Source organism: Clostridium swellfunianum (assembly GCF_023656515.1).
GTDB classification, from domain to species: domain Bacteria; phylum Bacillota; class Clostridia; order Clostridiales; family Clostridiaceae; genus Clostridium_AT; species Clostridium_AT swellfunianum.
This window is the reverse complement of the sequence record NZ_JAMOFV010000006.1, coordinates 4,453,015-4,568,357: the sequence shown is the minus strand read 5'-3', so window position 1 is coordinate 4,568,357 and position 115,343 is coordinate 4,453,015. Positions and strand designations below refer to the sequence as shown.

The 115,343-nt window shown below is 33.8% G+C and carries 93 protein-coding genes (2 of these 93 only partly in view); 71 read left to right on the top strand and 22 right to left on the bottom strand.

Annotated features, from left to right (window positions below):
- Positions 1-218, bottom strand: the start of a protein-coding gene (locus NBE98_RS21550) for a SpoIIE family protein phosphatase (protein WP_250817124.1). Its footprint begins 955 nt before the window's first position; 218 of the gene's 1,173 nt are visible here — the first part of the coding sequence; the start codon lies at positions 216-218; its stop codon lies beyond the left edge, outside the window.
- The gene (locus tag NBE98_RS21545) at positions 215-1,936 is read right to left on the bottom strand and encodes a [Fe-Fe] hydrogenase large subunit C-terminal domain-containing protein (RefSeq protein ID WP_250817122.1); all 1,722 of its coding nucleotides are present in this window, start codon (positions 1,934-1,936) and stop codon (positions 215-217) included. Before NBE98_RS21545 ends, NBE98_RS21550 begins: the two co-directional genes overlap by 4 nt.
- A gap of 144 nt (positions 1,937-2,080) precedes the next feature.
- Between NBE98_RS21545 and NBE98_RS21540 the strand changes: the two genes are divergently transcribed.
- The 4 genes from NBE98_RS21540 to NBE98_RS21525 all read left to right on the top strand — a co-directional run bounded on the left by NBE98_RS21540 (position 2,081) and on the right by NBE98_RS21525 (position 5,287).
- Positions 2,081-2,872, top strand: a complete 792-nt coding sequence (locus NBE98_RS21540; protein WP_250817120.1) for an energy-coupling factor transporter transmembrane component T family protein — start codon at positions 2,081-2,083, stop codon at positions 2,870-2,872.
- A 32-nt stretch (positions 2,873-2,904) separates the two neighbouring features.
- Entirely contained in the window at positions 2,905-3,630 is a 726-nt protein-coding gene (locus tag NBE98_RS21535; RefSeq protein WP_250817118.1) for an energy-coupling factor ABC transporter ATP-binding protein, read from the top strand.
- An 18-nt stretch (positions 3,631-3,648) separates the two neighbouring features.
- On the top strand, positions 3,649-4,500 hold the full coding sequence (locus NBE98_RS21530) for a GNAT family N-acetyltransferase (protein ID WP_250817117.1): 852 nt from the start codon (positions 3,649-3,651) through the stop codon (positions 4,498-4,500).
- Positions 4,501-4,732: 232 nt separating this feature from the next.
- Entirely contained in the window at positions 4,733-5,287 is a 555-nt protein-coding gene (locus NBE98_RS21525; RefSeq protein ID WP_250817116.1) for a biotin transporter BioY, read from the top strand.
- 11 nt (positions 5,288-5,298) lie between these two features.
- Here NBE98_RS21525 and NBE98_RS21520 read toward each other — a convergent pair whose 3' ends face one another.
- Complete coding sequence (locus NBE98_RS21520; protein WP_250817115.1) at positions 5,299-6,285, bottom strand: biotin--[acetyl-CoA-carboxylase] ligase; 987 nt, start codon at positions 6,283-6,285, stop codon at positions 5,299-5,301.
- Positions 6,286-6,297: 12 nt separating this feature from the next.
- Positions 6,298-7,191: a LysR family transcriptional regulator gene (locus tag NBE98_RS21515; RefSeq protein WP_250817114.1), complete on the bottom strand. Its 894-nt coding sequence runs from the start codon at positions 7,189-7,191 to the stop codon at positions 6,298-6,300.
- 129 nt (positions 7,192-7,320) lie between these two features.
- Here NBE98_RS21515 and NBE98_RS21510 point away from each other — a divergent pair, with 129 nt between their 5' ends.
- Positions 7,321-8,406 (top strand): AbrB family transcriptional regulator, encoded by a 1,086-nt coding sequence (locus tag NBE98_RS21510; protein WP_250817113.1) that lies wholly within the window; start codon positions 7,321-7,323, stop codon positions 8,404-8,406.
- Here the strand turns inward: NBE98_RS21510 and NBE98_RS21505 are convergent.
- Positions 8,398-9,102, bottom strand: a complete 705-nt coding sequence (locus tag NBE98_RS21505) for a response regulator transcription factor (protein ID WP_250817111.1) — start codon at positions 9,100-9,102, stop codon at positions 8,398-8,400. The genes NBE98_RS21510 and NBE98_RS21505 overlap by 9 nt on opposite strands.
- Before the next feature lie 120 nt (positions 9,103-9,222).
- Between NBE98_RS21505 and NBE98_RS21500 the strand changes: the two genes are divergently transcribed.
- From NBE98_RS21500 to citG, 4 genes are all read left to right on the top strand, one after another.
- The gene (locus NBE98_RS21500) at positions 9,223-11,439 is read left to right on the top strand and encodes a sensor histidine kinase (protein ID WP_250817109.1); all 2,217 of its coding nucleotides are present in this window, start codon (positions 9,223-9,225) and stop codon (positions 11,437-11,439) included.
- A gap of 255 nt (positions 11,440-11,694) precedes the next feature.
- The gene (locus tag NBE98_RS21495; protein WP_250817107.1) at positions 11,695-13,008 is read left to right on the top strand and encodes a CitMHS family transporter; all 1,314 of its coding nucleotides are present in this window, start codon (positions 11,695-11,697) and stop codon (positions 13,006-13,008) included.
- A gap of 120 nt (positions 13,009-13,128) precedes the next feature.
- Positions 13,129-13,824 (top strand): GntR family transcriptional regulator, encoded by a 696-nt coding sequence (locus tag NBE98_RS21490; RefSeq protein ID WP_250817105.1) that lies wholly within the window; start codon positions 13,129-13,131, stop codon positions 13,822-13,824.
- Positions 13,825-13,831: 7 nt separating this feature from the next.
- Positions 13,832-14,707: a triphosphoribosyl-dephospho-CoA synthase CitG gene (gene citG / locus NBE98_RS21485; RefSeq protein WP_250817103.1), complete on the top strand. Its 876-nt coding sequence runs from the start codon at positions 13,832-13,834 to the stop codon at positions 14,705-14,707.
- Between the two features lie 23 nt (positions 14,708-14,730).
- Here citG and NBE98_RS21480 read toward each other — a convergent pair whose 3' ends face one another.
- The 4 genes from NBE98_RS21480 to NBE98_RS21465 all read right to left on the bottom strand — a co-directional run bounded on the left by NBE98_RS21480 (position 14,731) and on the right by NBE98_RS21465 (position 19,158).
- A complete protein-coding gene (locus NBE98_RS21480) occupies positions 14,731-15,642 on the bottom strand; it encodes a glycerophosphodiester phosphodiesterase (RefSeq protein ID WP_250817101.1) in 912 nt (303 codons plus the stop codon).
- Between the two features lie 174 nt (positions 15,643-15,816).
- Positions 15,817-17,037: an MFS transporter gene (locus NBE98_RS21475; protein WP_250817099.1), complete on the bottom strand. Its 1,221-nt coding sequence runs from the start codon at positions 17,035-17,037 to the stop codon at positions 15,817-15,819.
- A 212-nt stretch (positions 17,038-17,249) separates the two neighbouring features.
- On the bottom strand, positions 17,250-18,149 hold the full coding sequence (locus tag NBE98_RS21470) for a LysR family transcriptional regulator (protein WP_250817097.1): 900 nt from the start codon (positions 18,147-18,149) through the stop codon (positions 17,250-17,252).
- Positions 18,150-18,243: 94 nt separating this feature from the next.
- Positions 18,244-19,158, bottom strand: coding sequence for a LysR family transcriptional regulator (locus NBE98_RS21465; protein WP_250817096.1), 915 nt, complete (start codon positions 19,156-19,158; stop codon positions 18,244-18,246).
- A gap of 275 nt (positions 19,159-19,433) precedes the next feature.
- On the opposite strand from NBE98_RS21465, the gene NBE98_RS21460 reads away from it, so the two are divergent.
- The 3 genes from NBE98_RS21460 to NBE98_RS21450 all read left to right on the top strand — a co-directional run bounded on the left by NBE98_RS21460 (position 19,434) and on the right by NBE98_RS21450 (position 24,696).
- Positions 19,434-20,801: a citrate:proton symporter gene (locus tag NBE98_RS21460; RefSeq protein WP_250817094.1), complete on the top strand. Its 1,368-nt coding sequence runs from the start codon at positions 19,434-19,436 to the stop codon at positions 20,799-20,801.
- A gap of 73 nt (positions 20,802-20,874) precedes the next feature.
- On the top strand, positions 20,875-23,151 hold the full coding sequence (locus NBE98_RS21455; RefSeq protein ID WP_250817092.1) for a hydratase: 2,277 nt from the start codon (positions 20,875-20,877) through the stop codon (positions 23,149-23,151).
- 297 nt (positions 23,152-23,448) lie between these two features.
- Positions 23,449-24,696 (top strand): NAD(P)-dependent oxidoreductase, encoded by a 1,248-nt coding sequence (locus NBE98_RS21450; RefSeq protein WP_250817090.1) that lies wholly within the window; start codon positions 23,449-23,451, stop codon positions 24,694-24,696.
- Positions 24,697-24,760: 64 nt separating this feature from the next.
- On the opposite strand, the gene NBE98_RS21445 is transcribed toward NBE98_RS21450, so the two are convergent.
- On the bottom strand, positions 24,761-25,630 hold the full coding sequence (locus NBE98_RS21445; RefSeq protein ID WP_250817088.1) for a LysR family transcriptional regulator: 870 nt from the start codon (positions 25,628-25,630) through the stop codon (positions 24,761-24,763).
- A gap of 133 nt (positions 25,631-25,763) precedes the next feature.
- Between NBE98_RS21445 and citD (NBE98_RS21440) the strand changes: the two genes are divergently transcribed.
- From citD (NBE98_RS21440) to pckA, 16 genes are all read left to right on the top strand, one after another.
- The gene (citD, locus tag NBE98_RS21440; protein WP_250817086.1) at positions 25,764-26,078 is read left to right on the top strand and encodes a citrate lyase acyl carrier protein; all 315 of its coding nucleotides are present in this window, start codon (positions 25,764-25,766) and stop codon (positions 26,076-26,078) included.
- A complete protein-coding gene (locus NBE98_RS21435; protein ID WP_250817084.1) occupies positions 26,065-27,009 on the top strand; it encodes an aldolase/citrate lyase family protein in 945 nt (314 codons plus the stop codon). Before citD (NBE98_RS21440) ends, NBE98_RS21435 begins: the two co-directional genes overlap by 14 nt.
- Before the next feature lies 1 nt (position 27,010).
- Entirely contained in the window at positions 27,011-28,507 is a 1,497-nt protein-coding gene (citF, locus tag NBE98_RS21430; protein WP_250817082.1) for a citrate lyase subunit alpha, read from the top strand.
- A gap of 231 nt (positions 28,508-28,738) precedes the next feature.
- Positions 28,739-30,622, top strand: coding sequence for a sigma 54-interacting transcriptional regulator (locus NBE98_RS21425; protein WP_250817080.1), 1,884 nt, complete (start codon positions 28,739-28,741; stop codon positions 30,620-30,622).
- Between the two features lie 267 nt (positions 30,623-30,889).
- The gene (locus NBE98_RS21420; protein ID WP_250817078.1) at positions 30,890-31,927 is read left to right on the top strand and encodes a 4-hydroxythreonine-4-phosphate dehydrogenase PdxA; all 1,038 of its coding nucleotides are present in this window, start codon (positions 30,890-30,892) and stop codon (positions 31,925-31,927) included.
- Positions 31,928-32,055: 128 nt separating this feature from the next.
- Positions 32,056-33,054 (top strand): tripartite tricarboxylate transporter substrate binding protein, encoded by a 999-nt coding sequence (locus NBE98_RS21415; RefSeq protein WP_250817076.1) that lies wholly within the window; start codon positions 32,056-32,058, stop codon positions 33,052-33,054.
- Positions 33,055-33,086: 32 nt separating this feature from the next.
- Positions 33,087-33,515: a tripartite tricarboxylate transporter TctB family protein gene (locus NBE98_RS21410; protein WP_250817074.1), complete on the top strand. Its 429-nt coding sequence runs from the start codon at positions 33,087-33,089 to the stop codon at positions 33,513-33,515.
- Positions 33,516-33,545: 30 nt separating this feature from the next.
- The gene (locus NBE98_RS21405; RefSeq protein WP_250817072.1) at positions 33,546-35,063 is read left to right on the top strand and encodes a tripartite tricarboxylate transporter permease; all 1,518 of its coding nucleotides are present in this window, start codon (positions 33,546-33,548) and stop codon (positions 35,061-35,063) included.
- Between the two features lie 93 nt (positions 35,064-35,156).
- Positions 35,157-36,077, top strand: coding sequence for a sugar phosphate isomerase/epimerase family protein (locus NBE98_RS21400; protein WP_250817070.1), 921 nt, complete (start codon positions 35,157-35,159; stop codon positions 36,075-36,077).
- A complete protein-coding gene (locus NBE98_RS21395; RefSeq protein WP_250817068.1) occupies positions 36,074-36,901 on the top strand; it encodes a sugar phosphate isomerase/epimerase family protein in 828 nt (275 codons plus the stop codon). Before NBE98_RS21400 ends, NBE98_RS21395 begins: the two co-directional genes overlap by 4 nt.
- A 14-nt stretch (positions 36,902-36,915) precedes the next feature.
- On the top strand, positions 36,916-37,581 hold the full coding sequence (locus tag NBE98_RS21390; RefSeq protein WP_250817066.1) for an aspartate/glutamate racemase family protein: 666 nt from the start codon (positions 36,916-36,918) through the stop codon (positions 37,579-37,581).
- A gap of 24 nt (positions 37,582-37,605) precedes the next feature.
- On the top strand, positions 37,606-38,433 hold the full coding sequence (locus tag NBE98_RS21385) for a transketolase (protein WP_250817064.1): 828 nt from the start codon (positions 37,606-37,608) through the stop codon (positions 38,431-38,433).
- Positions 38,434-38,475: 42 nt separating this feature from the next.
- Positions 38,476-39,459 (top strand): transketolase family protein, encoded by a 984-nt coding sequence (locus NBE98_RS21380; RefSeq protein WP_250817063.1) that lies wholly within the window; start codon positions 38,476-38,478, stop codon positions 39,457-39,459.
- A 29-nt stretch (positions 39,460-39,488) separates the two neighbouring features.
- Positions 39,489-40,400, top strand: a complete 912-nt coding sequence (locus NBE98_RS21375; RefSeq protein ID WP_250817062.1) for a sugar phosphate isomerase/epimerase family protein — start codon at positions 39,489-39,491, stop codon at positions 40,398-40,400.
- Between the two features lie 49 nt (positions 40,401-40,449).
- The gene (locus tag NBE98_RS21370; RefSeq protein WP_250817060.1) at positions 40,450-41,424 is read left to right on the top strand and encodes a D-2-hydroxyacid dehydrogenase; all 975 of its coding nucleotides are present in this window, start codon (positions 40,450-40,452) and stop codon (positions 41,422-41,424) included.
- 401 nt (positions 41,425-41,825) lie between these two features.
- Positions 41,826-43,436: a phosphoenolpyruvate carboxykinase (ATP) gene (pckA, locus tag NBE98_RS21365; RefSeq protein ID WP_250817058.1), complete on the top strand. Its 1,611-nt coding sequence runs from the start codon at positions 41,826-41,828 to the stop codon at positions 43,434-43,436.
- A 52-nt stretch (positions 43,437-43,488) separates the two neighbouring features.
- On the opposite strand, the gene NBE98_RS21360 is transcribed toward pckA, so the two are convergent.
- Together NBE98_RS21360 and NBE98_RS21355 are read right to left on the bottom strand one after the other, a co-directional pair.
- On the bottom strand, positions 43,489-45,006 hold the full coding sequence (locus tag NBE98_RS21360; protein ID WP_250817056.1) for a DUF4163 domain-containing protein: 1,518 nt from the start codon (positions 45,004-45,006) through the stop codon (positions 43,489-43,491).
- A gap of 2 nt (positions 45,007-45,008) precedes the next feature.
- Complete coding sequence (locus tag NBE98_RS21355; protein ID WP_250817054.1) at positions 45,009-45,956, bottom strand: PstS family phosphate ABC transporter substrate-binding protein; 948 nt, start codon at positions 45,954-45,956, stop codon at positions 45,009-45,011.
- Between the two features lie 231 nt (positions 45,957-46,187).
- On the opposite strand from NBE98_RS21355, the gene NBE98_RS21350 reads away from it, so the two are divergent.
- The 28 genes from NBE98_RS21350 to NBE98_RS21215 all read left to right on the top strand — a co-directional run bounded on the left by NBE98_RS21350 (position 46,188) and on the right by NBE98_RS21215 (position 80,055).
- The gene (locus tag NBE98_RS21350; RefSeq protein WP_250817052.1) at positions 46,188-48,377 is read left to right on the top strand and encodes a diguanylate cyclase domain-containing protein; all 2,190 of its coding nucleotides are present in this window, start codon (positions 46,188-46,190) and stop codon (positions 48,375-48,377) included.
- A gap of 191 nt (positions 48,378-48,568) precedes the next feature.
- A complete protein-coding gene (gene citD / locus NBE98_RS21345; RefSeq protein ID WP_250817050.1) occupies positions 48,569-48,865 on the top strand; it encodes a citrate lyase acyl carrier protein in 297 nt (98 codons plus the stop codon).
- Positions 48,866-48,867: 2 nt separating this feature from the next.
- Positions 48,868-49,752: a citrate (pro-3S)-lyase subunit beta gene (citE, locus tag NBE98_RS21340; RefSeq protein WP_250817047.1), complete on the top strand. Its 885-nt coding sequence runs from the start codon at positions 48,868-48,870 to the stop codon at positions 49,750-49,752.
- Positions 49,753-49,834: 82 nt separating this feature from the next.
- Positions 49,835-51,367, top strand: coding sequence for a citrate lyase subunit alpha (gene citF, locus NBE98_RS21335; protein ID WP_250817045.1), 1,533 nt, complete (start codon positions 49,835-49,837; stop codon positions 51,365-51,367).
- 14 nt (positions 51,368-51,381) lie between these two features.
- Complete coding sequence (gene citX / locus NBE98_RS21330) at positions 51,382-51,915, top strand: citrate lyase holo-[acyl-carrier protein] synthase (RefSeq protein ID WP_250817043.1); 534 nt, start codon at positions 51,382-51,384, stop codon at positions 51,913-51,915.
- 130 nt (positions 51,916-52,045) lie between these two features.
- Positions 52,046-53,449 (top strand): oxaloacetate decarboxylase subunit alpha, encoded by a 1,404-nt coding sequence (locus NBE98_RS21325; protein ID WP_250817041.1) that lies wholly within the window; start codon positions 52,046-52,048, stop codon positions 53,447-53,449.
- A gap of 39 nt (positions 53,450-53,488) precedes the next feature.
- The gene (locus NBE98_RS21320) at positions 53,489-53,695 is read left to right on the top strand and encodes a hypothetical protein (RefSeq protein WP_250817039.1); all 207 of its coding nucleotides are present in this window, start codon (positions 53,489-53,491) and stop codon (positions 53,693-53,695) included.
- Between the two features lie 69 nt (positions 53,696-53,764).
- Positions 53,765-54,124: a biotin/lipoyl-containing protein gene (locus tag NBE98_RS21315; RefSeq protein WP_250817037.1), complete on the top strand. Its 360-nt coding sequence runs from the start codon at positions 53,765-53,767 to the stop codon at positions 54,122-54,124.
- 112 nt (positions 54,125-54,236) lie between these two features.
- Positions 54,237-55,355 (top strand): sodium ion-translocating decarboxylase subunit beta, encoded by a 1,119-nt coding sequence (locus tag NBE98_RS21310; protein ID WP_250817035.1) that lies wholly within the window; start codon positions 54,237-54,239, stop codon positions 55,353-55,355.
- A 19-nt stretch (positions 55,356-55,374) separates the two neighbouring features.
- A complete protein-coding gene (locus tag NBE98_RS21305) occupies positions 55,375-55,524 on the top strand; it encodes an OadG-related small transporter subunit (RefSeq protein ID WP_250817033.1) in 150 nt (49 codons plus the stop codon).
- Between the two features lie 301 nt (positions 55,525-55,825).
- Positions 55,826-56,020, top strand: a complete 195-nt coding sequence (locus tag NBE98_RS21300; RefSeq protein WP_250817031.1) for an alpha/beta-type small acid-soluble spore protein — start codon at positions 55,826-55,828, stop codon at positions 56,018-56,020.
- A 163-nt stretch (positions 56,021-56,183) separates the two neighbouring features.
- On the top strand, positions 56,184-57,497 hold the full coding sequence (locus NBE98_RS21295; RefSeq protein WP_250817029.1) for a helix-turn-helix domain-containing protein: 1,314 nt from the start codon (positions 56,184-56,186) through the stop codon (positions 57,495-57,497).
- 98 nt (positions 57,498-57,595) lie between these two features.
- On the top strand, positions 57,596-58,768 hold the full coding sequence (locus NBE98_RS21290; RefSeq protein WP_250817027.1) for a M20 metallopeptidase family protein: 1,173 nt from the start codon (positions 57,596-57,598) through the stop codon (positions 58,766-58,768).
- 15 nt (positions 58,769-58,783) lie between these two features.
- Entirely contained in the window at positions 58,784-59,746 is a 963-nt protein-coding gene (locus NBE98_RS21285; protein ID WP_250817025.1) for a dihydrodipicolinate synthase family protein, read from the top strand.
- A 57-nt stretch (positions 59,747-59,803) separates the two neighbouring features.
- A complete protein-coding gene (locus NBE98_RS21280; RefSeq protein WP_250817023.1) occupies positions 59,804-61,102 on the top strand; it encodes a beta/alpha barrel domain-containing protein in 1,299 nt (432 codons plus the stop codon).
- Positions 61,099-62,271 carry an o-succinylbenzoate synthase gene (gene menC / locus NBE98_RS21275; protein ID WP_250817021.1) on the top strand — a complete coding sequence of 391 codons (1,173 nt, stop codon included), beginning with the start codon at positions 61,099-61,101 and terminating at the stop codon, positions 62,269-62,271. Before NBE98_RS21280 ends, menC begins: the two co-directional genes overlap by 4 nt.
- Before the next feature lie 159 nt (positions 62,272-62,430).
- Positions 62,431-64,674 (top strand): helix-turn-helix domain-containing protein, encoded by a 2,244-nt coding sequence (locus NBE98_RS21270; protein WP_250817019.1) that lies wholly within the window; start codon positions 62,431-62,433, stop codon positions 64,672-64,674.
- 219 nt (positions 64,675-64,893) lie between these two features.
- Entirely contained in the window at positions 64,894-66,417 is a 1,524-nt protein-coding gene (locus NBE98_RS21265; protein ID WP_250817017.1) for an extracellular solute-binding protein, read from the top strand.
- A gap of 85 nt (positions 66,418-66,502) precedes the next feature.
- Positions 66,503-67,489 (top strand): ABC transporter permease, encoded by a 987-nt coding sequence (locus NBE98_RS21260; protein WP_250817015.1) that lies wholly within the window; start codon positions 66,503-66,505, stop codon positions 67,487-67,489.
- Between the two features lie 11 nt (positions 67,490-67,500).
- Positions 67,501-68,373 carry a carbohydrate ABC transporter permease gene (locus NBE98_RS21255; RefSeq protein WP_250817013.1) on the top strand — a complete coding sequence of 291 codons (873 nt, stop codon included), beginning with the start codon at positions 67,501-67,503 and terminating at the stop codon, positions 68,371-68,373.
- Between the two features lie 18 nt (positions 68,374-68,391).
- Positions 68,392-70,191, top strand: coding sequence for a family 20 glycosylhydrolase (locus NBE98_RS21250; protein WP_250817011.1), 1,800 nt, complete (start codon positions 68,392-68,394; stop codon positions 70,189-70,191).
- Between the two features lie 13 nt (positions 70,192-70,204).
- Complete coding sequence (locus NBE98_RS21245) at positions 70,205-73,675, top strand: CBM96 family carbohydrate-binding protein (protein WP_250817009.1); 3,471 nt, start codon at positions 70,205-70,207, stop codon at positions 73,673-73,675.
- A 93-nt stretch (positions 73,676-73,768) separates the two neighbouring features.
- A complete protein-coding gene (locus NBE98_RS21240; RefSeq protein ID WP_250817007.1) occupies positions 73,769-74,722 on the top strand; it encodes a Gfo/Idh/MocA family protein in 954 nt (317 codons plus the stop codon).
- 3 nt (positions 74,723-74,725) lie between these two features.
- Entirely contained in the window at positions 74,726-75,496 is a 771-nt protein-coding gene (locus tag NBE98_RS21235) for a sugar phosphate isomerase/epimerase family protein (RefSeq protein ID WP_250817005.1), read from the top strand.
- A gap of 11 nt (positions 75,497-75,507) precedes the next feature.
- Positions 75,508-76,278, top strand: a complete 771-nt coding sequence (locus NBE98_RS21230; protein ID WP_250817003.1) for a glucosamine-6-phosphate deaminase — start codon at positions 75,508-75,510, stop codon at positions 76,276-76,278.
- A 20-nt stretch (positions 76,279-76,298) separates the two neighbouring features.
- Complete coding sequence (nagA, locus tag NBE98_RS21225) at positions 76,299-77,486, top strand: N-acetylglucosamine-6-phosphate deacetylase (protein ID WP_250817001.1); 1,188 nt, start codon at positions 76,299-76,301, stop codon at positions 77,484-77,486.
- 25 nt (positions 77,487-77,511) lie between these two features.
- Positions 77,512-79,395 (top strand): beta-N-acetylhexosaminidase, encoded by a 1,884-nt coding sequence (locus NBE98_RS21220; RefSeq protein WP_250817000.1) that lies wholly within the window; start codon positions 77,512-77,514, stop codon positions 79,393-79,395.
- Between the two features lie 21 nt (positions 79,396-79,416).
- Positions 79,417-80,055, top strand: a complete 639-nt coding sequence (locus NBE98_RS21215; protein WP_250816998.1) for a carbohydrate-binding family 9-like protein — start codon at positions 79,417-79,419, stop codon at positions 80,053-80,055.
- Positions 80,056-80,110: 55 nt separating this feature from the next.
- On the opposite strand, the gene NBE98_RS21210 is transcribed toward NBE98_RS21215, so the two are convergent.
- A complete protein-coding gene (locus tag NBE98_RS21210; RefSeq protein WP_250816997.1) occupies positions 80,111-81,025 on the bottom strand; it encodes a decaprenyl-phosphate phosphoribosyltransferase in 915 nt (304 codons plus the stop codon).
- Positions 81,026-81,196: 171 nt separating this feature from the next.
- On the opposite strand from NBE98_RS21210, the gene NBE98_RS21205 reads away from it, so the two are divergent.
- Positions 81,197-83,053 (top strand): LTA synthase family protein, encoded by a 1,857-nt coding sequence (locus NBE98_RS21205; protein WP_250816996.1) that lies wholly within the window; start codon positions 81,197-81,199, stop codon positions 83,051-83,053.
- Between the two features lie 74 nt (positions 83,054-83,127).
- Here the strand turns inward: NBE98_RS21205 and NBE98_RS21200 are convergent, their stop codons facing one another.
- The 3 genes from NBE98_RS21200 to NBE98_RS21190 are packed head-to-tail and all read right to left on the bottom strand — an operon-like array spanning position 83,128 to position 87,728.
- Positions 83,128-84,414, bottom strand: coding sequence for a glycosyltransferase family 39 protein (locus NBE98_RS21200; RefSeq protein ID WP_250816995.1), 1,287 nt, complete (start codon positions 84,412-84,414; stop codon positions 83,128-83,130).
- Positions 84,414-86,270: an LTA synthase family protein gene (locus tag NBE98_RS21195; RefSeq protein ID WP_250816994.1), complete on the bottom strand. Its 1,857-nt coding sequence runs from the start codon at positions 86,268-86,270 to the stop codon at positions 84,414-84,416. Before NBE98_RS21195 ends, NBE98_RS21200 begins: the two co-directional genes overlap by 1 nt.
- Positions 86,271-86,288: 18 nt before the next feature.
- Positions 86,289-87,728 carry a glycosyltransferase family 39 protein gene (locus tag NBE98_RS21190; protein WP_250816993.1) on the bottom strand — a complete coding sequence of 480 codons (1,440 nt, stop codon included), beginning with the start codon at positions 87,726-87,728 and terminating at the stop codon, positions 86,289-86,291.
- Between the two features lie 144 nt (positions 87,729-87,872).
- Between NBE98_RS21190 and NBE98_RS21185 the strand changes: the two genes are divergently transcribed.
- The gene (locus NBE98_RS21185) at positions 87,873-88,175 is read left to right on the top strand and encodes a hypothetical protein (RefSeq protein WP_250816992.1); all 303 of its coding nucleotides are present in this window, start codon (positions 87,873-87,875) and stop codon (positions 88,173-88,175) included.
- A 266-nt stretch (positions 88,176-88,441) separates the two neighbouring features.
- On the opposite strand, the gene NBE98_RS21180 is transcribed toward NBE98_RS21185, so the two are convergent.
- Entirely contained in the window at positions 88,442-89,776 is a 1,335-nt protein-coding gene (locus tag NBE98_RS21180; RefSeq protein WP_250816991.1) for a DUF2334 domain-containing protein, read from the bottom strand.
- A gap of 162 nt (positions 89,777-89,938) precedes the next feature.
- Positions 89,939-91,858, bottom strand: coding sequence for an anaerobic carbon-monoxide dehydrogenase catalytic subunit (gene cooS, locus NBE98_RS21175; protein ID WP_250816990.1), 1,920 nt, complete (start codon positions 91,856-91,858; stop codon positions 89,939-89,941).
- 231 nt (positions 91,859-92,089) lie between these two features.
- Here cooS and NBE98_RS21170 point away from each other — a divergent pair, with 231 nt between their 5' ends.
- Positions 92,090-92,623 (top strand): RNA polymerase sigma factor, encoded by a 534-nt coding sequence (locus NBE98_RS21170; protein ID WP_250816989.1) that lies wholly within the window; start codon positions 92,090-92,092, stop codon positions 92,621-92,623.
- Between the two features lie 16 nt (positions 92,624-92,639).
- Positions 92,640-94,280, top strand: coding sequence for a LolA family protein (locus NBE98_RS21165; protein ID WP_250816988.1), 1,641 nt, complete (start codon positions 92,640-92,642; stop codon positions 94,278-94,280).
- A 74-nt stretch (positions 94,281-94,354) separates the two neighbouring features.
- Here the strand turns inward: NBE98_RS21165 and NBE98_RS21160 are convergent, their stop codons facing one another.
- Positions 94,355-95,206, bottom strand: coding sequence for a YitT family protein (locus NBE98_RS21160; RefSeq protein ID WP_250816987.1), 852 nt, complete (start codon positions 95,204-95,206; stop codon positions 94,355-94,357).
- Positions 95,207-95,367: 161 nt separating this feature from the next.
- On the opposite strand from NBE98_RS21160, the gene NBE98_RS21155 reads away from it, so the two are divergent.
- The 7 genes from NBE98_RS21155 to NBE98_RS21125 all read left to right on the top strand — a co-directional run bounded on the left by NBE98_RS21155 (position 95,368) and on the right by NBE98_RS21125 (position 104,927).
- The gene (locus NBE98_RS21155; protein WP_250816986.1) at positions 95,368-95,529 is read left to right on the top strand and encodes a hypothetical protein; all 162 of its coding nucleotides are present in this window, start codon (positions 95,368-95,370) and stop codon (positions 95,527-95,529) included.
- 189 nt (positions 95,530-95,718) lie between these two features.
- Positions 95,719-97,383, top strand: coding sequence for a ribonuclease J (locus NBE98_RS21150; RefSeq protein ID WP_284703674.1), 1,665 nt, complete (start codon positions 95,719-95,721; stop codon positions 97,381-97,383).
- Positions 97,384-97,582: 199 nt separating this feature from the next.
- Positions 97,583-99,316, top strand: a complete 1,734-nt coding sequence (locus tag NBE98_RS21145) for an ABC transporter ATP-binding protein (protein ID WP_250816985.1) — start codon at positions 97,583-97,585, stop codon at positions 99,314-99,316.
- A 111-nt stretch (positions 99,317-99,427) separates the two neighbouring features.
- Positions 99,428-100,720, top strand: a complete 1,293-nt coding sequence (nagZ, locus tag NBE98_RS21140) for a beta-N-acetylhexosaminidase (RefSeq protein ID WP_250816984.1) — start codon at positions 99,428-99,430, stop codon at positions 100,718-100,720.
- A gap of 153 nt (positions 100,721-100,873) precedes the next feature.
- The gene (locus NBE98_RS21135; protein WP_250816983.1) at positions 100,874-101,776 is read left to right on the top strand and encodes a phosphate ABC transporter substrate-binding protein; all 903 of its coding nucleotides are present in this window, start codon (positions 100,874-100,876) and stop codon (positions 101,774-101,776) included.
- Positions 101,777-102,085: 309 nt separating this feature from the next.
- The gene (locus NBE98_RS21130; protein ID WP_250816982.1) at positions 102,086-102,790 is read left to right on the top strand and encodes a response regulator transcription factor; all 705 of its coding nucleotides are present in this window, start codon (positions 102,086-102,088) and stop codon (positions 102,788-102,790) included.
- Entirely contained in the window at positions 102,765-104,927 is a 2,163-nt protein-coding gene (locus NBE98_RS21125; protein WP_250816981.1) for a sensor histidine kinase, read from the top strand. Before NBE98_RS21130 ends, NBE98_RS21125 begins: the two co-directional genes overlap by 26 nt.
- A 51-nt stretch (positions 104,928-104,978) precedes the next feature.
- Here NBE98_RS21125 and NBE98_RS21120 read toward each other — a convergent pair whose 3' ends face one another.
- From NBE98_RS21120 to NBE98_RS21110, 3 genes are all read right to left on the bottom strand, one after another.
- A complete protein-coding gene (locus NBE98_RS21120) occupies positions 104,979-106,367 on the bottom strand; it encodes a LysM peptidoglycan-binding domain-containing protein (RefSeq protein ID WP_250816980.1) in 1,389 nt (462 codons plus the stop codon).
- A gap of 151 nt (positions 106,368-106,518) precedes the next feature.
- Entirely contained in the window at positions 106,519-107,085 is a 567-nt protein-coding gene (locus NBE98_RS21115) for a protein kinase family protein (RefSeq protein ID WP_250816979.1), read from the bottom strand.
- A gap of 204 nt (positions 107,086-107,289) precedes the next feature.
- Positions 107,290-108,627, bottom strand: a complete 1,338-nt coding sequence (locus NBE98_RS21110; RefSeq protein ID WP_250816978.1) for an MATE family efflux transporter — start codon at positions 108,625-108,627, stop codon at positions 107,290-107,292.
- A 114-nt stretch (positions 108,628-108,741) separates the two neighbouring features.
- Between NBE98_RS21110 and NBE98_RS21105 the strand changes: the two genes are divergently transcribed.
- The 4 genes from NBE98_RS21105 to NBE98_RS21090 all read left to right on the top strand — a co-directional run.
- The gene (locus NBE98_RS21105) at positions 108,742-109,611 is read left to right on the top strand and encodes a LysR family transcriptional regulator (protein ID WP_250816977.1); all 870 of its coding nucleotides are present in this window, start codon (positions 108,742-108,744) and stop codon (positions 109,609-109,611) included.
- Between the two features lie 224 nt (positions 109,612-109,835).
- Positions 109,836-112,433, top strand: coding sequence for a sensor domain-containing protein (locus NBE98_RS21100; protein WP_250816976.1), 2,598 nt, complete (start codon positions 109,836-109,838; stop codon positions 112,431-112,433).
- Positions 112,434-112,485: 52 nt separating this feature from the next.
- Positions 112,486-113,118 carry a UBA domain-containing protein gene (locus NBE98_RS21095; protein ID WP_250816975.1) on the top strand — a complete coding sequence of 211 codons (633 nt, stop codon included), beginning with the start codon at positions 112,486-112,488 and terminating at the stop codon, positions 113,116-113,118.
- 163 nt (positions 113,119-113,281) lie between these two features.
- On the top strand, positions 113,282-115,343 hold the 5' portion of the coding sequence (locus NBE98_RS21090) for an MASE3 domain-containing sensor histidine kinase (RefSeq protein ID WP_250816974.1). The gene runs 11 nt beyond the window's last position; 2,062 of the gene's 2,073 nt are visible here — the first part of the coding sequence; the start codon lies at positions 113,282-113,284; its stop codon lies off the right edge, out of view.

Here is a 115,343-nt window from a genome sequence, read left to right as displayed (position 1 = left end):
TCTACTGTTTCATAAATACTAAGACCTTCCTTAAGCATTGTTCCTGCAATTTTGGAGGTTAAGGTTGCAAGTATATTTGCCTTAACACCGCTGCCAAGGCCGTCGGCCATAACTATGATTACTCCTTCAGAAGTTTTTATAACTTCAACCTTATCTCCACAAAGTTCTTCTCCATTTTTATTTAAGCTGTTATATGCTACGTCTATAAAATAACTCATTTCCCACCACTCATTTCTCCAAGTGCTATAGCTTTAAGCTTTGTTAAGATAACTTTTGTCTCTGCGGTAGTTTCTCCAAGCAGACTTGCTATCTCCTGTGCAACTCTCATTTGCTTTTCGATAACTGCTTGAGCGGCATCTAAGGTTTTTTCTTTAACTATAGCCAGTTCACCCTTGCTTTTTTCCTGCATTGTTATATCGTTTATGATAACCAAAAACATACCGTGATTTTCTAAATATATTATATTTTCAAGGACAACAAGGTCAAGTTCAGGAATAGTAACTCTATTTCCTACTATGTTTTCTTTTGAGTCTTTAACCTTGTAAAAGTTGCTGTCATCCATCAACAGGCATATATGTTTGTTTTTAATATCTTCGTACTTAACTTTAAACATACTTTCAGAGGCTGGATTAAAATCTTTCACAAGCAAATCTTCATCTAAGGTAAAAATAGCATTTGGTGAGGTTTCAAAGACAACATTTGTTATACTTTCTGCTTTGTTTCTAATATAGTGAATACACATATTCAGTTCAGCCATTCCGTCTAGTACAGCTTGAGCTTTTTCACGACAAGTATTATAACCGCATACCCCGCAGTTAAGCTCATCAGAAGGTGTATACTTGCCAAGCTTGTGAAGAATTTGAGTTATCTTCTCTTCATCTATAACGCTTGGCTCTAAGCTTTTATCTTTAAATTCTTTAGTAAAATTGATTGATGCTATGCTCTCAAGGTTACAAGGAGCTGCATTTTCCATGTTTTCCTTTAAATATTTATTTATGCTTCTTTTTCTTGAAAAGAAATCAATTTCGTCTTTAGGCATAGCAGGGCCATTTATACAGCCGCCTCTACAGGCTAGGGCTTCAACTATAACATTGTCAATGTCGCCTTTTTCCATAGCATTAAAAAGCTGAACGCACCTGTCCATTCCATCTACAGTTATATTTTCATAATGGCTCAGTTTGTCGCTTTTAAATTCTAAGCTCAGCTTGCCTGGAACCGGAAATAAACGCCCAGTTAAAGTTCCATTTTTATCAAAAGACGTAGGCGTAACATTATTTAAATCTATTTTCCTTTCTTCAAGCAGCTTATGAAGTTCATCGAAGGTTAAAACAGCATCAATAATACCTAAATTGCCCTTATCTACGCTTTCGAATTTTTTAGCAGTACAAGGACCAACAAAGGTTACAAAGCAATCAGGGTATTCATTTTTTAAAACCTTTCCGTGAGCAAGCATAGGAGAATCAACAGGTATTAAATAATCTACCAAAGTTGGATAGTAGGTTTCTATTAAATAATTAACAGAAGGGCAGCTTGTTGTTATAAAATTTTTCTTTTCTGTGCTGTTCATGTACTCATTATAAAGATTAGTGACTATTTGAGCACCTAAAGCAACTTCCTCAACTCGATCAAAGCCAAGTTTTTTTAATGCTGATACAAGCTGACCAGGAGCTTCCATACTGAAGGCACCAGCAAAGGAAGGAGCAACTATAGCAATAGTAGTTTTACCCGTAAGAATTGCATTTTTTATTTTGAATAAATCTGATTTTATCTGCCTTGCATTTTGGGGACAAACCACTAGGCATTGGCCGCAGGCTACACACCTGTCTTCAACTATTTTGGCTTGGTCATTTTTTATTCTAATTGCTTTAACAGGGCAGGAACGAAGGCATTTATAGCAGCTTCTGCAATTTGCTTTGGAAAAATTGATAAGTTCCATTTTAAACCCCCTCATATTTTTTACTTCAAAAATTTGTTAACGATAATTCTAATATACTATATTGTTAAAAAATTATCTAGTACAAGAATAGCAAATTGGTATGATATAATACTTATAGTTAATGTCAGAATTGGTGGTGAAACATTGGGTGAGTGGCTTTTTAAAGAAGATGACTATAGTCCTCAGGAGGATAAGGACAAGTTTGTTGATAAGAGTATATTTTCAATATTAAAGGTGCTTTCTAAAATTAAGAAAGAAGACTCGAAGATTAAGGCTAAAGGCTTTTATAAATTAAGCCCAATCCTAAAGCTTCCGTTTACTATTGCAGTGATAGTTTTTGTTTCGTTATCTAGAAGTAAATTATTTTTAGGTTTAGTTTGCGTTTTTACTTTACTTAGTCTGCTTTTATTAAAGAAAGAGGACTATAAAAGGATATTTTTAACTGTAACAATATTTTCACTATTTACAGCTGTAATGCTTATGCCTTCTATACTTATGGGAAATTTAGAAAATAGTGTGCTAATGATAATAAAAGTTTTTACTACAATAGTTTTAGCTAATATTCTTTCTTACAGTACAAGATGGAATGAGCTCTCCAAGGCTCTAAAGCTGTTTTTCATTCCTGATATATTCATACTTGTGCTGGAGCTTACTTTAAGATACATATATATTTTGGGAGAAGAAGCAGCAGAAATGCTACAAGCACTTAAACTAAAGTCTGTTGGAAAAAATGATAAAAAGTATGGTTCACTTTCAGCAATAGCTGGAAATCTATTTTTAAAATCTAAGGATATGGGTGAGGAACTATACTCTGCTATGGAATGCAGAGGGTTTACGGGGGAATATGGCACAGGTTTAAGAATAAAGGTTGGAATTGGCGATATGATTTATATAGCTTATAATGCCGTCCTTATCACAGCGTATTTTTTTATTTAGACTGCCAGTATTAGATATGAGAGGATAGTATTATGATAAATTTAAGCAATGTGAACTTCAATTATAAAGAGATTCATGCTCTAAAAGATATAAATTTAAGGATACAAAAGGGAGAGGCCGTGGCTTTGATTGGTCCTAACGGCAGCGGAAAGTCTACCTTTTTAAAGCTTATAAATGGTATTGTTTTTCCTATGCAGGGGGTCTACAGCTTTGAAGGAAAAGAGATTAATGAAAATACACTGCAGGATAGCAAGTTTTCTAAGCTTTTTCATAAGAAAATAGGCTTTGTTTTTCAAAATTCGGAGACGCAGCTATTCTGTTCCACAGTTTATGAAGAAATAGCTTTTGGACCAAGACAAATGGGCCTAAAGGAGCAGGAGATCGACTTAAGAGTTAATGACTGTCTCAAGCTTTTAAATATTGAGGAGCTTAAGGATAGAACACCATATAATTTAAGTGGCGGCGAAAAGAAAAGGGTTGCAATAGCTAGTGTACTTTCTCTTAATCCTGAGGTTTTGGTTTTAGATGAGCCTATGAATGGTTTGGATCCTAAGACAAAACGATTTTTAAGAGAGCTTCTTTTAAAGTTAAATGCTGCAGGAAAAACATTAATTTGCTCAACACATGATTTTGAATATGTTGAAGGTGTTTTCAAGCGTGCCATTGTATTTTCTAAAGAGCACAGTGTTATAAGAGATGAAGACTATAAAGCTGTAATAAATGACGAAGAATTTTTAACAGCTAACAATATAAAGTAAAGAAGTGGGGGATATATAATGATTCATTATAAAAGATGTTCAGAGGTGGATACAGATTTAGTCTACAAGGCATTTAGTATTGGATTTTCAGACTATATAATAAAGATTCAGCTTTCTAAGGAAGCGTTCATAGACAGATTTTTTGGACCAGAAGGTAATAGCATGACTACATCATTTATTGCTCTCAAGGAGGAAAGACCCATTGGCCTTGTACTTGGGGGAGCTAAAAATTATGAAGGTATTAAGACTATGAGATGCGGAACCATGGCGGTAGATCCTGAATTTAGAGGTACTGGTGTAAGTAAAAGACTTATGGAGCTTCATAGAGAAGAAGCGGTTAAGCAAGGCTGTAAGCAGCTTTTTCTCGAAGTTATAGTTGGCAACGATAGAGCTATTAATTTTTATAAAAAGCTTGGCTATGAAAAGATTTATGATTTATATTATTATTCTCTCAAAGATATGAGTAAACTAAATTCCAAAATAAATTCAGAAATAGAAACTAAAACTCTTACAATAGAAGAATTTGAAGCCTTTGCAGAGAAAAGCAGCGATGTGCATATCAATTGGCAAAATGATTTGGACTATATAAAGATGTCAGATAACCAATTATGTTTAGGTGCATTTGTTGATAATGTGTTAATTGGTGCTGTAAGTGTGAATAAAAATTACAGAGTAAGCTACCTCTATGTTGATAAAAAACACAGAGTAAAGCGTGCAGCCTCTACCATGCTGGCAAAGGCAGCGCAGGAGCTAAACATTGATAAACTAAGTTCAGGCTTTCCTAATAATGCTTCAATAATAGGATTTCTTAAACAATCAGGCTTTAATAAGGATAGCATAGCCCAGTATGAGATGTATGTAACTTTATAGTAGAGTAGTGCAAGATGTTATCTGTATATGTTGATATCCATTAACATGTGAAAAAAATCATAGAAATTATAATTTGAGCAGGAGTTAAATAAAATAATTATTTAGCTTCTGCTTTATTTTATTTTGTATAATGTCAACCTTGGTTGAAATTGAGGTTGACAAATATAGTGCGCGTATTGTAAACTTTAAATACAAACCGAGTTAACAATACATATGCTAGGGGGAACTTTTAATGAAATTAGATGTAAAAGAAATGATTTTGGCAGCACTATTTGCAGCGCTTACAGCAGTGGGAGCTTTTATAAAAATTCCAATAGGTCCGGCACCTATTACACTGCAAATGATTTTTACAATTTTGGCTGGTATTATGTTAGGTTCAAAAATGGGAGCTATATCTCAATTAGTATATATGATTATAGGCCTTTTAGGACTGCCGGTCTTTGCAGGCGGAACTGGAGGAGTTACAAGTGTGCTTAGCCCAAGCTTTGGATATGTAATAGGCTTTGTTTTTGGAGCCTATGTTATAGGAAAGATAGCTGAAGGAGAAACAAAGCCAAGCTTTATAAGATTGTTTATTGCCTCAATTGCTGGAACTATAGTAATATATCTAATCGGTGTTCCGTATTTATATATAGTAATGAACAATGTGGTAGGCAAGGCTATGACCTTTGCAAACGCACTAAAATTTGGACTGTTAATATTTATTCCAGGTGACTTAGCAAAATGCATTTTAGGAGCGGCACTTGGAATAAAAGTAGTGCCAGCAGTTAAGAAAGCAATAGCATAGCAAAAAGGGAGTTAAATATAACTCCCTTTTCCTCTTATAGAGACCTCTCCAGAAATAATGAATTCCTGTCTGCCGTCTTTATACTGAACCAAAAGTCTTCCTTCTTCGTCAATGTCTAAAGCTCTAGCTGTAACATTTTCTTCTTTTTTAATAACAATTATGTCATTTCCAATCAAAGCAGAATTTGCTCTGCATATATCAAGAGAGATTTTTATATCATTTTCTTCAATAAACTTTAAGTACAGCCTTTCAAAGTTATTTAAAATTCTTCCAACAAGCTCTTGCCTGTTTACAGAACACTTTGTTTCTACTTTTAGAGAAGTAGCAATTTCCTTTATATCCTCTGGAAAATCAAGCTCATCAATATTAACATTTATTCCTATGCCAACAACAACATAGTTGATTCTTGTAAGTTCAGCACTCATCTCAGTTAGTATGCCGCAGATCTTCTTATGGTTTACAACAATGTCATTTGGCCACTTAACCAAGGTAGTAATTTTTAATTCCTTTGCTGCTTCAACTACTGCAGCTGCAGCAATTTGAGTAAGCTTTACAGCCTCCATAGGATTTAAATCAGGCCTTAGAAAAACAGACATCCAAACACCTTTATACTTTGGAGAAACCCAGCTGCGTCCAAGTCTTCCACGTCCATTAGTTTGTTCTTCACCTATTAGTACAGTTCCATCAGCCTCAATACTATCTGACATTTGTTTTGCTCTGCTGTTTGTAGAATCTATAGAATCAAAATGTAGTATGTTCCTTCCAATAAAAGTTGTGTTTAAATAAGGCTCAATTTCTTCGTAGGTTAATAAATCAGGTGAAGAAATAATTTTATAGCCTTTTTTAGAAACAGACTCTATTTCATAGCCATCTTCCTTAATTTGATTTATGTATTTCCATATTGCAGTTCGTGATACACCTAATTTATCGCTTATATCCTGACCTGATATAAAGCCAGTAGTATTTTCTTTAAGCAATTTTAAAATTTCCTGCTTCATTATAATATCTCCCTAATCTAATTCTTGTTTCATTATATTTATAAATTCCTCCGCAGCCTTTGAAATATATCTTTCTTTTCGATAGGCTGCAACTACCTGTCTTGTTGATTTTAGCTCATCAATGGAAAAATAAAGCGGAGGAGTGACTATGCGATTAAATCTTGTAAGTACATCAGGAACAAAGGTTATTCCTATGCCAGCAGCAGTTAAGGCATGCGCTGCCTCAATGCTTTCGCTTTCAAGTACGACCTTAGGTTTAAAGCCTGCCCTTTTACAAAGCTTTTCAGCAGTAATATGGAGTTTTTGATTTTGTTTGAGTAGTATAAAAGGTTCATCTTTTAATTCAATAAGACTCAATTTTGTTAAGCTGCAGTTTTTAAACCTTGGATGCTTTGGAGGAACTGCAACTAAAATTTCCTCTGTATAAATAGGCTTATAGGAAAATAAATCTTCATCAACGGGTAGGGTTGCTATAGATATATCTATTGTTCCTTTTAAAACCCAAGCTTCGAGTTCAGAAGAAGTTCCTTCAACTAAAACAATTTCTATACCAGGAAACTTTTCATAAAATAATGGAAGAATCTTAGGCATAATATAGGTTGTTCTAAATGAAGAAAGCCCAACAGTAAGGCGTCCTTTTTTCAAGTTTGCTATATCTTCCATCTGTTGAGAGAGCTGCTTGTTTAGGTCTAATATTTTCTTAGCTGTTTCAGCAAATAATTCTCCAGCGTAGGTAAGCCTAAGCGGCATTGTTGAGCGATCAAAAAGCTGAACTCCAAGCTGATGTTCAAGCTTTTGAATATATTGACTTAAAGAAGGTTGAGCTATATACAGTTTTTGAGCTGCCTTGGAAAAACTTTTTTCTTCTGCAACTACTAACATATATTGAAGCTGACGAAAATCCATAGTGAGTGACTCCCTTATAGTTAAAAACCTATAGGTTTTATAAAATTTATAGTATTAGATATACTGCCTATTAAATGATACAATATTAATAGTTCTAATACAATACTAATGGATTGAAAGGTAAGGGTTATGACAGAATTAATTTTAACTATAATTGTAGGAGCTGTTGGAGGACTTACAGCGTTAAAGTTTAAAGTTCCAGCAGGGGCTATGGTAGGCTCAATGATTGCTGTAGCAGCTTTTAATGTAATTACAGGAAAGGCTTTTATGCCTCAAGATGTAAAGGTCATTACTCAAATTTCCGCTGGGGCTTTTATTGGAGCAGGAATAAGCAAAAAAGACGTACTTGATTTAAGATATATTTTTAAGCCCGCAGCACTAATGGTAGTTAGCATGATACTTTTAAACCTTCTTATGGGATATATAATGTATAGAGCTACAGGAGTTGATTTAGTTACCTGTCTATTTGCCAGTGCGCCAGCTGGAATTGTGGACATGTCGCTTATAAGCAGCGATATGGGAGCTGATACTTCAAAGGTTGCTATACTTCAAATGGTTAGACTTTTAATCGTGTTTATAATACTTCCACCAATGATGAAATTTATACATTCTAAGATATATTCAAACGATCAGCTTGAGATGGCTAGAGAAGAAGTTCTATGCTGTGAACAAGCAGAAGCTAATGAAGAAGCTAAAAAAGACAAACTAGACATAAAAGTAAAAGCTAAAAACCTCGTAGTTACTTTGGCAGCAGCTTTAGTTATGGGATTAATAGGTTATAGGTTAAAGATTCCAGCAGGGGCCATGACTTTTGCAATGGTGGCAGCAGGTGCCTTAAACATATTTACTGGAAAAGGATATATGCCCCTTAATTTAAGAAGAGCAACGCAGATTTTTGCAGGAATACTAATAGGAGAAAGAATGACCTATGCAGATGTTCTAGCTCTTAAGACAGTTATAGTACCAGCGCTTATTATGCTAATCGGCATAATTGCTGTTAATTTCCTTATAGGCTTTTTAATAAGCAAGTTTGGAGGAATAGAAATAGTTACGGCACTATTGGCAAGTGCTCCTGGCGGAGTATCCGACATGGCGCTTATTGCAAAGGATCTTGGAGGAGATGCTCCAAAGGTTGCTGTTATGCAGCTTTCAAGATATGTGTGTATAATTGCATTCTTCCCAATAATAATAAAGTATGTGAGCAGCTTACTTTAAACTGCTCACACTAAATTCATAGCCAATGCCCCATACATTTTTGATATATTTAGGTTTGCTTGGCACATCTTCAATTTTGTTTCTTAAATATTTCATATAAACCATGATGCTGTTCTCATCTACTTCAGCATCACCCCATACATTTTGGTAAAGCTGTTCCTTTGAGAATACGTGATTTGGATGCTCCATAAAAAACTTGATAAGCTTGGTTTCTTTGGAGGAAAGCTTGATTTCATCATCATTTTTGTAAAATTTATAGCTGTTTTGGTCAAATTTAAAAGGACCATGAGAAATAATATTTGAGATTGTATCCTCTTTTAAAATCTGCCTATGCCTCTTGACTTGTGATTTTACTTGAGCGCAGAGTACAGAAGGACTGAAGGGTTTTGTAATGTAGCTGTCAGCTCCAATATCAAGGCCATGAATGATATCTTCATCTTCCTTTTTACCACTTAAAAAGATTATTGGAATCTGGAGATTATACTTTCTGATTTCTCTTGCCACATCAAAACCAGAGATATCATCCATTAAGATATCTAAAATAATCAAATCAAATTTATATTTATTTATCATATCTAAGCCTTGTGTACCATTTGCTGCTTGAGTAACCAATATACCTTCAGCATTAAGCACTTTGGCAATTAATTTTCTTATAGGTTCTTCATCTTCTACGATAAGAATTCTTATTTGATCCATATTTACCTCGTTGTTTGGATAATATTATAACTTTTGAATTAAAACATTTTCATATATAATCTTATTATATTAAATTACATCTATAAAAATCAACTCATTATTACAACGGAGGATAAAGTATTGATAAAGACACTTTTAAATAGATATAAAAACAGAAAGGTACAAGCAGCATCAGTAGCACTTTTGCTTTGTATTTTAAGTACGTTAATTTACCTTATTTATGATGGCTATAGAAAAGAAATTGTAACACAGCAGCAGCAGAATATGCTTGGAAACTCAAGATCTATATCAAGAAGTATAGAGCTTTTCATAAGTGATACTATAGATAGCATGAGGATTATTACTCAGGATAAAGATTTTATAAAAAGCATAACTACTAATGATTACAAGCAAAAAATCATAACTTATTATGGTGCTGGTGGAAATGAAATAGATTCGGTTTATTTTATAGATGATAAGGGGAAGGTTTTGATGAGATATCCACAAGGTATTTCAAATATTGATAAAACCGTTTCCGATGATATTAAAACTGCAGCTGAAAAGAAAACAACCTATATCGGCAATGCTTACTTTGATAAGGAAAAAAATATTTTTGTTCTAAATATTTACGAGCCTGTTATTGATGGGGGAAAGCTCAAGGGAATAGTTTCAGCAGCAATCAATCTTAATGTAATTTATGACAAACTTATTGAACCAGTAAGAATAGGTGAAAAAGGCTACGCTCTTGTGAAGGATCAAAACGGTATAATAATAATGCATACTGTAAAGCAGCAGGTTGGCATGGATGTTATTGAAACTAGAAAGCAGGTTTTTCCAGACCTAGACTATAAAGAGCTTGAAGATTTAATAGCTTCTCAGCTTACAGGAAAAGAAGGAACTGCTATTTATCATTCCTACTGGTGGGGAGATAATATTCTTAAGAAGGCAAAGAAGTTAAATGCTTATACTCCTGTTAATTTAGGAGATCATTTTTGGATTGTAGCCTTAACAATGTCCTACGATGAAATTCAAGAGCCTATAAATAAGTTTCTTGTAAAGATAGTTGGCATAGTGAGCTTGATAGTTATAATAATATGTTTCTTTGTTATAGCTCTGCTTAGGATGAAAAAGAACAAGGAGGAGCTTGAAAAGGAAACAAGTTATTTAAAGATGCTTAACGAAACCTCTGAGCAGCTTAGAAAAAAGGAAGCAGAGCTTTATCACTCGCATAAGCTTAAGATGATAGGCACTCTTGCTGGAGGGATTGCTCACGATATAAATAATTTGCTTACTCCTATACTGGGATACTCAGAGCTGCTTTTGATGCAGATACCTAAAGACGGAGAGTATTATGAAGAGATTGATGAAATCTATAAAGCTTCTCAAAAGGGGAAGGATTTGATAGAGCAGATACTCCTATTTAGCAGAAAGGATAATGGAATAATTAAAGTTGAACCTATTGATATAAACGAGATTACTAATGATACTATCAAGCTTTTAAAAGCTATTGTACCCAAAAATGTTATAGTAAACGAATATATTAAAGAGAACTGCGGCTTGGTTATGGCTAATTTTACTCAACTGCATCAGGTTATTTTTAACCTCTGCACAAATGCTTATCAGGCAATTAAAGTTAATAAGGGATATATTGAAATAAGTCTTGATACTGTTTCTGGTGAAGAAGCACATGAAATAGCAGGAACAATTCCAAAGGGAAAAAACTATGCAGTTATTACAATAAAGGATACGGGCTGTGGAATGGATGAAGAAACAAGGGAAAGAATATTTGATCCATTTTTCACTACTAAGGAAATTGGCGAAGGCACAGGGCTTGGACTTTTTGTGGTTCAAAGTATTATAAACAAGTATCAAGGAACTATTACAGTTGAAAGCAAGGAAGGAGAAGGAAGCAGCTTTAAGGTTTACCTGCCTTTACTTGAAGAACAGAATATTTTTAAGGATGAACTAAAGTTAGATAAACTTAGTTACAACAATAAAAAAATATTAGTAGTAGATGACAATGAAAATATTACAAAGCTATTGAAAAAAGGTTTAAAGCATATGGATTGTGACATAGCTATAGAAACAGATCCAATAAGAGCTTTGGATATTTTTGAGGAAAGCCCCAAGGACTTTAATTTGCTTATTACAGATTTCATGATGCCAAATCTTAAAGGAAATGAGCTTGCTGAAAAGGCTAAGGCGATTAATAAAGATATAAAGGTAATTCTAATAACAGGTTATATGGATAAAAGCCTGGAGGTTTTAGAAAAAAACGACACTATTGATGCATGTATTTCAAAACCAATTCAGCTAACTAAGCTAAACGAAACTATTAAAAAAATCATAGCAGACTAGTGGTTATGAATAAAAGTGCTAAATTTCTATTGAGGAGATTTAGCACTTTTGTAATTTTAATAAACTCTAAGATTATTTTAAACTTATTTTAAGAATATTTTAAGAAGTACACAAAAAATACACGAACTGACAAGATATTATCTATGAAATCGTTGTATTAGGGGGACTAGCTTTATATAATCATATTAAAGCCGGCGAGAAATTTTAAGTGTTATACAAATAATAACGTTTACAAAAAATTAGGAGGATGTTAATATGACTTGGCAAACAACATTAACGTTACTAGGTTATGGAATAGTTATTACTTTCATGGTTCTAATAATGATGAAGAAAATGACAGCATTTGCTTCACTTATAACAATACCAGTTATATTCGCTTTAATTGGCGGAATGGGACCAAAGCTTGGTGCCTATGCACTTACAGGAATTAAGGGTGTTACAACAACTGCTACAATGCTATTATTTGCAATTCTTTTCTTTGGTATAATGATAAATGTTGGATTGTTTGATCCACTAGTTAAGTTTATAGTTAAGGCCGTTAAGGGTGACCCTTTAAAGGTTCTAGTTGGAACAGCAATATTAGCTGCTGTAGTTTCCTTCGACGGAGACGGAACAACAACTACAATGATAGTTACATCAGCTTTATTACCAGTTTATAAGAAGCTTAAAATAAAGCCTTTATACTTAGCAACTATAATTATAATGCAAAACTCAGTAATGAATCTTTTACCATGGGGCGGTCCTACTGCTCGTATAATGGCAGCTTTAAAGATTGAAGGTGGAGCTATACTTGCACCACTAGTTCCAGGAATGGTACTTGGCGTAATTTGGGGTATAGTTGTTGCATACTTGTTAGGTTTAAAAGAACGTAAGAGATTAGGAATTGTTAAAATTGATGAGACAGCTTTAGATGAAATGGCTGCTACAATGGATGAAGAAGAAGCAGCTCTTAGAAGACCAAAGCTTATTTGGGTAAACTTCATATTAACTGTATTAGTAATGTACTTCTTAATAGCTGGCAAGCTTCCATCAGCTGTTATATTTGAACTTGCTGTTGCTTTAGCTCTTATAATCAACTATCCAAAGCTAAAGACTCAAAGAGAACTTATCGAGAGACATGCTGGAAATGCAATTCAAGTTATAGTAATGGTTCTTGCAGCAGGTATATTCATGGGAATACTTACAGAGTCAGGAATGGCTAATGCTATAGCTCTAAACCTTGCTTCAATAGTTCCAAAATCCTTTGGATCACATTGGGCACTTGTTACAGCTGTAATCAGTATCCCTGGAACATTCTTATTATCAAATGACGCATTCTACTTTGGTGTGCTTCCAGTACTTGCACAAACAGGTGCAACTTATGGATTCACTCCATTACAAATAGGTATTGCTTCAACAATGGGTCAAGCATTCCACTTATTAAGCCCACTTGTTGCATTCATATATTTACTACTTCAAATAACAGAAGTAGATATGGGGGAATGGCAAAGATTTGCTGCTAAGTGGTCAATCGGTACTTTCATAATTTTCGTATTAGCAGCAGCTATTACAGGAGTTATGCCTCTATAATAGATACTTATCTTTAAAAAAGTTCCTTCGGGAACTTTTTTTATTTGTAAATTACACTTACTTTGGTTAAAATCTAAGTAGTATAACATTACCTTGTTGCTAAGGGAAAGGAAGTTATTAATGATTAATTATATGGATTTGCTTATCCAAAATACAAATTTTAATCAGAATAAACCTATAAGAGAAGTAGTGTATGAAGGACTTAGAAAAACTATAATAAGCGGAATAATTCCTGTTGGGGAAAGAATTATAGAGAAAGAATATGCAGAGAGGCTTAATATAAGCAGAACTCCGGTTAGAGAAGCGCTAAGAATGCTTGAGATGGAAGAACTTGTAGAGAACATTCCAAGGGTTGGAGTTGTGATAAAAAGAATATCTGCAGAGGATGTTATAGAGATTTTTAAAATAAGACATAACCTGGAGGTATTAGCAGCAATCGAGGCTATGGACAATATTACTGACAAACAACTTAAGGATATTGAAGAACTTCTTGATTTAACTGAACAAAAGGACAAAGAAGGAGACGTTGAAGAGGTTATAAGATTGTTTGGCGTATTCAATTCAAAGATTTATGAAGCCAGCAAAATGAAGAGGCTGGCAAGCATGATAAGCAAACTTAATGAATACCTTCAAAGATTTAGAAATATATCTATCTCAGATGATGAAAGAAGAGGGAAAGCTCTTAAGGAGCATAGAGAAATCTTAAAAGCTATAGCTGAAAAAAACAAAGCTGATATAGACAGTATAATAAAAAAACACTTAGAGGTGTCACTTGAAGTAGTTATGGAAGATATGAAACAGCAGGAAAATAGGTGATATATTTATGACAAAAGAAGATTTCGCTCACTATGCAGCTTCACTGGCTCAGAGAGCTATATTATATGAAGTAAGCACCACTCCAAAGCCTGGTCTTGTAGATAGAGACGACTCAGGAGCTCATAAGGACATGGACTTTTTTACTTTCATGGCAAGCAGTTCAGCCTTGTATAAAGGACTATATGACTGCGCAATCGAAGGCCTTTTATTTGAGAGTGAGGAATGTACAAAGCTTTTAGATCGTGTGAGAAAACCAGGTATAGAATGTGAAAGATACATGTTCGAGGCTACAAATGGAGTAAACACTCACAAGGGAATAATATTTTCAATGGGTATTCTTTGTGCTGTATCCGGCAAACTTCACAAAGAAACTGGAGCAAGAAGATTTGATATAGAGCAGGTATGTGAAGAAGTAAAAAAGATTACCTGTGGTTTAACCCAAAAAGACTTTAAGGGAATAGAAAATAAGAAAACTCTTACTCACGGAGAAAGGTTGTATATGGAATATGGCTTTAAAGGAATTCGTGGGGAGGTAGAAAGCGGCTTTTTTAGCATTCAAAAGAATGCCGTTAAAGTTCTTAGAGCTTTTAGGAGTGAAAAAAAGCTTTCTATGAATGACTTGTTTCTAGACATTCTACTAAACATCATGGCAGACAGCGAAGATACCAACATAGTTACAAGAGGTGGAATGGAAAGTCTAGCTTATGTTCGGAAGCTTGCTAAAACATTTGTTTTAGAGGGCGGAATACAACAGCCAGATGGATTTTTAAAGCTCAAAAATATGAATAGAGATTTTGTAGAAAGAAATATAAGTCCAGGAGGTTCTGCGGATTTGCTTGCAGTTACGATTTTTCTTGGCATGTTGGAAGGAATAATCAAATAGGTCAAATGTAAAAATGGGTACCGCTAGTTTCGGTACCCATTTATATTATCCTGTTGAAATAATAAGCTGTCAGTAACTATCATGATTGCACCTCTGTCTAAGAAATGCTTGGCAACCTTTTCATCATTTATAGTCCAGACTCCATATCTTAAATTATTTTTGCCTATGAGATCTATGGTAGCATCACTGAGTTCACTATGATTTAAATACATAAAGGAATTGCCTAATTGTTTTGTGAAAGCTATATTAGCTTCTGAAGGCTCCATCATGACTGCAATAGGAGTTATATTATCACGCTTTCTAAGCTCTGTCAGGACTTCTTTTGAATAAGAGGTAAAGATAGACTTGTCTAATAAATTATATTTGTGTAAGGTCAATAATAGGTCATTATAGTTTTCAGAAGTAATTTCATCCTCATTTGGCTTTATATCTAATATAGGTATAAGGGCTTCTTTACTGCATAAACTCAGAAACTCGTCCATTGTAGGTACTAATAAAAGTTCATTTTCAGCTTCCTTAAGTTTTAACTTTTTAATATATTTTAATGACTTGCTTTTTACTGTTCCCTTACCTGTTGTTGTTCTATCCAAAGAATGGTCATGCATTACAACCCATTGTCCATCTTTTGTTAGATGCAAATCTGTTTCAACTATCTTAAAGCCTAATTTCTTCGAAGCTTTAAATGCTGGTAGAGAGTTTTCAGGTTCCTTTGCTGCCAGAGGAGCACCACGATGGGCTACATAAATAAATTTAGAAAGACTATCAATGTAGCGAGTATTTGAATTATAATTTAAAAATTCAACAGGCGTTGAAGAAAGCCTTCCAATCGATGAAGTTGAAACAACATTTTTAGAATTGCGTTGGGGGAGGAAGTAAGCTAAAAGAATTAAAATAAGAGATATTATAATAGCTGCTACGGAGAGTATTTTTCTCATAAAATCCTCCTGTGAGTATATTTATGGGATACTGTCTAAAATATTATTTAAATTCTGTATATTTAGGATATCATAAAATATGAACAAAATATAGAGGCCTATGAGAAGTATTTGTTTCTATATATTCCAGTGTAAGCTAAGATGTTTTTTATTGCACTGTATTTATTTATATTACTAGTTTTCATCCGATGACAGTAATGCATTATTTGATTTTGTATTAAACAAATACTTAAATTGAAACAAACAGAAAATAATTAAGATTAATGATATACATAAGAAAGAGTTTCCTATACCTATTAAATCGTAAAAAGGGCTTGCGACAAGTAAACCTAGAATAGCAAAGGTAGTAAGCAATATTTTATAAAATGAAAACACTCTGCCAATATATTCTTTGGGTATATTGCTCTGAATCAATGTCCGTGAATAAATTCCTTGCATGTTCTGTGCAAGCCCCAAAATAATCAGTATAGCAAAAGTAGTTATAAAGCTATGAGAGTATCCAAATATAATATATCCAACAGCAGTGACCAATGTGGAAAGTATAAAAATTTCTATATGACTCCTCTTAGTTATAGCCTTAATTATAAATGGCACAGAAAGACCACCAATTGCCAAAGCATAATCGAAATAAATAATCCCTTCAGGCTTCATATTTAACAACACATCTGAAACAGCTACTTTATAAGTCTCATAAAATCTACCCAATACTGCGAATATGCTCATAATAGCAAATATGGTCTTAACATTAGAAGTTTTTGTAAAGACTTTATATCCTTTTAATCCGTTTTCAATAAGTCCAGTATTTTTCTTAGCTTTTACTGGTTTAACAAATCTGTATTTAATGAAGCTAAACAGTATGGTGGCTGCTAGAAAGCTTGAAGCATTTATAATGAATAAAATATTACTGCCGTATAGCTTATATAAAATACCTCCGATGGCAGGAGATAAAAAAATACTTGTAGACTCTAAAAATGAGAAAATTGAATTAGAAGAAGCTAGTTCTTCTTTTGATACTAGTTCAGGAAGCATAGCTGTTTCGGTACTTACATCAACGTCATTTAGGGATTGCAGCAAGAAAGCTAAAATATAAACCAGCCAAAGTTTTTGATTATTTGCGGTAATAAAGAGGAAGGCAAAGATAACGCTAGCTAGATTTGTAACTACAATTATAGTTTTTTTATTATAGGAGTCTGCAATAAAACCTGATAAGTACAACAAGGGTATCCTTAAAACTGCTCTTGAAAGCCACATTATAGCAACAGCAGTCACTGATTTGCTCATGCTGTACAAATATACTGTCACACCTATATTGTACAGGTAGTCACCTATAGAAGAGATAAATCCTCCAAGGGTTAATAGAGTAAAATTCCTATTTTTTAATAAGTCTTTATACAAAGCATCATCTCCCATAAAGTTATAAAATAAGTTTACTGGAAAATTTACGCAATTATAAGACTATATTTAACATTATTTACATGTTATAATTAAGTTAGGGAGATAAGTAAAAATATTTGTTAAAAATAATAGGGGTTAGAAATAACCCCTATAGCTATATATAAAATTAAGTGCCGAATTATTTTTGTAGATGATGCCTAGATAGCTCTTGTTTAAATGAAATCGTTGATTTTTTCTCCTATTGTTTTGATAAGAAGCTTAGTAGGTAAATTAAGAATTTTATCTCTGTAGTAAACAATATAAAAAGGATAAGTCCAGATTTTATTTTCTACTGAAATCTTCTTTACCATGCCTTTTTCCAGATGGTGCTTTGCAGAGGTAAAAGGAACAAGGGATATACCTAAATTTGCTGCTACAGCATTGTTTATTGCAGTTATATTCCCAAGTGTCATAGAGGTTTTAAAAGGTACCTTAAGGTCATTTTTTATAATATCTTCTGCAGCATAGTAAAGATTTGAGTTCACTTCGTGAGTTATAAAGGGCTGTTCTATTAACTCTTCAGGCAGTATACTATCCTTCTGAGTTAAAGAATTTTCTGGAGAACCAATGAGAATGATAGAGTCATCAAATAATTTTTTAGTCTTTAAGGTTTTTTTATACTCGTACTTTCCACCAACAATTGCAAAGTCTACTTGATTTGTTATTATCATATTTAAAATATCTTGAGTGTTTCTTATATGCAGGTGCGTGGTAATATCAGGATAGTTCTTCTTGAATACTCCAAGTAAATTCGGAAGAATATGAACCCCAGGAGTATTGCTTGCACCAATATGAACATTTCCGATTATTTTTCCCTTTTGAGCGGCAATATGATCTTCCAATTCCTTTACTGTCTCAAAGATTTTCTCTGCATAGCTGTAAACAAACTCTCCATCTCGGCTTAAATAAATGTTCTTTCCAAATCTGTCAAATAAGTTTATACCAAGCTCTGCTTCAAGTTTTTTTACCTGCATTGAAATAGTAGGCTGGCTTAGCGTCAACTCCTCAGCAGCCTTTGAAAAGCTTTTGTTCTTTGCAACCTTGTAAAATAGCCACAAATAATGTAAGTCCATTTTAAACCTCCAAAGTAAAAGTGATGTTTCATATAGATTAAATCTATAAATATTATATACTTTAATTATATTTCTAAAGCTTTATATTGAAAAGTTACTTGCTTAAGCATTCCTTTGAGATTTTAATAAACTCTCGTGCGTATTTGGATAAAGCATGCTTGTCTACGTAAGCAGCAACTACCTCCATAGTTGTAGTGGGATTACCTACCGAAAAAAATAGAGTACCTTGAGGTAAAGTTATATGTTTAATATGACTTTCAGAAACAAAGGTTAATCCATAGCCTAAGCTGGCAAGACGAACAGAAGCTTCAATGTTCTTTGTTTCCAGTGCTATTTTTGGATTTATGCCTGCCTGCTTAAAGATATGCCTTTCTACTTCACCTGTATGCTGGTTAGGAAACTGTATTATAAAAGGCTCGTCCTTACAAAGCTTTATATCAATCCAGGGATATTGTAGACCTTCACAGGTAATACCCATGTTTGCTAAAGGATGATTTTTATTCATGATAAGCAGAAGTTCCTCTTTATGGATAGTCTCATACTGAAGAGAAAGCTTACGAAAGGGTTTATTAAAAATAACTAAATCACTTACACCATTCTTAACATTTTTTTCAACTTCCGAGGACGTAGCTTCAGACAAGATGATTTCTACATTTGGATACTTCTTATGAAATATAGGGAGGATTGCTGGGATTAAATAGCTGCCTCTAAGTATTGGTATAGATAATTTTAACCTTCCTTTTTCAGAGTGGATGGATTCATTTAACTTGTTAAGAAGATCATCTCTCTGCTGAAGTATTTTCATGCCGTTTTCTATAAATATTTCACCTTCATAGGTTAAGTCTATCTTATTTCCTTCACGTTTAAAGAGTGCAATATCTAATCTTTTTTCCATGTTTTTTATATAGGTACTTAATGTAGGCTGAGTTATATAAAGTGATTCAGCTGCTTTTGTAATATGCCGATATTTAGATATTGCAAGAGCATATTCAATATCTTTAAATTCCAATAAAATCACATCCCATCCGATAAAACTTTAACTAATTATAACATAAAATATTGATATATGTTTTATATTTGGCATGAAATTATAGATACAAGCTATGAAAAATATAAAAATAAAGAATTGGAATATTCGACAGGATTCTTCTATACTTAACTTGTACACCTACAGTAAACGTTATACATTTTCTAAGGGCCCTAGAAAAACTAACATTTGCTGCGGAATATGAAAAATAATATTTTATTTAACAAATAAAAGTTGGAGTTGGGGGAGTGGAAAAAATGGCAACATTGATAGGTGCTATACTCATACTTGTTTTTATTTTAGCAATCTATAAAAAATTACTTAGTCCATATGTAGCGTTGATTGTTGTACCAATAATATTTGGTATTGTTTACTGCTTAATTGCAAATATACCACCAGTAAAAATCTTTGATTGGATTTATGAAGGGGTATTCTATAAGGTTGGAGATAAAGGAAAAGTATCTCCAGGAACAATGAGATCAGCATTAATGGTTTTGTTTGCCTGCAGTTATTTTACTTTAATGATGCAGGTAGGATTATTTGATCCATTAGTAATAGGAATAATAAAGTTAGTTAAGGGAGACCCGCTTAAGATAATTGTAGCTTCTACACTTACTGCTGCTATGGTATCACTTGACGGTGACGGAACTTCAACAGTACTTATAACAACTGCTGCTTTTATGCCTCTATATAGGCAATTCAAAATAAAGGGTATATATCTTGCAATACTTATTGCTCTGCCTACCTCAGTATTTAATATGACCCCATGGGGAGGACCTCTAGCAAGAGTATTATCTGCTTTAAGCTTAGACGTAACAGAGTTATTCCCAAAACTTCTTCCAGGAATGGCAGTAGTTATGATTTATGCTGTTGTAGTGGCATACTTCATTGGTAAAAAAGAAAGAGCAAGGTTAGGTTACAATCCAACCACCGCAGCTCAAATTGCTGCTGCTGATATGGAGAAAATGTACGATGCTGTTAGAAATAACGACCCAGAACTTAAAAGGCCAAAGGCATTCTGGTTTAACTTAATATGTACTATTGTAATTATGTACATGCTAATAGCAGGAATTGCAAATAGTGCTCTATTATTCTTGATTGGTTTAGCTGTAGCGCTTGTAGTTAACTATGGTTTTGATTTTAAATATCAAAAAGAAAGACTAGCAGGTGCTCTTGAAGAGGGAATGCCAGCTGCTGCAATGATAATTGCTTCAGGATTCTTTATGGGAATTTTAAATGGAAGCGGTATGGGAACAGGTATTGCGACAAGCTTAGGAAATTTAGTTCCAGCTAGTATGGGTAATCTAATTCCTATTTTTACAGCTATTCTAGGTATTCCAGGACTTATTTTCTTAAGCTCAGATGGATATTACTTTGGGATACTTCCAGTACTTGCAAAGGTTGCTGCCGGTTTTGGAGTCCCAGCAATTGCAATGGGTGTAGGAGCTATGATTCCGTTAGCAACTTACTACGCAACACCACTTATTGCATGGATTTATATACTTGTTGACAGAACAGAAACAGATTTTGCAGATTATCAGAAAGCAATTTTGGCAGTAGGACTTCCAGCTTTCGTACTATATATTCTTGTATTCATAATAACTGGAGCAATTCCAGTGCTTTAATTAGGTTTATGGCAGAGGGTTATTATTAACCCTCTTCAGAGCCCAAAAAATAAGGTTCATTAGGGGGAGAGACATGATAAAACTGTATGATTCAGGAGTTTACCTAATAAACGGGAAAGAAATCTTAGCAGAAGAAAATCATGCTGAGTTAAAAAATATATCAAAAGAAAAAGCTAGAAAAAATACAATGGCGTACTCAATATTAGAAAAGCACAATACATCAGGAAATATGGATAAGTTAAAGTTAAAATTTGACTCTATGACTTCTCATGATATAACCTATGTAGGAATAGTGCAGACAGCAAAGGCAAGTGGATTGGAGAAATTTCCAATACCTTATGTACTGACAAATTGTCATAATACCTTAGCAGCGGTTGGTGGAACTCTTAACGAGGATGACCATAGATTTGGATTATCAGCAGTAAAAAAATATGGAGGAATTTTTGTGCCTCCGCACTTAGCTGTAATTCATACCTTTATGAGAGAAATGATGGCTGGAACAGGCAGAATGATTCTTGGCTCAGATTCACATACCAGATATGGAGCCTTTGGAACAATAGCTATTGGAGAAGGTGGAGGGGAGCTTGTTAAGCAGCTGCTATCTCAAACCTATGATGTCGACTATCCTGATATAATAGGAGTATTTCTAACAGGAAAGCCTGGACATGGGGTAGGACCTCAAGACGTTGCTTTGGCAATAATTCGTGCAGTGTTTAAAAATGGATATGTTAAGAACAAAGTAATGGAATTTGTAGGGGATGGAATTTCTAACCTGTCAATGGACTTTAGAAATGGTATAGATGTAATGACCACCGAAACAACCTGCTTGAGCTCCATTTGGAGAACTGACGAAACTGTTAGGGAATACTTGAAGCTTCACGGAAGAGAAGAGGCATATAGTGAGCTGAAGCCAGGGAATGAAGCTTACTATGACGGAATGGTTTATGTTGATTTAAGCACAATTAAACCAATGATTGCACTGCCTTTCCACCCAAGCAATGCTTTTGAAATTGATGAGTTTAATGAAAATCTGGAAGATATTATAAGAATGACAGAAGTTGAAGGTCAAAAGCTTTTTGAGAATTCAAAGGTTGCCTTTAAGCTTACAGATAAGATTATTGACGGAAGATTTAAAGTAGACCAGGGCGTTATAGCTGGATGCGCTGGTGGAATGTATGAAAATGTTGTTACAGCAGCAAATATACTGGAAAACAAAAGTTTAGGCAACGATGAATTTTCTCTTTCCGTATATCCTTCTTCACAACCTGTAATGGTAGACTTAACTAAGAAAGGATATATAACAAAGCTTATGACTGCTGGAGCTGTAATGCGTACTGCATTTTGCGGACCTTGCTTTGGAGCTGGAGACACACCATTTAATGAAGGAATCAGCATAAGGCATACAACTCGTAATTTCCCAAATAGAGAAGGCTCAAAGCCTGGAAATGGACAAATTTCTTCGGTAGCTCTTATGGATGCAAGATCTATAGCAGCTACAGCAGCTAATGGAGGATATTTAACCTCAGCTGCAAGCATTGATTACAATGAAGAAATTCCAGCGTATGAATTTGATAATACAGTATACAATAACAGAGTTTTCTTCGGGTTTAACAAGGGAGCTGAAAGCAATGAATTAAAATATGGACCAAACATAGTTGATTGGCCAGAGATACCAAAACTTGAAGATAACTTAATATTAAAGGTAGCAAGCTTTATAACAGATCCTGTAACAACAACGGATGAGCTTATTCCATCTGGAGAAACTTCTACCTTCCGTTCAAATCCATTAGGTTTAGCAGAATTTACTTTATCAAGGAAAGACCCAAACTATGTAGGGACTTCAAAAAAGGTTCGCTCACTGGAAGAGGAAAGACTGAAGAAAGTTCGTCCTGAAGATAATAATGAAGAATTCAAGAACGTTGTAGATAGAATTAGATCTATAGAAGGCTTTGAAAAGTTAGATACATTAAACACAAGCATCGGTAGCGTAATCTATGCTAAAAAGCCTGGTGATGGTAGTGCAAGAGAGCAGGCAGCAAGCTGTCAAAGAGTTCTTGGTGGAAGTGCTAATATTGCAGAGGAATATGCAACAAAGAGATACAGAAGCAATCTTATAAATTGGGGAATGATACCGTTCATTCTTCGAGGACAGCCTTCTTTTGCAAATGGGGATTATATTTTTGTTCCCAATATTAGAGAAGCAGTGCTAAGCGGGCAGTCTAATATAAAAGCATATATTATTTCAAATGAAGTTAAAGAATTTGAACTTCAAATTGGAGAAATGACAACGGATGAAAGACAAATTATTGTTGATGGATGCTTAATAAACTATAACAGAAATAAAAAATAATTAATAAGGTTGTATCGAAGCAGATAAGAATTAAGTCTGTCTTGATACAACCTTTTTAAAATACTTGCAAACCTGTATAAACACTACATATTCTTATATTTATTTGTTTATATGAAGATTTAAATATAAGAATTTATAGTATTTGTTAATTCAAATATAACTTGCACGACCTATTTTAAATAATTAGTACAAGTTATATTTTTAACTATTATTGAATTATATAGTATATCATATATAATATATAAGGTAGCACATATGTAATAAGTTACAATTTTCAGCATAGGGGGGCTAAAGAACATGGCTCAATTCGTAGTAGAAGAAGCAAAAAGATGTCTTCAATGTAAAAGACCGTTATGTAAAGAGGGGTGTCCAGTAAGTACTCCATTTAATGAGGTTGTAAAACTTTTATTAGAAGGAAATATTATGGATGCTGGTGAAAAACTTTTTAAAAATAATCCGCTTTCTGTTGTGTGCTCGCTAGTATGTCCTCATGAAAAACAGTGCCAGGGCCACTGCGTATTAGGAAGAAAGGGCAACCCAATTCAGGTTGGTTCTGTAGAAAATTACGTTTCAGATTATTATTTAAATTTCATAACTCCTGAAGCAAGAAAGAATACGGAAAAGAAGGTTGCAATTATAGGCTCAGGTCCTGCTGGTATAACCATTGCCATTATCCTTGCATCCAAGGGATATGATATTACTATTTTTGAAGCTCATGATAAGATAGGCGGGGTTCTAAGGTACGGTATTCCAAGCTTTAGATTAGGTAAGGATATCCTTGAAAAGCTTAAAGATAAGCTATTGAGCATGGGAGTAAAAATAAGACCAAACACATTGATTGGACAAGACTTGACTGTTGACAATTTATTTAGAGACGGTTATAAAGCTATATTTATTGGTACAGGGGTATGGAAATCAAAAGCCTTGGGCATTAAGGGAGAATCTCTGGGGCACGTTCACTACGCTATAGATTACTTGAAAAATCCTGAGGTTTATAATCTTGGAAAGAAAGTAGTTGTAATTGGAGCAGGCAATGTTGCTATGGATGTAGCCAGAACTGCTCTAAGACATAGGGCCAGCGAAGTATATATTATGGCTAGAAGAGGTCCAGAGGATGTTACTGCTGAAAAGGTTGAAGTAGAATATGCAAAAATTGACGGAGTAAGATTTGAATATTATAAAGCTCCAGTAGAAATAACTGAGCAAGGCATTAAGTTTGTCAAGACATCAGTAATAAAAGAAGATGATTCCAGAGAACGATTGGTTATGCTTGAGGGAACAGAAGATATATTTGAGGCAGACACAGTAATAATAGCTTCAGGACAAGGCCCAAGAGCAAATATTGTATCCACTACAAATGGAATTAATGTAACTCAAGGCGGACTCGTGGCAACTGATGAATGTGGAAGAACTACAAGAGATGGCATATTTGCTTCTGGTGACGTAGTTACTGGAGCAAAAACAGTGGTTGAAGCTGTGAGGTTATCAAAAATTGTTGCACAGGCAATAGATGATTATGTCTGCAGCAAGTATAATTTAGTATAAATTAAGACGGCAGCCCTTAGTGGCTGCCAATTTTGAGTTGTATAAAAATATAGCTATAGTTTATTTAAAGGCTCTTCAAATCATAATTTTTAATAAAATCAACGAAAGCCTTAACCACATTTAATTTTAAGGAGTCTTCATGATAAAACATCCAGGTTTTCCTTAATATTGGCTCACCATTTTTATCAGTTATGTTAATCATATGAAGATCATCTCTTCCTTTAACTACAATATCCTGCATAATTGCGTAGCCTAAATCATTTACAACCATTTCCTTGCAGGTATCTACCTGGTCTACTTCCATGCTTACTAGAGGAGGTTCTGAAAAATTCTCTGACCACCAATTATCCAGTATGGATCTAAATAAGTAATCAGTTTTATATTCTATTCTTGGAAGTTTAGGAAGATCCTCTAATTGAATTTTATTTTTTGACACGATGCAGACATTTTCCTCTAGCAGCAAATGCTTGCTGTCTGACCAGCTGTAATCTCCCCGCACTAAACTTATATGTACATCCTGATTGTAAACCATATTAAAAACATCTCTGCTCCAGCCGGAAAAGATTTTAAACTCTACCTTTGGATGATGCTGCTTAAAGAGTTTTAGCAGGTGAGGAAGCTTATATTTCATTATAAATTTTGAAACTCCAAGCTTCAAGGTTCCCGAAACATCGTTTTGCATATTAGATATATCTTCTTTTACCTTCTCAAGCTTTAAAAGCATCTCATTAGCGTATTTTGCCAGGTATTCACCTTCAGGAGTAAATGATACACCTCGTCTTCCTCTAACTACAATTTGAATTCCAAATTCCTTTTCAATTTGCTGCAGTCTATTAGTCAGCGAAGGCTGAGAAATATAAAGACTTAAAGCAGTTTTGCTGATATTTTTCTTTTCATATAAAAGTTTTAATATAAGCCAATCTCTATTATCCATAAGAACACATCCAATTTAGATATAGTTTTTTTCTATAGCTGAATATAAAAATACCGTATTTTATTTATTGATTACAGTGTACTAAACTATAAGTACATAAGTCAATAAACGGTTTCAAAGGGGGTAAAATTTAATGGATTTAAAAAAAGCAGCCATTGCAGGCACACTTGAATCTAGTGATGTTCATGTTACTATTGAGCCTAATGATGGTAATGGAGTCGAGCTTTCCATAAAAAGCAGCGTGCTTAGGCAGTACGGAAAACAAATTAAAAAAGTTGTACTTGAAACTCTTGATAATTTAGTGGTAACAGATGCTAAAGTCAGCATAGTCGATAAAGGTGCTTTGGATTGCACTATAAGAGCAAGAGTTGAAGGAGCGGTTTTTCGTTCTATAGAACAGTACGACAGCATTCCATGGAAGGGGTGGTCAGACAATGAATCCAAATAAAAAACGACTTAGAAGAACTATGATGTTTCTAAATGCTCAAAAACCTAGCCTTATGAAGGATGCCTATGTATATAAACCAGACTCTGTTATTTTTGATTTGGAGGATGCTGTAGCAGAAAACCAAAAGGATACTGCAAGGTTTTCACTGTATCATACTTTAAAAGAGGTAAACTACAGAGGGGTTGAAAGAGTTGTAAGAATTAACGGCTTAAATACTTCTTATTGGAAAGAGGATATAAGAGTATCCGTAGCTGGCGGCTGTGACTGCATACGACTTCCAAAATGTGAATATGCCAGTGAAATAAAAGCGGTAGAAGAAGAAATAGGAAAGGCAGAAAAGGAATTTAATAGGCCCATAGGTTCTACGCTGCTTATGGCTGCTGTTGAGTCTCCTAGAGGTATTTTTAATGCTGTAGAGCTATGCGAAGCTACTGACAGGTTAATGGGAATTGCCATTGGCGCTGGCGATTACATGAGAACAATGGGAACTAGAAGGTATGATGACGGACAGGAGATGGCTTTTGCAAGAGGTATGGTTTTAAATGCAGCAAAGCTTGCTGGTATACAGTGCTTTGATACAGCATACACAGAACTCGATAAAATGGATGTATTTGAAACAGAGGTGAAGCTTATAAAGCAGCTTGGATTTGATGGGAAATCCATAATAAGTCCAAAGCAGATTGAAATAGTTCATAGAATCTTTACTCCTACAGAGCAAGAAATTAGACAGGCAGAAAAGGTAGTAAAAGCTATTAAGGAAAATGCAGAAACCGGTGTAGGTGTATTCATGGTAGATGGAAAGATGATAGATATCGCATTTTTAGAAGGTGCAGAAAGAACAATTGCTCTTGCTAAGGCAGCTGGTGTATATAGGGGCGTAGGGATTAATAATCCTTACGTGCAAAAAAGGAATGCAAAGGGGGAATTGTAAGATGCTAAATAAAGCTTTAAGAGAAATTCCTGATGAACTAGTAGTAAATAGAAGAGTCTTTGAAGGTACTCCTAATCAAGATAATGATAAAATTCTTCCATCTATTAAAGAGGCGATTTTAAAGAGTGGGCTTAAAGATGGTATGACTATTTCCTTTCATCATCATTTTCGTGATGGCGATTACGTAGTTAATATGGTAGTTGAGGAAATTGCAAAATTAGGAATTAAGGATATTACTATTTGCGCCAGCTCACTAGGGGATGCACACGATCCAATAGGTAAATATATAGAGGATGGAACTATAACAGGTATTCAAACCTCAGGAGTTAGAGGCAAGATAGGTGAAGCGATTTCAACAGGCAAGCTGAAAAACATAGCTATCATTAGATCCCATGGAGGAAGAGTGAGAGCTATAGAAGAAGGAGAAGTTCATATAGATGTTGCCTTTATTGGAGCTCCAACCTCTGACCCATATGGAAATGCTAGAGGAGTAGGTGGAAAATCAGATTGCGGCGTATTATCCTATTCCATGGTTGATGCAAAGCACGCAGATAAGGTTGTAATAATAACTGACTGTCTTGTAGACTATCCTAATTTTCCTCCAAGTATTCAGGCAGTGGATGTAGACTATGTAGTTGTTGTTGATGAGATTGGTAATCCTAAAAAGATAGTAAGCAATATCATTCGTTTGACTGGAGACCCAAGAGAGCTTAGCATGGCTGACTACTGCACTCGTGTAATGGTTAATTCGCCGTTCTTTAAGGATGGTTTTTCCTTCCAAACAGGAGGAGGAGGAGCTGCACTGGCTGTTAATCTGCTGCTTCGTCCATATCTTGAGGCAGCAGGAATTACAATGAGTTATGCCCTAGGCGGAATTACAAAACCAATGTGCGATCTTTTGGAAGATGGCTTTGTAAAATGTGTGGTAAATGCGCAAGCCTTTGATGCTGGTTCAATTGAGTCAATTAAAAGTAATCCTAAACATTTTGAAATATCCACATCTCAATATGCAAATCCAAGAAATAAAGGTGCACTTGTTAACAAGCTAGATTTTGTTATTTTAGGTGCACTAGAGGTGGATGTTAATTTCAACGTAAATGTAGTTACTGGCTCTGATGGCATTTTAAGAGGTGCACCCGGAGGACATCCGGATACTGCAGCAGGTTCAAAATGTTCAATTATAGTTGCCCCTCTTGTTAGAAGCAGAATACCTACTATCTGTGACAGAGTAGTAACAGTAACAACCCCAGGAGAAGTAGTAGACGTAATAGTTACAGATTATGGTATCGCAATAAATCCTTTAAGACAGGATTTGATTGAGTCGTTAAAGGATTCCGGCCTTCCTATATGCACCATAGAAGAGCTTAGAGATATGGCTTATGAAATGTGCGGCAAACCTGAAGAACTGGAATTTGAGGATAAGGTTGTAGCAATAGTAGAAAGCAGAGATGGTTCAATACTGGATGTTGTTAGGAAACCAAAAGTTTATGAGATATAAATTAAATGACTTAATTTGATGTTTTACTAGAACAGAGGGTATCAAAAGCAGATGCCTTCTGTTTATTTTTTGGTTAGATTGTGCAGTTGAAAAAGTAATTTATAGTTTATGCAATTTATCAATTAATATTAAAATTGTAATATGAGACTATTGATATTATAAAGGAAAAACAAAGCACTTATAGAATAATACAAATTATAAATATTCGGCGATAGTTAGGGGGCATTATCAATGATTAAAGTGACTTTTATAATTCCTTATGATGAAATAAAGGATGAGGTATATAGCCTGTTAAGTGAAGTAAATGAAGAAGATATTGTAATGGACACGACTCAAATAATAGGAACTCAGGAAGCTTTTTTAAAGGATTGCACTTCTGACATAATAATTGCAAGAGGTGTAACTTATCTTGCCTTAAAAAAGAATATGCCTAACATGTCTGTTATTGAAATTGCAGTTACAGGCTATGATGTTATAAGGGCAATAGATGAATGCAAGAGAAAATATAAGCCAAAAAAGATTGCAGTCATAGGCATGGAATCAATGACTTATGGAGCAGACAGCTTAAAAGAAATAATGGGTGTTGAGATTGAAAGCTTTAAAATAGAAAACGAGGAGGAAGCTTTAAGAGCAATTGAGATAGCTGAGCAGAGAGGGGCAGATGCTATTGTAAGCGGCCTTATGACCTATAATATGGCTAAAGCCATGGGTAAAAACTGTGTATGGATTTATACAGGAAAAGAAGCTGTAAGGCAAGCTATAAAGGAGGCAGTTAACGCAGCAAGAGTAGTAAGAAATGAAAGGACAAAGTCAGAGCTTTTTACTATCATACTGGAAAATGCTAAGGAAGCTATTGTGGCAGTAGATAGAGAAGGTAAAATCACAGCTTTTAATAAAGCCGCTTATAAAGCATTAAATATGCCAACTGCAAAAAAGGTAAATGGATATGAAATCAGCAGGGTGATGCCTGGCTTAGAGCTATCCAAGGTAATTAAAAATGGAGAGGAAGAAGCAGGAATTATTGATACTATAAATGATACTGCAATTATATCCACTCGTGTGCCTATAAAGGCTGGAACCTATAAGGCTGGGGCTGTTATAACCTTTCAAAATATAGACAGGATACAGGAAATAGAAAGTAAGATTAGAAAAGAAATGAGCAGCAAGGGTTTGGTAGCCAAATACAGCTTCGGTAATATAGTAGGAAACAGTGCCATATTAAATAAGACTATACAAACCGCCTTCAAATACAGTCAGGTGGATTCAAATATACTCATAATAGGAGAAACTGGAACGGGAAAAGAGCTTTTTGCACAAAGCATACACAATGCTAGCAGCAGACGCTTGGAACCTTTCGTGGCGGTTAATTGTGCTGCTCTTCCAGAAAATCTTTTGGAAAGCGAGCTTTTTGGATATGTAGAGGGAGCTTTTTCAGGAGCTATAAAAGGTGGAAAACAGGGCTTATTTGAGCTGGCTCACAAGGGAACTATATTTTTAGATGAGGTTAGTGAAATCCCTATTAATCTTCAAGCAAAATTACTTCGTGTTCTTCAGGAAAGAGAAATAAGAAAGATTGGCGACCATAGGGTTATACCAATCGATGTTCGTATAGTATGTGCCAGCAATATTGATCTTGAAGAAAGGGTAAGAGAGGGAAAGTTTAGACAGGATGTTTTGTATAGGTTAAATGTATTAAACCTAAGAATACCAGCCTTAAGAGAACGCAGTGAGGATACTGAACTTATCGCTAAGCATTTTATAGAAAAATACTGCAGAAAGTTTGGAAAATTTATTCCTGAACTAACTTGCGATGCTGTAAAGGCTTTGAGCAGCTACAGCTGGCCGGGGAATATTAGAGAGCTTAGAAATATTTGCGAAAGATTAGTTGTATTTTCAGAAGAGGAATATATTACACATCAAGAGGTACAGGAGTTATTAAATATAAATGATAGTGTAAATAATATTGTTCCAAAAGAAGCTGATGTAAATGCAGAGGATGATATTGAGATAATGCTAAAGCTTATGAAAAGTATGAGTCTAAATAAAACTGAGGTAGCTAAGATTCTTGGAATAAGCAGAACAACCTTGTGGAGAAGGTTAAAGGAAGATAAATGATGCTCTGAAACAAATTTGAAACATAATGTTTCAATTAATAAAATATGGTGGTCTATTTTCCGTGTAAAAATATAAAATTGAAAATGTAAACCTTTTTATTTAAAAAGTTAATCTCGGGAAAGCAAGGATTATAAGTGCTTTTTCCGCGTTAAAAAAATTTTTTAGAAAAAACTTCTCACTTCTATGAATTTGGCACGACTCTTGTTATATATAGAAGCGTAAATAAAATACTTGAAAAAATATTTAATGTGGAAGGGGGAGGTGAGTATGTTTTCTGAAACATACATGGACAAACCTATATTAGGAATACTTCTTGGAGATGCTGCTGGTGTAGGTCCTGAAATTGTAGCTAAAGTAGCTGCAAAGGGTTTACTAAATGAATATTGCCATCCAATTATAATTGGAGATGCAAGGGTATTAAAGCTTGGAATGAAAATAGCGGAGGTTGATTTTCCACTAGATGTAATCGATGACATTGACTGTGCTAATTGGAGCAGTGGAATTCCTGTGTTTGACCAAAAGAATTTAAATCCAGAGGAGATAGCTTTAGGAGAGGTAAGTCCTATATGCGGAAAGGCTTCAGGAGATATGCTAGTAACAGCAGTAAATCTTTATAAAGAAGGAAAAATTCACGGTTTCTGTTTTGCTCCGTTAAACAAGGGGGCATTAAAAAAAGCAGGCTTTAATTATGAAAGCGAGCATTATTTATTTGCACACCTTTTTAATTGGAAAGAACCCTTTGGAGAAATAAATGTGCTTGATGAACTATGGACATCTCGTGTAACAAGCCATATACCAGTTAAGGAGATTAGCGACAGGCTTTCAGTTGAAACCATACTAAGAGCTATGAGGCTTGTTAGTAAAACTTTAGAGCGTGCGGGGATGGAAAACGCTAGAATTGCAGTGGCTGCTTTAAATCCTCATGCTGGAGAAAATGGATTATGTGGACGAGAGGAGCTGGATGTTATTATTCCAGCAATGGAAGAAGCAAAAAAGCTTGGAATAAACGCAGTTGGCCCATATCCTTCAGACATTTTGTTTATTAAGGCTTTCAAAGGAGAATTTGATGCTGTAGTTACAATGTATCATGATCAAGGTCAGATAGCTATGAAGCTTAAGGGCTTTGAACAAGGGATAACAATAGCAGGAGGACTTCCAGCAGCTATTGTTACAGCCTCACATGGAACAGCCTATGATATAGCAGGGAAAGGAATAGCAAAGACTGAAGCCTTTGAAAATGCTGTTAAAATGGCTGCTAGAATAGCATTAAGTGACAGACAAAGAAAAGAATCAAATGCATCATAAAATTTTAAAGCTTAATTTATAAGAAGTAAACTATGTAACTAGATATCATGAAATCATGAAATCTTGATATCAAGATATCGCGATAACTTTTTATTAGAAAAATATATGGGAAAGTTGGAGGGGGAAACATGAAAAAAATATTTAGCCTTGTTATTACAGCTGTGTTAACAACAAGCATTCTTGGAGGCTGCACTACAAAGCCTGCAAATGGGGAAGCAAAAAAAGATTGGACACCTGAAAAGGAAATTGAATTTGTTGTACCTTCAAGCGCTGGTGGGGGAAGCGACTTAAATGCAAGAACAATATCTGATTTAGCTTTTAAAAATAAATTCTCGCCTAAGAACTTTATGATAGTAAATCAGGGTGGCGGCTCAGGAGCAGTTGCATTTACAAATGTTAATGCTAAGAAGGGAAATCCTAATACACTTATGGTACTTCACTCTGGACAAGTTATGGGGTCCTATGTTAACAACTGGGATGTTAAAGCTGAAATGCTTACTTATATCGGTGTTGTTGCCTTCGACGATTTAACTCTTTGTGTAAAGAAGGAATCAAAGTTTACAGACATTAAGAGCCTTTTAGCTGCTGTTAAGGAAAAGCCTGAAAGCGTAAAAATAGGAGGCTCTCAAAGAGGAAACAGCGACCATCTATCCTTTGAACTTTTAAATAAAAATACTAATTCAAAATTTACCTATGTTCAGTTTAATAGCTCAGGAGATGCTATGTCAGCACTTCTTGGAGGACACGTTGATGCCGCAATATTCAATCCTTCAGAAGTTATGGGACAAATTCAAGCAGGAAAGGTTATTCCATTAGCTGCGTTCTCATCAGAAAGACTTACAGGAGTATTTAAGGATACACCAACCTTTAAAGAACTTGGCTATAAGGATATAGAAGTTAGGGAAGTTAGAGCTATAGCAGGACCACCTTCAATGCCAGCAGAAGCTGTAAAGTTCTATGAGGATATGTTAAAGAAAGTTACTGAGACTGATGATTGGAAGAAGAATTATATTGAGAAGAATCTTTTAACTCCTAAGTACATGAATGCAGCTGATACAAAAAAATTCTTCACAGAGCAGATAGAGCTCTACAAGAAGGTATTCACAGAAGTAGGAGTTATGAAATAGACACAGCGTCTTTATAAAAGGGGTGACCTTGGTTGAAAAAGTTTGTTTATATTGTTTCGATAATAATGGGATTATATTGGATAATAGGAGGAGTTTCTTATGGCTTCTGGGTTAGAAAAGGCCCAGGGGGTGGGTTTCTTCCTATAATCGCTGGCATCATGGCAATACTGTTTTGCTTGTCAGCACTTTGGTCTGAACGTAAAGATAAGTCTCCTAGCGGGTTTAACTGGCTGGCATTTATACCAGCCGCCGCTCTTCTTGCAATGGTAATGCTTTCATATGTGCTGGGAATGGTTGTTTCTATGGCAATATATATTTTTGTATGGCTTAAGTTTATAGAGAAACATACTCTTAAGAGTGCTATAAGCATTGGAGTTGGAACTGCTGCTGTTATTTATTTGATATTCGTATTCTGGCTTAGAGTTCCACTGCCTCTAGGAGTATTTGAAGCTCTTCTGTAATACTTTAATTAATGAAAGTGAGTTGAGACTATGGAGAATTTTGATTTACTAATGCATGGCTTTCAGACAGCTTTGACTATGCAAAATTTGCTTGCTGCACTTATAGGCGCAATAATTGGACTTGTAGTTGGTGCTATGCCCGGCATAGGTTCCTTGTCAGGAGTAGCAATGCTTTTGCCGCTTACCTTTAAGCTTCCTCCAACTACAGCTATCATAGGGTTAGCAGCACTATACTATTCAAATATGTACGGCGGTTCTTTCAGTGCAATACTTTTAAATATACCCGGAGATTCACCTGCTGTGTGTACTGCTATGGATGGATATCCACTTGCCAGAAACGGCAGGGCAGGTACAGCTTTATCAACTTCTACTGTTTCCTCCTTTGTAGGTGGAACCATAGGGATAATAATTTTGACAATATGTGGTCCACTGCTTGCCGATGCAGGGCTTGCTTTTGGACCTCCAGAACTTGCTCTTTTAATACTATTGGCGCTTACATCTATAGGCTGGATATTAGGCGAAAATCCCAAAGCAGGACTTGTGGCAACAGCACTAGGTATCATGATAGCTACAGTTGGTATAGACAGAGCAATAGGACAGCCAAGATTCAGCTTTGGAAATCCTAATCTACTTAGCGGAGTAGCTTTTATTCCTCTAGTAATAGGCATGTTTGGCTTCAGCCAAGTTATAGACATGGTAGTAAATAAAAATAACTACAAATCAGATGGAGTAAGAAAAGTAACTTTTAGAGAAAGCGTATTAAAAAAGCATGAAATAAAAAGAATTATGCCTGCAACAGTTCGTACTGGAATTTTAGGAACCTTTATAGGTGTTCTTCCTGGAGCAGGAGCAACTACAGCATCATTTCTATCCTATATAATGGAGAAAAGAATAAATAAAAACAAAGAAGAAATAGGTAAGGGAGCAATCGAAGGTGTGGCAGCAGCAGAGTCTGCTAATAACGCAGCAGCTGCAGGAGCCTTTGCACCGCTTCTTACACTAGGTATTCCGGGATCAGGTACAACAGCAGTGCTTTTAGGCGGACTTATGATGTGGGGATTAAGACCAGGACCGCTGCTATTTAAAGAAAATCCAGACTTTGTATGGGGACTTATTGGGTCAATGTATATTGGAAATATAATATGCCTTTTAATCTCCTTTGCTTGTATACCTCTAATGATGAAGGTTGTTAAAGTGCCTAGCTCAGTTATGGTGCCAATAATATCTGTAGTATGTATCGTTGGAACCTATTCAGTAAATAACAGTATGTTTGATGTTGTACTTATGATTTGCATGGGTATTGTGTCTTATTTAATGAGCCTTGCCAGCATACCAGCAGCACCACTTCTATTAGCCTTTGTATTGACTCCGATGCTAGAAACCTATGCAAGGCAGGCCTTTGATATGTCCAATGGAAGCTTAAGCATATTTGTTGGAAGCAAGATTTGTATAGGACTTATTGTTTGTATAATGGGCTTCTGTCTAGCACCTTTTATAAAGAAGTTTATTAGCAAAAAAAGGGTTATTCCTGAACAAAAAGCTTTATAAAAACTTTAGACTAAGAATTTGTAAATGAATCACTATGGGATGCTTTAAACAAACTAAGGCATCCCAATATTCTAGGTGAAAGGGTGGAAATGTATGAAAAACCTAAAGGCCTTTATGAAGATAGGCATAATTCACAGCATGGCATTTCCTTCTTCATTTGAAAGTAAAGAAGCTATGCTTAAAGCATTTAAGCATATTGCTCTTGATGACTATTTTGATGTTATTGAAATAGGTAAAATAAAAGATTTAGAAGCAAGAGAGCATATAAGGAAAATACTTGAGACTAGCAAATTAGCTTGTGCTTACAGCGGTCATTCAAGGCTTCTATCAAGTGGTCTCAGTATAAATTCCTTAAATGAAGAAGAAAGATTAAAAGCTGTTGAGGAGCTTAAAAGAGGCATCGATGAGGCTTATTATATGAAAGCTTTAGATTTTTCCTTTTTAAGCGGTCATTATATTGAACATAAAAAGGAAGAGGCCTTAGAAGCGCTTGTTAAGTCGACAAAAGAGCTTTGCAGCTATGCTTATGAAAAAGGCGATATGCCTGTGCTTCTAGAGGTTTTCGATTATGATATAGATAAAAAAAGCCTCATAGGACCGGTGGAACTGGTGAAACGTTATGCAGAAAAGGTCGGGAAGGAGTATTCAAACTTTGGGATAATGGTGGATTTGAGCCATCTGCCACAGCTAAGAGAAAGTCCAAGACAGGCTATTCTGCCTATAAAGAATTATATAAAGCATATTCATATAGGAAATGCTGTGGTGAAGAATCCAAGCATGGAGGCTTATGGAGATATGCACCCAAGGTTTGGCTTTCCGAACAGCGAAAATCATGTGGAGGAACTTATAGAGTTTCTAGAGGTTCTTCTGGAGATAGGATACTTAAATACAGAAAATCCGCCTGTAGTAAGCTTTGAAGTAAAGCCAAGACCTTATGAGGATGAGCTGCTAGTAATAGAGGGCTCAAAGAGAGTTTTAAATGAAGCGTGGGGAAGGGTAGGTAGAGATAAATGAAGCTATGTTATCAGGTTGCGACACCAGACGTTTCTATAGTACCATCAGTGACAGCTTTTCAAGGAAAGCTAAGTCATAGCTTTGGAAGGCTTGGAGAATTAGGGTACGACGGAGTGGAACTTATGACCTTAAATCCCCTTGAGCTTAATTGGGATGAGGTTAGGAAAGAAGCTGAAAAAAATAGGCTTGATGTGGTACTTGTTTGCACAGGAGAAATATTTGGACAGAAAAAGCTTTCCTTTATGGATAAGAATGCAGAGGTAAGGCAAAATGCAAGAGCTAGGGTAAAGGAGATAATAGACTTTGCTTCTTATCTTGGTGCTTATATAAATATTGGAAGAGTGAGAGGGCAGTACACAGATGAGCTTCCTAAGGAAGTGTCTTATGGATATGCAATAGATGCTTTCAAGGATATAAGCGAATATGCAGGAAAGAAAGAAGTAAAAATTGCATTGGAAACAGTAACTATTATGCAGACAAATTTTATCAATACAGTGGAAGAAGCTGTGAAGGTAATTAAAGATGTAGATAATGAATACTTCAGGCTTATGATGGATATATTCCACCTTAATATAGAAGAAAAGGATATGTTTGAAACCATTAAAAACTATGCTGAGTATAATATTCACGTACACTTGGCAGATAACAACAGAAGATACCCAGGACATTGCGGCTTGAATTTTGAAAAAATTATAAAAGCCTTTAAGGAAGTGGGCTATGATGGAGCCTTTTGCACAGAAATTTTCCAAATTCCAGATCAGGAGTCTGCTGCAATTGGTGCAGTAGAGCATCTAAGACCTATATTCAACAAGATTTACGGATAAGGAAGTGAAAATAAATGGCTAAGGTAGCATTGATTCATACAGTAAGGAGTGTGCTAAATACCTTTGATGAAAAGATTAAAGAAGCAATGGGAGATATAAAGATAGTAAATACTTTAGATGAATTTTTAGCCAGCGACCCTGCAGAAAAAGGGGAGTTTACAATTGAGAATATGAACAGGCTGTTTTCTTTCATAAAATGTGCTGAGATGACTGATGCTGATGTTGTGGTTGTAAGCTGCTCCACCTTATCTCCAACAGTTGAAAAAATAAGACCTTTTGTAAGAATACCTGTTATAGCTATAGATGATGCAATGATTAAAGAAGCAGCTGAATGTGGGACTAAAATTACAATACTTGCTACTGCAGATAGTACTATTGAACCAACAAAGTCAAAGCTCTTGAGGGAAGTAGAAAAGCTTAATAAAGAAGTGGAAATTTCGGTAATAGTATGTCCTGAGGCCTATACAGCAATTAAAGCTGGTGACATAAAGCATCATGATGAAATATTGAAAAAGAAGTCTTTAGAAATAAAACAACAGGATGTAGTTATATTAGCACAGGCTTCTATGGCACATTTGCAGGAAGTGATAGGGAAAATTTGCGGATGTACCGTATTGTCAAGTCCAAGCCTTTGTATAAAAGAGCTTAAGCAGACTTTGGAGGCATTAAACAAACTTTAGTAGATAGAAGGGGGTAATGGGTAAATGGAAGCAGAAAGAGTTAAATTTTTAGAAGAAAAATGCAAGGGATTTAGAATAGATTTAATAGAGCTTCTTCACAAGATACAGACAGGGCATCCAGGAGGTTCACTATCCGCTGTGGAAATAATAACAACGCTTTATTATGAGAAGATGAATGTAGATTCAGCTAAGCCTAAAGCAGAGGATAGGGATAGGTTTGTGCTGGCTAAAGGTCATGCTGCTCCAATATACTATAGAGTTCTTGCAGAAAAAGGATTTTTTAAAAAAGAAGAATTAAGTACTCTAAGACAGATAAACAGCAGGCTTCAGGGGCATCCCTGTGCAAAAAAGACACCCGGTGTTGAACTTTCTACAGGTCCCTTAGGACTTGGACTTTCTGCGGCAGTAGGTATGGCAGCTTCAGCAAAACAGGATAAAAAATCTCTTTATACTTACGTTTTGATGGGAGATGGAGAGCTTCAAGAGGGTATAGTTTGGGAAGCAGCTATGGCAGCGAGCAAGTTTAAGCTTGACAACCTTATAGCAATTGTTGATAACAATGGGGTTCAACTTGATGGAACTGTGGAAGAAATAATGCCTATGGGAAGCTTAAAGGATAAATGGAGCGCCTTTGGCTGGAATGTAGTAGAGACAGATGGACATGATATATCAGCTTTTTCAGAAGCAGTGGACAAGGCAAAGGAATTAAAGGGTAAGCCTGTTGTGATACTTGCAAAGACTGTAAAGGGTAAGGGAGTATCCTTTATGGAGGGCAAGAACATTTGGCATGGTAAGCCTATAAGTAATGAAGAATATGAAAAGGCGTTAAAGGAACTGGGACATAACAATTAATAATTGTTATGTGCAGAATAAGGAATACAGGAGGGTCAGTAAATGGCTAAGAAAGCAATAAGAGATGCCTATGGTGAAGCACTGGTTAAGCTTGGGCGGGAGAGAAAAGATATAGTTGTTTTAGATGCAGATGTAGCAAATTCTTCTAAGAGCATTTTGTTCGGCAAAGAATTTCCTGAAAGATTTTATAATGTTGGAATTTCTGAAGCAAATATGGCTGGAATGGCAGCTGGAATGGCTACAATGGGCAAAGTACCTTTTATAAATACCTTTGCAGCCTTTATGATGCTTAGGGCAGGTGATCCTATAAGAAGTCTTATAGCTTATCAAAACTTGAACGTTAAAATAGGCGGTACCTATGCAGGCCTTTCAGATTCTTATGATGGTGCAAGTCATCATGCCAATAAGGATATAGCCTTCTTTAGAAGCATTCCAAATATGACGGTTATATCAGTGTGCGATGCTGTAGAAACTGAAAAAGCTGTTAGGGCAGGAATTGACATAGATGGACCTGTATATTTTAGATTAAGCAGAGCAGATATGCCAATTATATTTGATGAAGACTATAACTTTGAAGTTGGCAAGGGAGTTATTTTAAGAGAGGGCAAGGATGCAACTATAGTAGCCACAGGACTTATGGTGCATAAGGCTTTAGAGGCTACAGAACTTTTAAAGCAGGATAATATAAGTGCTAGAGTAGTTAATCTTCATACTATAAAGCCAATTGATAAAGAGCTTTTAGTAAAGTGTGCAAAGGAAACAGGTGCTGTAGTTACTGCAGAGGAGCACAGCATATATGGAGGGCTTTACGGAGCTGTTTCAGAGGTTTTATCTAAGGAATATCCTGTACCTATGAGTGCAGTTGGAATAGAAGATACTTTTACCGAATCGGGAGATTACGAGCAGCTGCTTTCTAAATATGGATTAACAGCTGAAAATATAGCAAATAAGGTTCGTGAGATTTTAAAGAGAAGTATTGCTATGGAGCCTAAGCCAATTGTCGACTATTCTAATGAATTAAAATAGATTAATTTTTAAAGGGATGGGTGAGTATAATGAATGAATCAATCAAGAAATATATGAAGGTAGGACTAATTCATTTTATGGCATATCCAAGCTGTATTAAGGGTGAGGGACCTATAGAAGAAACGTTAAGAAAGATAGCCTTGGACGATTATTTCGATGCAGTTGAAATCACTTGGATAAAGGATAAGAATGTAAGAGAAAGAGCAAAAAAGATAATAGAAACTTCTTATCTGACAGTAGGATATGGAGCTCAGCCAAGACTACTTACTACAGGTTTTAATATAAATCATTTGGTGGAAGAAGAAAGACTTAAGGCCTTACAAACTCTTAAAGAAGGTATAGATGAGGCTTATGAGATAAATGCAGCAGGTTTTGGCTTCTTGAGCGGTAAGTACCCAGAGGACAGATTAGAGGAAGCTTTTGAAGCCTTGGTTAAATCAACTAAGGAACTATGCAGATATGCTAAAGAAAAAGGAAACATGCCAATACTTCTAGAAGTATTTGATTATGATATTGACAAGAAGTCCTTAATAGGACCAGCGCAGCTTGCAAAGAGGTTTGCAGAAGAAATAAGAAAAGAACATGACAATTTTGGGCTTATGGTGGACTTAAGCCATATACCTCAAATACATGAAACCATAGAGGAATCGCTGCTGCCAGTTAAAGATTATATTCTTCATGCTCATATGGGAAACTGTGTTGTAAAAGACCCGTCAATGGCCGCATACGGCGACCAGCACCCAAGGTTTGGCTTCCCTAATGGAGAAGTGGATGTTGACCAGATGGTAGAGTATTTAAGAATGTTAAAGGATATAGGCTTCATAAGCGAAGAAAGAAGACCTATAGTGAGCTTCGAAGTTAAACCCTTTGGAGATGAAGATCCAGATTTAGTAATTGCAAATGCAAAGAGAGTATTAAATCTTGCTTGGGCTAAAGTATAAAATTAAATATGTGCTAGTAAGTATAAGCTAAGAGGAGGTTAAATTATTTATGAAAATAGTAGTATTAGATGGATATACGTTAAACCCAGGAGATATAACCTGGGAGGGAATTGAAAAACTTGGCGAGCTAACTGTATATGACAGAACAGCCTATAGTTTAAGTGGTATAGATTTAGTTATAGAGAGAGCAAAGGATGCAGAAATAGTATTTACAAATAAAACCCCAATGCCAAAAGAAGTTTTAGATAAACTTCCAAATTTAAAGTATATAGGGGTTTTGGCTACAGGCTATAATGTAGTAGATATTGTAGCAGCAAAGGAAAAGGGAATTGTAGTAACAAATGTTCCTACCTACGGTACAGATTCTGTTGGACAAATGGCAACTGCATTACTGCTTGAAATGTGCCATCATGTCGGAGCACACAGTGAATCTGTAAAAAGAGGAGAATGGGAAAACAATGCAGACTGGTGCTATTGGAACTATCCTCTTATAGAGCTTTCGGGTAAGACAATGGGGATAATAGGTTATGGCAGAATAGGCCAGTCTACAGGAAGAATAGCACAGGCTTTAGGAATGAAGGTTTTAGCTTTTGACTCCTATCAAAATGAGGCTTTAGTTTGCGAAACAATGAAATATACAGATTTGGATACCCTGCTTGAAAACTCAGATGTTATATCCTTGCACTGCCCTCTCTTTGAAAGCACACAGGGCATAATTAACAAGGATACAATAGCAAAGATGAAGGACGGGGTTATGATACTAAACACCTCAAGAGGTCCTTTAGTGGTTGAAGAAGACCTGGCTGAAGCTTTAAACAGCGGAAAGGTAGCAGGAGCAGCTTTAGACGTTGTTTCGAGTGAGCCAATAAAGGCGGATAATCCACTTTTAAAGGCAAAGAACTGCATAATTACACCTCATATATCTTGGGCACCTAAAGAGTCAAGGCAAAGACTTATGGATGTTGCAGTGAATAATTTAGAAAAGTTCCTTGCTGGAAATGCAGTGAATGTTGTAAATAAATAGGGTTAACTATAGTTAAAGAGTCTGGTTGGAAAATAAACTTTAAGTGTTATTTTTCAACCAGACTTTGTTTTTATGTCAATGTACCCAGTCAATTAATCAAGTTCTGACTCTGATTTTATCAGAATTGAAATAGTAATATAATTTTGTGTCAGTTCCTTAAAAGCCTTATAAAAGCTGCGAAGCACAATAACCTTGTAAAACAGCCATAGGCAATGGAAATCTACTTTAAGTTTTCATAGTAATATGCAACTTCTCATATAGATAAAATCTATGAACATTATATAAAATATATATTTTAATTATACTTGTAATGCCATTATAATAAAGGCGTAGACACAAGTATTTTACTGAAAGCGTTTAAATACATAAAAATGATTAATTTCGGGGGAGTAGGTAAAAGTATGAATTTAGTGGATTTAAGTTATTTGAACATCAATTGCCGTACGTCAGTTTACAGAAATTTAAGCACACCAGAGCTTATTGAAGAGGCTGTAATGAGAGGGCAAGGAACACTATCAGACAAGGGAGCCTTAGTGGTTCATACGGGGAAATATACAGGAAGATCTCCAAAGGACAGATTTATAGTTAAACAGAAAAGCATAGAGGATAAGATAAATTGGGGAGAAGTAAATATACCAATAGAAGAAGAGGTTTTTGACAGACTTTACAATAAAGTTGTAGATAATTTAAGCGATAAGGAACTATTTGTATTTGATGGATATGTTGGAGCTTTAGAAGAATACAAGGTTAATATAAGAGTTGTTACTGAATATGCTTCTCAAGCTTTATTTGCAAAGAATATGTTTAGAAGACTTGAAGATAAACAGCTGGAGGATTTTTCACCTTACTTTACCATAATATCTGTACCAAGCTTTAAGGCTAAGGGGGCAGAGGATGGAATTAATTCAGAAGCCTTTATTATTATAAATTTTGATAAAAGAGTTGTTTTAATAGGTGGAACACAGTATTCAGGAGAAATAAAGAAATCTGTATTTTCTTTAATGAATTTCCTGCTTCCTCTTAAGGGAGTTTTTCCAATGCACTGCTCAGCAAACATTGGAGAAGAAGGGGACACAGCAGTGTTCTTTGGACTTTCAGGTACAGGAAAGACAACACTTTCTACAGACCCAGAAAGAAAGCTTATTGGCGATGATGAGCATGGCTGGTGCGATAATGGAGTGTTTAACTTTGAAGGCGGCTGCTACGCAAAAACTATAAGCCTTTCAAAAGAAAAAGAAAGAGATATTTACGAAGCTATAAGATTTGGAACTGTTTTAGAAAATGTTGTGTTAGATGAAAACAGAATTCCAGATTATAATGATGGAAGCTTAACAGAAAATACAAGAGCGGCTTATCCGTTAGATTATATAGATAACATTAAAGAAAATGGAGTTGGAAATAATCCAAATACAATTATCTTTTTAACTGCAGATGCTTTTGGAGTACTACCTCCAGTTTCAAAGCTAACAAAGGAAGCAGCAATGTATCATTTTATGTCTGGCTATACAAGCAAGCTAGCTGGTACTGAAAGAGGAATAACAGAACCAAAAGCTACTTTCTCAGCTTGCTTTGGAGAACCTTTTATGCTAATGCATCCAGCAGTTTATGCAAAGCTTTTAGGAGAAAAGATAGAAAAGCATAAGGCTGAAGTGTATTTAATAAACACTGGCTGGTCTGGTGGAGCTTACGGCAAGGGTAAGAGAATGAAGCTTTCTTATACTCGTGCTATGGTAACGGCTGCATTAAAGGGCGAGCTAAAAGAGGTTTCTTTTACAGAGCATCCAATATTTAAGGTGCTGATTCCAGAAGAGTGTCCAGGAGTTCCAAGCGAAATACTTGACCCGGAAAACACTTGGGGGGATAAAGAGGAATATATGGCAAAGGCTGTAGAGCTAGCTTCCAAGTTTAAGAATAACTTTAAGAAGTTTAAAAATGTTCCAGAGGATATTGTTGAAGCTGGACCAGTAGAAAACTGCTCTTATGTTGAAATGGGAATTGCAGCAAGTAAATAAGATAAAATATAAGTAAGAGAGCAGCTATAGCATGTAGCTGCTCCTTTATTTGTTACCAACCAAAAAAATCCTCAGGAGCTGTTGAGTGCATAGTTTTTAATGGAATTTGACAATCCGTTATTAAGTCAGCTCCATTAGCTCCTTTTCCAGTAAAAGAAATGTGGATAAGCAATTCATCCTCATCAAAACGCTTTGTAAAATAGAACAGACCGTTTTGCTTTATGAAATCAAAGTCTATATTAAAATCATTGAGGTTCTTTATTTTAATTTTTCTAGCTGTACATTCCTGAGTTAGGCTTTGTCTAACAGAATTAACAAAGGCGTCCTCTTTTGCTTTACTTTTCGCCAAGTAGTTTGATATAAGGCTTTTTACATCCGCTTCGTTATACTTTCTTAAGTCAAAGCAGTATACCTTGTGCAAAGACTCAAGGGTATTATTTGGATTAAGAGTTTCAATATTTCTTTCAATTGATAATATACCATAATGATTAAAGGTAACAGTGAAATCTATTATGGCAATGCAGTCTTTTCTGTATTCCTCACCGCCTTTAGGCAAGCCAATAAACACGCTGCTGTCTTTAATTTCATTTATGCTATTTCTGATTATAGAATTAATCTTTTTCTCATAATCAGAATTTTTAATTCCAGCTATTACTGGATAGTGTATCCAGAGGTTTCCTATATCTCGTTTATAAACTTCTCCCCTTGTAGCAACAAAAATATTGTTGTTTCTTATAAAGAATTCTGAACGAAGCTGAGTTTTTCTTTGCGTTGATGAGTACCTGTCTGCTACATCAACATAATCATCAATTTCAGACAGGGGTACTTTAACAGAACTTCTTTCATAAAACCCCTTTTCTCCTTTATGGAAAACCATATACAGATCAGAGCCTGAAAGCACAAAGTTTTGGTCAGAATCTATGGTTTTAAAGGGTTCCTTTAGCAAATACTCTTCAGATATATCTTCGCCAGCAATACCTTCAACTACTTTTCTGTTTAACAAGGCTACATAATCTGTTCCTTCAGTAAAAATATCCTTTAAAGATAATTTTGTTCCATCTGTCAGTCTATATAATAATCCAAATTTTGGTGGAGTATAGTAGCCCCGTATGCTTATGGAAAGAAGATTATTTGCGTTTAATTCAACCCCACATTCAGCAAAGACCATTTGTTCACTGTCTTGTTCTGCTATAAAGTTTTTAACCTCTTTATCTACATCAGCGTGGATATTTTTATTAATTTTATCTTCTAAGGCTTTATCGCTAAGTCCTTTAATTTGTGGTAGAAATATTTGAATTTCACCTTTTTCAGTAGAAATAGATTTATTATTATATTTTATTTCAATTCCGTTTGTAAGGAGATATTGAGTCTTATTAGCTTTTTTAACCAGCTTTATGTCTTTTAAGGATACCTGCTGTTGTGGGCTTGAATAAGCTGAAGCTTCTGCATTGCTTATACTGTTCACCGATGGAGAAGTATGAATAGGCTTTGGTTCATCTCTATTGACTCTACTGCAGCCGCTTAAGAAGATACTGAAAAAAAGCACAACTAGAAACATAAGCCTTCTCATACTTACTTCACCTCTAAGGGAACATAGCCTGAAGCTTCTGCAAGCTTCTGACCATCCTTGCTAAGTAGCCATTCCAAAAGTTTTCTGGCAGGAGCTTCTGAAGGAGCTTTTTTATTTAAAACTGCGTAATAGCAAGTAGAATAAGGATATTTTCCAGAAGCTATGGTTTTATTTTCAGGAAATACTCCATCAACTGCAATAAGCTTTATAGTATCTCTGTTATACATTGTTTTCGCATAGTAAAAAACAGAGTAACCTAGAGCTTTCTCTGAGTTGTCATACTTTGCTATGCTTTCAATTAGTCCATCCATTCCATACACTATGGTCTTAGGAGAGTTTATCATAGCAGTATCCTTCATTACAAGCTGCTGCATAAGAGTTTGACTTCCTGAGTTCGATTCCCTTTGATAAGCGATAAGCTCCTCATCAGCGCCGCCAACTTCCTTCCAACTTTTTATTTTGCCTTGGTATATAGCCTTGATTTGGTTTTGAGTAAGTGAGTTTACAGGATTTTTCGTATTTACTAAAAATACAAAACCTTCCTTTACAATTGGAATAACCTCAAGTTCTATCTTAGCGTCTTTAGCTAAAGCAAGTTCTTCCTTTGAAGGCTCAGTAACAAGAATCATATCTGCTTTTCCATTTATTAAGTTTACATAGGCATCGTGAGTTGTATTGTGTTTAATAAATTTTGAGGCTTCCTCCTTGGAAATTTGAAGAATACTTGAAGCTAGAGCTTCTGATAAAGGAATTGTTGCTGTAGAACCGTCAATTTTAGGATAGGTTTCTTTTGTAAAGCCAGGCCTTATAATTTCTTTTGTGCTTGAGGCTGCAGGTGTTGAAGGATTAACAGGAATGTTTTTAGGGTTATCCTTTGTTAAATTGTTGGAGCTGCAGCCATATAGCAAGATATGTGCAGCCAACAGAGCTACAAAAAAACTTTTTTTCATAGATAATACCTCATATCTAATTGATATTTATTTAACTATAGTAAAATTATACCATATATTTTAGAAGCAATACATAAGTGTATGGAAAATCCATTAAGCGATAAATTTTTTTATTTTAAGAGTTTAAATTACTAAACGATTATTCTTGTAGAAAAAAATCAGATTTGATAAAATTATAAGTAAGAAAAGCTAGCTTTTTAAATAGCATATTGCTTTGACTGGAGATGTTTTATGGAAACTTATAATATGAAACATAGTGATAACAAAGTTTCAAACTGGAGCAGGATAGAAGAAATTGATAAATTGAATACTTGCGCTGAAGAGGTAATAAGGATTACCCCTTTAAAAACTATTGAATTATCTGATAGGGCTTTAGAGCTTTCACAAGAGCTACATTACGCTAGAGGAATTGCTAAAAGCTTATTAAATATTGGAAAAGCTTCATATGCTGTTGGAAATTTTGAAAAAGCAATAAGTTGTTTAATGGATGTACTACAGATTGCAGAAGATGAAAACTTTAATAAGTATGAAGCAGATACACTAAATGCTTTGGGTAACGTTAACCTTGACCTGACTAACTACAGTGTAGCTCTAGAGTATTATATGAAGTCTTTGGAAATTATGAGGCAGGGTGGGTTTGAGAGGGGCGAATCCAGCGTATTAAACAATATTGGCGAAATTTATAAAGAACTGAAGAATTACCAAGAGGCACTAAAATACTATTATCAGAGTCTTGAAATATGCAATTTGATAAGTGATGAAAATGTTAAATGTGTTTTACTTCAAAATATTGGAGAAGTTTACTATTACTTAAATGATTATGATTTAGCGAAGGAATATACAGAGAAAAGTTTGAATATGTCCTGCAAGATTAAAGATAAAATGGTTGAAGCAGCGTGTCAGCACCTTCTTGGTAAAATTGCCCGCAATCAAGGTGATACAGAGAAGGCTTTAAATTTATTTTTAAAAAGCTTGGATATTAGTAAAGCTGTAGGAGAAGTTAATTTTATAATAAGCAAGATGATAGATATTCATAAACTGTTGGAACAAAAGGGTAATAATGATGAAGCTATTGAGTATTTGCAAAATGCGCTAGTTTTAGCCCAAGATGTGAATTCTAAAGATATAATAAAAATATATTCATATCTAGCCCAAATTCATGAGAAGATAGGACAGCTTGACAAGGCTTTGAACTATTATAAAAGGTTTCACGATTCAGAAAGAAATAGTTCAAACGATGATATTTCACATAAATTAAAAAATATTACACTTCAATTTAAAATAGAGCAATCTCATCAGGAAAAAGAAATATACCGACTTAGAAACGTTGAATTGAAAGAAAAAACACAGGCCCTAGAGAAAAAGACAGCAGAACTTATGGAATCCTATCATAATATGAAGACCGTAAGTGAAATAGGGCAAAGCATTACTTCTACACTAGATTTTGAAAAAATTTTAGATTTAGTATATGAGAGTGTAAATAGTTTAATGCCAGCTGATGTTTTTGGAATTGCGTTATATCGCGAAAATACTGGTGATATTGAATACAGCTTATTTATTGAGGATTCTAAGAGAAATCCTGTGTATACTAACAAAATTGATAGCAAAGATAATTGGGCTTCCTGGTGTATTCTAAATAAGAAAGAAATGCTTGTTAATGATACTGACAAAGAATATAAGCAATATATTTCAGATAGAAAAATCACTTACGGAGTTAAAATGGGTTCCATAATATACTGTCCACTAATCTTTGAAAATGAAGTATTAGGTGTAATAACAGTACAAAGCAGAGAAAAAAATGCTTACTCTCAGTACAATCTTGATACTGTAAAAGCACTTGCTTCATATATAGCTATTGCAATTAGAAACGCACAAAAATCAGCTGCTCTCGAAAAGTTAAACGAGAAATTGCTCAGTCTCTCTAATTTGGATGGATTAACGGAAATACCTAACAGGCGGTATTTTGATAAAGAAGTTGAGATCTTATGGGAAAGTACAAGAATGAGCCATCAACCTCTTTCACTTATGCTTATCGATGTAGATAAGTTTAAGGAGTACAATGACAACTATGGACACCTCGCAGGGGATTATTGTATTCAACAAATTGCAAAAACTCTTCAAACTGTGGCGGTTGAAGCAGGGGGATTTGCGGCAAGATACGGGGGGGATGAATTTGTAACAGTATTTGCAAATACATCTTCCGAAGCTGCGCTTTGTATAGCTGAAGCTGTGAAAGATTCCATAGAAGCATTAAAGATAGAACATAATTATTCCGATGTGGCGGATCATGTAACCTTAACTGTTGGTATTTCTACTCTCATACCTAGGGAGGATTTATCGATAAACTGTTTAACAGATTTTGCTGACAAAGCTTTATATTCTGCAAAACAAAAGGGCAGGAATACTATAGTAAAATATTAATATATAAATATTCAAATGTTTCTGAGATAAAATTATCCTAAGTGCAAAATTATTAAGATTTTGCACTTTTTTTATTATTAAGGTTTTGTTTAAAAGAACACCAAAAATACACGAAATACACTAAAAAAACTTGGGTGTAAACGTTCATTAACTTATAATTGAACTAAGTAATATTGAAGGAGGACATGACAATGAAGCTTATAAATAATGCTATAGCTGGAACTTTAGAATCCAGTGACATCCAAATAATCATTGAGCCAAAAGCTGAAGCAGGAATAGAGATAGAATTAAAGAGCAGCGTTGAAAAGCAATTTGGAAGACAAATAAGAAAGGTTATAACAGAAACCTTGGACAGCTTAAAGATTGAGAATGCAAGAGTAATAGCTACAGACAAAGGTGCTTTAGACTGCACAATAAAGGCTAGAGTTCAGGCTGCAGCTCACAGAGCAGCAGGAGTTAAAGAAAAGTTTGATTGGGAGGTAATGTAGTTATGGAAAGATTAAGAAGAACCATGATGTTCCTTCCAGCAAGCAATCCTGCAATGGTGAAGGATGCTTATATATATGGGGCAGACTCCATTATGTTTGACCTTGAAGATGCTGTAGCTGTAACAGAGAAGGATTCAGCTAGATTCTTAGTTTACAATGCATTGAAGACAATTGACTATGGCAATACAGAGCTAGTTGTTAGAATAAACCCATTAGATGGTCCTTTTGGAAGAGATGATATCGAGGCTGTTGTTAGAGCAGGTGTAGATGTTATAAGACTTCCTAAAACAGAAAGAAAAGAAGATATACTAGAAGTTGAAGCTGCTATTGAAGAAGTAGAAAGAAAGTGCGGAAGAGAAATTGGAAGTACTAGAATGATGGCTGCTATTGAAAGTCCTATAGGAGTTATAAATGCTTATGAAATTGCTACCGCAAGTAAAAGACTTATCGGTATTGCTATAGGAGCTGAGGACTACGTAACAAACATGAAGACTAAGAGATATGCAGACGGAATGGAACTTTTAGGAGCAAGATCTCAAATTGTTATTGCAGCAAGAGCAGCAGGAATTTATGCTTTAGATACAGTTTATACAGAAGTTGATAATGAAGAAGGCTTCAGAAGAGAAGTAGAACTTATAAAACAGCTTGGTTTTGATGGTAAATCAGTTATAAACCCAAGACAAATTCAGCCTGTTCATGATATTTATACACCAAGTGAACAAGAAATTAAGAAGTCTATCACTATCGTTAGAGCTGCTAAAGAAGCAGAAGAAAAGGGCCTTGGAGTAATATCTGTAAACGGAAAAATGGTAGATAAGCCTATTGTAGACAGAGCAGAGAGAGTACTTCAATTAGCAGCCGCTGCAGGCGTTTATAAGGAAGATTAAGCAACGGGTAGACTAGCCTAATGGAACCGGCCATTTCAGGCTGCCCATTGTTCCGAGGAATGAAATGAGGAGGAAGAAATAAATGCGTAATAGTATCGGTAGAGAAATTCCACAAGAAATATTAAATGGAAAAAGACTTTTCGAAGGTGAATTTGCATTTGAAGGAGAAGTTGTAAAAGCAACTCCTAAAATAAAGCCAGTAAAGCCAGGTGAAACAAAACTTTTAAACAGCATTGAAGAAGCTGTTGTAAAGAGCGGTTTAAAGGATGGAATGACAATATCCTTCCATCATCATTTTAGAGAAGGTGATTATATCCTTAACTCAGTTGTGGATATAATTGCAAAGCTTGGAATTAAGGATTTAACTCTAGCTTCAAGCTCACTAGCAGGTGTACACAAGCCACTTATAGAACATATTAAAAATGGAGTAATTACAAAAATTACGACAAGTGGTTTAAGAGGTGCTTTAGCAGAAGCAATCTCCAGTGGAATACTGAAGGAGCCAGCAATCATAAGATCCCACGGTGGTAGAGCAAGAGCAGTAGAAGCAGGAGAAATCAAGATAGATGTTGCTTTCCTAGGTGCACCAGCAGCAGATGAATATGGAAATGCAAGCGGAACAAGAGGAACAGCAAATTGCGGTTCATTAGGATATGCAATGGTGGATGCTCAGTATGCAGACAAAGTTGTTATATTAACAGATACATTAGTAGAGTTTCCAAATATGCCTGCAAGCATCAACCAAACTTATGTTGATTATGTAGTGAAGATTGATTCAATCGGAGACCCTAAGGGAATAGCTTCAGGTGCTACAAGATACACTAAGAATCCAAAGGAACTTTTAATAGCTGATTATGCAAGAAAGGCAATAGTAAATTCACCATATTTTAAGGATGGATATTCATTCCAAACAGGAACTGGTGGATCTGCTCTAGCTGTAAGCAGATTCTTAAGAGATGAAATGATAGCAAGAAACATTAAAGCTAGCTTTGCTTTAGGTGGAATAACTAAACCAATAGCTGAAATGCATGAAGAAGGCTTAATTAAACATGTTTATGATGTACAGGATTTTGACTTGGTTGGAGCAGCTTCAATTGCAAAAAATCCAAACCATCATGAAATAGACGCTTCTTTCTATGCAAACCCACATAATAGAGGCTGCATAGCTAACAAGCTTGATGTTGTTGTTTTATCAGCGCTAGAAATAGATACAGATTTTAATGTAAATGTTATGACAGGTTCGGATGGAGTTTTAAGGGGGGCGTCAGGCGGACACTGCGACGTAGCTGCATCTGCGAAGTTAACTGTTATAGTTACTCCATTAATTCGTGGAAGAATACCTTGTGTAGTTGAAGAAGTAAACACTGTTATTACACCAGGCTCAAGCATTGATGTAGTAGTTACTGATGCTGGAGTAGCAGTAAACCCAAAAAGAACAGACTTAATAGAAGCTTACAAAGCAGCAGGAATTCCACTTGTAACTATTGAACAATTAAAGGAAAAGGCTTACAATATAGTAGGAGTTCCAGACAAGATAGAGTATGAAGATGAAGTTGTTGGTATCATCGAGTACAGAGACGGAAGTGTTATAGACGTTGTAAGAAAAGTAAAATAGGATGGTGATTATAAGTGAGCGAGTACTTTAAGGGAGAGGAGCAGAGTCTTCAGGATATATTGGAAGCAAGGGATATGAGAGTGGAATTTCAGGAGTATTTATTAAACAAATACAAAATGACTATCGTATCCTATAAGTTAAATATACCAGGCCCTGTAAAGTACAGCTTACTTATAAAGCAAATCTTTGATGCAGGCTTAGAAGCTTTTAAGCAGAAGCTTTCAGAAGCCTCTATAGATATAATTTTTGAAAAGGTATGGTATAAAAACAGCGGGCCAGAGTACTTTGCTGTTTTTAATATTATTCCGGTAAAATTGAAGCAACTTACAACTTCAATTGAAGAGAACCATGCTTTAGGAAGGCTTTATGACTTTGATGTTGTAAAGGCTGATGGAACTCAGGTTTCAAGACAGGAGCTTGGAATCGGGCAAAGAAAATGCTTATTGTGTGAGAACAGTGCTTTTGAGTGCGGCAGGTCGAGAAGACACGAGGTAAGTGCATTACTCGCTCATATCGAAGCAACAACAGCAGAATATTTTAAATTGTGATGGCTTAATTATCTCGCAGCCTAAAAAGTTAACAATTCAACTTTTTTTAAATATAACTTTTTAACAAGTTAAATTGTTTAACTTATAGGGAAATGAGAGGGTTGTCATAAATCTAAAGGAGGTTATAATATTGAATCCAATAAAGATTACGGAAACAGCACTTAGAGATGGACATCAGTCTCTTATTGCCACAAGACTTAAGACGGAAGAAATACTTCCTATCTTAGAGAAAATGGATAACGCTGGATATTATTCATTGGAAGTTTGGGGAGGAGCAACCTTTGATGCTTGTCTTCGTTTCCTAAATGAAGATCCATGGGAAAGATTAAGAGAAATTCGTAAAAGAGTTAAAAATACTAAGCTTCAAATGCTTCTAAGAGGTCAAAACCTTTTAGGGTACAAGCATTATGCTGATGATGTAGTAGAAGAGTTTATTAAAAAATCCGTTGAAAACGGAATTGATATAATAAGAGTTTTCGATGCATTAAATGATTTAAGAAATCTTGAAACCTCAATAAAAGCAATTAAGAAAGCAGGAGCTCACTGTCAGTGTGCAATAAGCTACACAACCAGCAGAGTTCATACAATAGAGTACTTTGTAGAGCTTTCAAAGAAGATGGAAGCCCTAGGTGCAGATTCAATCTGCATAAAGGATATGGCTGGTATACTAACTCCACATTCAGCCTATGAGCTTGTTAAGAAGCTAAAGGAAGCAGTAAGCATTCCAATAGAGCTTCATACACACAGCACAAGCGGTATAGCTTCAATGACTTACCTAATGGCAGTTGAAGCTGGAGTTGATATAATTGATACAGCAATATCACCATTTGGAGAAGGAACTTCACAGCCAGCAACAGAATCAATGGTTGTAACCCTTAAAGAAGGAAACCGTGCTCCAGAAATGGATGTAGAGTTATTAGGTGAAATAGCAGATTACTTCAAGCCAATTAAGGAGAAGTACAGAAAAGCAGGAATACTAGACCCTAAGGTTATGGATGTTGAACCAAAAACCTTATCCTACAAGGTTCCAGGAGGAATGCTTTCAAACCTTTTATCACAGCTTAAGACTCAAAAGGCTGAGCACCAGTATGAGGAAGTGCTAAAGGAAGTTCCAAGAGTTAGAGAAGATTTAGGCTTCCCGCCACTTGTTACTCCACTTAGCCAGATGGTTGGAACACAGGCAGTGTTTAACGTACTTACAGGCGAAAGATATAAGATGGTTCCTAAGGAAATCAAGGAATACGTTAAGGGGCTTTACGGAGCTTCACCAGCACCAATCAGCGATGATATTAGAAAGAAAATAATCGGTGATGAAAAAGTTGTAACAGTAAGACCAGCTGATCTTCTGCAGCCAGAGCTTGACAAATATAAAGCTGAAATTGGGGAATTGGCAACATCAATGGAGGATGTATTATCCTACACACTATTCCCACAGGTTGCTAAGAAGTTCTTTGAATACAGACTAAATGGTTCAGCAGTAACTGAGGCTGATGATAATAAAGACGAAGTACATCATATTTATGTAACTATGTAAGCAAGACTACCCATTGCACCGAACAACGGAGGTGAAAAAATGTCACTAAAAGACACATTGTTAAAAATATTTAATAGATATGAAGAGCCTGAGGAAGCTGTCGAAGAAAGCACACAGATTCAACAGGGATCTCTTGAAATTGATGAAGAGGATAGACTAGTGGTGGCTCTAGCAGCTTCAATTATGGCTGGTAAGGACAAGCCGGATTCTCATTACCATATTTCGAGTATTACAAGAATTAAGTAATTGATATTAGGGGCTTAACAATTAATAATTGTTAAGTGCAAAAAAGGAATACTAGGAGGATTAGAGAATATGAAAAAATATGTGATAAAGTTAAATGATAAGGTTTATGAAGTCGAAATGGAAGAAGTAACTGCTGAAACATCAGCTGCTATAACAACGGCAGCAAAGTCAGCTCCAAAAACTTCACCAGCTCCAGCTGCTGCGCCAGTTTCAGGTGGAGAAAAGGTTGATGCTCCAATGCCAGGAAATATTGTTAGTGTTAATGTTAAAGCTGGAGATGTAGTTAAAAAGGGTCAAGTATTGCTAGTATTAGAAGCTATGAAAATGGAGAATGAAATTGTTTCACCTGTTGATGGAAAGATTGCTTCAGTAGGTGTTGCAAAGGGAGATGCTGTAAGTACAGGAGATTTTCTTGTTCAATTTGCATAATAAAAACTTAAGGAGGTTAAAGGTCTAAATGACCTTTAACGAGTAATCAGCGAGCGGAGCGAGTGATCTTTGATTACTCAGTGTTTCCGACAAAAAGGAGGAAAATTATACAATGGATTTTTTACTTGATGGCATTATGGCTATTACAGCTAAGCAACTAGTAATGTGGCTTATTGGTGCAATACTTATTTATTTAGCTATAGCAAAGGATTTTGAGCCAGCATTATTATTACCAATGGGATTTGGAGCAATATTAGTTAATATACCTTTTTCTGGAGCAATAACTCAAACACTTAATGGAACCGAGATGGAAGGAATACTGGACTTTCTTTTCCATGGAGGAATAGCAACAGAAATGTTCCCACTGCTTTTATTTATAGGTATAGGAGCAATGATAGACTTCGGACCACTTTTGTCCAACCCTTTCATGCTTTTATTCGGAGCAGCAGCTCAGTTTGGTATATTCTTTACAATCTGTGCAGCAGCACTTTTAGGCTTTGACATGAAAGATGCAGCTTCAATAGGTATTATAGGAGCAGCAGACGGTCCTACTTCAATATTTGTAGCTAACTACTTTAATAGTAAATATATAGCACCTATAGCAGTAGCAGCATATTCATATATGTCACTTGTACCAGTAATTCAGCCATTTGCTATAAAGCTGGTTACAACTAAGAAAGAAAGAATGATAAGAATGCCTTACAAGCCTTCTAGCATATCAAAGAAAACTAAGATATTTTTCCCTATAGTAGTTACTGTAGTTGCAGGACTTATAGCTCCAACTTCTGTAGCACTAATAGGATTCTTAATGTTTGGTAACTTAATAAGAGAATGTGGAGTTCTAGAGAGACTATCCAAAACTGCACAAAATGAACTTGTTAATATCATAACTTTATTACTAGGAATAACTATTGCTTCTACTATGAGAGCTGAAGAATTTGTAAGCTTACAAACATTAATGATAATTGGTCTTGGACTTGTTGCATTTATTTTTGATACAATCGCAGGATGTTTATTTGCGAAGTTCTTAAATCTTTTCTTAAAGAACAAAGTAAATCCAATGGTTGGCGCTGCAGGAATTTCAGCCTTCCCTATGTCTTCAAGAGTAATTCAGAAGATGGCACAAAAAGAAGACAATCAAAACTTTATATTAATGCATGCTGTTGGAGCTAATGTTGCAGGACAGATAGCTTCAGTTATAGCTGGTGGATTAATACTAAATCTAATATAATTTTAGGCAGGTGGAATATATGAATAGCGCAGTAATGGCAAACTTTAAGACATCATTAGGTGTTTTAGTATCAGGTATGGCTGGAATTTTCGTAGTATTAATTGCAATATATCTTTTGATCAAGTTATTAATATTTGCATTCCCAGAGCCAAAATCAAAATCAAAATAATTTAAATGCTAAGTAATATAAAGCTATTAGAAGCTGTAGGTGCGGTTTAATGTGTATAAACCCATCTACAGCTTTTACTTTTTATGAACAAATATTTCTTTGAATAGAGATACATATACAGAATGTTTTTCAAAAAGGCAGAGGTTATAGCTGCTCAAGCAGAAAAATTAAGGCTTATCTTAAGACTTAATAAATTATGGAATAATTGCCACTAAAATCATAGTGTAATAATCTTGTGATGGATAATAATAATAGTACAAACAACAATTATTACATAATAAAAACAAAGGAGGACATCGATATGTCAAACAGAAGTAATAGAGTATTAGTACCACAAGCTAAAGAAGGATTAAACAAGTTCAAAATGGAAGCTTCAAGAGAAGTAGGAGTTAACTTAAAGGAAGGCTACAATGGAGATTTAACTTCAAGAGAAGCTGGATCAGTAGGCGGACAAATGGTTAAGAAAATGGTTGAAGCTTACGAACAAAAACTATAATAAATACTATAGTAAAAGCTAATTATGAAAAGGGGTAGTTTATCTTAAAAGAAAAACTACCCCTTTTTATTAAAAAATTTTAAAAAGTAGTTGAAAATAAAAATAAAGGTGGTAATATTTAATTAAGGACTATTTAAGGACATGATGTTAGGAGTGAAAAATTATGCCTTTTAAGGTAGCGGTAGTAGGGCCTAAAGATTTAGTGGACAAGACATTGGAGGAAGGAAAAAGGTTTAAGGATTTAGTTCTTGAACAATATATATACAAAAATGAAAGTGAGAGCATAAGGATAGCAAATAACTGTGCTAAAGAATCAGATTTAATTTTATTTACTGGACCTATACCGTACTTTATGGTTAAAAAAGCAGTAGATAAAGATATCCCAATGCTTCATATTTCCTACTCAGGTACTGCTTTTTATAGAACGTTATTTAATAATATGGAAGTTTTAAACCTAAGCTCTAAAGATATTATTAGATTTAGCATTGATACGATTCATAAAGAGAGTGTTGAGGAGATGCTTGATGAGTTAGGCTTAGATAGATATGAAATCAATGTTAAGGATTATGAAAGTTATGTTACCGCTGAGGAGTTAGTTGACTTTCATTATAATTTGTATAAAGGTGGCAAGATAGATTTTGCAATAACTTGTCTTACTTCAGCCTATGAAAAATTAGAAGAGCTTGGCGTACCAGTCTGTAGAACAGAGCCTACAAATATATCTATAAGACAGACCCTAGAACTTGCAGCCTTGGAAGCAAAAAACATTGCAGCTAGAAAAACCCAATTGTGTGCAGGAGTATTGAAAGTTTTAAATTGGAATGATTTAGATAATTACTCTCCATCAGAATATGAACAGCAAAGAATGAAATTGACTATGACCGAACTATTCATTAACTTTTGCGAAAAAATGAAAGCTTCTATGAAATTTGTTAACGAGGATGAATATAGATTTTATGCTACAAGGGGAGCGGTAGAAGCTACAACAGAAAATTATAAATTTATGCCCTTAGTACAAGAAATAAGCAACCAGCTTCCATTTAGAGTTTGTATAGGGTTAGGGTATGGATATTCGGCAAATGAGGGTGAGAAAAATAGTAATGAAGCCTTAAAGTATGCTATTAACTATAATAAGAACAGCTGCTATGTTGTGTTAGAAGATGGAAAAGTAAAAGGACCCTTGGAGCCTGGAAAATCTATTGAATTTTATTCTAAAACTGAAGAGGAAAAAATAATTAAGTTGTCTGAAAAAACAAATATTAGTGTAATGACTCTAGGAAAGATATCTGGGATAATGAAAAATTTAGACAAGGAAACTATTACAGCAAATGAAATAGCAGACAGCCTAAATATAACTCTGAGAAGTGCAAGGAGAATACTAGTAAGCCTTGAAGAAGCAGGCATAGCCTCAGCAATTGGCGAAGAACAGCCAGCTGGTAGGGGCAGGCCAAGGCAAATCTTTAAAATTTCCTTCTAAGGTTTATTTTATAATAGGATATATCTATAGGCTTATGTTACACCTAATTAGGGACTATTAAAGGACCTTGATTTAAAGTTTAAATGGAAGTGATTATAATGAAAAAGAATTTAAGAAACGAAGTTGAAAATATTATTGATAAAGTTATAAGTATCAGACGAGAATTGCATAAGTATCCTGAACCAGCTTTAAATGAACATAAGACAGCTGAATTTATTGCTAGTGTGTTGGAAAGCATGGGAGTAGATACGCAGAGAAGTATTGCAGGTACTGGAGTTGTCGGAGTAATTTTTGGAAGCAAGCCAGGAAAGACACTTGCTATTAGGGCAGATATAGATGCATTAAATATCGAAGAAAAAAATGAGATTTCTTATAAGTCTGAGAGAAAAGGATATATGCATGCTTGTGGTCATGATGGACATGTTGCAATGGCTATTGGTGCTGCAATGGTATTAAACAGCATTAAGGATCAAATCGTAGGGAATATTAAATTTATTTTTCAGCCAGCCGAAGAGCAATATGGCGGAGCTGAAAGAATGTTAAAGGAAAATGTTTTAGATATTCCAAAGGTTGATGCCATTATAGCTGCTCATCTATGGCCAGATGTTCCAAAGGGGAAAATAGGTATAAAAGAAGGATGTATTATGGCTTCTAATGATAAAATTGAAATCAAACTGTATGGGAAGAGCGCTCATGGTGCTATGCCTCATTTAGGGAAAGACGCAATAATTGCAGCAACAGAAGTAGTTAGTGCTATACAAAGTTTTATTGCTAGGGAAATAAATCCTTTAGACAGTGCTGTGGTTACAATTGGAACTTTTAATTCAGGAACAGCCTATAATATAGTTGCAAATGAGGCAATGCTTACAGGAACTGTGAGAACTATAGATAATAGAACAAGGGACTTTGCTGAAAATAGATTGAGAAAAATAGTTGAAGGTATTTGTATAGCTAGTGATGTAAGCTTCGAATTTAAATACACAAAACAATACCCGGCAACTATAAATAATCCTGAAGTAACTAGCTTCATTAGGGAAATAGGAGAAGAAGTTTTAGGTAAAGAGAATGTGTTGATGCTCACAAATCCATATATGACAGCAGAAGATTTTGCTTATTATTTGCAAAAGGTGCCGGGATGCATGTTCTTTATCGGTACTAGAGATGATGAGAATAAATTCCCTTTACATCATGAAAAGTTTAATTTTGATGAAAGAGTTTTAGGAATAGGAGTAAAATTATTAACAGCTTCTGCAATAAAATTTTTAGAGTAATAAGAGGTGGTAAAAATGAAAGAAATTTTAAAAGGAATTTTTCCAGCAGTGCCTATACCTTTCAAGAAGAACGGTGAATTAGATGAAAAGGCACAAGAGAGTTATATAGAATATATGAAAACGCAAGAAGTTTCAGGTTTTGCTGTATGGGTTCATACAGGAAGAGGGCTTCTTATAACTGAAGAGCAAAGAGAATATGTATTGAAGAGTTGGAGAGAGGCCTTTCCAGATAAATTAATTATTGCTGGTGTAGGTGCAAATATAGCAGAATGTTTAAAGTGTGATAATCCAGAAGATGAATATATAAAAAGAAGCTTAGAGATGGCCATAAAAGCTAAAGAATTAAAAGCCGACGCAGTGCTTGTTTATGCACCAAATATATTTAAGGGAAACGAAGACCTGAATAGTAAAATAGTTAGCTATCATAAAGAAATAGCAAAAGTAGGCCTTCCAGTAATATTGTTTTACTTATATGAAGAAGCTGGTGGTATATCTTACTCTAGAAATGTTTTAAGAGAACTTCTTTCAATAGAAGAAGTTATAGGAATAAAGATGGCTACCTTAGATTCTGTTATGTCATATCAAGACACTGCAGAATTCATCAAGAAGGAATTTCCTCAAAAAATGCTTATAACAGGGGAAGATAGAATGTTTGGATATACTCTAATGCGTGGAGCGCAAGGAGCATTAGTGGGATTAGGGGCTGCCTGTGGAACTTTGCAGAAGAGAATGATGGATGCATACTACAATAAGGATTTTAAGCTATTTGTTGAATTATCAGAGAAGGTTGATAAGCTTGCAGAGTGCACCTTTGTAAAGCCTATGGAAGGATATATTAAGAGAATGCTTACAGTTTTAAATCTTCTTGGAGTAATACCTAAAGAATCAACTTATGACTTATTTGGACCAATTGAAGAGCTTGATACTGAAGAAGTGAAAAAAATTGAGTCAGTGCTTAAAGAAATTGGGGAACTGTAATAAGAGTACATAGAAATAGGTAGTTTATAAGTTAAAAGAGCAGTATAGGAGAGTAAGATGAGAACTTATAATTTATTAGGAAAATTCAATATTAGGCAAAGCCTCTTAGGAAAAATACAAAAGGACTATGAAAGATTTGCAGAAGAAGGAACGCCAGATAATATAGAAGAGTACATACTAAAGGAATATAAAGTAGATATTTCTTCTAGGTATGGAAAGATGCGAATTAAGAATCCGTTTGGCATAGCTTCTGGGCAATTGTCAACTAATTTAAGTCAAATTGAATCAAGCATAAATCAAGGTATAGGTTTTATAGTTCTAAAAACAGTAATCTCACAGGATGAAGCAGGAAACTCAACTATGGATGCTTGGAAGATTAATGAGCCTAAAATGATAGTTGAAGAAATTTTGAGCAAGAGAGGAGAAAAAGGTAATACAGTTACTTGGAAGGGTAGAGGTTGGCATAAGAGCTTTGAAGATTACCTAGAATTTATGGCACAAAGTCTAAAACTAGGGAAAACAAAGAATATTCCTATAATACCTTCCTGTAAATTTAATCTCCCAGCTAGTAAAGAAGAGGCATTTAATGAAGCTGAATATGCTTATACCATCAAAAAGCTTTTTAAAGTATGGAATGAAAATACAGATAGCTGTCCTATGCATCTAGAAAAAGATTTTAGTCCAACCTTAGCTGGCTCAGACATGAGTAAGAATAAAGAGACTATATTATGGTGGCTTAATAAAGTTCCAACTATAATCAAAAAATTTGCAGAAAAAGAGCAGTTATATTTAGGAGTAAAACTTATGAATGCAGCTTTTGAGGATGACTTTCAGCTTGAACTCTTAAAAGCTATAATGTGCAAAGAAGATAGTAATGTGGATTATCTAATATGTTTTAACAGATTATTTGATTTTGGGAAGATATTTGAGGGGAAAAAAGGTGTAGCTTATGGTGGCTTTGATTTAAGTGACAGAAATCTTAAAGCTTTGACTGAAATTAGAGTATTAGAGCAAGCTTCAGGTGTAGAAGTGAAAAATATGCCTATAAGTGCAACAGGGAATATTCAATCAGGAAGAATGATGCTTGAATATGCTTTAAGAGGCTGTGAAAATGGTCAGCTTCATACCTATTTTCAAGTCCCAGATAAAAATTACAAAATGAAAAAGGGTGGAAGAATTTCAAAAGCAATGCATGAACTCATATTTAATCCACAAGATGGGCTTTTAGCTGGTTTAATATATTTAAATGAAAAAGGTCTTCTTGAAAATCAGAAAGATATAATCAAGTTTTATGATGTAGTAGAGCTTTATAAAAAGCATAACCTATTTGATAATTGGGATGGTGACATTATATGATAGATGAAAGTGCAATTATAGACAGTATAGAACTGTATGAAATAAAAATACCTTTAAAGGAACCTTTTCAAATAAGCGGTGGTGTATCGTATTTTAGGAGTTCGTTAATAGTAATCTTGAATAGCGGACATATTAAAGCATACGGCGAAGCGGCGCCCTTTGATGAGCCGTATTATTCTTCAGAAACAATATCTTCTGTAAAGGCTTTATATCACGATCTGCTTTTTAAAAGAATTGTAGGTAAAAAAATAAAATCCATTGAGGATATTAATGATATTTTGAGTTTAGGGGTTAGAGGAAATAATTTTGCAAAAGCAGGAATAGAAAATGCTTATTGGGATCTTATTTGTAGAAAAAACAATATAACTATGAAGGAACTAATTATTTATAAACTAAAGCAAATGAAGGTAGAGGACAGATTCCTTCAATCCAAAGGCTATATTGAGTCAGGGGTTTCTGTTGGTATACCAGTTGATAACAGTATAGATACTTTAAAGAAATGGATAAGAGAATATCTGGAACAAGGCTATAGAAGAATTAAAATTAAGGTTAAGCCAGGATGGGATGTAGAGGCTTTAAAGGCAGCGAGAGAAGTAACAGGAGAGTTCCCATTATGGATTGATGCCAACTCTTCCTTTGATTTTGATACTCATAGTGAATTATTTAGTCAGATGGATAAATACAGATGCTTATTTTATGAGCAGCCCCTTCACCATGATGATATACTTGATCACGCAAAGCTGTGTAAGTTAGTGAGAACTCCAATATGCTTAGATGAATCTCTAAAATCTTTAAAAGTTGCAAAGCAGGTATTAGAAGTTAAAGCATCGAATATATGGAACATAAAAATACAGCGTATAGGAGGACTTTTAGAAGGACTTAAAATTTACAAGCTAGCAGTTGAAAATGATATTAAATTATGGGGGGGAACAATGCCAGAATCAGGTATTGGTGCAATACCAATTCTTACATTAGCTAGCTTTGAAGGCTTTAAGTTTCCCGCAGATGTTGAAGCTAGCGAGAGATGGTATGGAGCTGATAATGACCTAATTGAACTTCACATGAGTAAAGATGGAAAGATTGTGGTGCCCCTAAGTGTAGGGATAGAAAATATGATTAATAAATATAACTTCGAAAAATATGGAAGACTAATTGAAAAAGTGAGCTAGCAGAATTTCATATTTATACAAATTTAATAGGACACTGAGGAACCTTGACAAATTAAGATTCACCAGTGTCCTTGTTTTTTATACAGCTAATATTCTAGAATTGAAAACGTCTATATGTTATAATTAAGCAAACTAAGGATATTAGATTTAGGGGGAACTATGAAAAAAAGTATCAGAGATATATTTAAATTTAAATCTCTTTTTTCAAGGTTAATGCTTAGCTTTTTAGTTATAATTTTTATATCTTCTTTACTTCATTTTTTTTCATATGTTTTGTATAAAAATTACATTAAAAAAGAATTGATAAATAATTCAAATCAGAGAGTAGAAGTTTTAGCTAATAAGTTAAATATGAGCTTTGAGCAGATTCAAAATAATTTGTTAAGAATATATATGGAAGATGACTTTAAAGCTATTGCGAATAATGAAACCTTATCAAATTATCAAGAAAAGCTTATTATAGATAGACTAAGTGGATATACAAACTTTAACAAAAATATTAAAAATATTTTTATAGTAAGAGAAAACTCTGATTTGATTTTGACTTCCGAAGGCAGCTATGATAGAAGGAAATTTTTTAACACATTTTATAATAGTGGAATATATAATGAGGAATTCTGGCTGAAAGAAAGTAGTAAAAATTTTTACAACGGATTTTATAGGACAGTAGATTTTATTGACAGCAGCAATCCAAACCAAACAACAAAAATGTTTCTTATGCCTGTAGCTTTTAAGCAAGTTAATAATTCAAGATTTATAATGGTAGCATTAGTAGATATTGACTCTATCATAAAGGCTAACGAAAATGAATTTTCAAATGATTTTTATATCTATAATAAAAGCAGTGAAATTATCTATGCAAAATCTCAAAACAGAGTTTTAGATATTGATATTCAAAAGCTGACTGGAGTAGATAAACAAAAGCAAGGTTATATATTTTCAAATAAATCCTCTATAGAGGGAATAACTTATGTAAAGTATATGCCAACTAAAGATATGAACAGCCTTATGCTAAAAGTTAACATTTTATTTGTTTTTATTACTATTAGTACTGTTTTGATAAGTTTATCTATATCATTTATTATTTCAAATAGATTCAGTAAACCAGTTACAAGCATTATAGACTTTATAGAAAACATATCAGAGCAAAGATCAAATAATAATAACTTAGAAGAGTTTCAGTTTATTCGAAGCAATATTGAAGATATAATTACTCAAAATTCAAACTACAACAAAGAAATTAATAAGAAAAATTCAATGCTTGAAAGCTTATTCTATTTTTCTAAGATAAAAAATATTTATATGAACCTAAGCGAAGCAAAAGATCAAATGATAATTGAACAGGATTATATCCTCGTTGGATTTAGAGTGCATTTTAAAAAAAGGTATTATGAGGTAGTTAACATAGAAGCTAGTAAGATTACTTTTAGTATAGCTCAACTAACTAAAGGTTATATTACTGACCATATAAGCAATGTAGCTGTGTTTCAATCTCAGGATGACGAATTTATATTAGTAATTCAAACTGATAAGACAGATTCCGATATCAAAGATATAATAAGCAGGATTTTATCATGCTTGGGATATGAGGATGAATATATTTTCTTTACAGTTGCTATTAGTAAGTTGTGTAATGATGTTGCTGAATTTGATAAATGTTATGTGAGTATTAATGATATTATAAAATACAGACAGCCTATAGAAAGCAATCAGATTTTAGAAGTGAATAAAATAAACATGCAAAAGGAAGAGAAGTTTCACTTCCCGCTAAGGCAAATTGAACAGCTTACCGAAGCATTAAACAACTGTAATTTAGAGGAAGCTTTAAAGAGGTTAAGCGAAGTATTAGGATACAACAAAAAAGGAAAAGTAAATCAAATTTATATTAGCGTAATATTCAATGAGATTATAAATAGGTGTATTACAGCGATAAATAGCGTTGAAGAAGCAACTGTAAATATAAACATTGCACAGATACAAAATAAAGCGAGCAAGTTTTATAGCATTGACCAATATAAAAAGTTATGCGAGGAAATTATTAATCTAGCAATTGAGACCTGTAAACTAAAGGAAAACAAAAAAGATTACATTGTTGATTTTATTCTAGAATATATACATCTTCATTATAATGAAGATATATATCTAGAACTATTTGCTGACAGGCTTAATTTAACTAAAGAGTATATTTCGCAATACTTTAAGAATAAAATGGGTATAAACTTAGTAAATTATCTAAATGAGTTTAGGATAGAAAAAGCGAAGAAGCTTTTATCTGAAACAAGCTTAAGTATTAATGAAGTAGCTCAGAATGTAGGTTATAATACACCTAATAGTTTTAGCAGGATATTTAAGCAATATGTTGGAAAATCGCCTAGAGAATATAGGCAGGAAGCAAGTATATAAGGTTATATTAGTTAGAAAGGCGTACTATGAGCAATAGTACGCCTTTTAGATTTAGACTTAACAAAAATTAATATAACTATCAAATATTAATATTTTTAATTTATGTTAGGCTTATTAATAATGGAAAATTGAAAACGTTGTGCAAGAGATGTTAACCTAAAATCACAAAATACCCTCACCTAAAAGGCCAGGGTAGTAAAAAAATAAGGGGGAAAAATAATGAAAAGACGAATGCTTTCAACATTACTAGCAGCAGTTTTAGTAACTTCATTAGCAACTGGATGTACTAAAGGTAAAAATGTTGTAAATGAAAATCCAGCTCAGACAGGAGGAAAATTATTTAAGGATGCTGTTACTTTTGAAATGATGGTGCAGAGTAATCCAACCTTCCCATATCAAAAAGAATGGTATATTGAAAATGCTATTGCTGAAAAGACAAATGTAAAATTTAATGTAATTCCAGTATCAACAAATTATGCAGAGAAAATCAATATGACAATGGCTTCTGGAACTATACCAGATTTAATGTATACCATTGGATTAGATGTATCACATAGATATGGGACTCAAGGCGCTTTTGTAAATGTTCTAGATCATTTAGACAAGCTTCCTAATTTTAAAAAGTGGATGGAAAAGAACAAAGAATATGTAGCAAATTATCTTTCTGCAGATGGCAAGCTTTATTTATTTCCAGAGCAAGGTATTGCAGAAACTAACAGAAGAGGGTGGCTCTACAGAGAGGACATATTCAAGAAGAATAATATAGCAATTCCTAAAGATGATAAGGAACTTTATGATGCGTTAAAAAAGCTTAAAGAACTTTACCCAAAAAGCTATCCATATAATTTTAGAGAAGGCCTAGAACAACTTGCTATGATAGCTCCAAGCTGGGGAACAGATTATGGAATGTATTACGACAGTAGCAAAAAAGAATTTAGATATGGACCAATAGAAAACAATTTTAGAGATATGATAGCTTTCTATAACAAGCTTTATACAGATGGATTAATACCACCAGATTTCTTATCACAAAATACAAAGGCTTGGCAGGATGCTATATCTACGAATTCTGCATTTGTTACTATAGACTATATATCAAGAATAGACTTTTTTAATAGTTCACTTAGAAAAGATAACCCTCAATTCTCATTAGCTTATATGGCACCATCAAAGGGTGGAGCTAATGGAGTTGACAAAATGGCACCTTCAGCTGTAAATGTGGCAGGTTATAATGTAGCTGCAAATTCAAAGAACTTGGAACAATTACTTAAGTACTGTGATTGGATGTATACTGACGAAGCTAAGCAGCTAATGAGCTGGGGAGAAGAAGGAAAAACTTATAAGAATGAAAATGGAAAGAAAAATTTTATAGATGCTGCAGATATTACAAGCGTAAGAAAGAAATATGGTCTTTCAACAAATGGTTTCTATCTATTAACAGATTTCTCATCTCATATGTCAACCTTTAGTGAAGAGTTAAATAAAGGTATTGAGGAGAGTAGAAAGTATGATTTACCTGCAAGACCTAATGTTGCCCTTAATGATAAAGAAAGAGAAGTTGCTCAAACCGCTGGTGTAAGCATAGATAAGTTTATGAAACAGGAAATTTCAAAGTTTATACTTGGAACAAGACCGATGAGTGAATGGGATAAGTATGTTCAGGAAGTAGAAAAACTAGGCATAAAGCAATTAGTTGATACTTATAAGACAGCTTATGGCAGGCAATTAAGCAACAGCAAATAATTTTTGTTATAAAGCAGATATCGGTACAAAAACCGATATCTGTTGTACAATGTGGCAAATTTAAGACTGTAGATTGGAGGATATGATGGAAGCAAAGGTTAAGTTGAATTCTAAAACTAGAAGAAAGCAGGGTATGGATAAACATAAGTTGAATTTTAAAAACAAGATAAGTAGATTTGTAAAAGATTTTAATAACAGCAAGTATCTGCTGCTTTTATTTTTGCCTTGTCTTATATATTTCATTTTATTTAGATATGTTCCGATGTGGGGAGTACTGGTAGCTTTTAAAGATTTTCAAGTTTTTAAGGGATTTGCTGCTAGTAAGTGGGTTGGATTTAAATACTTTACAATGTTTTTTAAGTCACCTGATGCTGTTATTATTATAAAAAATACACTCTTATTAGGTTTACAGACATTATTAGTTACTTTCCCTATACCTATAATATTTGCACTAATCTTAAATGAAGTTAAAAGCAGTAAATACAAAAAACTTGTGCAGACAGTAAGCTACATGCCTCACTTTATTTCCCAAGTAATTATAGTAAGTATGGTAATGATGTTTCTGTCTCCAACTCATGGTATTGTAAATACTGTAATTGAAGCTCTCGGAGGAACAAAAATAAACTTTATGGTAGAAGCAGGATGGTTTAGACCCCTGTATATAATTTCTGAAGTATGGCAGGGAATGGGATGGGGAGCTATTATTTACCTAGCCGCCTTAACAAGTGTTGATCCACAGCTATATGAAGCAGCAATAATTGATGGAGCAAATAGATGGAAGCAGACTTTGTATGTAACTCTTCCAAGCATAATACCTACGATTATAACAATGTTCTTATTAAGAACAGGCAGTATTCTAGAAGTAGGCTTTGAAAAGGTACTTTTAATGCAAAATCCAGCTATATATTCAACTTCTGATGTAATAAGTACATTTGTATATAGACAAGGCCTTGTATCAGGAAATATAAGTTATGCAACCGCAGTAGGTTTATTTAACTCCTTAGTTAATTTAGTGTTTGTATTAGGTGCAAATAAATTAGCAAAGAAGTATTCAGATACTAGTTTATGGTAGGAGGTAGCGAAATGGTTCAGAACAATAAAATATCAGTATTTACAGTAATTAGAACAGTTTTTTTAATGTTAGTTATAGCAGCAACATTATATCCTTTTATATATATGTTTTCAGTATCTGTTTCCTCAGATATATATGTAATGAAAAATGAGATAAGTTTCTTTCCTAAAGGGTTTAATTTGAAAATGTATAAGTTTGTATTTCAAGATAGTAGAATTTTCACTGCCTATAAAAATACAATCATTTATGTTGCAATAGGAACGGTAATTTCATTAGTTATAACTAGTGCGGGAGCCTTTGCATTAAGCAAAAAATATATGATATTTAATAAGACCTTCAACATCATGATAGTTATAACTATGTTTTTTGGTGGTGGTATGATTCCAACATATCTTACAGTTAAAAATTTAGGACTTTACGATACTATATGGGCCATTGTACTGCCTGGTGCAGTAAGCACCTGGAATCTTATGGTTATGAGGACCTTTTTCTCCCAGTTTCCCACTGAAATAGAGGAGTCAGGAAAAATAGATGGATTAAACGATTTAGGAGTTTTCTTTTATCTTGTGCTGCCAGTTTCAAAAGCAATACTAGCAACAATAGGTTTATTCTATGCTGTTTCTCTTTGGAATTCTTATTTAGGGCCATTAATGTATTTAAAGACTCAGGAAAAGTACCCTTTGCAAATTATTTTAAGAGAAATTCTTTTATCAGGTTCCAACTTTAATAATGATGTAGTTTCGGTTGGTGGCGATAGTGTAGTAGTTGAGGAATCTTTAAAATATGCAACAGCCATAGTGTCAATAGTACCGATCGTTGCAGTATATCCTTTCTTGCAGAAGTATTTTGTTAAAGGTGTAATGGTTGGATCTGTAAAGGGATAAGGAAGGAGAAGAGTAGAAATGAATATAATACCGCAGCCTAAAGAAATAAATTTGGGTAAAAAACTAAAAACTAAAATATACAATGAGAATCTAATATGTACAAATGCTGGACAAAGCCTAGTGAGTTATATAACCAGCAAGATTGATGCTGAAGTTAGATATTTAAATGAAGGTGGTTGCTACTTTATAGAAATTGGAACAGGTGAATATAAGAAAGATAAAGATTTAGAAGAAATTTATAAAAGTAAGAAGGAAGCATATTATCTTTCTGTAAGCTCTGAAAAAATATTTATTTCATCACCTTCAGAGCAAGGATTATTCTATGGGTTTCAGACCTATATGCAGTTAAGTGAGCAGATGTGTGACAATGAGATTGAGATTATAGACTGGCCAGATAATACTTTGAGAGGTTTTCATCTTGAATTGAGATATGGTATGCCTAAGTTTAAAAGATTGCTTGAAATTGTAGATGAGATAGCAAAGTATAAGTTTAACACATTGGTTATTGAATATGAAAACAGATTTCCATACAGTGATTATAAAGACATTATAGCTAAGCATGCTTTGACTGAAGAGCAGCTTAATACGCTTTTAGCTTATGCAAAGAATAGATACTTGGAGGTAATACCACTTCAGCAAACTCTTGGGCATTTAGAATATATACTAAAGTTAGAAAAGTATAACAACTTAAAAGAAGTTAAAGAGGATATTTACACTGAATTGCCATTTTCATTTAATGGGGTCGGGTTTAAGCACTTTAACAGCATAGATGAATTATGCGTAACAAATGAACAAGCATACAAAATGATTGAAAATTTATGTACGGATATTATAAGTAAACATAAGGAAAGCAATTTTATTCATATAGGCTGTGATGAAGCTTGGAATCTATTAAGCTGTAGTTCTTGCCAAGAGAAGTATGGCAAGGATGGAGCTAAAAGACTCTACATTGATCACATAAACAGAATGGCAGGACTAGTTAAAAATGCTAACAAGGTTCCGATTATATGGGATGATATGCTAAGAAGTTTTGATGATGAAGATTTTCAAATGCTGGATAAAGACATTGTGCTTATGTGTTGGTTGTACTTTGAACATAACTATGAATTAGGCTGTAAACTTATAAGCAAATATAAAAAATCAGGATTTAAAGTTATTGGTGCATCTGCCGCAAAATGCAGCGAAGGCATAAATCCGTTATATTTAGATATGCCATACATGGATGAACGTCTTGGCAATATACAGGCTTGGAGTAAGCTTTCAGAGGAATTCGAGTTAGACGGAGTTGTTACAACACTATGGTCAAATTATACAGGAACTATTGCTCCACCTCATCCATTCTTTGATACTGCATGGTATCCAGTAGTGTTTTCAGCTGAAAAGTATTGGAATACTAAATCAGAAAAAGATGAATTTTATGATAGATTCATTAGAGAGTATTTTGGAGTAGAGCCTCAGGCTGGAGCCTTAAGCAACAACAATCAGCTTTCTTTTAAGTTTTTTAGCAAGGTGTCAGAAGCTTGCAAGACAAATAATTATCTTGCAGAAGTTTATAAGACAATGTCTTTGGTAAGTGCTTATAGAATAAAGAGCTTGGCAATAAATAGAGAAATATATAAGTCTTTATCAGATGTAACTGAAGAAGAAAAGAAGTTAGTTGAAAAAAGAATTAGAGAAGTAGTAAACATGAGGGAATACATTAAGCCAATAATCAAGGAATTACTAAGCAAAAATTATGTTGAAGAAGATGTGGAAGAATTTATGAATTCACGGTTTGGATTAGATGAGTTAATATATGAACATATTTTAAATGGGTAAAGGGGAATAAAATATGAGAGGAAAAATAAATCAACGAGCTATAAGCTTGCTTGCGGCAGCAGCTGTGATAGTTTCTACTATTGTTTTACCAAATTCAACTGCTTATGCTGAACAGGAAAATACTAATAGCAACATACAGGAAAACATGTATGCAGTTACTGAAGATACTTTTGTTCATCAGAACTTTCTAAATACTGGCGATATAACGGATTATCAATCAAAAAATTTTGGAAGCGAACAGACGCTTCAGGTAATTGATACTCCTAATGCAAATGGAGCAGGAGACAGGATGACCTATATGAAAGTTGATTTTTCAAGCTATACAGGAGTGGAAGCAGCTTCAGCAAAGCTGAATTTCTATGTTAAAGAAGCGCCTGCTTCTGAGGTTGTTCTTAAGGTAGAAAAAGTTTCAAAGGATTGGAAAGAAAGTACTATTACTTGGAACAATAGAAAACATTCATCTGGAGATTTAGGCACAGTAAAAATATCTTCTGCTGGTTGGTATAGCATCGATGTAACAAGTGAAATAAATACTTTACTTCAGGATAAGACTTTTTCTTTGAGGTTTATCGGATTAGAAATGAAGCAAATACTTGTTAAAATAGCAAGTAGAGAAGATGCGAGCAATAAACCATATTTAACTATACTGCCAAAGGAAGTGCAAAATTCTAATAATGCCAACTTAGCAGCATTATCAATTAAAGAAGGGGCTAATAGCATCAGTCTTTCGCCTGCATTTAATAAAGAACAGACTAACTACAGTGCTATGGTTTCAGTTTTAGGATTAACAGGTACAAAGTTAGCAATTATTCCTGCTTCGGAGGATACTAAAGCCGCTATTCAAGTAAATGGAAATATTGTAGCTAGTGGCGCACCCTCTGAGCCTGTCAACATTAAGCCTGGAGATAATATTGTTAAAATATTAGTAACAGCGCAAGATAAAACAACAAAGGAATATACCTTAAACATTATTGGAAACGGAATAACTATAAATTCTCATTCAACGGGTGATAATGTTGGAGTAGGAAAAGTGAGAATATCAGGCTCTTATTACAATACCTATGGGGTTAAGCTGAATATAAATGGACAAGATATCTATGATGCTAGAATGCAGCCAACTTCAGGTGAATCAGGTAATTGGTATTATGATTTAGATACTACAAGATATGATGGAAAAATAGAATTGTTTGTTAGAGGAAATGATTCTGTTACTCGTTATGGGTTAGCAGCACCACTTGTTTATATTAACGTGGATAATGCTAAAGCAAATATACCAGTTGTCACTATAAAGAACCCTGCTGACGGAATTAAGGTAGAAGGGGAGGTTCCTATAAAAATTTCAGTTGCAGCTAAAAATCCATTAACCTCAGTTCAAGTGAGAATAAATGGAGGAGAATGGAAGAATGCAATTCTAAATGGTAAGGATTATATTTATAATTGGAATACTGAAGGAATTGGCAACAAAACTTGTAGTATAGAAGCCAAGGCAACTGATTCTAATGGACGAATTAGTAAGATAACTACAGTATATTCCAAAGTAGGAACTGGAAGCAATGAAGAAATCAAGCTGGAAAAGCAAGATCGTGCAATGTGGATATGGGAATCTGCATCCTATAATATGCTTTACAATGAAGGTTCAAGAAAGTTGTTAGATGTACTGGGAAAGGATACAAGCACCTTTAATTCGAATCCAATAACAACACTATATTTCGGACTTGAAACCTATAAAGGCGAAAATGCAGTAATTGACAATCCAGAAATAGTTCGTGATTTTGTAGCTTGGGCACATGGAAATGGCTATAAGATTTATGCATTAATTGAATCAGATACAGGTATTGCTCAAATGGGAGCCTATGAAAGATATCACCAAAATGCAGTTAGATCCATAGAAAAAATAATTAATTATAATATAAGCTCAAGAGAAAATGAAAGATTTGATGGAGTAAATGTCGATGTGGAGCCATATACGCTTCCAGATTTTACGCCGTCATCGCCATCACTCCAAATACAATATCTCGATATGCTTGAAAAAATGATACAGAGACGAGATGCTGCAGGGATTAATCTTCCTTTCGGTCCGGCCATAGCAAAATGGTTTGATACCTCTGCAAGCTGCATATCGGTTCCGTGGAAGGGTATTACAAAGCCACTATCTGAGCATGTGCAGGATATAACAGATTATATATCTATTATGGACTATAGAGATTCCGCTGGATCTAGAGGTGTATCTGGTGCAGGTATAATACCACAAGCTGAAAATGAGATTAACTATGCTAATAAAATAGGAAAAACAAATTCAGTTGTAATAGGAGTAGAAACTTTAGACATATCAAGTAGTGGGGACCCAGAAACAATTACTTTCCGTGAAGAAGGAAGAACATATATGGAGGAACAATTAAAATTAGTCTATGAGGCTTTCAGAGATGATGTTTCCTTTGGAGGAATAGCAATGCATCATTACGATTCAATTCGTTATTTGCCTTCAACTTGGAAGACAGATGGAGTAAAGTTAAGTTTGCCTGAAGATTTGGAATTTCCAACAAAAATAAGTTCAACTCTTAAGGCAACAGCTATAGATTATCAAACAATAGATTTAAGCTATGGCAGAGCTTATGACAACTATGAAGTAGAATATTACAAAATATACAGAAGTACCACTAGCAACTTTACACCGAACTCGTCAAATTTAGCAGGTACTTCAAGAGGACTAAGTTATCGAGACTTAGGGCTCCTTCCAAATACAAAGTACTACTATAAAGTAGCTGCTGTAGATTCCTATGGAAACACCGGAGAGGTTTCAGAAGAGGTTAGTGCAACTACTGGGAATACAAATCTTAAGCCAATGATTATAAGCAGTATGGAACTAAAACCATACACAGGAGGGAAGGCTCAAGTAATTCTAAAAGTTTCGGATTTAAGTACGAAAAAAGGTATAGCTGCATCTATATATGGTAATTTTACAAACGCTGATGGTGCATATAGACATTTCGATGTTTCAGATGATGGAACGCCAAATATAGTTAACGAAACGATTACTAAAAAAGGTAATATAGAAGGTTGGCAAGTTGGGTTTGTTCCACGCAGAGTTTTAGCTGAAGGTTATTATTGGGCTCAGGCTTATGATACTCCACACACAGCTTATTTGCATTCAACTAATGCTAATCTAAAAAGTATTTCTATTAACAATGGAAAATTCAATATGGATTTTAGTGATGAAATTCAAAATTATAGAGTAATAGTAGAAAATAATGTTAATAAGATTAATGTTAGTTCACTTGCTTCACATAACTCTGCCATTGTTGATGCACCTAGTCAGGAAATAAAGCTCAAAAAGGGTGATAACATTATAAAAATTTTAGTTACTGCACAAGATGGTATGACTAAAAAGCAGTACATTGTAAATGTGCATAGAAATAATAATGCTGCTGGTAATGATAAAAGTAAGGGTAGCGATGATAGTAAACAGAAGGAAAATAATAATTAGAATATTAAAAGATTAATTGCTTGCTAAATAGTATATAGTCAGTTCTAAGTTCAGGACTGACTATACTCTATTTTAAACAATGAGGAGTAAAGAATGATTAATATAGGTATTATTGGAGCAGGAATAATAAGCAGGTCTCATGTGCAAGCATGTGAGAATATTGATTGGGCCAGGGTGACGTGTATAGCAGACATAGTATATGAAAGGGCAGCTGCATTTACAGATAGCTTTGGGATAAAAGCTTATTCTGATTATAAGCAAATGATAGATAATGAGGACTTGCAGGCTGTGATTATAACACTTCCTCATAATCTGCATAAATCTGCAACTGTAGATTGCTGCAATAAGGGACTTAATGTACTTATAGAAAAGCCTATGGCTATATCATCTAAAGAATGTGAAGAAATGATTGAAGCTGCTAACACTAACGGAGTCAAGCTTATGGTAGCGCATGTACAGAGATATTTTCCTGAGAATATAAAGGCTAAGGAAATTATAGCTTCAAAGGAACTTGGTGAACTAATCATGATAGTAGATGTAAGAAACAATGATTACTTTTCAGAAGATAGGCCTAAATGGTTTCTTAATCCCACCATGTCTGGAGGAGGAATATTTATGAATTATGGTGCTCATTCTTTAGATAAAATCATTTGGATTACAGATAGTAATGTTAAAAATGTAGAAGGTAAGATAGGTTTCTTTAATGAGATTTATAATGTTGAGGGTAATGCGCAGGCATTTATAGAGCTTGAGAATGGAGTTACTGCAGTACTCAGCCAACATGGTTATAAAGGAGATAGTAAAAATATAACAGAATTTTGCTGCACAAATGGAGTCATAAAACTCTGTACAGGAAAAGGCCTATGGGTAGATAAAGGAAAGGGCTTTGAGGAAGTAATACTTGAAGAGAAGGAAAAAGTATTTGAAAACCAGCTTCTAGATTTTTTAAATGCTATAAAGCATGGAACTAAGCCAGAAATATCAGGAGAATATGGATTAAATATCATTAAGTTAATTGAGACTTTTTATGGATCTAGTAGAGGATAGACTATGGAACTAAGTATATGTACGACCTTTGCAAAGGAAAGAACCCTTGAAGAGGTAATTGCTTTAGCAAAGCAGCTAAATATAAATGCAATAGAAATTTGGAATGGTCATATCGATGAGTTTATAAAGAGAAATCGCTGTACTACTAGTGAGTTAAAAAGATACCTAGATAAGCAACGAATTTTTTGTTCAGCAATAGCACCCTATTTTGATTTTTCAGAGGAAAATAAAATAAAAGAAAGTATAGTAGAAGCTGAAATTATTGTTGAATATGCGAAAGCTCTAGACTGCAAGATTATAAGAACATTTTTAGGCAGAAAGCCATCAAGGAGCATAAATAGTTGGGAATGGGAACGTTGTATAGAAGCTCTAAAATATATAACTAGTAAAGTTAAAGATAGCGATATTTGCTTTGCAATAGAAACACATAATGAGCAGCCTTCGGATACATCAGAAAGTATACTATATGTTTTAGAGAAAGTTAACAGTTCTAATTTAAAAGTGATATTCGATGGTTTTAATTTTCATATAGATTCAAAGGATATGATGAAAGAATACTGGAAACTTAAGGATAATATTATTCATTACCATTTAAAGAATTATATTTGGAAGAATAAGATCCCAACAGCACTAGATAAAGGGGATGTTGATTTTACCTATATTATTCGAGAGGCGATGAAGAACGAGTGCTATATGTCATTTGAATATTTTTGTGCTAATCCATCAAGGCTAATATTAGATTCAGTAAAATGGATAGAAAAACTCAAAGAATAGGAGTAATTAGTATGAGTATTATAAAAGAATTTCAAAGGGATAAGTTAAAGGTAAAAGTTTTTGATAATAGGATCTCTATGGGAGCTTCAGCAGCTATTGAGGCAGCTGATTTAATTAAAAGACTACTTAATAGAAAAAATGAGATAAATATAGTTTTTGCGGCAGCACCTTCTCAAAATGATTTCCTCGAAGCATTAATAGATATGAAGGGCATAGATTGGAACTGCATAAATGCCTTCCACATGGATGAGTATATTGGCCTGGAGCCTTCAGCACCACAAAGTTTCGGGAATTTTCTAAAAGCTAAAATTTTTGATAAGGTAAAATTTAAAAGCATAAATTATATCAATGGAAATGATGAAGATGTACAAATGGAATGTAAAAGATACTCAAAACTTATTTCTTGTAATGATATAGATATTGTATTCATGGGTATAGGTGAGAATGGGCACATAGCCTTTAATGATCCCCACGTAGCGTTATTTAATGACAAAGAAATTGTTAAGGCAGTTGAACTTGATGAAAAATGCAGAAAGCAGCAGGTTAACGATGGATGTTTTACTTCAATGGAAGCTGTACCAACTCATGCTCTAACACTTACTATACCTGCATTGTTTTCAGGAAAGCATATATTCTGCATAGTTCCTGCTAAGACAAAAGCTGAAGCAGTATATAACACTATAAATGGAGATATAACCGAGGCGTGTCCAGCGTCAATATTGAGAAGACATGATAAAGCCGTTTTATATGCCGATACTGATAGTGCGAGCTTATTAATTTAATATATAAAGGAGCTTCTGAAATGGATAAAGTAAAGATTTTTAATGGTAAAATAATTACTCCATATAGAGTTATAGAAGATGGCTGCATACTAATAGAAGGTAAAAAAATTATTGAAGTTTCTGATAAAAATATAAAAACAGAGGATTATAAGTTGATAGATGCTGGAGGAAAGTATATAGCTCCAGGCTTTATAGATATTCATGTACATGGAGGGGGAGGACATGATTTTATGGATGGCACCCTAGAAGCTTATCTTGGTGCTGCAGAAAAGCATGCAGAGTATGGAACAACTTCCATGGTACCTACAACTCTTACAAGTACATTTGAAGAACTGAGAAATACATTTTTAATCTTTAAAGAGGCTAAGCTGAAAAATAAAAAAGGTTCTGAGCTTTTAGGTTTGCACCTTGAGGGCCCTTATTTTGCAATGTCTCAAAAGGGAGCACAAGATCCTAAGTATATAAAGAATCCTGATAAAAGAGAGTATGAGGAAATATTAAACTTAACAGGCGATATAATAAGATGGAGTGCAGCACCTGAACTTGAAGGAGCTCTCGAGTTTGGAAGATATCTAAAGCAGAGAGGCATACTTCCATCTATAGCTCACACAGATGCTGTAGATGAAGAAGTTGAAAAAGCTTTTGAAAATGGCTTTTCTCATGTTACTCACCTTTACTCTGCAATGTCTTCAGTAAGAAGAATTAATGCATTTAGATATGCTGGAGTTATTGAGGCTGCTTATCTAATAGATGAAATGACTGTGGAAGCAATTGCGGATGGTATACACTTGCCTAAATCACTACTAAAGCTAATATATAAAATAAAAGGAGCAGATAAAATTGCTCTAGTAACTGATGCTATGAGAGCTGCTGGAATGCCGGAGGGAGAGAGTATTCTAGGCAGTATTAATAATGGTCAGAAGGTAATTGTAGAAGATGGGATAGCTAAGCTTATGGATAGGACTGCTTTTGCAGGAAGCGTGGCTACTGCGGATAGACTCATAAGAACAATGGTAAATGAAGCTCAGGTATCGCTTATTGATGTTGTTAAAATGATGACTTCTACTCCTGCAAAAATAATTGGAGTGGAGAACGAGAGAGGAAGAATAGTTAAAGGATTGAATGCTGATATAGTAATCTTTGATGACAATATAAATATTGACGCTACCATAATTGGTGGAAAGATTGTATTTAGCAGAAGTATATAAAAATTATATTGGCAGGTGGAGGTTTATGGAATTAAATCTGACAGGAGATATAGAAGAACTATTAGAAGGAATAAAAATAATAAGTGATGATTTAGGAATCTACTTAAGTGAGAATGGAATTCAGGTAAATATAGAAAAATCCCAAGGTACTATAGAAGTGTCATTAGAAAACAAAAAAGGAAGTATAAAATATAGTGAAAGAATACACTTTTATCGTGCACTGGGACTATTTATAGAACATGCTTTGGAAAAGGAAAACTTCTATATTATTGAAGAACCACAATTTAACTTAAATGGAGCTATGATTGATGTATCTAGAAATGCTGTATTAAAGGTTTCAAGTATAAAGTACACTATAAGAAAAATGGCTTTGATGGGTCTTAATACTATTATGTTGTATACTGAAGATACTTATGAAATTAAAAACAAACCTTATTTCGGATATATGAGAGGAAGATATACAGCTGAGGAGTTAAAAGAATGTGATGACTATGCTTATATTTTTGGAATAGAAATAATTCCGTGCATACAGACTCTAGCTCATTTAACAGAGGCATTAAAATGGAGTTATGCTTCAGAAATTAGAGATACTTCAGATATATTGCTTGTTGGCTCTGAAAAAACCTATGAGTTTATAGAAGAGATGATTAAATCCGCTTCCACTCCCTTTAGAAGCAAGAGAATTCACATAGGAATGGATGAGGCACATAATTTAGGATTAGGAAAATACCTGGATATAAACGGATATCGAAGAAGATTTGACATCATGAATGAGCATCTAGAGAAAGTCATTACTATCACAAAAAAGTATGGATTAAATCCTATGATTTGGAGCGATATGTATTTTAGACTTGCATCAAAAACCGGAAATTATTATGATAAGGATGCAGTTATACCTGAGGATGTAAAGAAGAATTGCAATAAAGATGTACAACTTGTTTATTGGGATTACTATCATAATGATGAAGATACTTATACAGAATTTATAAAAAGGCATAAGAGTTTTGAAAATGAGATGATTTTTGCAGGTGGAGTCTGGACTTGGTCTGGAGTAATGGTTAATTATAATAAGACCTTTATAACAACTAATTCAGCTTTAATTGCATGCAAAAAGCAAGGAATAAAAGAAGTTTTTACAACCATGTGGGGAGACAATGGAGCGGAAACTAACTTTTTTGCTGCATTACTGGGATTGCAGCTATATGCAGAGCATGGGTATTCAAAAGAATTAGACTTGGAAAAGCTAAAGAAGAGGTTCGAATTTTGTGCCGGAGAAAATTATGATTCTTTCATAGACTTAAGCGATTTAGATAATATACCAGGAATAGGTAAAGGCAATACTGATTTAGAGGTGTCAAATCCATCAAAGTTTTTACTGTGGCAAGATATATTGATAGGCTTATTCGATAAGGAAATAGAAGGACTAAGTTTAAAAGACCACTATTACCTACTGGCTAAAAAGATGAGTCACTATGCTTTGAATAGCACAAATTTTAAGGATTTGTTTTATTTTACTCAAAAATTATCAGAAGTTCTAAGTATAAAATCAGAACTAGGACTGAGATTAAAAAAGGCTTACGATAGAAAAGATATAAAAACTTTAAAGGAGATTTCAGAAGAAGAGTTGCCAACCCTGTATTTAAAGACAAATGACTTAAGAGTAGCACATAGAAAGCTATGGATGAGAATAAATAAGCCTTTTGGATGGGAAGTCATCGATATTCGTTACGGAGGGTTGATTGCTAGAATAAGCTCCACAACTGATAGAATAATGGATCTTCTTAATGAAAATATCTCCGTTATCGAAGAACTGGAAGAAGAAAGGTTAAATTATCATGGAGAGCATGCTAATGGGATAGGAAGATGCAATGTATATAGTAGAATTGCTACCGCAAGCCCACTAGGCTAGTATTAAGAGGATTTATATGTTATGAGATACGAAGTAATAAGAATTTACAAAAATAATTGTAGTGATGAATGTATATGGAGAAGTGTTCCAGCAGTAAGTATTGATAATTATCCTTGGGATGAGAATGGATATAAGCCTAAAACGTCAGTACAAATATTCTATACTGAAACGGATATTCACATTAAATTTGTTTCAGAGGATTCAAATTTAAAGGCTATATATAAGAATCCAAATGAAACTGTATGTAAGGACACCTGTGTTGAATTTTTTTTTAATCCTAATCCAAATTCAGACTCCAGATATATTAATTTTGAGACTAATGCTATTGGCAACTACAGAATTGCAATTGGTTCTGGTAGGGAAAATAGAAGGCTTCTGCAGGTAAACCCAGATATTTTTAAAATAAAGACAACAGTAACCGAAGATAATATTTCAAATTATAAGGGAGAAAATTGGAGCGTTGAATATACCGTACCATTTAGTTTTATTGAAATTTATTATGGAAAACTAGACTATAAAAATAGGCATACATTAAAAGGGAATTTCTATAAGTGTGGGGATGAAACTAGGTATCCCCATTTTGGAAGCTGGAATCAAATTAAAACTTCATATCCTGATTTTCATAAACCTGAATATTTTGGAGATATTATACTAGTATAATAAAATAGCTGAAGAATTTTTTCTTCAGCTATTTTTTAAAACCTACAAATTAAAACTATATTATATAAATCAGTAAAAACACAAACACTACATATCCAAGTATAACTAATTGCAGCAGTCTGTCAGATAAAAGCACATCTGTAGGATCACCATAGGAATCCCCCTCAATAATTAGAGAATACCTGAACATTCCGATTAGCACAAAAGGAACAGTAGCTATGAGCTTATCAGAATCAAAGGCTTTAACTACTTGTGCATCTATGGACCAAAGGGCATAGAAAGCCACAGACAAAGTCATCATTGAATTCATTGCTTTATCTAAAAAGTTTGTATTATATTCTTTTAAAACCTTCCTAGTCTCATTTGTACTGCTTACTTTAGACATTTCATTTCTTCTCTTTGCAAAGCCTAAGTAAAAAGATAACGTCATTATGGTCAGCAGCAGCCATTTCGATATTGGAACGCTAATAGCAGCGCCGCCCATAAGAACTCTTAAAAGAAAGCCTAAAGCAATTATTGAAACATCTATGATAGGTACGTTTTTAAGCCAAAAGGAGTAAAGGATATTTGATAATAAATATATTATAACTATTATTAGAGACTTTACATTTAACATAAATCCCAGCCACAGAGAAAGAGAAATTAGTACTATAGCAATGACGATAGCCTGAAGGTTTGTCACTGTACCTGAGGCTATAGGTCTAAACCTTTTAACTGGGTGAAGTTTATCCTTATCCTTATCAACTATATCGTTTATAACATATACAAAGGACGCAGCAAAAGAAAATGAGATAAAAGCTAGTATCTCATTAACAAATAAGTTAGTCTTTGCAAAATTTAGTGAAAATATTAACGGAATAAAGACTAATATATTTTTTATGTAATGCTTGACTCTAATAAGCTTTATAATGTTTTTCAAATATGAAGCATTTTTTACATCATATTTTTGTTCTAATTGAAAATTATCCATAGCGCAAAACCTTTCATTTTTTTATTTATTATACCATATTTATTAAACATGTTTAAGTGAGATTATATGGTTATTTTTTATGACAAGAATCTCACTTATTTTACCTATTGTTTGTAAATTCCTGTAATGTTATAATACTTTAGAGTAAATGATTAAAAGGAAGGTTATTCTATGGATGGTATGTTAACGAAAATTACGAAGGTAGAATATAAAACAGAAAACCAAAGAAGTACTCGCAATTTTATAATGGACAACCTGTTGTTGGTTATAACCATATTGCTGTTGTTTATAAAATCGCTAATGTTTATAAGTATAGCAGCATCACCAAGTGGAGCTAATATAGCGCTGAATACTTTATCCTACTATGGTAAAAACTACTTTTTGCATATATCCTTTATTGTTATGCTAGTATCTCTTGCCTACATATTTAAAGGAAAAGTTCAGGTCTTCGTTCTTATTTTAATAAACTTTTTAATTTCTATTATGTTATTTTCAGATTTGATATACTACAGAGGCTTTCAAGGTTTCATGTCAGTTTACAATTTATCTCAGACAGGAAATCTAAACAGTATGGGAGAAAGTATAGCATCTATGTTTAGGCCTGTGGACATACTATTTTTTATTGATATTTTAGTACTTCTGGTTATAAGGAAGAGAATGTTCTATAAAAATGCTAGAAGAAAGGTTCTTGGCTTTGCTGTTCTTTTAATATTGGGAGCAGGAATTCCATTTTACCACTATTACAGATATGACGTAATTGAGGATGGAGCTAACAGAAGATATTTTTACAATTACTTCTCACCAATGCTTAACATATCAGTTATGTCACCAATTGGCTACCATATACATGATGCTGCCAGTTATTTTGAAAACTCTAAGAGGCTTGCTTTAAACGACGAAGATAAGAATCAAATAAAGGCTTGGTACGATAGCAATAAGGAAAATCTTCCTGATAATGAGTACAAAGCAATATTTAAAGGGAAGAATCTAATTTTTGTTCAGGTAGAATCGCTAGAAGCCTTTTTAATAAATCAAAAGATTGAAGGACAAGAAATAACTCCAAGCTTAAATAGTATAATAAAGAACAGCTTATATTTTCCTAATATATACGAGCAGGTGTCAGGAGGAAACAGCTCAGATGCTGACCTTATGGTGAATACTTCAACGCATCCAGTAAGAAGCGGTTCAACCTTCTTTAGATTCCCAGACAATAAGTATAATTCTATGCCTGTATTAATGAAAAAACAAGGGTATTACACATCAGCCTTTCATCCAGATGGAGGCGGCTACTGGAATTGGATGCCAGCACTCCAGTCAATGGACTTTGATAAGACTGTTGATACAGTTGGATTTACTGTGGACGAAACTATAGGTTATGGATTAAGTGATGAATCGTTCTTAAGACAAATGAAGGATAAATTAGTCAAGCAGCCGCAGCCTTTTTACTCTTTCTTTGTAACACTCACAAGCCATATGCCTTTTGTAATGCCTGAGGATAAAAAAGAATTAAAACTATCAGATAATATTGGAGGTACTGTATTGGGAGATTACTTCCAAAGCATACGCTATACAGATAAGCATATAGGAAAATTTCTGGAAGGTTTAGATAAAGAAGGAATACTTGATAATACTGTCGTAGTTATTTACGGTGATCATACAGGAGTTCATAAATACTATAAGGATAAGCTTAAAACTATTGAGCCTAAGGAGCAGTGGTGGGCAGAAGATAGCATGAGAGTGCCTATGATAATATATTCAAAGGGAATGGAAGGAAAACAGGTAGGTACAATTGGTGGACATGTAGATATTATGCCTACAGCCTTGTATCTAATGGGAATTGATGAACAAGAGTACACAAATACAGCTATGGGAAGAAATCTTCTTAAGACCAACAGAAATCATACAATATTAAGCAATGGTGTGTTTGTTGGTGGAGCTAAAAGTGAAGAAGAAAAGCAAAAGGCTATAGAAGCTCTTGAAATTTCCGATAAGATGCTAAGAAGCAACTATTTTAAAGATCATAAATAAATCTTTTATAAAATTACAGCGCAATCATATAAAATATGTTTGCGCTGTTTTTTTAATACTTATATATTTAAATATTAGTTTGCAATAAAATTATAAAATCTTTGAAATTTTGAACCCTCTAACCATTTAACTATATGAACTCCTGCAAAAATCATAACTAGAGGCATTGCAGGGTAGAAGTATCTTGAGAAAACATAGAAGGGCAGATATACAACTATAAAATAAATTATAGCTCCGAAAATTGCCAAGCCCATTATATTCTTTTGTTTATCCTTAAAGTAGTGCTTCATGCCAAAGAAAGCACATAATAAAATAAAATAGTGATATATATAAGCAAAAGCAGGATGTATTCCTAAGAAAGTATTCCAGAAGAAAACAGTGCCTATCTGGATAAAGGTTTTGCCTATAGTATACCAATACAAAAATCCAAGAGGATTTTTAGGAACTAGATTCTTTAATCTGTATTTTGATATAGCAATTTCTACATCATTATTTTCAAACTCTGTTTCTGCTGGATATTTAAATTGAGAATAGTCAAGACCATCAGTTTGTCTGCTGCTTTGGTTGTAGTGGATATAGGTTCCTTGAAGCATAGGATTTCCTGTTGCTTTTGTCAAAGGTATAAATTCATTAAAGGTTTTATAGTTTCTTGTCCACCAAGGGCTTAGTATTGCACATAAAACTAGAGAAACAGTAATAGTATATTTTAAAATATCCGTAAAGCTGTATCTTTTTATTATCCACATAATTAATATAACTATAGGGAAGGTCGCGATTGTAGGCCTGTAAAGCGTAGCAATTCCCCAGGATATACCGCCGAGTATGTAGTAGAACATTTTTTTCTCTTCTATAGCAAAGAGTGAAAGATATATTAAATTCAATACAAAGAATTTAAATAATGCCTCTGTAAGAATTAAATTAGAAATCCAAACCTCTGGGATATATAAAGCATTTAATAAAACCGCAATTATTCCAACCTTGCTACTAAATATTTTTTTGCCAATTAGAAAGGTTAACAATAAGCACAAGGTTAAAAGTACTGCTTGAAAAATTCTAAAAGCAGTTAAAGCAGCGTTTAATTTTCCAAAGATAAGAATAAATAAAGCAAGGGTGTAAGGCAGCCCAGGCATCATAAATACAGTTGGGTTAGGTGGTCTGTGATAAGTATAAACACCTGTCTCAGCCAGTATTTGAGCACTTCTTATAAATTTGACATCATCATTATTAGGATTTTGAAGATCCCCAAGTAAGGTGCCGTTTCCATATGCAAATATAGAAACAAGGCAGATAGTAAAAAACAGTAATGTTATTATTGTCAGTAAGACTTTAATATTTTTGCTTTCGTTTTTTAAGTTATACACTATTCATCCATCCTTTTAAAATAATTAGACCTTATTATTCTATCAGAAATTTCAAAGGACTGCTCTATATGCTTTATTTCCTCTTCGTTTAAGGTGCTTCTTCCGACTATATTGCCGTTGTTTTGAAGAGCAAAGCTTCTTTTAGAATTCAAAAGGTTTCTTCCTAGAGAACTATTTTCATAAAGTTCTTTTTTTATTCCAAGAGTATATGCTAAAGTAGGAAGCATATCTATCTGACCGCCAATAGTTTTTAATTCTTCACCAGCTATATTCTTGCTGTATACGATAAAAGGTACGCGGCCTTCATTTTCCCACCAAGCTTCTTTTTCTGATAGCTTGGATACCTCATCGCTATAATATTTATGAACCCCATTATGGTCTCCGTATATTGCTATAATCGAGTTATCTAGGATTCCGTCTCTTTCAAGACTATCTATAAATCTTCCGATTTGCTTGTCAGTATAATGGATGCTTTGAAAATAACCGCCCATATAGGTTTTATCAAAAGCTTCACTCAGCTGCAGTCCTTTAAAATTCTCAGGAATTTCAAAAGGAGAGTGGGAGGTTGAAGTTACTGTAAAGTAATAGAAGGGATCTTTATCCTTCACTGCAATAGCATTAACCTGTTTAAAGAAGCTTTCATCAGTAAGCCCCATCCAAAAGACGTCGGAGCTGTCAAAGCCTCGTATATCTTTAAATTCGTGAAAATCAAAGTTTGCTAGAGCCTTTTCAACATTCCAGTAGTAGCCATAATCAGAATGAAGAGCTCTGGAGGTATAACCTAGTTTATTTAACATTTTCGGAAGAGTATTGTAATTGTTATTAGGAAATCTAAAAAAGGTGCTTCCTCTCCTTACAGGAAACAAGGAAGTGTTAATCATTAAATCTGCATCAGCACTGTTGCCGTTATTAACCTGCTCATATATATTTGAAAAGTATAAGCTGTTTTTAAGAAGCTTATTCAAATTAGGAGTAATCTCCTGTCCTTCATGTTTGTTGTTAATTACGAAGTTTTCTAAGGATTCAACCTGTATTATAATTAGGTTTTTTTCTGAGAGCATACCTTTGTATTGGTTATCAGGCAGATTTTCATTTTTGTATGCAAACCAGTCCTTAATTTTGGACTTCTCAGCATTACTCATTTTATATGGTCTGTTATCCTCAATGAATACATAGGTGTCGTATAGGTGATAGCCTAGTGGAGAAAGATTTCTCATTGTAGATTGAGGAACCCATTGAGTTTTAAAAAATTCAGGCCCTTTATAATTCTTCCCGTTATAGTCTAGAGATATATGCAAAAGCATAATAGTCAATAAGGAGAAACCAAAGAGCATTGTAAAGGTACCTTTAAGTTTACCGAAGTTTGAGTGTTTTTTTCTTATAACCCTAAAAAATAAAATCAGAACCAAATTGTCAGCAATAAATATGATATCTATCGGTCTTGACATTGATAAAACGCTGTTTGAAAGATTATTTAAATTATTCAGTTCACCTAAAAGATGAAAGCTTAGGAAGTCATTAAAACCTCTGAAATACCATAAGTCTCCCACTAGGATTATAGAAAATAGAAGGTTTGTTACTATAAGCAGTAGAAGATGACCACTTTTATCAGTCAGAAAAGAAAAGCTTATAAGCCCCAATATAAAAAATAATGATACAACATGATATAGGTATACAGTATCAAAAGTAAGGCTTAGCTTTGAGGCTCCACTGCTGTCTAAAATATTCATAAACAGCAGCGTTTTTATATAGATGGATATAAATACGAACATAGCAGGTTTATCTTTTAATACATATAAAACTCTTTTTTGAAAATAACCTTTAATAGGTTGCCTTTGTAAGACAATTTCACTCATTTATTTTCTCCTGTTAAGTTATTTGGCATTATTTAGTTTGGGGGTGAAACCAAGCTGAAGTATTATAAATATCCACGATACTATGAAGGAATATCTCTCTTGATTTTCACTTATGAGATATAAGAGTATGAAGCCTCCAAATAGAATGTAAAAGAAATTGATTTTTTCAATTTGAACATAATCTTTTTTTAACATAACAATAAATATTCTTATAAGCATAATTAAATAAATTAATTGAGTTACAAAGTATATTTCGTAATAGCGATACTTTAAAGCACTTCCCACTGATGTATTATCTGCATTTTGGATCGTCCAGCCAGATGCACCAAAATCTCCAATGCCCCACTGCATGCTTAGCTTGTTAATAAAATGACTAGTTAATTTAAGGAAAGGGGTAGTAGTATATCTTTTAATAACAATTTCCTTAGCAGCAGCATTTACTTTATCCATATCATAGTTGTATTTTTCTGGAAGAGAGGCATCTTCGACGTTCCATCTTCCGTTATATTGGATGCTTGAGCCCCTTAATATTGAGGTAAAATTAGATTCTTTTGGCTTCCATAAATGAGTATCAGTCACACCAGCTGATATTAAGCTTTGACTTACTAAGTAAAGAGGAATTAAATAAGAAGCTAAAGTGATAACATTGTTTTTTAAACCTAGTTTTATTGCCTTATAAATAAAGTTGTAGACAATGTAGGCAATTATAAAAATAATACCCACCATTCTAAACATATTAGCTGCAGAAAGTAAAACACCACTTATGATAAAGAACTTATTTTTATCTGTATCAATACCTCTTAAGAATAAGTAAATGCTAAAAAGGTATATAGGCATAGCAAGATTTTCAGACATTATTTCAGAGGTATACATAATAAAAGGAGGAAAGAAAGCCATTATTATAGCACATAAAAGAGCCTTCTCCTTATTAAACAATTGCTTGGCAACAAGATATAAAGCATATATCGAAGCTGTTTGAAATATTACATTAGAGAATTTGATTAAAAATAGTGGATTTGCGGTAAACTTATAAAATATAGAAAAATATAAAACAGTTACTACATTGTGTGTAAAACGAGCAAAGTAAGCTATTCCTTGAAAACTGGTGAAATTTCCAGCGGAAGCTTGACCAGCGGTTTGATAGATTAATTCAAAGTCGGAAACAGGCTGTGTAGGAACTGCTATAATCCACAACAGTCTTAGTATAAATGCTGAAATAATAATTGTTGGTAAGAGTTTTTTATCATTAATCGAATCAAAATTTACTTTTAGTTTCTTATGACCGCGATTATAATAATAAATTGAAAATAAAAACATCAAAGTTATAACAACAATAAAAGCTTTGGACTTGCTTGAATTTGCAAGATATAAAAGGTGAGAGATTCCAAAGCGAAATGGAAATAATAATGCTATTATAACTGCATAATGCAAAAAGTTATTAAAGTACTTTTTAAACATTTATTCATCTCCTTGTAACGTAACATATAGGCTTTATTATATCATAAACTTTAGTAAAAATATTGATGTACAAATGTAATAATTTTGCATAAAATAATCATATAAGCAAAATAAATGAATAAATAAGGAAGCGAGTGGTTTTTCATGGATTTTAAGGATAAATTAAAGCATGCATTTATTCCTAACGAGGATAAAAAAGAAGATATTGATTCTACTGAGGATGATTCTATGGAATATGAACAAAGACCTATAAGTGATGAAGTTGAACAACTTGATGGTGAGCCTATCAAGATTAAGACAATGCTTGTTAAGTCACAGGAAGAAGATGTCAAAGAAAGTGAAACATCTAGAAATATGAAAACGATAGTTAAGGTAGCAGCAGGAGTAGGTTTAGCAGCAGCTGCAGGTATTGCCACGTTATTACTAGTATCAAGGAAGAAAAAATAATAGACTGCTAGAGTAAAAATAGTCCACCCACCTTTTGCCTTAAAAGTAAAAATAGTTCTAAAACTAGGATTAAATATCTTATCTAACGGGAAAAATTTAGATATAAATTTTAGGGGAGCGTGGTTGTATGGTTAAAAAAATTATTATCGGCATGGGAGCTTTAACAGCAGCAGGTGTTATCAGTATAGTAAGTTACATGAGAAAAAGGTGCAAACCCATGTATAAGTAAAATGTTTAAAGGCGAAGATTTTTTTCTTCGCCTTTTCCTATGATATTTTTATATCTGTTATTTTTACAGGACTGAAGCCCTTTGCATCAAGAGCTTTTAAAATTTGCTTCAGTATTGAAGACTCAGAGTAATCATATTCCGGATATCCATCTTTATTTAAAAGCTTAATATAATCAAATTCTATATAAGGATGATAAAAGAAGGAAGCGACATGATCCTTAGGTTTTGAATTTATTCGTTTTATAATTGATTCCGCACTTTCATTCTGTACATAGCCTAAAGGAGTTGGAACATAAATAGTTTTATTGTTCCCCTTACTTAAAATTGGCATAGTATTATAGGTATTTTTAGCAGGTTCGTACATATAATCAAAATATTTCTCTATAACCTGCTGTTGCTCTTTGGTACTGTTATAATGAGGACTTTCAAAAAATTCAAATGGAATATCTAGCTGTTTTGCCGTATTTATCGCAAGCTCTACTCTTTCTTTGGTATATTCAGGGGTTACCTTTGGGTTTCTTCCAAACTCAGAGCCTACACAGGTTTCTGTGTCGTCATATTGATGAGAGTATCCATGAAGGCCTATGATACCACCTTTTGCTGTCATATAGTCTAATGTATAAACAAAATCTACATTTGACAATGAATACACCTTAAGCAAGTCATTGTCAATATTAGAGCTTGGCTTAAGGTATCTTGGAATCCAAGCTATGTGAAAAGGCAAATCCCTTGAATACATCAAATCTGACATAATCCTTAGCTTTTGCAAATTATCACTTTTTTTATAGCTAAGACCTGCTGTTATATCTTCCAATCTAATCAAAGCCGGTTTCTTATACTGTTTTCTGGATTGACGAGACAATTCTGATTTAAGCTTATAAAAACGCAGAGTTTTAGATTCATAGTCCCATGAAAGTGTAAGCCCTAGTGACTCAGTTAAATCTATCATAGATATATAAGGTGTATTGTCATAGGTTAAATAAGGGTGTATATAGCTTCGTTCACTTTTGGAATTATCCTTATAAACAGAAAAAGTGTCCTCTGCTAATTTTATAGAACAGTTTAATACGGTTTCAATATCAGACACCTTAAAATAATATCTATTATAATTACATAGGATTAAATCTTTTGAAGATATATCCTTATTATCTATGAAAATGTTTACGTCCTTAACAATATTAGATTGCATCTGTGAGAAAGCATCTTTCCTAAATCTTTTACTGTTAAAAGCTGATTTGCTGGAATGAAACGAGGCTAGAATAGTGTTTTTATCAACGGAATTGGTCTTAATTATTTTATTAAGTTTGTTGGCTGAAAATATGCTTACTGTTAACATTAAGAATATAGTTAATAATTTTAATACTTTTTTCATAGCATCCCCCTGTGGCACTCAGTAGTCATTAAATGGTTATCAACAATTTTATCCCCCTATATACTTATAACTTAATCATATAATACAAATGTAGAGCTAAGCAATAAGAATTTTTCGGAAAATTAAAAATCCATAGAGACTAAGAAGTCTCTATGGATTTTTTTAGCTTAAGCCCATTCCTTTTCTCTTTTTAATAATATGAGCTTCTATATCATTAGCAACCTGAACAGGATCATCGCCTAAAGCTATTTTTCCACCTGTTACATCTTCAGCTTTTTCAGTTAAAAGCTCAACAAGCTGTGGAGCTCCTGTCATAAATGGAGTAGGAGACAGGTGAGTGTAGCAACCATAAGCTAAAGCAAATATACCATCTATTGTTGCCTTTTGCTCCATCCATTCTGGCGCAGTAACAGCTATAGGAAGGTCTGAAACGTCAACATCCAAGTGGTCTGCAAGAGCTGTAACGAGCATGGATATTCTTCCTGTATCTGTGCAGGTTCCAAAGCTTAATACTGGAGGAATCTTTAGCATATTGCAAACTTCTCTTAAGCCTTCTCCAGCTATTTCATTTGCTGCTTCAACAGTGCAGAGGCCTGCGACTTCGAGAGCATGATTTCCGCAGCCGCCTGCTACCACCAATATATTTCTCTTTATAAGCTCTTTTGTAAGATTAACTGTCATCCAGTCCTGAGGGCCGTTTCTTAAGGTTGAACAGTTTGCTAGGGCTACAACTCCTTTTATCTTTCCAGCAGCTATAACATCAACTAATGGGTCAAGCTTGTTGCCAAGTGCACCAAGCACTGCCTCTGTTGAGAAGCCAGCTATAGCTTTTTGTGTTATTTTAGGAACTAGAGGTTCAATTTTTTTACTCTTTCTCTTTCCAAAGTTTTCTATAGCAAGTTCAATTAATCTATCTGCCATATCATCAACTTCAGATGGGTCATAAGGTATCTTGTGCTGAAGTCCAGGAAGGTCAATAATTGTACTAACTGAAACCAAAGTTACCTGATATTTTTCAGCATACATATCTATAGCTGGAGGCGAGCAGTTTTCTTCCATTGCAAATACATCAACAGTGCCTGTAGCAAGCAGAGGTTCTATAGAGAGCCAATTACCCATATGTCCAACGAATACATCGTCCATTTCAAATCTTTGAAGAAGCTCTTGGCCAGTTTCTATAGAGCCTATTACTCTTAAACCTTTTGCTCCTGCAGCCTTTGCTTTTTCTTGAACTTCTTGAGTTCTTGCCTTTAAAATAGTAGCAACTCCAGGCCAAGGTTGATGTCCATTGAAAACAATATTTACGTATTCAGGATCCATTACTCCAAGGTCCATATTTACTTCATGAGGCATTGGGGTTCCAAAAAGTATGTCTTGAACCATTTCAAGTCCTATTTGAGTATTGTAAATAGTAGCTATTCCAAGTCTTAAGGCTTTCATTGCCAATGAAACGTGACTTCCGTCTACATTTGTTAGACAGCTAGCAACGCAGTTTTGCTCCTCATGAACGGTTCCAGCTGGATAAATGCCTAGCTGTCTCCATTTCTCTTTTCTCTTTTTAGGCGCAAAGGCCTCAACCATTATGTTCTGTTCTTCAACACCAATTCTTTGTTGATCTTCAAGAAGAATTGCAAGTTCTATTGCCATGTCATTTACTTCCTGATTTGTATCAATTCCAACTTTTTCACACATCCATTTAAGCTTATTAACGTCCTTTATTGTGAAGGGGGTTTTACCTTCTGCTGTAGCTTGAAGAGTTCTGAAGGCCTCATAAGCATGGTGACTGTATGTTCCAGCACCCATTATGTTCTTAAGAAGAAAGTTTCTCATAGCCATTGCGTTTTTTTCTATACCACAGGCACCTTTATCCTGTCCTGACTTTTCGCTTATCCTGCAAGGACCATTTGAACACAGTTGACAGCTTAATCCTTCAAGACAGAATTTGCAGCGTATCTTTTCCTGATAGGCATATCTGTCCCATACATTTGACATGCCATCATTTCTAATTCTTTTAACCATTTCTTCTACAGAATCATGATAACTGACTCTGCCTTCGCTTTTTTCTAGAATTGTTTCACTCATTTATCATCCGCTCCCTTGTAACAAATATGTAAGTTTATCCAATAATAAGGTTTCCATAAGGGTTTATAAATATGTATTAATTTGTTCAAGCTAGCGTAATAACAAGCATCAGTAGGTATAATTTGATGAATAAATTATAATAATACAAACTTAAAATAGAGTGTAACATCTAAAGTAGTACTATCGTCTTTATTATTGTAAATACCTAGCTAGGATAAAAGAGTTCAGCTTATGATGGAGGCAGATGAAAAAAATTATATGAAACTAGATGATAAAAAGGAAATTGAACAATTATGCTCAAATACTTGGGAACCTCTTTACCGTTATGTTTACTTTAAAGTTCAAAACAGGGAAGAAGCTGAGGATATTACTCAGGAAACTTATATAAAGGCTATTACGTATATGAAGAAAAATAATATTAAAATTGATAAGATTATAGGTTTCTTAAAGCCAGTTTCACTTAATATCTTAAGAGATAAATGGAGAAAGAGTAAACGTCAGGGACATCCAATTAATATCGATGATATAAATCTAGTAGAGGCTGCAGTTGAAGACTCTACTGAAATTATAGGAGAGCGTGAAATTATAGAGAATGCTCTAAGGCTTTTAAGTGATGAACAGCGACTTGTGATTGAACTAAGAATAATAAAGGGGTATTCGGTGGCGGATACTGCAAAGAAGATGGATAAGACAGAAGGAAATATAAGAGTTTTACAGTATAGAGGGCTTCAGAGGCTTTCAAAGCTGTTTAAAAATGAATTTTGACCGTTGGAGGCGAGTTATGGACAATAAAGAATATAAATTATCAAGCTATATAGATAGTTTAAATAATGAGAGAAAACCTAAAGAACACGAAATAAATATTGAGTCAGAAGAGCTTATGGAGATTTTTGATACTGTTAAAAAAGTAAAAAGCTTGAAGGAACCAAGTATGCCAGAAGGGGGTTATCGTGAAAATTTGGCTGACTCTATATATAGGAAGGTTAAACCAAGAAAATGGTCCTATGCTTTTGGAGCAACTGCGGCAGCTGCTATATTAATAGTTATATTAAATATAGCAGCACCTATTAATAAGCCTAATTTGGTTTTTGCTATGGAGAAGGCTTATAAAGAAATAAAGGCTTATCATGGAATTCTCGAGGTAGTAGAAACTAATGCAGAAGGGAAGTCTGTGACACAATCTAAAATAGAAGTTTGGGCTGACCAAGAAGGACGTTATTATGCTAAGGGATTGCAAGGAAATCAAAGCGACTTGATAACAGCAAATGATGGACAAAAAAAGTGGCAAGTCCAACCTAAGGAAAAGGAAGTTGACGTGTTTGCAGCATTCCCGGATCAGTACAGTTTCACCTTTGAAATTGGAAAAGAGATTGAAAGTATAAAGAGTGATGTTAACACTAAGGTTATAGGTGAGGAAATTCTTTCAGGAAGAAAAGTTTCAGTAATGGAGGTAACCCCTGAAGGAGGAAATTCATATAAGATATGGATAGATAAAGAGACGAAGATGCCTTTGCAAAAGCAGACATCTATGGAGAACTCAGTTCAGTATAAAATGTATTATTCAAATATAAACTTTACAGAAACTATTCCAAGAGAGCTTTTAAGCTATAGTGTGCCTAAGGGATTTAAAGAAGTTAATTCAAATACAGATCAAGTGGTAAGCAATATTGAGGAAGCATCAAAAATAGCAGGATTTATACCTAGAACAATTAAAACTATACCTTCAGGATATAATGAGAGCAGTATTGCAATCATAAATGATACAAAGTCTGTTAAGATTAGCTATACATCTCAGAATAGTGAAAAGAAAATATATATTATACAGAAAAAAACTTCAGAAGAGTTGAAAGTAGCATCTACAGCTATTTTAGGAAAAATAAATAATAATACTGCTGAAGTTCAATCACCAGTGCAATCTGAAATAGGAGTACTTAAAGGTGGAGGAGCTTATGCTGGAGTAACAGGCTTAAGCTCAGTAAGATGGCAGGAGGATGGTATTGAATATGCAACTGTTGGAAATACATCGCTTGAAGAATTGTCAGATTTTACTGAAAAAATAGCAAATGGAACCGTAGAATTATATGATAAGCCGTCAGATAAGCCTAAAATAGAAGTTAATGTTAATATGGAAGCAGAAAAGGGAGATCAGAAAAATGCTGATGTAGGACACTCGCCATGGAAGCTTGATCCAGTGTTTGTTTCCCAGGTTTTTGTATGCTTAAAAATTTCGCCTGAAGGAATTGCGGGAGATTACCCTATAAAATATGAAGAGCTTAAACTTGTAAAAAATAATGGTAAAGAGGCAGTAGTTGAGGTAAGCGGAAGTAAAACACTTGTTAGAAGAGTGTATTTAGAAAGGCTGATAAGACAGGATAATACAGGAATATGGACTGTAGTTGGATTTGATCCGGCTGAGAAATAAATATACGTCCATTGGAGAAAACTAGGAGAAATAAAATATATAATAAAAAAGACTGGAATTTCCAGTCTTTTTTATTATATAGATTTTTTAAATCCCTTGCCTTGTATTTCTGATGTATCAATTATAGACATGAAAGCATAAGGATCAGCAGCTTCAACTATTCTCTTAGCTTTAGGTACTTGGGATAACGATACAACTGAGTATACAAGCTTTTTTTGTTTCTTGCTATAAGTACCAAGACCGTATAATAGAGTTGAACTTCTCTTTAGATCCTGATGTATCTTATCTATAATTTCCGTCTCCTTATCAGTAACAATTAATAACATCTTCTTTCTGTCAAAACCATTAATAACCTTATCAATAACAGCTGAAACTAAGAACATTGATACTAATGTATATAAAGCCCTTTCGATTCCAAAAAATATTGCCCCTATAGCAACAATTACAATATTTATTCCAAAAGATATTTTACCTATTTCCAAGCTATAGCGTCTTCTCAATATCATTGAAATAATATCTGTTCCACCAAGAGAACCATAATTGCTAAAAATAATACCGAGAGAAAGACCATTTAGAGTTCCTCCGTAAATGCAGCTTAGAAGCAGATCTTCAGAATAAAAAAATTGAGATACGTCTTTAGTTAAGATTAAAAAAAGCGACTGAGCTGCTGTACCAATTATAGTTAGCATAGTAAATTCTTTATCAAGTTCTCTAATGCTCAAAATAAATAGAGGTATATTAATTAAAATTATGAAAAGTCCAGCATGTATGCCTGTTAGATATTGAAGTATTAGCGAAATACCTGATACTCCGCCGCTTAAAAGTTTGTGAGGTATGATAAACATATTAATTCCAATAGAGGATATTAAACTGGCTGCTAAGATAATTACTATTCTTTTCAATGTAATTAAAGGATTTAATTTCAAGATATCACCGTCCTTTGCCTATAGTGTTTCACATAAGCATTAATATTATTTTAAGCTAGAATTTAATAAATATTACTCTAGTTTCCTAATATATATGTATGAGGCTTTGGATAAATTAATAGTGTGGATGTATTGAGTTCTATTTTAAAGGAGGGGTAATTATGGATAATAATAAAGGATTAAGTAAAACAAGACCTAAATCAAACCCTGAGCTTAGAAAAGTTTATTTTCAAAATGGTGGACACATTGGTATTGAAAATGGACGTAAAATAGGAGTTCATGAACCTGAGAAACATTCATTTGCAGCTAATTCAGAAAAGTAATTGATTAAAAACCATAATTTAGGTAAAATTAGCCTAAGTTATGGTTTTTTTATAAATAAGCTGTTATAATTAGTTTTATTTTAACTAATAGTGGGAAAAGTATATGATATATAGTAATTATAATTAATTTTATAAAATACATTAACTAAATAATGATAATTATTAGAAATAGCAAAGGAGGCAAACATTTTGAAAGGAAATAACAAAATTAGAATTATTCCATTAGGTGGTCTTGGGGAAATTGGTAAGAACATAACGGCCATTGAATATAAAGATGAAATAGTTGTCATTGACTGCGGAAATTCTTTTCCAGACGAAGATATGTACGGCGTTGATCTAGTTATTCCAGATGTAACTTATTTAATTAACAACAAAGACAAGGTTAAAGGTATATTTTTGACACATGGACACGAGGATCATATAGGTGCACTTCCCTATGTGTTAAAACAGATAAATGTTCCTATTTATGGAACAAGGCTTACTTTAGGGCTTGTAGAGCTTAAACTTAAGGAACATAACATACTTAATGATTGTGAACTTAATGTTGTCGAGCCGGGATATGTCGTAGCTTTAGAACAATTAAAAGTAGAATTCATAAGAAATAGTCACAGCATTGCAGGTTCCTGTTCTTTATGTATACATACACCAATTGGTCGAATTGTGCATACAGGAGATTTTAAGATTGACTATACTCCTATAGATGGAAAGATGATGGATTTAGAGCGTTTTGCAAGACTTGGTAGTGAAGGTGTACTTCTGCTAATGGCAGACAGTACAAACGTTGAAAGACCAGGTTATACAGTTTCTGAAAGAGTAATTGGAGAGACCTTCCACAAAGCTTTTTCAAAAGCACAGGGAAGAGTAATAGTAGCTACGTTTGCATCAAACATACATAGAATGCAGCAAATTATAGACGCATCTCTTGTGCATGGAAGAAAAATTGCTTTTAGCGGAAGAAGTATGGAGAGAGTTTCGCAGGTAGCTATGGAGTTAGGTTATTTGAACATCCCAGAAGGTAATAATATAGGAGTTGATGAAATTCATAAATACCCTAATGAAAAGGTTACTGTTATTACTACAGGAAGTCAGGGCGAGCCTATGTCTGCATTGGCTAGAATGTCCACTTCCACACACAAGATTCTTAAGGTAGAGCCAGGTGACATGGTTATTATTTCTGCATCACCTATACCTGGAAATGAGAAGTTTATTTCAAGAGTAATAAATGAATTGTTTAAAAAAGGTGCAGATGTTATTTATGATGCTTTAGACGAAGTACACGTATCAGGTCATGCTCGTCAAGAAGAGTTAAAGCTTATGCATTCATTAATTAAGCCTAAGTTCTTCCTGCCTGTTCATGGAGAATACAGACACCTAAGACACCATACAATACTAGCACAGAAACTTGGTATGGATCCTGCCAACACTATAATAATAGAAACAGGAGAAGTGTTGGAGGTTTCAAAGGACGAGATTAAGAAAGCAGGAAGAGTTCCATCAGGAGCAGTAATGGTTGACGGGCTTGGAGTTGGAGATGTTGGCAACATAGTGCTAAGAGACAGAAAGCATCTTGCTGAAGATGGAATTTTAACAGTAGTTGCAACAATTGAAAAGGAAGCTAGAAGTGTTTTAGCTGGTCCAGATATTATAACAAGAGGATTCGTTTATGTTAAAGAATCTGAAAGCTTAATCAATGAAACTAAAGAGCTAGTAAGAAGAGAACTTGAAAAATGTATGGATGAAGGAATAACAGAATGGATTGTTATTAAATCCAACATTAAGAATGCAGTTGGAAAATTCCTCTATGAAAAAACTAAGCGAAGACCTTTAATATTGCCTATAATAATGGAAATTTAAATATAAGACTTAAGATAAGCAGTTCATTAGAACTGCTTATTTCTTTGCTAGCAATTCACTATTTTTATTAATAGGCATATAATTAGCGTAATATAAGTAAAATCTTATAAAACCAGCGATTTAGTTTCAAGCATTACATTTTCTATTTAATTATTATATAATAGAGGTTGTGTTCTAAAAAATTAAAGGGGGAAGATACGTGAATACATTGAAAAAATTTATAAGTTATTATAAGCCTTATAAGGGAATGTTCTTTATGGATATGTTCTGTGCACTTACTCTTTCAGGAATAGATTTAGCATTTCCAGTGCTTGTAAGATTTTTGTTAAACGATGTTTATACAAGGGATAAAGCACAAATAATCAAATATGTAGCACTAATAGGTGCAGCACTTCTATTGATGTATGTTATAAAATATTTTTGCCAGTATTATATAACTTCTTGGGGACACATTATGGGTGCAAGAATGGAATCGGACATGAGAAGGGACATATTCAGCCATCTTCAAAAGCTTTCCTTTTCTTACTATGATAATACAAACACAGGAAAACTTATGTCTAGAATTGTAACTGACTTGTTTGATATATCTGAGCTTGCGCATCATGGGCCAGAGGATATTTTTATATCTATACTAAAGATTGCAGGTTCCTTTATTATTCTTATGAGTATTAATGTTAAGATAACTGTTATACTAATATTTATAACTTTATTCATGATATATTTCTCAATAAACTATAACCAGAGAATGAAGTCTATATTTAAAAAGAACAGAGAAAAAATAGCAAATGTAAATGCTCAAATACAGGACAGCCTTTCAGGTATAAGAGTTGTCAAGTCTTTTTCAAATGAACATATTGAAAATAAGAAGTTCCAGAATGGAAATCAGGAATTTCTTGAAACTAAAGAAGACAGCTATGGAGTTATGGGAAAGTTCTTTAGCATGAATGGCTTTTTTCAAGGGATTTTATATCTTTCAGTTGTGCTCTTTGGCGGTATTTTTATAAGCAATGGTGAGATTCAAACCTCAGATTTAGTTATTTATATACTTTATATAAATATATTCTTAAACCCTATTGACAAGCTTGTCAACTTTACTGAGCAGTATCAAAAGGGAATAACAGGCTTCGAAAGATTTTTAGAGGTTATAAATATTCACCCTGATATTACAGATAGGAAAGAAGCTGTTGAATTAGGTAAAGTTAAGGGGCAAATAAGTTTTGAAAATGTTACCTTCAGTTATGACAATAGAAATACAGTGCTAAACAATATCAACGTAAATATTGAGGCAGGAAAAACTATCGCTGTTGTTGGACCTTCAGGGGGAGGAAAGACTACCTTCTGCAGCATAATACCAAGGTTTTATGAGGTGGACAATGGTGCTGTTAAAATCGATGGTATCGACATTAGGGATATCAAGCTTAAATCCTTAAGAAATAATATTGGTATAGTTCAACAGGATGTTTATATGTTCTCGGGAACAATTAAGGAAAATATTGCTTATGGAAAACCTGGATCAACGGATGAAGAAATAATTGAAGCAGCCAAGAAAGCAAATGCTCATGAGTTTATTATGGGACTTGAACAGGGGTATAACACCTATGTTGGGGAAAGAGGTGTTAAGCTTTCTGGAGGACAGAAGCAAAGAATTTCTATTGCAAGAGTATTTCTTAAAAACCCACCAATATTAATTCTTGATGAAGCTACTTCAGCACTTGATAATGAAAGTGAAAAATATATACAAAATTCACTTGAGGATTTAGCTAAGAATAGGACCACCGTTGTTATAGCACATAGATTAAGCACTATAAGAAATGCAGACAATATTCTAGTTCTAACAGAAGAGGGAATTCAGGAGGAAGGAACTCATGATGAGCTTTTAGACAAGAATGGGGTTTATGCCGGTCTTTATAACATGCAATTTGAAATAGCTTAGGAATAAGATGCTGAGTTTACTTCATATAAATTATATTTAAGATGGAAACTAAAAGCGTATAAATTACGTCTATAATTATGTAAATATTTTATAAGGCAGGCGGTGGCAGTCGTGTTTAAAAAGCAAGGCTTAATTTTACTATTGGTAATGATTTTATTTAGTGCTTCAGCTTGTAATTTGACTAAAGAGAATACTAATGGATATTCAGATAAGAATATAGATAGTAACTCTGGCCAATTGAATCCACCTACAAATGGACCAAATGAAGATATATCAAAGGGTGATCAAGACATAGAAGTTGATAAAACTAAAGAGCAGATTAGTAGTATGAGTCTTGAAGAGAAAATTGGGCAAATGCTCGTAGTAGGGATTGATGGATATAATTTAAATTCAAATACAAAAAATCTCCTTGATAAGCATAAGGTTGGCGGCATCATTGTTATGGGTGAGAATGTTCAAGATTCAAAGCAGCTGCTGAGTCTGATAAATGAAATTAAAAAAGAAAATCAAAAAAATAAGATTCCTCTATTCATGACCATAGATGAAGAAGGTGGAAGAGTTACAAGGATGCCAAAAGAATTTAAGAAACTTCCTTCAAATAAAGTTATAGGGCAAATTAATAATCCTACTTTTTCCTATAAACTTGGAAGTGTAATTGCAGAAGAAATAAAAGCTTTTGGATTCAATATGGATTTTGCACCCGTTCTTGATATAAATAGTAATCCTAGAAATCTTGTTATTGGGGATAGAGCCTTTGGAGCAAAAGCAAGTATAGTGAGTAGCCTAGGTATTCAAACAATGAAGGGTATTCAGAATCAAAACATTATTCCAGCAGTAAAGCATTTTCCAGGCCATGGAGATACTTTAGTAGATTCTCATAAAGGGCTTCCTTCTGTAAGTAATGATTTAAAGAGACTGAAGAGTTTGGAACTTATACCTTTTTCTGAAGCTATAAAGAATAATGCAGATGTGGTAATGATAGCACACATACTTCTACCTAAAATTGATAAAGATAATCCTTCTTCAATGTCTAAAATAATTATAACAGACATACTTAGGAAGGAACTTAAGTTTGAAGGTGTAGTTATAACTGATGACATGACAATGGGAGCCATAGTGAAAAATTACCCAATTGGAGAGGCTGCAGTAAAGTCAGTAAGCGCAGGAGCCGATATAGTGCTGGTATGCCACGGCTATAACAATGAATTAGAAGTGATAAATACTTTGAAGAATGCAGTTGTCAAAGGAGAGATATCTGAAGAAAGAATAGATGAAAGTGTGTATAGGATTTTGAAGCTTAAAGAAAAGTATCAGTTAAAAGATGAAATAATAAACACCGTAGATGTGAACAAAATCAACAGCAAAATAAATAATCTGTTGAACTCATATGTCAACAAAAAGTAGTTAAGAGCAGCCACACGTGGCTGCTCTTTATATGTTCTGGATTTAACCTATGTAAAGTTTTCTTAACTTTCAGATAATACCTGAATAACCTTCAGATATTAAAATTATAAGTGTACAAGACAATAAAGTTAAATAAATTGGAGGGTTCAAGAAATGAAATCAAATAAATTTAAAATGGTGGTTAGCGCACTAGCTATTAGCATGATTGCAGGAGCTTTTGCAGGCTGTGGAAGCAAGGAAACAACATCGCAGAATTCAGGCACTTCTGCAACAAAGGAGATAGCTGGTGGTATAACAGCTTCGGGCTCCACTGCATTACAGCCTCTAGCAGAGCAAGTTGGTAAAAAATTTGCTGAGAAGTATCCAGATGCTTCGGTTAATGTGCAGGGAGGAGGTAGTGGTACAGGTTTAACACAAGTTCTCCAAGGAGCAGTTGATATAGGAAACTCAGATATATTTGCAGAGGAAAAGCTAAAGCCTGAGGAAGCTAAACAGCTAGTAGATCATAAGGTTGCGGTGGTAGCCTTTGGTGTAGTGGCTAATACAAAAGTAAAAGTAGACAATTTAAAACAAGAAGATCTGGTAAAAATATTTACTGGTGAAATAACTAACTGGAGACAAGTTGGCGGAGATGATATGAACATAATTGTTATCAACAGACCAAAATCTTCAGGAACAAGGGCAACTTTCAAGAAATATGCTTTAAATGATAAAGAAGAGGTTGAAGGAAAGTCACTAACACAAGATTCCAGCGGAGCAGTAAAAAAGACAATAGAAGAAACTGATGGTGCAATAGGATACCTAGCTTCTTCATTCTTAAATGAAGCTGATAATACTAAGGGATTGAAGATGATTAAGCTTGATGGTGTAGAGATGACCAAAGAGAATGTTATCAATGGCAAGTATAAGATATGGTCTTATGAGCACATGTATACAAAAGGTGAAGCAAAAGACGTTGCAAAAGCTTTTCTTGAGTATATAGTTAGTGAGGAAGTTAAGCCTGTAATTACCAAACTTGGATATATTCCTATAAATGATATGAAGGTATCTAGGTAAGATGTTTGAATAACTAAATAAATAAAAAACAAGAGCTTACATATGAAGCTCTTGTTTTTTATTTACTTTATATAACGCTTTAGTTATCTGCAATAGATAAGAAACCTTTAGAAAATCTTTAGGATTAATACCATAGTATCTTTAAGAATTAATAGTAGTATATAAATAGTTAATAGATTTAATTATAGAAAAGATAATGATGGCCAGCAATACAAAGAGGATGAATAAAATGAGGTGATTACATAACTATAGTATTATATAATTAGGAATGAAATCCTATAAATATCATTTATGAGAGAGGTAAGTAAAGTGGATACATATAATATTTTAGTTGTGGAAGATGAAAGAGATATAGCAGTTGCAATTGAGGCTTACTTGACAAATCAAGGTTATAAGGTCTTTATTGCCAGCAATGGTATTGAGGGCCTCCAAATGGTGGATACAGAAGCAATACATCTGGCAATTGTGGATGTGATGATGCCTAAAATGGATGGGATAACCTTTACCATGAAGCTTAGAGAAAATTATGCTTTTCCCGTAATAATGTTGTCGGCAAAGTCTGAGGATGTTGATAAAATAATGGGCCTTAATATGGGGGCAGATGATTATGTGACTAAACCTTTTAAGCCTCTTGAGCTTTTAGCTAGAGTTAACTCTCAGCTTAGGAGATACACCAAATTTTTAAGCATGTTAAAGGAAAATGAAGTGAAATCCAATATACATTCCGTTGGGGGGCTAGAAATAAATACAGACACTAAAGAGGTAACGGTAGATGGAATTTTAGTAAGAACTACTCCTATTGAGTTTAAAATTTTAACACTTTTAATAAGAAACCCAGGAAGAGTGTTTTCAGCGGAGGAAATATATGAAAGAGTTTGGAACGAACAGGCAATAAGTACTGATACGATAATGGTTCATGTGAGAAATATAAGAGAAAAGATAGAGATAAATCCTAAAAATCCAAAATATTTAAAGGTGGTGTGGGGAGTTGGATACAAAATTGAAAAGCAGTAAAGGAAGATATATTATAAGTGCAGCTATTTTTTTGCTTTTAATATTTTTATCAGCAGGAATATATTCTACATATCCATTTATAAAAGAGCAGGCAAGAAAATATGAATATAACATTTTTGAGAAAGATGATTTTTTCTATAATTTAAATCGCAGCAACTACGGTATATATTTTGATACTTTAAAGAATAAGGATAATGACATTTTAAAACCCTCAGAGGTTCTTATAAGTGGATATGGAGGTCAATATTATAAAAGTGAGGAAAATTTAAAGAATTTTTATAATGAATTTGACAGATATATTTACAGGAATCAGGAGATGTTAGACACAGATTTGAAAAACCTGGACTATTACGCTGTCAATAAAGATAACAAGATGGTTAAAGAGAGAAACCAAGCTGAATTAAGCCAGCTGTTAGCTGACAATACTGAATCCAACGTCTATGAAGCACTAAATAATAAATACGATTTCTATATTGTTATTGATTATAATGACAAGGGAGACATGAGTATTAAAAGAATTTATGGAGCAGATAAACTTATTGCTTCTAGCACAATTAAAAGTAACGAAAATATAAATAATTTTGAAGTAAAGCCTATTAAGAACATGATTTATATTTATGCCGTACCTAAAGAATTAAAGTATAAGGATTCAATAACTAATTATCAAACACAAAGCAGAATCAGCTCATATACATCAGCTGCAGCAAATATTATAAATCCTGCTCTTATTTTGATAACTATCATCGCATTAATAATCCCATACAAGCTTACAAAAGAGACGATTGGATTTAACCAAATTGCTAAAGTGCCTGTGGAGATAATTGCTTCTATATCCACTGCAGCCATAGTAGTTATTCTTTATGGAGCATCCTATTCGCTGATAAGCAGCACGTTAGAAGAGGATATAATTAATTTTGCACCTTTAATTATGAGTGGTGAAGCTGCAGCTGAGATTGAGAGCCTTATTAATATTATGTTTTGGACTACCAGCTTTGCTATCGTATTTTTTACAATTATCCTACTAAAGCATATCTGGAGTATCGGAATTAAAAAATACCTAGGTGAAAACTCACTTTTATATAAGCTTTTAAGAAGCATATGGATAACTAACAGGAGAGTTTACAGCTACTTAAGCAACATTGATTTAAAAAGCAAGGAAAAGAAGAGAATCAGGCTTCTGCTTGGAATAAATCTAATAATTTTGGTTGTCATGAGTTCTATGTGGTTTCTGGGAATAATTCTTGCTATTGGATATACTATAGTTTTATTTAGAATAATAACTAAACATTACAGCGATATAAGCAACAAGTATAACAAGTTATTTGAAGCTACAAACAGGATTGCTGAAGGTAAGCTGGATATATATATTGAAGAGGATTTAGGGGTATTTAATACCTTTAAGGTGGAGCTGCAGAATATTCAAAAGGGTTTTAAAAAAGCTGTTGATGAAGAAGTAAAAAGCCAGAAGATGAAAACAGAGCTAATTACTAATGTTTCTCATGATCTTAAGACTCCTTTAACCTCTATTATTACTTACGTAGAGCTTCTAAAAGATGGAAACCTTCCAGAAGAAAAACGAAGAGAATACTTAGACACTTTGGATAGAAAATCTCAAAGACTTAAGGATTTAATAGAAGATTTATTTGAAGTGAGTAAGGCTACCAGCGGAAACATCAGCTTAAATATAGTTGATGTGGATGTTGTGGCGTTAATGAAGCAAACCCTACTGGAATTGGATGATAAAATACTAAGGTCATCTTTATCAATAAGAGCTAATTATCCCGAAGAAAAAGTGATACTTCCTTTAGACAGTCAGCGGATGTTTAGAGTTTTTGAAAATCTTATAATAAACATAACAAAGTATGCCTTAGAAGGCAGCAGAGTTTATATAGATATTTTTAACCACAGAGATAAGGTTGAAATAGTGTTTAAAAACATGGCTGCAAATGAAATAAACTTTAATGTTGATGAGATAATGGAGAGATTTGTAAGAGGGGATAAATCGAGAAATACAGAGGGAGCAGGTCTAGGTCTAGCTATAGCTAAAAGTTTTGTAGAATTGCATGGAGGCAGACTAGATATAATAGTTGATGGTGACTTGTTTAAGGTAATTATAGCCTTTGATAAAAAGCATTAAAAAAGCAGTTGAGGTGATTTTAAATTGCCTCAACTGCTTTTCTTGTTTTTGTCACCAATCAATGCTGTAGAATGTAAATCCGCTTAAAATGTTAATAGGAACTAATTTATCGATATCTATGCTCCAAACTTCAACAGGCTTGTATTCCTGTCTGCAGCCTGATAGATATGCTATTTTTCTACTGTCTGGAGACCAGGCTAAAGGTGTAGCAAAACAGCTGCCAATGGCTATAGTAGAATCAGCTTCGCCTTTTAAGCCAGTAACTCTAATTAGAGAATAATATTTTCCGTTAATAAATTGAGTTGAGCTATAGGCTATTTTAGTTGAATCTGGAGACCAGATTGGATAGTAGTTCTTAGCTTCAGGACCTCCAGGAATCTTGTATATATTTCCCGTAGCAAGCTCTATTGTATAAATTTCTGATATGCTTACTCCGGGTGTAGTATACAAAACATAGTTTCCATTTGGAGATAGCCTTACTTCGTTTAAATTTCCATTAGCATTTTTAGTAATCTGAATTTCATTACTTCCGTCTAAAGAATTTTTATATAGCTGACTGGTGTTTGAGGAGTCTTTTGCCTCGTATAGAAGTTCGTTGCTATTTGGGAACCATTGAACATATGAAGTACCTACGCGATAGATAGTTGTAGAGGTATAATTCGTAACATTGTACATTCGAATTAACTTTCCATTAGAGTAGACAATTGTTTGGCTGTCGGAAGACCAGTCAATAAATCCGGGAACAGGTATTTTATCAACTTTTGAGACTCTTTTTGTTGGCACGTCTATAATAGAAATAACTCCAGAGCTCCCTATATGTGCAATTTTACTTCGATTTGGAGCCCAGAAAATCCTTGATGTCTCGCTTCCTTCGTCTAATAACATCGTATCTCGTTGTCCTGTAGTTGTGTCATAGAACATCAGATAGGAATTGATGTCGTCGCTTAACACCGCAGCTAATCTTCCTTTTCCTCCGGGAGGTGGATAGGGAATAGAAATAGTCATGCCTGGTCTTATAGAGGCAGTAAGTCCAGGGTTAGCTTTTATAATAAGCTCAGCACTTGGTTGCCCGTTTACTATTACATTGTACCGTGCAGCAATCTTGTAAAGAGAATCTCCAGGGTTGACAACATAAAAGGGTACTCCTTGAGGAATATTGAGGATTTGACCAGGCATTATAGTATAAGGTTCTTCAATAGTATTTGCTTTTAAAATTATACGAATAGGAATACCATACCTTGTTGATATAGCATAAATTGAATCCCCAGGCTTTACTACATAAGTGGTGACGCCAGGAGGCATTGACAACTGCTGACCTATATAGATTTTATATGGAGCTTTAAGATTGTTTGCATTTATTAAAGAGATAATAGGAATATTAAAGCGCTTTGCAATACTGCTGATGGTATCACCAAAGCGGACTGTATAAAATACTTGCATATGCTTCTCCAAAAAAAATTAATATCAATATATAATATGAAATTTTGAAAAAGGTGTGTTTGATTGCTTAAAGGTATATTTTTAAAAAGTTAACTTGTTAACTTTTTACCTTTAGCTAAAAGCAATGGAAGTGATATTAATTAAAATACATTTATCCATACTCTTTCAAGAGCATGTTTTTCCAGTATTTATAGTAACATGGATAATCTTCTCTAATGTATTCATAAAAATCATTTAGAGCTTCGCGCTTTCTTAGTCCTTTTAGCATCGAACGTGGGTAGGTTCGTATTTTTTCATAACTTTTTCTGGGATCAATAACCTTAATGGTTTTATCAGGCTGCAAAAATATATGTCCAAGACGCATGTCAAGCCTTGTAAAACCTAGATCCCTAAAATTATCAATAAGCTTGACAAGTTCAAGTGAAATATTTTTATCAATCTCGTAATAGTTTAAGTAATGAGATAGAGTGGTGCCGTGTATAAAACTCATAACTATAGAATTATTATCAAAATAAAAAACAGTAGGAAAAAACCTGCTGTTTCGTGCTTTCAGAAGTATCTCGATTTGGCGTTTGCAAGAATTAGAATTATGAAATATCTTTATTACTCTATCATTAGGAAGTAGATAGACCTTGCCCTCATGCCCCTGACCGATCATCCTCAGTTCACTTATGTCATAACATAAATAATTACACCTATACTTATGTTTTTTTCGCATTATATCACCCCATATTATTAAAATAAATTCTGAAATTCTTATTAATATTAGTCTATGGACAGCAGTAAAAAATGTTACAGTTTCTAGTAACAATTAACACTTTAAAATCATAATATATTGTGATTGCTAAAATAACAGCAGTTCAATAGTTGGAATGAATAAAAGGCAGAGCAACAAAAATCAATGTTGTTGCTCTGCCTTTATTTATTGAAACAAGCTCTTCTTTTTCATCTTTAAATAAATTGTAAGTCCAATGCTATCTGCAAGGAACCAGCCTAGAGGAACAGACCACCATATGCCGCGCTGAGCTAACTGAGGAATCCTTGAAAGTACATATGCCATGATTACTCTAGTACCAAGAGACATTATTGTAAGTATCAAGGAGGTATTTAATGCTCCAATACCTCTAAAAAATCCATAGAACATAAATAAAAAACCTATTAATATATAAAATACAGATATTATAGACAAATATTCTACACCAAGAGTTATTACATTAATTTCATCTGCATTTACAAAAATCTTCATTAAATTCTTGGAATTTATAAAAATCAATGTAGAAAAAACTAAACAAAATAAAACTATTGTACGAGCAGCAGATTTTATACCTTCATGTATTCTTGAAGTATTCTTAGCTCCTTTGTTTTGAGCTATATAAGTAGAAAAAGCATTGCCAAAATCCTGAACTGGCAAGTATGCTATAGAATCAATCTTTCCAGCTGCAGTAAAAGCTGCAATTGTATCTGGCCCAAAAGTATTTACAATTCCCTGAACGCAAACCATTCCAAAGGTCATAATAGACTGTTGAATTGATGTAAGAATGCTATATTTACCAATCATGAGTGATATGTTTTTGTCAAATACCATATCCTCACGCTTTAGTCTAATAAGAGGTATTTTTAGAAAAGCATAGACTAAACATAAGACTGATGATACAGCCTGAGCTATTATAGTTGCAAGAGCTACTCCTTCTATACCCATATTAAAATTAATTACAAACACTAAATCAAGCACAATGTTAATGATAGCAGCTAAAACTAAAAAATATAATGGAGTTCTTGAATCACCTATAGATCTAAGTAAAGCTGAACAAGCATTAAATAGAAATACAAATATTAATCCTCCAAAAATGATTCTTAGGTAATCGCTTGAGCCTTTAAATATGCTTTGAGGAGTTTTTATAAGAAGCAGCATATTATCAATATTTAATATGATTGCAATTGAAAGTATAACTGTAAAAAAACCTATCAATGAAAAGGATATAAATATTGATTTACGAAGCTTTGAATAATTTTTCTCACCGAAGAAAAATGAATAAACGGCAGAAGCGCCCATACATAATCCTATTATTATAAAAGAAAAGAAGTTCATAAGCATAAATGACGAGCCTACTGCTGCCAATGATTCTGTTCCAATGAACTTTCCAACGACAACTGAATCCACAATGTTATATAATTGTTGAAATAAGTTTCCAATCAAAAAAGGAAGTGAAAACTTTAGTATAGTTTTTGTAGGATTTCCTTTAGTCATATCAGTAACCATTAGTATTCCCCCTTGCATTGTTTTACTCTATTGTAGTCTAACATAGATTAACATATAATAAAAATATTGATATATTATAGAATCCATATGTTTTTTTATATAGGAGATAAGTTCATGGAAATAAAACAGCTTTTATATTTTGTAACTGTGGTAAATGCGGGAAACATTACAGCTGCATCAAAAAAACTACATATAGCTCAACCTGCTCTTAGCAATCAAATAAAGAATCTAGAGGAACAATTAGGAACTAAGTTATTTCATAGAGGATCAAGAAGGATAACTTTAACTGATGCAGGGGAAATTCTTTTAGATAAAGCAAATAGTATGCTGGAGCTGCAAAACTCAATTGAAAAGGAACTTCAGGATAATAAGAGCGGTTTTAAGGGAACCTTAAGGATTGGAACAATATCTGCAATAGATGCCGACTTTTTAGAGAGGTTTTTTCTTAGGTTTCATAAAAAATATAGTAAAGTCAGATATGAGATCTATGAAGGGATTACACCAGAAATTATAGAGCTGCTTTTTTCTGGAGTCATAGAAATTGGAATTGTGAGGACTCCCTTTGAAACGACTGGATTGAATACAATTTATATGAAAAGTGAACCAATGATAGCCGCATATAGTACTGATAGTGATTTAGACAAATATGAGGAAACAATTTTGATTGAAGAATTAAGGGGAAAGCCCCTTGTTATATATAGAAGATTTAAAGATGTTGTAATTTCAGCATTTCAAAAAGAGAGAATAAACCCATCAATTCTGTGTATAAATGATGATTCCAGGACTTCTTTATTATGGGCAAATGCAGGTTTGGGAGTTGCTATAGTACCTATGTCCTCTAAAAGCCTTGTACTTGCAAATAATTTGAAGTTTAAGATTATAGATAATCAGTCTCTATATACACAAAACTCCATAGTGACTCTCGAAAATAATAAATTATCTACAGTAGCAGTAAATTTCTTGAAGGAAATAACAAATAATTAATGCTAGGTAAATTATTGTAGGAATTTGTGTAATCTTGTATAATTGTATATATTATCTTACTATGAAAAGGTTATATTTAGCTTAGTATAAATATTTGTTTTCTTACTTAAGTGGGGTGCATAGGATTGGGCTTATTTAATTCTAGAAGAAAAATTGTGTTAGGTACAACTATCTACGTAATATTTTTTTATTTATGGATTTTTTTATGGCAGGATAATAAAAGGATGCTAACAATTGGTTCTGATATACTGCAAACTGTTGCTCTCATAATAACCCTTATTTTACTAATTACAACCTATAAAAAAATATCTAAGAGAGAGAAGAAATTTTGGCTGTTTATGGTTCTTGGGACGTTCTCTTATACTATAGGAATGCTAATTTGGAGTTATTACGAAATAATATTAAAGATAGAGCATCACTATGCAGGGTATTTTAGTTTATTTTTTGCCTTAATGTATTTTTTCTATCTAAGTGCCGTATTTTACAGGATGCATAAAGGAAGAAGCGCGTATAAGAGCCTATATTCAATATTTGATGCTCTTATAGTTATGATTGCTATAATAAATTTGAGCTACAGATTTATTATAGCTCCCATGTTTCAGCAATTTAATGGACAATCTATTATTTGGGTCTTGCTGACCTTGGGTAGTCCGGTTTTTGATTTAACCATGTTGCTAGGAGTACTGTATTTATACTTTCTATTAGGCGAAGAAGCGTATTACAGGAAATACATACTTATCTTTGGAGGTATATTTACTCTTCTTATTGCTGATTCCTATTATTTTCTAACTGCATCAAAAGGACTTTATTCAACTGGCAGCTTATATGACCCTCTATGGGCTTTAGCATTTTTTATTATTGGGATTTCAGGCTTATATTCATTGTATTTAGAGCAGCGACAAATAGTAACCGAAAAAGCCTCTTCAAAGATAAATGTGCTTCGAATTAGTATGCCTTATGTTGTAGTGACAATTTCCTTAACTGTAGAGTTAGCTTATTCACATGATTTGTTTTCTGTCGGTATGGTTATTACCATGCTTCTTGTTATAGTGAAACAGATTCTTGTTATTATTGACAATAAGAAGCTTTTGCAGGATGTTTCAACCTTGAACCATAGACTTGAAAGCAAGGTTGAACAGAGAACAAAGGAACTAAAAGAAAGCAAGCAGATTTATAAATCATTGTACGACCAACATTATTTAGCAATCTATTCTTTAGACCTTGAGGGCAGGATTACAAGCATAAACTCAGCCTGTGAAAATTTATCTGGCTATTCTGAGAAAGAGATTTTAGAAAAACCGATTTTTGATTTAATAGATAAAGAAAATCAGGAAATGGCAAAAAAGTATTTCATCAGCACTGTTAGTAATGGCCCTTGTAATTTTGAAATGCTCTTTACAACGAAGCTGGAAAAGAAGCTAGAGCTAGATGTTACCTGCATTCCAATTATTGTAGATAGCAAGGTAACAGGCATATATGGCATTATTAAAGATATAACTGAATATAAAATAAATCAGGGAAAAATCCATCATATGGCTTTTCATGATTCACTTACAAGTCTTCCAAATAGAAGATTTATTAAAGATAAAATCGAAGAACTGATGATTGATATAAAAAACAATACTGAGAAGGCTGCAGTTATGTTCATTGACCTTGATAGATTTAAGGGGATAAATGATACTTTAGGACATGAAATGGGAGATCAGCTGCTGATTGCTGCATCTAATCGCCTGAAAAATTGTCTTAGAAAAAGTGATATTGTAGCTCGTCAGGGAGGCGATGAATTTACTGTACTTTTAAGTAGCGTATCTGATACTAATGATGTTATTAAAGTGGCGGAGAAAATTATTAATTCTCTAAGCAATCCATTTTTAATAAACAAACATGAGCTGGTTATAAGTTGTAGTATTGGAATTGCAATGTTCCCTGATGACGGTGAAGATTGGATAACTCTTATGAAAAATGCTGATGCTGCAATGTACAGCGTAAAGGAAGAGGGGAGAAACGGGTATAATTTTTATATACCAGAATTAAATCAAATAAATTCCCAAAAGTTTATTTTAGATAAAAGTCTTAAAAATGCCATTAAGCGAGAAGAATTAATTCTATATTATCAACCTCAAATTAATACTAAAAACAATGAAATTATTGGAGCAGAAGCATTGGTTCGCTGGAATCACCCAAGTTTAGGTCTTGTTCCACCTAGTGAGTTTATTGCCTTAGCTGAAGAAACAGGGCTTATACTTACAATAGGAGAGTGGATATTGAGAGCTGCCTGTAAGCAAATGATGCTTTGGCAGCAAAAAGGATATAAATTATCAAAGATGGGTGTAAATATATCTGTAAAGCAATTTCAATTAGATGACTTCGTTGAAGTTGTTTCAGGAATATTAAAGGATACTGGTTTGGATGGAAGATACTTGGAGTTAGAAATTACTGAAAGTATAGCTATGCAAAATGAGGATGAAGTTATAGTTAAAATATTGGCACTAAAACAGATGGGGATTTCAGTTTCTATTGACGACTTCGGGACGGGATATTCTTCTCTGAGTTATCTAAAGAAGTTTCCTATAAGCACACTAAAGATAGCACAGCAATTTGTAAAAGATATTAAAAATGACTCTGATGAAGAAGCTATTGTTTCTGCAATTATTGCTATGGCTAATAAATTGAATATAAATATTATTGCAGAAGGTGTGGAAACAGAGTCTCATGTGAAGTTTTTGACTAATCAGAAGTGCTATATTATGCAGGGATATTTCTTTAGCAGACCCTTATCCTCAGATAAGTTTGTGAATGTTTTAGAGAGAGGTTTAAGCTAAAGCTAAATTAAGATATAATAAATACTATAAAGAGATAAGTGAGGTACAGGGTATGGTGGATTTAAAAAGTATGACTCCTAAAGAAAGGAGAGAGTACATTTGGGACTACTATAAAATTCATATTATTGGAGGACTTATTGGTATATTGCTTATAGGTTCATTTATCTATGGACAGGTTACCAGGGTAGAAACCATATTTAATCTGACTTTGATGGGCTCGGCTTCAATAGAGCCTAAGAGAGAAGAATTACAGAAAGATATAACAAGTCTTTTGATAAGTCCTACAGAAAAGAAAAAAGAAGCTTTTATAAGTACTATGCCAATTGCTGGAAACTTAACTAGCTCAGATGCTTCTAATATGCAGCTTATACAAAAGTTTATGGCACAGATCGCTGCAAATGAGCTTGATCTTATTGTAATGGATAAAAATGATTTTAATAAATTTTCAGAGGAAGGCATATTTTCAAAGCTTGAGGATTTAACTGACTTTAAGTCAACTGAATTTAAAACCCAAAAGCTTGTTAAAAACAGTGCAGGAGACAGTAACTACGGAGTAGATGTGGAAAGTAACAAGAAACTTGAAGAGATTGGCTTTAATACTAAAGATAAGGTTATTGCTGTTATTGCTACCTCAAATAGAAAAGATCAAGCTGTAAAAGTTTTGAAATGGCTTTTAACTGAATAATTAGCTAATGAAGGGTAATCTGATTTTTATAAGTTAGATTGCTCTTTTTACTTGAAGATTTTCATATGTTTTCTTTTGGCACTATATACCATTTGACACTATAGGCCATAGTTCTACATAATATTATATGGATATCAATATGGGATAATAGGGAGAAAACTATATGGATTCAAGTTATGTCATTAAAAAGCAAGAATTTCAAAAGAAAAAGTTTAAGGGGATGAGCGGAAATATAATTTTTATAATTGTTACAATGCTTGTAAGCTTTTTCTTAAGCAGCAGAAACTATGTGTTGTTTCATACTATTATTCAAATGTTTACATCTGTTGTTGCTTTCAGCATACTAATAGTAGCTGTAAATACTTATGGAATTTCTAGAAATAGCTTTTTCATGTTTCTAGGAATAGGTTATGCCTTTGTAGGGATATTTGATTTTATTCATACAATTACATATCCGGGAATGAACATTATAAAATCATCGAATTTTAATATTTCACTGCAAGCTGCAGTTTTAGCAATGTATGTAGAAGCAGCTACTACTTTGTTTTCTTATAAACTTCTGAAAAGTAATTGTACTAGCTTTAAACCATGTTTAGTTGCTAAGGGGATTTTTTTCTTGGCGCTGGGGGCAATTTTAGCAATATTTTGGAATAATATTTTTCCTGATATAATAATGGAAAATTACAAGCCTACAGCTTTTAAAATTATGAGTCAGATAGCAATTATAGTGATGCTTGCATCTAGTGCATTTTTATATTATAGAATAAGAAAAAATATAAGTTATAGTCTTTATATTTATACCCAGCATAGTATTGCTGCAAGAATATTGACAGTTTTATTTTTTACTTTTGGAGAACCATATAATTCTTTGAATGTGATGCTTCATGTGTCGAAGTTTATGGCTTTTTATTATATATATAAAGCTCTAATAGATGTGGGACTGAAAACTCCCTACAATCACTTATACTTCAAATTAAATGCGACAAGTAGAGAACTTGCTGAAGAGAACAGCATGAGAAGAACTGTTGAAGAAGCATTTGTGAGTAATGAAGAATGTTATAAAATACTTATAGAAAATTCAAAGGATGCTATTGTTGTTCTTTGTGAGGGCAATTATATTTATGCTAATGATAAAGCTCTAAATCGTCTTGGAGTAGACCACATAAATGATTTAAAGGGTAGAACAATTTATGATTTTGTTTATGAAGATGATATAGAAAAGATAGAAGATATATTAAACGATATAAGTAATAAAAAGAGTGTGGTACCTTTCTTTGAAACTAAAATAAAGGTTAATAATGAGATACACCATATAGAAACAGCAGCTGCCTACTTTATAAATAATGGAAAACCAGCTGTATTAGCAATTCTAAGAGATTTAGACTATAAAGAGCAGGTTAAAAAACTTAAAGAGGATGTGAAAAAAAGCTCAGAACTTCTAAATGAATCCAGGGAGTACAATAAGCTTATAACTGAGTTTATATCAAATATATCCCATGAACTGAGGACTCCATTAAATGTTATATTAAGCGCTGTACAGCTTTTGAATATGGGAGGGGTAAGTAATTATCCAGAAGATAAGACCAAAAAATATCTTAATAGCATGAAGCAAAATTGTTATAGGCTTTTAAAACTAGTAAATAATTTTATAGATATTTCAAAAATTGATTCAGGTTACTTAGAACTTAACCTTCAAAATTACAATATAGTCAATATGGTGGAAGACATAACTCTATCGGTAGCTGATTATGTTAATGAGAAAGGAATAACGCTTACTTTTGACACTGATACTGAAGAAAAAATTATGGCCTGTGATTTTGACAAGATTGAAAGAATAATGCTTAATCTCTTATCTAATGCTATTAAATTTACTAATCCAGGTGACAGTATATTTGTAAACTTTACTGATGAAGGAGAAGTTGTCACCATCTCAGTAAAAGATACGGGCATAGGTATTCCTTATGATAAACAGGAAATTATTTTTGAACGCTTCAGACAAGTGGACAAGTCGTTTACAAGAAATCATGAGGGCAGCGGCATTGGTCTTGCTCTTGTTAAATCACTTATTGAAATGCATGGAGGAACTATTAAGTTAAATAGCAGTATTGGAGAAGGCAGCGAGTTTATCATAACTCTTCCTGCAGCAGCAGTTTCATATGATGAGTTTGAGGAAGAAAATTCTTATGAGAGCAACGTAGAAAGAATTAAAATAGAATTTTCAGATA

What these genes read in the sequence shown, in the direction of transcription:
- NBE98_RS21545 (WP_250817122.1), bottom strand. Translation starts at nt 1,936, where the DNA reads ATGGAACTTATCAATTTTTCCAAAGCAAATTGCAGAAGCTGCTATAAA.
- NBE98_RS21535 (WP_250817118.1), top strand. Translation starts at nt 2,905, where the DNA reads ATGATAAATTTAAGCAATGTGAACTTCAATTATAAAGAGATTCATGCT.
- NBE98_RS21530 (WP_250817117.1), top strand. Translation starts at nt 3,649, where the DNA reads ATGATTCATTATAAAAGATGTTCAGAGGTGGATACAGATTTAGTCTAC.
- NBE98_RS21525 (WP_250817116.1), top strand. Translation starts at nt 4,733, where the DNA reads ATGAAATTAGATGTAAAAGAAATGATTTTGGCAGCACTATTTGCAGCG.
- NBE98_RS21520 (WP_250817115.1), bottom strand. Translation starts at nt 6,285, where the DNA reads ATGAAGCAGGAAATTTTAAAATTGCTTAAAGAAAATACTACTGGCTTT.
- NBE98_RS21515 (WP_250817114.1), bottom strand. Translation starts at nt 7,191, where the DNA reads ATGGATTTTCGTCAGCTTCAATATATGTTAGTAGTTGCAGAAGAAAAA.
- NBE98_RS21510 (WP_250817113.1), top strand. Translation starts at nt 7,321, where the DNA reads ATGACAGAATTAATTTTAACTATAATTGTAGGAGCTGTTGGAGGACTT.
- NBE98_RS21505 (WP_250817111.1), bottom strand. Translation starts at nt 9,102, where the DNA reads ATGGATCAAATAAGAATTCTTATCGTAGAAGATGAAGAACCTATAAGA.
- NBE98_RS21495 (WP_250817107.1), top strand. Translation starts at nt 11,695, where the DNA reads ATGACTTGGCAAACAACATTAACGTTACTAGGTTATGGAATAGTTATT.
- NBE98_RS21490 (WP_250817105.1), top strand. Translation starts at nt 13,129, where the DNA reads ATGATTAATTATATGGATTTGCTTATCCAAAATACAAATTTTAATCAG.
- citG (WP_250817103.1), top strand. Translation starts at nt 13,832, where the DNA reads ATGACAAAAGAAGATTTCGCTCACTATGCAGCTTCACTGGCTCAGAGA.
- NBE98_RS21480 (WP_250817101.1), bottom strand. Translation starts at nt 15,642, where the DNA reads ATGAGAAAAATACTCTCCGTAGCAGCTATTATAATATCTCTTATTTTA.
- NBE98_RS21470 (WP_250817097.1), bottom strand. Translation starts at nt 18,149, where the DNA reads ATGGACTTACATTATTTGTGGCTATTTTACAAGGTTGCAAAGAACAAA.
- NBE98_RS21460 (WP_250817094.1), top strand. Translation starts at nt 19,434, where the DNA reads ATGGCAACATTGATAGGTGCTATACTCATACTTGTTTTTATTTTAGCA.
- NBE98_RS21455 (WP_250817092.1), top strand. Translation starts at nt 20,875, where the DNA reads ATGATAAAACTGTATGATTCAGGAGTTTACCTAATAAACGGGAAAGAA.
- NBE98_RS21450 (WP_250817090.1), top strand. Translation starts at nt 23,449, where the DNA reads ATGGCTCAATTCGTAGTAGAAGAAGCAAAAAGATGTCTTCAATGTAAA.
- NBE98_RS21445 (WP_250817088.1), bottom strand. Translation starts at nt 25,630, where the DNA reads ATGGATAATAGAGATTGGCTTATATTAAAACTTTTATATGAAAAGAAA.
- citD (WP_250817086.1), top strand. Translation starts at nt 25,764, where the DNA reads ATGGATTTAAAAAAAGCAGCCATTGCAGGCACACTTGAATCTAGTGAT.
- NBE98_RS21435 (WP_250817084.1), top strand. Translation starts at nt 26,065, where the DNA reads ATGAATCCAAATAAAAAACGACTTAGAAGAACTATGATGTTTCTAAAT.
- citF (WP_250817082.1), top strand. Translation starts at nt 27,011, where the DNA reads ATGCTAAATAAAGCTTTAAGAGAAATTCCTGATGAACTAGTAGTAAAT.
- NBE98_RS21425 (WP_250817080.1), top strand. Translation starts at nt 28,739, where the DNA reads ATGATTAAAGTGACTTTTATAATTCCTTATGATGAAATAAAGGATGAG.
- NBE98_RS21420 (WP_250817078.1), top strand. Translation starts at nt 30,890, where the DNA reads ATGTTTTCTGAAACATACATGGACAAACCTATATTAGGAATACTTCTT.
- NBE98_RS21415 (WP_250817076.1), top strand. Translation starts at nt 32,056, where the DNA reads ATGAAAAAAATATTTAGCCTTGTTATTACAGCTGTGTTAACAACAAGC.
- NBE98_RS21405 (WP_250817072.1), top strand. Translation starts at nt 33,546, where the DNA reads ATGGAGAATTTTGATTTACTAATGCATGGCTTTCAGACAGCTTTGACT.
- NBE98_RS21400 (WP_250817070.1), top strand. Translation starts at nt 35,157, where the DNA reads ATGAAAAACCTAAAGGCCTTTATGAAGATAGGCATAATTCACAGCATG.
- NBE98_RS21395 (WP_250817068.1), top strand. Translation starts at nt 36,074, where the DNA reads ATGAAGCTATGTTATCAGGTTGCGACACCAGACGTTTCTATAGTACCA.
- NBE98_RS21390 (WP_250817066.1), top strand. Translation starts at nt 36,916, where the DNA reads ATGGCTAAGGTAGCATTGATTCATACAGTAAGGAGTGTGCTAAATACC.
- NBE98_RS21385 (WP_250817064.1), top strand. Translation starts at nt 37,606, where the DNA reads ATGGAAGCAGAAAGAGTTAAATTTTTAGAAGAAAAATGCAAGGGATTT.
- NBE98_RS21380 (WP_250817063.1), top strand. Translation starts at nt 38,476, where the DNA reads ATGGCTAAGAAAGCAATAAGAGATGCCTATGGTGAAGCACTGGTTAAG.
- NBE98_RS21375 (WP_250817062.1), top strand. Translation starts at nt 39,489, where the DNA reads ATGAATGAATCAATCAAGAAATATATGAAGGTAGGACTAATTCATTTT.
- NBE98_RS21370 (WP_250817060.1), top strand. Translation starts at nt 40,450, where the DNA reads ATGAAAATAGTAGTATTAGATGGATATACGTTAAACCCAGGAGATATA.
- pckA (WP_250817058.1), top strand. Translation starts at nt 41,826, where the DNA reads ATGAATTTAGTGGATTTAAGTTATTTGAACATCAATTGCCGTACGTCA.
- NBE98_RS21360 (WP_250817056.1), bottom strand. Translation starts at nt 45,006, where the DNA reads ATGAGAAGGCTTATGTTTCTAGTTGTGCTTTTTTTCAGTATCTTCTTA.
- NBE98_RS21355 (WP_250817054.1), bottom strand. Translation starts at nt 45,956, where the DNA reads ATGAAAAAAAGTTTTTTTGTAGCTCTGTTGGCTGCACATATCTTGCTA.
- NBE98_RS21350 (WP_250817052.1), top strand. Translation starts at nt 46,188, where the DNA reads ATGGAAACTTATAATATGAAACATAGTGATAACAAAGTTTCAAACTGG.
- citD (WP_250817050.1), top strand. Translation starts at nt 48,569, where the DNA reads ATGAAGCTTATAAATAATGCTATAGCTGGAACTTTAGAATCCAGTGAC.
- citE (WP_250817047.1), top strand. Translation starts at nt 48,868, where the DNA reads ATGGAAAGATTAAGAAGAACCATGATGTTCCTTCCAGCAAGCAATCCT.
- citF (WP_250817045.1), top strand. Translation starts at nt 49,835, where the DNA reads ATGCGTAATAGTATCGGTAGAGAAATTCCACAAGAAATATTAAATGGA.
- NBE98_RS21320 (WP_250817039.1), top strand. Translation starts at nt 53,489, where the DNA reads ATGTCACTAAAAGACACATTGTTAAAAATATTTAATAGATATGAAGAG.
- NBE98_RS21315 (WP_250817037.1), top strand. Translation starts at nt 53,765, where the DNA reads ATGAAAAAATATGTGATAAAGTTAAATGATAAGGTTTATGAAGTCGAA.
- NBE98_RS21310 (WP_250817035.1), top strand. Translation starts at nt 54,237, where the DNA reads ATGGATTTTTTACTTGATGGCATTATGGCTATTACAGCTAAGCAACTA.
- NBE98_RS21305 (WP_250817033.1), top strand. Translation starts at nt 55,375, where the DNA reads ATGAATAGCGCAGTAATGGCAAACTTTAAGACATCATTAGGTGTTTTA.
- NBE98_RS21300 (WP_250817031.1), top strand. Translation starts at nt 55,826, where the DNA reads ATGTCAAACAGAAGTAATAGAGTATTAGTACCACAAGCTAAAGAAGGA.
- NBE98_RS21295 (WP_250817029.1), top strand. Translation starts at nt 56,184, where the DNA reads ATGCCTTTTAAGGTAGCGGTAGTAGGGCCTAAAGATTTAGTGGACAAG.
- NBE98_RS21290 (WP_250817027.1), top strand. Translation starts at nt 57,596, where the DNA reads ATGAAAAAGAATTTAAGAAACGAAGTTGAAAATATTATTGATAAAGTT.
- NBE98_RS21285 (WP_250817025.1), top strand. Translation starts at nt 58,784, where the DNA reads ATGAAAGAAATTTTAAAAGGAATTTTTCCAGCAGTGCCTATACCTTTC.
- NBE98_RS21280 (WP_250817023.1), top strand. Translation starts at nt 59,804, where the DNA reads ATGAGAACTTATAATTTATTAGGAAAATTCAATATTAGGCAAAGCCTC.
- menC (WP_250817021.1), top strand. Translation starts at nt 61,099, where the DNA reads ATGATAGATGAAAGTGCAATTATAGACAGTATAGAACTGTATGAAATA.
- NBE98_RS21270 (WP_250817019.1), top strand. Translation starts at nt 62,431, where the DNA reads ATGAAAAAAAGTATCAGAGATATATTTAAATTTAAATCTCTTTTTTCA.
- NBE98_RS21265 (WP_250817017.1), top strand. Translation starts at nt 64,894, where the DNA reads ATGAAAAGACGAATGCTTTCAACATTACTAGCAGCAGTTTTAGTAACT.
- NBE98_RS21260 (WP_250817015.1), top strand. Translation starts at nt 66,503, where the DNA reads ATGGAAGCAAAGGTTAAGTTGAATTCTAAAACTAGAAGAAAGCAGGGT.
- NBE98_RS21255 (WP_250817013.1), top strand. Translation starts at nt 67,501, where the DNA reads ATGGTTCAGAACAATAAAATATCAGTATTTACAGTAATTAGAACAGTT.
- NBE98_RS21250 (WP_250817011.1), top strand. Translation starts at nt 68,392, where the DNA reads ATGAATATAATACCGCAGCCTAAAGAAATAAATTTGGGTAAAAAACTA.
- NBE98_RS21245 (WP_250817009.1), top strand. Translation starts at nt 70,205, where the DNA reads ATGAGAGGAAAAATAAATCAACGAGCTATAAGCTTGCTTGCGGCAGCA.
- NBE98_RS21240 (WP_250817007.1), top strand. Translation starts at nt 73,769, where the DNA reads ATGATTAATATAGGTATTATTGGAGCAGGAATAATAAGCAGGTCTCAT.
- NBE98_RS21235 (WP_250817005.1), top strand. Translation starts at nt 74,726, where the DNA reads ATGGAACTAAGTATATGTACGACCTTTGCAAAGGAAAGAACCCTTGAA.
- NBE98_RS21230 (WP_250817003.1), top strand. Translation starts at nt 75,508, where the DNA reads ATGAGTATTATAAAAGAATTTCAAAGGGATAAGTTAAAGGTAAAAGTT.
- nagA (WP_250817001.1), top strand. Translation starts at nt 76,299, where the DNA reads ATGGATAAAGTAAAGATTTTTAATGGTAAAATAATTACTCCATATAGA.
- NBE98_RS21220 (WP_250817000.1), top strand. Translation starts at nt 77,512, where the DNA reads ATGGAATTAAATCTGACAGGAGATATAGAAGAACTATTAGAAGGAATA.
- NBE98_RS21215 (WP_250816998.1), top strand. Translation starts at nt 79,417, where the DNA reads ATGAGATACGAAGTAATAAGAATTTACAAAAATAATTGTAGTGATGAA.
- NBE98_RS21210 (WP_250816997.1), bottom strand. Translation starts at nt 81,025, where the DNA reads ATGGATAATTTTCAATTAGAACAAAAATATGATGTAAAAAATGCTTCA.
- NBE98_RS21205 (WP_250816996.1), top strand. Translation starts at nt 81,197, where the DNA reads ATGGATGGTATGTTAACGAAAATTACGAAGGTAGAATATAAAACAGAA.
- NBE98_RS21195 (WP_250816994.1), bottom strand. Translation starts at nt 86,270, where the DNA reads ATGAGTGAAATTGTCTTACAAAGGCAACCTATTAAAGGTTATTTTCAA.
- NBE98_RS21190 (WP_250816993.1), bottom strand. Translation starts at nt 87,728, where the DNA reads ATGTTTAAAAAGTACTTTAATAACTTTTTGCATTATGCAGTTATAATA.
- NBE98_RS21185 (WP_250816992.1), top strand. Translation starts at nt 87,873, where the DNA reads ATGGATTTTAAGGATAAATTAAAGCATGCATTTATTCCTAACGAGGAT.
- NBE98_RS21180 (WP_250816991.1), bottom strand. Translation starts at nt 89,776, where the DNA reads ATGAAAAAAGTATTAAAATTATTAACTATATTCTTAATGTTAACAGTA.
- cooS (WP_250816990.1), bottom strand. Translation starts at nt 91,858, where the DNA reads ATGAGTGAAACAATTCTAGAAAAAAGCGAAGGCAGAGTCAGTTATCAT.
- NBE98_RS21170 (WP_250816989.1), top strand. Translation starts at nt 92,090, where the DNA reads ATGATGGAGGCAGATGAAAAAAATTATATGAAACTAGATGATAAAAAG.
- NBE98_RS21165 (WP_250816988.1), top strand. Translation starts at nt 92,640, where the DNA reads ATGGACAATAAAGAATATAAATTATCAAGCTATATAGATAGTTTAAAT.
- NBE98_RS21155 (WP_250816986.1), top strand. Translation starts at nt 95,368, where the DNA reads ATGGATAATAATAAAGGATTAAGTAAAACAAGACCTAAATCAAACCCT.
- NBE98_RS21135 (WP_250816983.1), top strand. Translation starts at nt 100,874, where the DNA reads ATGAAATCAAATAAATTTAAAATGGTGGTTAGCGCACTAGCTATTAGC.
- NBE98_RS21120 (WP_250816980.1), bottom strand. Translation starts at nt 106,367, where the DNA reads ATGCAAGTATTTTATACAGTCCGCTTTGGTGATACCATCAGCAGTATT.
- NBE98_RS21115 (WP_250816979.1), bottom strand. Translation starts at nt 107,085, where the DNA reads ATGCGAAAAAAACATAAGTATAGGTGTAATTATTTATGTTATGACATA.
- NBE98_RS21110 (WP_250816978.1), bottom strand. Translation starts at nt 108,627, where the DNA reads ATGGTTACTGATATGACTAAAGGAAATCCTACAAAAACTATACTAAAG.
- NBE98_RS21105 (WP_250816977.1), top strand. Translation starts at nt 108,742, where the DNA reads ATGGAAATAAAACAGCTTTTATATTTTGTAACTGTGGTAAATGCGGGA.
- NBE98_RS21100 (WP_250816976.1), top strand. Translation starts at nt 109,836, where the DNA reads ATGCTAACAATTGGTTCTGATATACTGCAAACTGTTGCTCTCATAATA.
- NBE98_RS21095 (WP_250816975.1), top strand. Translation starts at nt 112,486, where the DNA reads ATGGTGGATTTAAAAAGTATGACTCCTAAAGAAAGGAGAGAGTACATT.